Genomic DNA, 115343 nt, shown 5'->3' with positions numbered 1-115343 from the left:
TCTAATGGACTTGGAAAACACAACTGTACTTGTAGTTTCGCATGATAGACACTTTTTAAACAAAGTTTGTACTCATATTGCTGATATTGATTACGGAAAAATTAAAATGTTTGTTGGAAACTACGATTTCTGGTATGAATCAAATCAATTAATGCAAGAATTAATCAGAAATCAGAATAAGAAAATGGAACAAAAGAAAAAGGAATTGCAAGACTTTATTGCACGTTTCTCTGCCAACGCCTCAAAATCAAAGCAGGCTACAAGCCGTAAGAAACAGCTGGAAAAATTACAATTTGAAGATATGCAGGTTTCTAACAGAAAATATCCATACATTGAGTTCAAGCCTGAAAGAGAAGCTGGAAACAATATGTTAAAAGTTGAAAACTTAACCAAAACTGTTGATGGCGAAAAAGTTCTTAACAACATTTCCTTTACGATAAATACTGGGGACAAAGTTGTTATTTTATCAAAAAATGACATTGCAAAGACTACTCTTTTCCAAATTCTAGCTGGAGAATTAGAACCAGATTCAGGAACTGTTGAGTGGGGAGTTACAACTTCACAAAGCTATTTCCCAAAAGACAACTCAGCATATTTTGAAAATGTAGATTTATCGCTAATTGACTGGTTAAGACAGTTTTCGACTGATCAGCACGAAGAATATGTACGCGGATTCTTAGGAAGAATGCTATTCTCAGGAGAAGAGGCAAGAAAAAAAGCCAAAGTTCTTTCTGGAGGGGAAAAAGTTCGTTGTATGCTTTCAAAAATGATGCTATCCAACGCAAATGTCCTATTATTAGACAACCCAACAGATCACTTGGATCTTGAAGCAATTACATCGCTTAATAAATCACTAGAAAGATTTGATGGAACAATTTTATTTACAACGCACGACCACGAATTTATTCAGACAATTGCAAATAAAATCATTGAAATCACTCCAAAAGGAATTTTAGAAAAAGAAATGGAATATGATGATTATCTAAATGACGAAACTGTTGAAGCAAGACTAAATGAAATGTATAGTTAAGTTATTGTGTAACTTTATTTTTCAAATATACTCGAATCTATTTAAAATGAAACTATTAAAAATTATATAAATTTAGGATTTAAGTAAAATAGTTATAGCTTTTGAGTTTGGTTTTAAAGCAGTTTTACTATAAATTATTTGATATAAAAATAGCAGGATTATATTTGTTAATATTTCCTGCCATTTTTTATTTAGTTGTTTAAAAATCTATTTTTTAGCTACCTGGTTACTGTAAATATACCCATATTGATTTCCGTTGTATCTAATATAATACCAGTCATCATCTGTTTTGCTTATCGCGTAAACTGTCTGTCCAGTTTTTAGTTTAGTTTTAATTGTAGACTTTGTTGTTGGTTTTTCTCTTATATTACTGTATCCTTCGCTTGAAGTTATAGTAAGCTTTCCTACAATTTCTTTTAATTGACTATTGTGAATGTAACCAGTAAAAGATTTTTTAATTTCATCGTTATAATACGTTACTTTATGCCATTCACCAGATTTTTCATTGCTTTCTAGTATGTGTCCATTTGTAATAGTTTCAACAACTTTAGAATCTGTAGTTGCAGATTGTCTTATGTTAATTGCATTATCTTTTGACGAAGTCACAAATGCAGCTCCCATTGAGATAGCACTAAAACCCATAGATAAAATTGAAACTAGAAACATTTTTTTTAGTATAAACTTTTTCATAAAAAATCACTCCTTAATAATTTTATATAACACACGTTATTTCCAATTATATTATAACCTATTTTTTTAAGTTTGCAAGTAAAAACTAATAAAAAATGTAATATTTTTAAAATAAATTTCAAAAAATAATATAATGAAGATTTATAAAAATAGGTATTTTTACCTTCTCCTCTCATAATAATTATACCTTATTTTAAGAAAATTTCAATATTATTCTTCAAAATAATTCAATAAAAATTTTGTTTGTTATTTAACTTTTACAAATCTTCTGGTCCAAACGAATATGGCAACAATTCATCTAACGAAGTAATTCTATATTTTCTATTTTTATTTGTCAAAATAATAACTGTGTCTTTATCTGAAAATTCTTTTATTACCTGTCTACATGCTCCACACGGACTAATTGGCTCAGGTGTATTTCCTGTTATAACAAGTAACTTTATTTTTTTCATGTTCCCAGTAATTGCTGTTGTTATTGCATTACGTTCAGCACAAAGAGTAAGTCCAAAAGAAGCATTTTCAACATTAACTCCTTTATGCTTGTTTCCATTATCATCAATTAATAACGCAGCAACAGGAAATTTAGAATACGGCACGTATGCTTTTTCCATCAAAAGATTTACTTCATCAATATAACTTAATATTTCTTTTTCACTTAAAATCATTTGTTCCACTTCCCATCTTAAATAATTTTATTATTAAAATATATTAATAATTTATTTTAAATCGTCAAACGACAACTGAACTACATTGCTTTTCAAAATCGAGCTTAACTGTATTCCAATAAGCCGTACTTCATTCTTTTTTTCAAAAAATTCCAGATTTTCAAGAGCTGCCTTATATATTCCGTTTACATCGTTCGTTGCACTTTTCAACGTTTTTGAGCGAGTGTGTGTTGCAAAATTGGAATATCGGATTTTTATTGTAACTGTTTTGGCAAATTCATTGTTTTCAATAAGTTTGCTGCTCAATCTTTCAGACTGTTTTTTTAATTCAGCATGCAATGCCAAAATATCATTTTCATTCTGATGAAAAGTTACTTCGTGTCCATAAGACTGTCTTTTTCTGTCTGTATTTATCTCAGAAGAATGTAAGCCACGAACAGAATTATACAGATACTCCCCTTTGCTTTCCCCAAATCTTCTGATTAATTCATTTTTCTCAATTTCATAAAGCTGAAAGACATTTGTTATATTAAATAATTTTAATACTTCCCTTGTCTTTCTTCCAATTCCTGGAATTATTCCAAGCTCTTTATTATAAATATAATCTAAAAAATGTTCACAGTTCCTAAATATAAAATAACCATTTGGCTTATTAATATCACTTGCGATTTTAGCACTTATCTTGCTAAAACCTATCCCAACTGAGCAAGTAAGTCTTGAATTATCATAAATATACTTTTTAAATTTTTTTATAAATCTTTCAATTTTTAAAATTTCATCTCTTTTATCAAGTCTTGTATTTTTATTCCAAATAAACTCTGTAATATCAATATAACCTTCATCAACAGAAGTAAATTCGCATTTTTTCAAGACTTTTTTTATTAATCCCTGTATTCTTCTGCCTTCTTCAAAATAAACACCTTTTCTAAGGCTTACAACAATAAGATTTGGACATAGCCGTTTAGCCTGAACTGTTGGCATCGCAGATTTTACTCCATATTTTCTGGCTTCATAGCTTGCCGTTGTCACAACTCCATGTCCTATTGCGATAGGTTTTCCCCTAAGTTCCCTATTATCCCTTTGCTCAATTGCCGCAAAGAAAGCATCCATATCGTAATGCAGATAAATTTTTTCTTTTTTCATTAGTAAATTTTCCTAAAATTGTATTGTTGGTAAAATCATATTAAATTCGCCATTTTCAATTTTATATTTGTAAGAAGCCAGATTTGCTAGTTCCAAACTGTGAGTAACTATTATTATAGACTGGTTTCTTTCTTGATTTATTTTCATAAATAGTTCATTTATCATATTACTTGTTTCTGTATCCAGATTTCCTGTTGGCTCATCAGCCAGTATTATATCAGGATCGTTAATCATAGCTCTTGCTATCGCTACACGCTGTTTTTCACCACCTGAAAGCTCCATAGGTTTATGTTTTAAACGTTTTGCAAGACCAACAAGTGCAAGTAGTTCCTTGGCTTTCTTTTGTGCTTCATTCCTGCTCATATTTTTATTAACAAGTGCAGGCATCATAACATTTTCAAGTGCTGTAAACTCATTTAAAAGATAATGAAATTGGAATACAAAACCTATTTTTTGATTTCTTATTGCAGTTTTGGCTTTTTCATTCTTATAATGGATTTTCTCTCCTCCAATATAGATTTCTCCATCAGTTGGTTCATCCAAAAGTCCCAGTATATTCAGAAGTGTTGTTTTTCCATTTCCTGATTTGCCTTGAATCGAAATAAAATCCCCTTTGTTAAAGGCTAAATTTATATTTTTTAATATATGAATGTTTTCAACTTTTGTCTTATAAATTTTATTAACATTTTTCAATTCTATTATTTTATTCATATTTTAACGCCTCCACAGGTTTTAATCTGGCTGCTCTGGCTGCCGGAAAAATTGTTGATAGAAATACAACTACAAATGTTACTCCATAAATAATTAAAAGTTCCTTTTGAGAAATATACAATGGCAATTCTTCTAAGTAATAGGTTCCACCTTTCATATATTCCTTAAATAAAATTTTTAGTCCTATCAATACAAGTGGCGATAATCCGCTTGCCATAATCATTCCAAAAACTCCGATTATTAGCCCTTCTATTGTAAAAATTCTACGAATATTTTTATTTGTATATCCAATTGATTTTAAAATACCTATATCTTTTATTTTTTCTCGGACAATCATATTTAAAATTACCGATACAGCAAAACTTGCTATAACAAGAAGTAGACTTAAAATCGCAATTAATACAAATTTTTCAAACTGTACTGCCTTCAAAAGATTCTGATTAATTGTTTTCCAACTTATTGTACTGTATTCTTCCTGATTAACTATATTTCTCACTTGGTTTAATATTGTTTCCACTTTTTGTGGACTTTCAACTTTAATTCCTATTTCCGTTGCAGCTTTATCTTGTTCTGCTAAAATTTGCATAGTTTCCAATGGAACAACAATAAGATTTGAATCATAATCTAAAAAACCAGTTTTAAAAATTCCCCTTACAATTAATTTTATTTCTTTATTTTCAGCAGACACAAGACTTATTTCCTGTCCAACTTTTAATCTCATTTCATATGCTAACTGTTCTCCAATCAGAACTGAATTAAGCTCTGCAATATTATCATTTCCTTCAACTATTTTCAAATTTAGTCCATGTTTTACATTTTCAGGACTAATTCCATCAGCAAGAACTCCTTTTGCAAAGCCTTCAAATTTTATTATCGATTGACTATTAATTTGTGGAATAACAGCTTTTACACCTTGTATTTTTTTTATATTATCTACAATTTGATTATAATCTTGAAAAAAAGTTTTTTTCTTATTTTTTATCAAAATATGGGGACTCATTGTAAGCAATGAATTAATCATATTTTTTTCAAGTCCGTTTGAAACAGTAAGTGAAACAATAAATACTGTTACAGCAATAGCAACTCCAAGCACAGAAAATATACTTTGAAATTTCCTTTCAACAACATGCCTAAATGCAATAAAAAATTCAACCATATTTTATTTTTTCTCCTTTCATATGAATAAATATTTTTTTATTTTATATCACTTGACATTTCACGTGAAATATTATAATTTTCCATCAATTCTGATTTCTGAGCATTAACTTTTGCTACATCCAGTACTATTTCATTACTATCCTCATCTTCAAAAACAATAAATTCACTATTTGTACTTTTAACTTTTTGTACAAAATCATCAAAATCCTTATATTTTTTTCCATTAACTTTCGTAATTATTTTATTTTCCAAATCAGAATATCCAAGGTTCACATCAAATGGCAAAACTCTCACTAATATTACCAATCCGTTATAATCCTTAAACAATTCTTCTCTATCATAAATTGCAGCAAGTGTGTTTGTCGGACGAGATTGGGAAAGTGCTGTAATATAGTTTGTTGTAAGTGGTTCAAATATTAACCCTCCGTAGACATAATACGATGGTGCATCCTGCAATTTTATACTTTTTACGACACTATATTTTATATCTGTTTTCTTTAATGTAACTTGCCCTTTTTGAACCTTTTTATCCCTTATAATTTCATAACTCAAACTTTGTCCATATTTTTTTTCCTGATTTATAAAATTAAAGTCTGTTTTTTCATTTCTACGGAACTCAATTGTTCCATCTGATTCAATATCTTGCCCATCTAATTTTAATAATACATCATTTCGTTGTAAAATTCCATAAAATGGTGAATTTGTAAACACTTTTTTTATAATGATACCCTTTGAATCATTTTTTAATCCTAACATCTGACGTTGCGACGTACTTTCTAGTTTTCCCCATTGTACTCCTAGTTTTGGTGGTCCATCATAATTTCCATCTCTTACATCATCAAGAAAGTTTTCAAGTATATTAACAGGAATAAAATACCCAATATTATCAGCTTGTGTAAGTCCAGCAAAAGCAACACCTACAACTCTGTTATTACTCAAAACTGGTCCACCACTGTTTCCACTGTTAATAGCTGCATCAGTCTGTCCAATCAAAAATTTCTGATTTGTTAATGTATACGTATTATGCTCCATTCTTGAAACTATTCCTCTAGTTGTACTAAGCTTGTCACCTCCAAGCGGGTATCCGTAAACTGTTAAATTTTCCTGAATTTGTGGTAATTTACCTAATTTTAACGAGGTTGTTCCATTAAAAAATGATTTATCCTCCACATCAATCATCGCCAAATCATATTCTTCTGATACAAATTTTACACTTGCTTTATATTTTCGTGAATCACCTTCTTTTCTAACTTGTAAAAATTTTTCATTTAGTACAGCATGAGCATTTGTAATAATTCTATTTCCATCAATTATAAAACCTGTTGCTGTTGAATTGTAATCTTGCCCATTTTGCCAAGGTGAGGCATAATTATACATCTGATGAGCTGCATAAACTTTTACAAGTGCTTTTTTTAATGAACTATCATCTGCAAAAATAAAACTGCACAAAAATATATTAATTATTAAAATTATTTTTTTCATTTTAATCATTCCTTTCTAAAATTTCAAATTATACTTATAACTTCTTAAAATTAAACATACTTATAATTTAATTAACATTATTCTAATTTATAAATTATATTTAAATATCCAGTTTCTCTCCAATTTGATTTTGTAATAATTTAAAAAATAATAATTCATTACTTATATTTAATCTAATTTGTATTCTCTTTTTATCTTTTGTTATTATTTCCAAAAATTTATCGACTTTGCTTGCACTGACTTTAATAATTTTGACAGTTGCACTTTCAATATCTTCCATTTTAATTTGCATATTTTTTAAAACTATTTCATTGTTTTCAATTGTAATTTTAAATTTAAACAAAAGAAAAGAAGCGATAAGAACATACCCAAATAAAATTACTATAAAAGCTATTTTTAATGGCGTAAGTTTTTCTATACCTGTAATTCCTTTATATAATGAATATCCTGCAATAAATGCAATTATTATAAAAAAAATAGATGATGAAAGCACATATTTTAAGTTTGCCCTAAAAATATATTTATTTCTGTCATCTTCTATTTTACATTTTTCTAATTTCTCTTTTAATTGTTTGGTATTATTAAAATTGTTCATTGTTCTATAGACTTATAAAATTAACTATTTAGAATCTTAGTCAACAATTTTATAAGTTTCTTCTCCTTTTTTCTTTAAATTCAAATTATTTCTTGCAAATTTATCGGTATTGTCATCATCATTAGAATTTTTTGCTTGTTCCAATAATTTATTTTTCTTATCAGTAAGCTCTTTTATTTCATTATTTGCTGTTTCCAACTTTTTTTGCATGCCAGGCTTTCCTAAAAATACTTTTACACTTTGACCAATGAAATATACAACTAAACATATAAATATAATATTTCCAACAACAATAAGTTTTTTCATGCCTTCTCCTTTTCAAAATTTTTAATTTATTTTTTTTTGTTCTTTCTTATTTTTTCAATTTCTTTTACAAAACTATCTAAACTATCAAATTTTTTATAAACAGACGCAAATCTAACATAGGCAATTTCATCCAAATCAATTAAATATGAAAGTATTTTGTCACCCAGCTCACTAGATTTTATTTCACCAGAATAATCTGTTAAAATTTCACGTTCAATTTTATCCAATGTTTCTTCAATTTTTTCATTCTCAATATCTCTTTTTTTAAATGCTCTAATAATTCCATTATAAACTTTTTCACGTGAATATGCCTGTTTTTCTCCATTTTTCTTTATTACAAAAAGTGATAATTCAACCACTTTTTCATGAGTTGTAAATCTTTTTCCACATTTTTCACACTCACGTCGTCGTTTTATTGAATTTCCTTCAAAATAAACACGACTATCGACAACTTTTGTATTTTCATAACCACAAAATGGACATCTCATAAATTCCCCCTATCTTTTCTAAATATTAAAATATTTTTAGAATATCTATCAAGCTCTAAAAAACAACATTTAGAAATTTAAAGTTTAATTCTTTCATTTAGTCTAAAGAAATTTTACTGTTTACTAAAAAATGAAGCTGGAATTTACTTACTTGTTTTAGTTTAATTAACTGCTAATTTCTTCTTTTATGATAAGTTCCAGAATCTCTTGATTAGAAGTTGCTTTCAACAAATCATTAACAAATTTTTCTTCTCTTATTAATCTAGAAATTCTTGCCAAAACTTTTAAATATTCTCGTGTTTTATTTTCTGGACATAAAAACATAAAAAATATATTTACATTCTCATCATCTACTGAATTATATGAAATTCCATTTCTTGAAATTCCAAATGTTATCATTAACTCATCCACAGCTTTTGTCTTTGCATGCGGTAAAGCTATTCTTTTACCAATTCCAGTTGATCCCATGTCTTCTCTTTTAAAAATATCATTCAGTCCTTGTTCTTCATCTTTTATCAAATTTGTTTGTTTTAAATTGTTGTACAACTCTCTAATTACTGCATTTTTATTTTTTGATTCTAAATTCAAATTTATTGTTTCAACCTTAATATAATCAGCAATATTTTTATCTTCCATAAAATTCCTCCATAATAAATTTCCTTATTTTTATTTCAACTTGTAAATTTTTATTTATAAAATTTTCAAAAATAATAACCATTCTTCTCAAAAAATCAGCATAATCTTCTAATTTCTGTTGAGTATCAAGAATATCTGAACTATTTCTTACAATTTTCAAAATTTCTTTATATTTTTGTAAATTTTCTTTTTTTTCCTTCTCCATTATTAAGCTAATCTCTTCAATATCATAAATACCCTGTTCTATCATTATTCTTCGTAAAAATGATAACACAACATAATATTTATATCCTCTTTTCATATATGGAAGAATATCAATAAAGCTCAATATTTCTAGTAACTTATCAAAAAAATCCCCATTTTCATCTGTAATATAATAAATTTTATCTATACTATCAAGTACATACAATGAAATTTCCAACTTTTCAATGTTCTTTAGAATATTTTTAAAGTTTTTTAAAATTTCTACATCTTGTACCACATAAAAATTATTTTTTTGTGAAAGCGTTATCTCAACTTCATTTAGCGGATTTAAAGAAACAACATTTCTTTTTCTTGATTTACGAATTCCATAGGCTGTTGCCATTATTTTACCGTATTCTTTGCTAAAAAGTGTTACTAATAAATCCGCTTCTTTCATTTCCTTTTTTTTTAAAACAATACAATTTGTCTTTATTATTTTCATACTCTACTTCACATTTTTATTTCAAAATTCAATTTTTTAAATTATTTGAAATTTGATAATCTATAAATTATTTGAGAACTTCCGTCTGAGACAGAAATTTTTGTTGGATAGCTATATCCATTTGAAGTTTTATAATCACTAAAGTTCACTGTAGTTCCACTACTTTTTATAGATGTCAACCAATTGCTTGAAAATGTGAAAGTGTTTCCATTTTTAGTTTGTGTTTTTTTAGACGTTATACCACGTAGCTTATTAAATACTCCCAGTATATTTGCTTCACTTTTTTCAACTTTTTGTGTTACAGTCTGTTTTAATTTTGGATAGTAAATTGTTTTTTTACTTCCACTAAAAGTGTAAACTTCTCCTTTATTCATGCTTGGTGCTGTGATTGTAAGCTTCATTGTTCCTGAATTATATGCCATCACATAGCTTTTGCTTCTTCTTGTTCCATTAATATTAGCATCTTCAGTAACATTTACCGTAAAACTGCTCTTTTCCCAAAAATCCTTAGAAAAAGAAAAAACTGATACCAATAAAAATAATAATATAACTTTTTTTGTCAATGTTAATTGTTTTAACATAACTAAACTCACCTCTTTTTGATTTTTTATAGCTCCTTTTTATATTGCTATTTTTTATATATTAATACAAATTTCTTTAATTTGATTGTGAATTTTCTTTATTTTCTTGTTCTGCTTCTGCTTTTACCTTATTTTGTATTTGTGTATTAATAGCATCGTTTACGCTCCATTTGTAAACTAACACACTTTGAATATCAAATATATTAAAGCTAGGTTTAAATCTAATTTCTTTCATTTTATTAAAAGCATTTATCTCTGTCACTTTAAATGTACCAATTCTTATTCCTTTTGGTAATACATCACTCACACCAGAAGTTTCTATATTAAAAATTGTATCTTTAGTTACACTTCCTTCATTAAAGTTTTGTACTGAAAAAGTTCCATTTCCATTTCCACGCAAAATTTGCTGAGTATTACCATTTAATACTACACTTAATTTTGAAGATTTACTTGTCAACAAAGTAACTTCTGAGTATTCTTCACTGACTTTTGAAATTTTACCAATAAGATAACCATCATACATTACTGGCAAATTGACTTTTATGCCTTGTGAAGTACCTTTATTTATATACATTTTTTCTGATGAATTTCCATTTTCTACAAGTGCCACATCTGCAGCTATAAATTCAGCAGGATTTTTTTGTCTCATTTCCAGCATTTGACGTAATTTTTCATTTTCTTGTTTTAGATATGCAAGTTCCATATTCTGAACCTTATTTTTTTGCAATTCAAAATCCCTAGTTTTATTATTTTCAACATAATCTTCAATATAACTGATGTCATTAACTCTGGACTTCAATTTCAAAACTTGAGTATAAAGCATACTTTTTACTTTTACTAGCCTAAAATTAACTGCCTGTGTTATTCCATCAAGAAATGTAAACGAACTTGTAATTCTATTTTTAAAGGCAAATAAGACTATTATTATAATTACTATTATTAAAAGCGTTCTACCTGTACTTTTTTTCTCAGAAAAATTATCCAAACTCATTATTATATAATCCTCTCGTTTATTATTTTAAAAATTATACTTAAAAACCCCAGAAAAAATGAATTAAACAAAACTGACATGTATCTAGTTTATTTAAAGTAGTTATAACTTTTAACTTTGGCTTTAAAGTAGCATTATTATAATAGCACATAACCTATATTATATCAAGTTTTTTTATAATTAATTTTTTTATACAATTATAAAATTTTAACCTACAAAACTTCTTTTAATATTAAATTTCTAAAAGCAAAAGTAAAAAAAGAAGAAAAAAAGACACTTTCTAATTTGTGTCTTTCTTTAATTTAATTAGTCTTTACCAATAACCGCTTTATAACGTCTTTGAAGTTTTGCATTTTTTTCTGGATTATTTCTTAAATAAAAGTTTACTTTTTCAATTACATCTTCAGTAGTATGTGTTCTACCATCATCAACATCTTCTACAACTTCCTCTACTACTACTTCTTCTGTAACTTCATCAACTGGTTGAAAAGTAATTTTTTTGTTAGATTTTTTTTCAGGTTTTACTTCTTTCGCTTGTTTTTCAACTTTTGATTGCTCCATAAGAGCTTCCTTTCTGTATTGCTCAAGAATCTTTTTTGTATTATCAGCAAATGATACTACTGAAATAGCTGTTAATGCAATTAAAATAATTTTTTTCATGCTTATCACCCTTTCTATAATTATACATATTAACTTTAAATTGTTAAATAATTTCAACTTATTATACCAATAACTGTAAAAAACTGCAAGAAAAAAATAAATATTTCAATTTATAATTATATTTTTGTTAAAAAGATTTTTAAAAAATAAGTGTATAATTATTTGATATTTAAAATTTTTTATAGTACAATATGTATGATTAAAGAAAATTTAATACAACAAAAATAACATTTTTAAAGATTCTTTCAAAAAATAATTAATTAGAAAGGCGAAATTTGTATGAAAATAAAAGAAAAAATAAAAATTGGAATAGATAAAATTGGTTTTGCAATGCCAAAATACTTTTTAGATATACGAGATCTAGCACTTGGAAGAAATGAGAATGAAAATAAGTTTGTTAAAGGTCTTATGCAAAGCGAGATGAGCATTGCACCTGTAACGGATGATATTGTGTCGCTTGGGGCAAGTGCTGCTGAACAGATTTTAGACGAAGAAGATAAAAAAAATATTGAAATGGTTATTGTCGGAACAGAATCTGGAATTGATCAAAGCAAGGCTTCTGCTGTTTTTATCCATCATCTGCTGGACATTCAGCCATTTGCACGATGTATCGAGATTAAGGAAGCCTGCTATGGGGCAACCGCCGCATTGACCTTTGCAAAAAATTATATTGAAAAAAATGAAAATGCCTCTGTTTTAGTAATTGCTTCAGATATTGCAAAATACGGAATTGACACTCCTGGAGAATCTACACAGGGGGCAGGAAGTATCGCAATGATAATAAAAAAAGACCCTAAAATTGCTGTCATAAATGATGAAAATGTATGCCAAACCCGTGATATTATGGATTTCTGGCGTCCCAACTATTCAGATTTCCCAATAGTAGACGGACATTTTTCGACAAAGCAGTATCTTGACTGCCTTGCAACGACATTTGATGAATACAAAAAAAGATATAATCAAGATTTATCCGATTTTGATACTTTCTGTTTTCATTTACCATTTCCAAAACTTGGATTAAAAGCGATTAATTCACTTTTAGAGAAAAATATTGAAAAAGAAGTAAAAAATAAATTTTTGGAAAAATTTCATACTTCAATAATTTATGGAAAACGAGTCGGAAATATCTACACAGGCTCTCTTTATCTAAGTTTGCTTTCATTACTGGAAAACTGTGATAACTTGAAAGCTGGCGACAAGATTGGAATGTATAGTTATGGAAGCGGTGCTGTTTGTGAATTTTTTAATCTAACCCTTGCAGAAGACTTTAAAAATTATCTAAGGCATGATAGGTTAAACGATTTTGACAATAGAAAACAATTATCAATAAATGAATATGAAAATTTATTTTTTGAAAAAATAATTTTAGATAATGAAGGAAATTGCGATTTTTCAAATAGAAAACTTATTCAGGAAAGTGATAATGCGTTTGTATTGGAAAAAGTGGAAAATCATAAAAGGATTTACAAAAAAATAAAATAAATTTCTGAAAGGAGCTAATTAATATGAATTTAGAAGAACAGCGGCAGTTTATTTTATCAGGAAAAGTTTACAATGATTTAACTCCAGAGCTTGTAAAGGCTAGAGAAAATACTGTTTTTTTAACAAATAAATATAATGAAAGTTTTGGAAAACCGACATCAGAAAGAGAAGCTATCCTAAAAAATCTTTTAAAATCAATTGGTAAAAACGTACACTTTGAGCCGACATTCCGATGTGAATTTGGATTTAATATTTCAATAGGAAATAACTTTTATGCAAATTTTGACTGTGTAATGCTTGATGGTGGCGGAATTGAAATTGGAAATAATGTTCTTTTTGGTCCAAGAGTAGGAATTTATACTTCCAATCACAGCATTGATGCAGAAGAAAGAATAAACGGAGGATGTTATGCCAAGCCTGTAAAAATTGGGAATAATGTCTGGATTGGTGCGGGAGTCCACATTAATCAAGGAGTTACAATTGGAAACAACACTATTATTGGCTCTGGAAGCGTAGTTACAAAAGATATTCCAGATAATGTAATTGCCGCAGGAGTGCCTTGCAAAGCTATCAGAAAAATAACAGAAAAAGATAAAACTGGCTATAAACCTTAAAATTTAAACTATATTTTCACTCAAGCATTAGAATTTGACAATTTTTTAATTGCTTGAGTTTTATTATAAACTCAAAACGGAAGGAACTGATTTTAAATATGAAAAAGGAAAATCAAAAAAAATTAAACTGGCTTGGATTTCAAAAAAAAGAACGTACTGAAAGAATACAGATGTTAAAAGATAATGGCTTTTTAACTGAAGAATTTGAACAACTTCTGAAAAAAAACGAGAACTTGCCACTAGAAACTGCAAATCAAATGGCTGAAAATGGAATCGGAACATTTGCCTTGCCATTCAGCGTTGCTCCAAACTTTGTTATTGATGAAAAGGATTATGCTGTGCCAATGGTTATAGAAGAACCATCTGTTGTAGCAGGGTGCAGTTACGCAGCTAAAATTATTGCAAAATCTGGCGGTTTTACGACAAAAATTTTAGACAGAAAAATGATTGGGCAAGTTGCATTGTATAATATTTTGGACTTTGATAATGCTATTTCAATAATTTTGGAAAATAAAAATGAAATTTTAAAAATTGCAAATGATGCTCATCCTTCGATTGTAGCCCGTGGTGGTGGTGCGATTAATATTGAAGTGAAGAATATTGATGAATTTCTGATTGTTTATCTGATTGCCGATGTGAAGGAGGCTATGGGAGCAAATATTTTGAATACAATGCTTGAGGCAATAAAAATGCCGCTTGAAAATATTACAAACGGAAAAAGCCTAATGGCAATTTTATCAAATTATGCAACCGAATCTCTTGTAAAAGCCGAATGTGAAGTAAATGTAAAACTTCTTAGCAGCTCAATGGAAACGTCTATTGAAACTGCAAAAAAAATAGAACTTGCGAGTAAATTTGCAAAACTTGATATTTATCGTGCAGCAACTCATAATAAAGGAATTTTCAACGGAATTGACGCTGTAGTAATCGCTACTGGAAACGACTGGCGTGCAATTGAAGCTGGGGGGAATACCTTTGCTGTGAAAAATGGCAAATACGAAGGGCTTACAACTTGGACTTTTGATGAAAGCACAAATAAATTAAAAGGGGAACTTACCCTTCCAATGCCAATTGCAAGTGTAGGCGGCTCAATAGGACTAAACCCAAGCGTAAAAGCCGCATTTAATATTTTAGGAAATCCTGACGCAAGGACACTGGCAAGCATTATCACATCAGTAGGACTCGCTCAAAACTTTGCCGCAGTAAAAGCACTTGTTACAACTGGAATACAGCACGGACACATGAAGCTACAGGCTCGTTCGTTAGCACTTTTTGCTGGTGCAAAAGGCATGGAAATTGATATTGCCGTAGAAAAACTTTTGGAAAGTGGAAAAAGTGTTAATTTGGAAAATGTGAAGGCAATTTTGGAAGAAATAAAAATCAAAAAATAATATAGCAGAAAAAAAGAGGTAGTTTATAATGACTACCCCTTATTTTATTACATTTTATTAGATTACATCATTCCTGGCATTCCCATTCCGCCTGGCATTCCGCCTGCTGGTGATTGTTCCTTTTCATTTCCAACAGCAACTTCAGTTGTTAATAATACTGATGATACTGATACTGCATTTTGGATTGCAGAACGAGTTACTTTGGCAGGATCTATGATTCCAGCTTTTACCATATCTACATATTCTTCTTTTGCAGCGTCAAATCCTGTTCCATTTTCAGAATTTTTTACTTTTTCAATTACGACACCTGCATCAATTCCAGCATTGATAACAATTTGTCTAAGTGGTGCAGATAATGCTTTTTTCACAATTTCCACTCCAAGCCCTTCTTCGCCTTCCAATTTAAAGTCTTCAATTGCTTTTGCAATTTGGATTAAGATTGTTCCTCCTCCTGGAACTATTCCTTCTTCCACAGCGGCTTTTGTTGCATTTAAAGCATCTTCAATTCTCAATTTTCTTTCTTTCATTTCAGTTTCAGTTGCAGCCCCAACTTTTATTACAGCTACTCCCCCAGCTAATTTTGCAAGTCTTTCCTGTAATTTTTCCCTGTCATAATCAGAAGTTGTTTCAGCAATAGAATTTTTTATTTGCCCAATTCTTGCTTGAATTGCATCTTTTTCTCCAAGCCCATCTACGATAACTGTGTTATCTTTAGTAATTCTAACTTTTTTAGCTTGTCCCAAGAAATTCAAGTCAGCAGTTTCAAGTTTAATTCCTTTTTCTTCAGAAATAACTTCTCCACCTGTTAAAATTGCAATATCCTGTAACATAGCCTTTCTTCTATCCCCAAATGCAGGAGCTTTTACAGCGGCAATATTTAATGTTCCACGAAGTTTATTTACAACAAGAGTTGCAAGCGCTTCTCCTTCCACATCTTCAGCGATTATAAGCATTGGTCGTCCTAATTCTACTGTTTTTTCCAAGATTGGCAATAACTCTTTCATGTTTGCAATTTTTTTATCTGTGATTAAAACAAATGGATTATCCATTTCCACAACCATTCTTTCAGAATCTGAAACCATATAAGGTGACAAATATCCGTTGTCAAACTGCATTCCTTCTACAACTTCCAGAGTTGTATCTAAAGAACGTGCTTCCTCAACTGTAATAACTCCAGATTCTCCAACTTTTTCCATAGCTTGAGCAATTAATTGTCCTATTTCCACATCTCCTGCTGAAATTGCCCCAACTTGTGCTATTTCTTCATTTGATTCCACCTTTTTAGCTCTTTTTGTAAGTTCTTCAATAACTTTTTTAGAAGCAAGCTCCATTCCACGTCTTATAAATACAGGATTTGCTCCAGAAGCTACCATTTTTAGTCCTTCTTTGATTAAAGCCTGTGCCAGTACAGTTGCAGTAGTTGTACCGTCTCCAGCCACATCATTTGACTTTGTAGCCACTTCTTTTACAATTTGTGCTCCAAGATTTTCGATTGGATCCTTAAGTTCGATTTCTTTTGCTATTGTAACACCATCATTTGTAATCATTGGTGCTCCAAATCCTCTATCTAATACTACATTTCTTCCTTTTGGTCCAAGTGTAATTTTTACAGCGTCAGCCAATGTATCTACTCCCACTTCAAGCGCTTTTCTTGCATCTTCATTAAATTTTATTATTTTTCCCATTTTAATTATCTCCTCCTAAAGTTTGTAAATTTTTTATTGCAAAATTCCTTCGTAATTTAATAATATAATTTTTTTATTTTGACAAGGAATAAAAATCACTTGTTTTACAATGTCTGTCTTATTTTTTAATACATTTAATTTTTATACAAATTTATTTTTTAAAATTTTTATTATTCAACAATTGCCAAAACATTGTCTTTTTCTAAAATTAAGTAGCTTTCTTCCCCATCCTTAACTTCAGTTCCAGAATATTTTTCAAAAATTACTTTATCTCCAGCTTTAACTTCCTCAACCTTTGAACCAACTGCTAAAACTTCTCCAATTATCGGTTTTTCCTTTGAAGCTGTCCCTGGCAATACAATCCCGCTTTTTGTAACTTCTTCCTGTTCTGTCTGTTTTATTAAAACTCTTTCTCCCAATGGTTTAATTATCATTTTTCCCTCCTAATTTACATTTTTAATTTAATTTTTTAGCACTCTATATGTTCAAGTGCTAACAACATAATAATACATTTTTAAAAATTTTGCAAGTCTTTTTCAGAAAAATTTTTCAATTTTTTTGTCAAATATCATTATTTCTTTGCTTTTTCGTTTTACTTCTAAGGTATATGAAATATCAAATTCCTTTTGATTGTATTCATTAAAAATTTCTTTTATTTCTTCACAATTATCATAAGTAACTATCCACCTTTGATTTATTTTTTTTATGTAATCAGCTAAACGTTTATGATCTTCGTGTTTGTAAAAATTAGTGTATAATTCAGAACCTTTATTATAATAAGGTGGATCTAAAAATACAAAAGAATCTATACTTTCAAATTTTAAATAATTGTCTATAAATTCAATAACATCGTAGTTATAAAATTCTATTTTATCTTTTAATTTTTCTATCTTTTTAATTTTTAAAATTAATGATTTTTTATTAAATCTACAATCCATTTTATAATTTCCAGTTTGATTTTTTCCTCCTATTACTCCTGCTTTTAAAATTCCTGAACGATTTACTCTATTCAAGTAAAATGTAGCCAACCCCAATTCTAAAATATTTTTTTTTTGAGAAATATCAATATTATCCTTATTTTTATATATTCTGATTTTTTTATCTCTTTCTTTAATTGAAATACTAGATTTTTCAATCATCTCACAAAAATCTTTATTATATTTTAAAACTGATTGCCAAAAACAATATACTCCTTTGTCAATATCATTTAAAATTAATTTATTCACAATATTATTTTCTAATAATAACAAAGCAAGTCCACATCCACCTGCAAAGGGTTCTATATAAGTAGCACCATTAAAACTATTTTCTTTTAGCAATTTAACAACTAAATCATAAACTTTTGCTTTACCTCCTGGATATCTTAATGGAGAAATACTTCTTTTCATTTTTATATCTCCTATTCTTTTTCTTTCCATAATTTTGAATCAATTTTCTGATATGGAGCAACTCTATAAAATGAAATTTTTAATTTTTTATAAAATTCTTCTACTTCAATAGTATTATTTTGAATCCAAAATTTAATTACAAATCTAAAAAATTCAATAAACTCATTAAACAATTCTTTATTTTGTACTCTTCTTTTACCTTTTGTTGATTTTTCATTTTTTTTTAATTTTTCAATCTTTTTCTCATTTTCTTCTATTTTATTTTTTATATGTTCTCTAAAATATTCATCATTATATCCTAAATCTTTTAATTCTTCATTATTCCAAAATTTTTTATTTTTATTATCATATAACTCTAATGAATAATCAAAAATTAATTTTTCTGGAGATTTATTTGAAGGTAAATATATAATGTTATTTAAAATATCTATATCTTTTTGGTTTTTCTGCTTTTGATTTACATTTTGATCTCCATCAAGTATACAAATTGAACTTGTACTTATTGAAGAAATATTATTTTTAAGTATTTTATCATAGCCAAATATTTGTTTTAATGCTTCAGAAGAAATTTTAATATCAACTAAATGAAAATATTTTAATACTTCTGAAACTCCTTCTTTTTTTTCAAAATATTCAAACAAATATTTTAAAAATTCTCTAGCTTCTTCATCTTCCGTATAGACTGGTATTTTTTTATTAACATAAATATCTGATTTTAATTGATTTTTTAACCACATTTCTATTTTTCCCATTGTTATATCTTCTATTAGCTGTACTTCATCAAAATTTTTCAATAAATAAAAAACACTTTTATCTTTTTTATCTAAAGCATACTCTATCAAACTCAAACTATGACTTGTAAAAAATGTTTGTATATTGTATTTTTTAGAGTATTCTCTAATTAATTCATATAATTTTATCTGATATGCTGGATGTAAAGTAGCATCAAATTCATCAATTAATAAAATACTTCCTTTTTTCTCTATTTCGTAATAATATTTTAAAGATGTTATAGCCATTAGAATAATATAGAGATTATCTTCTCCAGCAGAAATAGTATTTGAATCAATACCTTCTGTACCAGTCAAAAAAATTCCTCTATTTTTTATATTTCCCATATTAATATTTTTATTATTTTCTTCAATTGATATTTCCATATTTGTAAAATTTTTATAAATCTCTGATAGTTCATTCAAATACTTTTCTGGCAATTTATTTCGTATTTCTTTTACATCATTATCATTTTTAAACTCTCCATAAGGATGTAATCTAAAAAGTCCAAGATATATTATTGGTGCTGCTGGCAATTTTTCATTACTTCCTTTTGAATATCTGGGCTTTAGTGAAAATCTATTTTTTCCACTATTATGCCTTCTAAAGCTTAATTCTGAATCATCAGAGTATTTACATTTATACAATATACCCATTAAATTAGGAGCAGGATTATTGTATTTTTCGTCACCTCGTGTTAAACTTTCAATTTTAGGATTCATTAATTTATTAATTGTATAAATTATTGAAATGCAATTTTCTCTTTCTTTATTTTCAATTTTTTTTAACTCATTTTTATTTATTTTTGTATTCTTCTTTGTTACTTTTTGAAAAGAATTGCTTATAATATATAATAATGAACTTTTACAAGTTCCATTAGTTCCTGATATAATATTTACTTCTTCATTAAAATTTATAGTTAAATCTTTTAATTTTCTATACTGAATAATTTCTATTGATTTTAGCATTTTATTCCTCCAGATATTTTATATTCTATTTCTTAAAATATATTATACAATACTTTATAGTTTATTAAAAGATATATTTATTATTAAAATTTAAATATTTATATAAAAATGACTCATTTCTGAGCCATTCTTTTTATCTTTTACCTTTATCCTTGTAATAACTTTCACGTATTTCTTTTAAGATTTTTTGTGCTTTATCATTTTGCTCTTTTGTGTGCCTTACTGCTTCAACATTTCCTTTACTATCAGATTTTATTATTATTTTATCTGTACTTTTCGGCGTTTTTGCAGGTTTGGCTGTTTTGTTTCCACTAAAATAACTTGCTCTTGCTGCTTTTAGTGCTTTTTTAGCTCGTTTGATTTCTTCTGGTGTCAATTCACGTTTTACAGTTGGAGCTGGAACTGGTTCATATGTTGAAGAAGCATCTGTTATTCTAACTTTTTCCTTTTTATCCTTTACTTTTGGTGTTTTTCTTTCAACAACTTGCTGTTTTTTTTCTTCTTTTTCTTCAACTGATTGTTTTTCCCTTTCAGCTTTTTCTTGCTGGAGCAATCTTTCACGTTCAGCCTTTTCTTCGGCTTGCTTTCTAGCTTTTTCTTCCCTTTCTCTAGCTTTTTCCGCTTCTATTTGCTCTCTTTGATTTTTGTAGTAATCATCCCTTACTTTTCTTAAAATTGTTTGTGTACCAATAGCTAGTAATGGGATTCCTACTGCCAAAATTGAAGTTATAATTATTAATTTCTTTTTATTCTTCATGAATATTCCTCCTAATTTTACTTTAAAAATAAAGTAAATAAAATATATCTGAAGTTATTTTAAGATATTATATTTTATACAATTATCAAAAAAAATTCATCCATATCTTACCTACTAATGATACCACATTTATTTTATTTTTTCAATTTATTTTTACTTATAGTATTTTTAATAAATTCCTAAATATTTTAAACAAATTTTTAAAAACCTTTGGCATGATAATAAATATATGAAATTACCTTGCTTTTTTATTTATAATATGTTATTCTTTGCTTGTGAAAATATTGAGAAATATATTTAAATAAAATAGGAGGTAAAATGGCTTTAATTATACAAAAATATGGTGGAACTTCCGTAGCCGATGCCAAACGTGTAAAAGAAGTTGCAAAAAGGGTTGTAAAGTATAAAAAGGCTGGACATGATGTAATTGTTGTTGTTTCTGCACCAGCTGGGAGAACTGACGAGCTAATAAAACGAGCTTATGAATTGTCAGATTCTCCAAATAAACGTGAATTTGACATGCTTTTGACATCAGGAGAGCAAATTTCTATTGCATCTCTTGCCATTGCTGTTGCTGATTTGGGAGAAAAGGCAGTTTCATTAAATGCGTTTCAAGTCAATTTTAAAACAACATCTGTGCATACAAAAGCTAAAATCATTGACATTGATACCCAAATCATACAAGAAAAACTAGACGAAGGAAATGTAGTTGTGTTTGCTGGATTTCAAGGAATCACTGAAAATAATGAAATTACTACGCTTGGGCGTGGTGGTTCTGATACAACTGCTGTCGCGCTGGGAGCTGCCCTTAATGCTGATGAAGTGGAAATTTATACCGATGTTGATGGAGTTTACACAGCTGATCCTAGAATTGTAAAAAACGCTAAAAAGCTGCAAACTATCTCATATCAGGAAATGCTGGAATTGGCGGCTTCGGGAGCAAAAGTGTTGCATCCAAGATCAGTTGAAATTGCTGCAAAGTATGGTATAAAAATACATTTACGTTCATCATTTGACGATTCTACTGGAACTATTGTCCAATATAATGAAAATGCTGGCGGAATAGAAAGCGAAAATATTAATATAAAAGGAGAAACTATGGAAAAAGTAAAAATTTCAGGTATCACATCTTCTAAAAATGAAGGAAAAATTACACTTTTTGGAGTACCTGACAAACCAGGAATTGCTGCAAAAGTATTTTCCAGACTTGCAAAGGAAAAAATTAATACTGACATAATTTTACAAAGTTCGAGCAGAAATAAAGAATTGAATAACATTTCATTTACTGTTAAAAGTGATGATTTAAAGGAAGCTGTTGCTATTTCAGAACAAATAAAGGAACAAATTGGAGCAGAAGGTGTTTCATTTGAAGAAAAAATTGCAAAAGTATCTGTTGTTGGAATTGGTCTAAAAAGCCATTATGAAACAACATCTGAAATTTTTGACACACTTGCAGAAAACAATATAAACATTGATATGATTTCTTGCTCTGAAATTAATGTTTCATGCATTATCCATGAAGACGATGTAGATAAAGCTGTTACTGCACTTCATAAAAGATTTATTGAAATTGATAATTAAAAAACAAAAATAAACAACTTAAAGGGAGGTCTTTTAAAAATATGAAAATAGGAATTGTTGGACTTGGAACTGTCGGAGAAGGAGTTCTTAAAGTATTAACTAACGAAAAAGAAAGCATTTTTGAAAAATCAAGAGCTGACATTGAAGTGAAATATGCTTGTGATTTAAACATTAACCGTGATTTTTCTTTTGATTTTGATAAATCAATACTTACAAATGATTACAAAAAAATATTAAATGATCCTGAAATTAAGATCGTTGTAGAACTAATTGGTGGAGAAACTGTAGCAAAACAAATAATTATTGAAGCATTTGAAGCTAAAAAAAGTGTTGTTACAGCAAACAAGGCTCTAATTGCAAAATACGGAGTGGAACTATTCCAGCGCGCAAAACAAAATGGAGTATCATTTCTATTTGAAGCCGCTGTTGGTGGAGGAATCCCTATTGTAACACCTTTAATGGAAAGTTTAGTTGCAAATACAGTTACTGAAATTCGTGGAATTATGAATGGAACTTCAAACTATATTTTGACAAAAATGAAAGAAGACAGCTTATCGTTTAACGAAGCGTTAAAACTTGCCTCTGAAAAAGGATATGCAGAAGCTGATCCTACTTATGATGTAGATGGAATTGATGCAGGACACAAGATTAATATTCTTGCCTCACTTGCCTACGGAGGTTCAATCAAATTTAAAGATATGCAATTATCAGGAATAAGAGAAATCAGCACTGTTGACATTTTCTCAGCAAATCAGCTAAACTCAACTATAAAATTAATTGCAAGCTCAAAACTATTGTCTGATACATCAGCACAAATTTCTGTAGAACCAACATTAATTCCAAATAGCGAAATTTTAGCAAAAGTTGATGATGTTTACAATGCAATTGAAACAACTGGTTCTTACACAGACAAAACTTTATTTTATGGAAAAGGTGCTGGAATGGATCCTACTGCGTCAGCTGTGGTGGCAGATATAGTAAAAATTGTAACAAGAAATCACATTGAATCAGATTATTTCTTTAATTCTACAAAAGTATTTGAGATTGTTGATTCTAATACAGTAAAAGATTCTTACTATATAAGAGTTTCAGATGATTTTGATATAGAAAATTCGCCTTTTGAACTAATAAATCAAATTGAAAATTACTATATCATCTTGGCAAATAATATTTCAAAAAATGAGATTAATGAGATTTTGAAAGATGCGAAAGAAAAACTTGTATTAAGAGTCATGAAATAAAAAAGTTTTTAAGGATATTTTTTTACTAGTACTGTACCCTGTTTAAACAGCGAAAATTATATTTAATTCTTTGGGAATATAAAGTTTGAATTCCCCTTATTAAAAAAGTTCTTAACAAATTCGCTATTTAAATGGGGTTTTTTTAGTATAAATAATAAGTACTTTTTTAAAATTCTACTTACATTGTTTATGTTTATTAAATAGTAATATAAAAAGAAAGAACTTTCTTAAGTTCTCTATAACTTTTGAAAATTCTTTCTTAATTTTTATGTTTTATTTAATTAAGTTTTCAATTCTTTCTCTTACTTGCGGTACTGTTAGACCGATAATTACTTGAATTGCTTTACCTTTTCTAACTACTCCATGTGCTCCACCAGCTTTAAATGCAGCGTCTTTTGCTAATTTTGATTCATCTTTTACACTAACTCTTAATCTTGTTGCACAGTTATTCAATTCTTCAATATTATCTTTTCCACCTAATGCTTCAAGAATGATTATTGCTTGATCCATATACTGATCATCTGAAGAACCTGAAGTTGCTGCACCTTCACCATGTTTAGCTTTATAGTCAGCTTTTGTATAAAGTTTCATTTCTTCATCTTCATCTTCTCTACCTGGTGTTTTTAAATTCATTTTTTGAATTAAGAATTTAAATACGAAGAAGTATATTACTGTAAATATTAATCCTATTACTATTTGAATAATTACTGTTCCAGAGTGATTTTTAAACATTGGTATCCAGTTTAAGAAAAGGAAGTCAAGAAGTCCTCCACCCATATTTCCAACTACTCCAAAAGCATACATTGTTGCTGCCATTGTTGCTGCTAAGAAAGCGTGAACTGCAAACAATACTGGAGCTATAAATAAGAATGTAAATTCTAATGGTTCAGTTATTCCTGAAACTACTGCTGTAAATACTATTGGTATTAATAATGCCGCTACCGTTTTCTTTTTCTCAGGTTTTGCAGTAGCATACATAGCAAGTGCTATTCCTGCTGCACCAAATATTTTTGAGTTTCCATGTAATGCAAATCCTCCACCTGGGAATAAAGTTTTTAATGCTTCTGTACTTTGAGCAAATTCTTTTATGTGTTCAACCCAGAAAACTTGAATTCCGTTAGGAACTACTGCCGGACCAAATACAAATGGTGTATAAACAAAGTGGTGTAATCCTGTAGGTATTAATATTCTTTCTAAGAATGTATAAACCCATACTCCCAATACTCCTGAAGCTTTCATAAATCCTTGCATTGCACCAATTCCCATTTGAACTTTAGGCCAGATTAATACTGTTAAGAATGCACAAGGAATCATAACTACAAACCCTACTATGTATACAAATACTGAACCTTGGAATACTCCTAAGAAATCAGGTAACTTTTTATCAAAGTATTTATTATGTAAATATACTACTAGTGCTGCGATTAGAATACCACCGAATAAACTTGTATCTATTGTTGGAACCCCAGCTATTGCAGAATAACCTGTTACACCGTCTGCTATTTGTTTAGCTGCATCTATTCCGTAGAATACTTTTAATATCGCTGATACAAAATAGTTAAATGTCATATATAATGCAAATGTTTCTAAACATGCTCTTGCATTTGTCTTTGTTGCCAAACTTATTGGTAATCCTATTGCAAATAATAATGGCATTTGTCTAAATACTGTCCAACCACCTTCTGCAACTACATACCAGAAATTATACCACATTGACCCTTCTTCAGCAATTTTCCCTACAACTTGCGTATTAGTGAATACTGATGCTAGTCCTACTACTATCCCCGTAAATGCAAATAATAGAACTGGTGCCATCATTGCTCCACCAAAACGTTGGATTTTTTTCATCATTTTTAATACCTCCTAAAAATTTTTATATATTTGATTTATTTTTTCCTTATATTAAATATACCACACTTTTTTAAAATGTCAATACATTTACGTATATCTTTTTTCTATCAATTTTTTTTAAAATTCGTTATGTTATTAAAAACCTCCGATTATTAATAGGTTTTTTGTTAGTTTAACATTATGATTTCATTTTAAAATTATCATTTATTAATCAAAATTTAAATTTCTAATTCCAATTCTATTCCAAAATGATCTGATATTATTCCTTTATTTTCATTATTAAAAATAACTTTACTTTCTTTTACTTCTATTTCCTTATTACTAAATATATAGTCTATTCTCTTTTGAGATTTATCATGATCCCATCCATGAATTCCTTTATCAACAGTTACCCCATGGTCTTTTTTTTCAGCTAAAACATATGTATCATATAATCCTTGGTTTAAAATATTTTGATAATCTTCAGGATTTCCATTGGCATCTGTATTAAAGTCTCCCATTAATATTTTTAAATTATCTGTTTTAGATCTTTTCAAAATATTTCTCAAATTTTCTCCCATATCTTCAGTTTCACAATTTGGTAAATTCATATGACAACTGTAAAATTCAATATCCTGTCCTTTATAATCAATAGTGATACTAACAATTCTTCTTGCAGATATTGTTCTTACTGATTGAGCAAAAGTACAGTAAAACTCATCTTCAGCCTTTATTTTATGTCTTGTTATTATTGCCACACCTTCATTATACTTACTAAATCCAATATGTGAGTTACTCCAATGATAATAATAATCTGTGTCTGTATATTCCTGTAATTTTTCCAAAAGTACCCATCCATAGTTTTCCTGTCTTATATCATCAAAAATTATAGGATTGTTCATAAGTTGATTTACTTCCTGCATCGCTATCACATCATACTGCTTTTCTGCAATATCTCGTGCTAAAATATCAATTTTTTCCATTTGATTTTCTTCCAGCCATGCATGAACATTAATTGTTAATAATTTCATTCTTGTACTCCTTATACGTTTTTTTTATTTATAAAATTTATTTTTCTTCCAAATATTTTTTTATAAGATTGTCACAATTTTCTCTATTTTGAATCATTAAGTTAAATATGTTATCTTTTTCGGCTTTTAATTCATCCAAATCAACATATTCTTTTGTTTTAAAGACATAACCTAATATATCTAAATTACAGCCTTTTTTTAATACTGCTTCATTTGAAATTAGTCTAGAAATACCATTTATTTCTTTTTTACTTCTAAAAACTTCTACTAATTCCTTGTAATTTTCAGGTTTTATTTTGTCACTGCCTTTTTCAAAGAAATTTTGTGCCTGAATAAATAATATATTATTTCTATTAGTTTTATCATCGTTAAAAATTATTACTTGATTTTTCAATATATTATTAAAAGGCATTGAAACAACACATTTTATTTTATCCATTTTTATAATTTCTTCTATTTTGTTACTATCCATTAGATAAAAAGCGTCTTTTTCAATCATTCCTTTTTTATTTTTTATAAAAAAATCATATATTGTTTTTTCATTATTTTCTTTTTTTGTCAAAATTTTTACTGTGTTTTCTGAATTTTCGAGATTTGCCATAGCATTTAAAATCTCAATGATTGTATTTTTATCATTTTTATTTATTTTCTCTCCGTAAAAATTGTTATTTTCAAAAAAATCATTATTATATAAAATTTCATTCTTTTGAATATTTAAAAACTCTGCAGATAACTCATTAATACTTTTATCATGCATAATAGACATATTAATTACACCATCTGCATAATTTTTGACTATTTTTGCATATCTACCTCTTAAAATATCTAATTTTAAATCCATTTCTGATTGTTTTAAGCTTTCGATAAATTCGGCTGTATCAGGATAATTAATTACAAAATCATATGTTTCTGCAAACATATCTATCTTATTTGATAGTTTTTCTATATTTTCCAAATAACTACTTTGAAAATTATATTCAAATCCAAGATTGTTTAAATATTCTAAAAATAAATAATTATCATCTCGTAAATTTTCTAGTTCTTCCCCCACAACTTTACTCACAGAAGCAATATATAAGAGAAGCGACATTTTAAGGATTGATGATTTTTGATAATTTTTATTATTTTCCAATTCTTCCATTATAAGTTCAAAAAATTTATTCTTCATTTATTATCACCTTATTTTCCGCCAGAATTTTTTCTTCTATATACTTTTTCTTAAGCTGTAAATATTCCATTGTGCTTTCTTCTTCTGTTTCAAAATTATTTATTATTTCTACCATTCTATCTTGTACTTCTCTTTCAGGCAAGTCTATATCAAGCTCTACAATATCAGTTTTGTTTACTGCCCTTACAGCACTCATTGTCTTGTATTTTTTTTCAAAATAAAGCAATAATAACTCTGTTTTCAAAAGCCATTGCAGGTATTTAGGATTTACCTTTTCATTTGCTCTCAAAATAAAATAAAGTGTAGCTGGTAATACATTTTCATAATCTTTATCCACATATACAACTTCTATTTTACTTCCCTTAGCTTGAAATAGTACATCATTTTTTCTTACAAAATATTTTTCATTTATTTTATTTTTTCCATCTCTATATCTTTCTGGAACTTCTGCATTTTCAAAACTTTCTATCTTTCCATTATTTACAAGGGTTGGATTTAATAAAAGATAGCCAGTCTTTGAATCGGCTGTTTTTACATTTAATGGTGCTATTATATCTACATTATCCCCTAATTTCATTTTTTCACTTCCTTTTCCATTTCCTGCTTCTGTAAATATTATACCATAAAAAAATATGGAATACTATAAGATAACATGTTTTGATTTGTATATATTAAAAAAAACTTTTATTTTAATTATTCTCTTTGACTTTTATAAAATCAGTAAAACATCCTTTGTTTTCTTTAATGTGTGCATTTTCTTCCGCAATGTTTTTATTTTTAAAGCTTACAACATCTTCAGCATTCTCAACAAATAATGTTGTTCCTTTAGCTTTTAACTTTACTCCACATTTAAATTTAAACACTCTGTTTTTTACTCCATTTTCGAGCAACATATCGTATCTGTTTTTAGAAAATTTTTCTATAACTAATGAAGTATAGTTTCCTATGTTACTATTTCCTACCATTGCTGTTTGTTCTAAATATGTATCTGTTTTTCCACTGTAATAAAGATTATTTGTTGTAACAGAAAAAATAGCATTTGGCTCTAAAGGTATTATTTTTTGTTCTCCCACAGTTGAAATTATATTTTCATTGTCTAATTCTGTATCCTCTTGATTTCCTTGTATTTCAGAAGATCCCAATGATGTTGTTATCCAATAAATTGTTAAACAAAATACTATTAATATTATTGAAAAAATAATATTTATACCATTTTTATTATTATTACGTGTATATGTTTTAACCTCTTTTTTATGACTAATTCTGATACTTTTATTTATTTGATTTACAGTATTACTACTTTTATTCGCTTGTAGTTTTTCTCGTTTAACTTCATCTAATTTTTCTTGCAATACAGTGATTGATGAATTTTCAGCCCAGTATAATTTCGCATCATTCAAATATTTTTGTGCTTCTGCAAACTTAGATTTTTTTATAGCTCTTAGAGCTTCAATACACAAATTTTCTGATTTTTCGGCATATCTGCTTTGTCTTATTTCTCGTTTAGATTTATTACTTTCAATATTTTCATTTGTTTTATTTGAAATATTTGAAGTTATATATGGTATTTTATTTTCTTTACAAAATCCAATTACAATGTTTTGTGCTTCATTCTTATTTTTTAATATTTTATCAATTTTATGAATACATTCGTTAGCAGGAATTTTATTTTTTGTTAAATTATGAACCTGCTCTATTTTCTCTAATTCCTTGTACACTTTCAAATACTTTAAATGCTGCAAATAATCATCATATTTTTTTATTTTATTTTTATCATTTAACATTAATTCACAAGCACTATATAGCTTTTTTTTGGCAGAAGTTTCATTGTCAAACTTAATCAATTTTTTTCGATTGTCATCAATTTGCTGTTGTATTAAATTTTTTATATTCAGTCCTTCTGAAACCAAAAAATCATATAAATTATCCTTGCTTAATATTTCTAGATACTTCTCAAATGCTGAAAATTCATAAAACTCATCAAATTTTATATGAACATATTTCAAAAATTTTTGGTATACTTTCACATCGTATTCTTTTTGTTCTATTTTTAATCCGCTTTTTTCTATCCGTTCTCGTACAAGATTTTCCTTCCTTCGAGTTTTATTAGCAATCTCTGTTACTATTTTTTCAGTAACTGTAACTCCACCAAGATATTTTAAAAAGTCGTCTATTGGTTCAAATAGCTTTTGTTGTGCGTCTTCGATAAGTTCTTTTCTTTTAGTTTCATCTAGCATTTCTTTCTGTATAATGCCACTTTTGGCCAAATTATTATATTTTTTATATTTTTTTCCATCAAATGGATCGCTTTCTTTTGCCAACCAATGCCGCTTTTTCTCTTCAATTCTAGCTTCTATCTTTTTTTCATTTTCTTCAGGAACTGGATAATATTCTAATTCAAGTATTTCATACCAATTATTGCGTATTTTGGCTATTTTTTTGTTCTCTTCTGCCATTTTTTAAACTTCTTCCTCCTTCCATAGAAAATTATTTTGAATTTGCAATTATAAAACTATAATTTTGTTATTTCATACTACTAAATTATTTAGTATTTATCAGTTCAATTTTAAACTCAAATATGTTAATCATTATTAAGAATTTACTATAATACGGCTATTCCCTGTGATTTTTGTGTCAATCTTTCTAACTCTTCCTTTGTCATTACACCTTTTGTTTCAAATTTTACATTAACTTGCTTATTTCCAGTTTTATCTAATCCTTTTACTTCTAAAATCCCTTCTTTATTTAATTTAAGAGTAATTTCAACTGGCGAGCCAGCAGGTGTATTTTTAGGTAATTCTAACACTGCATCTCCTATTTTCAAATCCTCATCCACTTCAAAATATTTATCCATGTAATCATTTTCATATATTTCAATGTCAACTGTAGCTTGATTATCATAAAGTGTACTAAAATTACCTGATACTTCCAAAAATCCACTAGGCATTGCTTCGTTTTTTATTATCATATTAAAACAACTTTTAATTCCTTCTTTATTTTCTACTTTTACAGCAAAACTTTTTGTTGTTGCTATAACAATTTCTCTCGTATTTCCACCAATACTCATCATTTCAGGAGAAAATGTTAAATTTTCCTTATAATCTTGTGCTTTCAGCTCTTTTTCATCGCCATTAACTGTAACTTTCACTTCTTCATTTGATTCAAAGTCCTTCGCTGTAAGACTTTTTTGATTGTTTACATAAACATTTACAGCATGAATTGCTGCCCCTTTTGCTACAGCTTCATCTGGTTCAAGAATTTTAATTTCAATTTCACTGAAATTTTTGGCAAGTGCTTTCTTAACTTGCGGCATTCTCGTAGAACCACCAACCAACAGAATCTCATCAATTACATCATATCCTTTATTTTTTGCAACTTCAATAGCTTCTTTAGTTTTCTTCAATGTTTCATTTAATAGAGTAGATGTTATTTCATCAAATTCATCTCTAGTTATTGTCACTTTTTCTCTATTTCCCATAACTTCCAACATATCTCCAGCTTGACTTCTCGAAGTTAATTGTTTTTTTATTTTTTCTGCCTTCAATCGTAAATCTTGTTTTGCATATTCGTCAAATTCAATATCATAACCTATTTTTTCGACAAACTGATTAGCTAAATATCCAATTAATACCTCATCCCAGTTTTTCCCACCTAAATCATGGTCTCCATCTGAACAAATAACTTCAATTTTATCAGCACTTATTCTCATAATGGTTACATCAAATGTTCCACCGCCAAGATCATAGATTAAAATTGTTTTTTCATCCTGTTCCTTTGCACATCCATAATATAGTGCTGCTGCTGTTGGCTCACTTATGATTTCCAACACATTTAGCCCTGCAATTTTACCCGCATTTTTTGTGGCTGTACGTTCTGCTGTACCAAAATAAGCTGGACAAGTTATTACAACATCTTTAACTTCCACTCCTAGCTGTTCTGACGCATCTTGTGTTAATTTTCTCAAGATAAATGCTGAAATTTCCTCAGGCGTCTTATCTTCCCCATTATAGTTAATTGCAAAATCAGTTTTTCCCATCAACGTTTTTACGAGCATAACTGTTGTTTCGGGATTTAATACTGCTTCAGCTTTTGCATCAGCTCCAACAATAACATTATCTCCTTCAAACGCAACCACAGAAGGTGTTATATTGTCTCCATCATTATTTTTTATCACTTCCGCTCTTGCCGTATCATCTACCCGTGCTATACATGAATACGTTGTTCCCAAATCAATTCCAAACACATATTTTGACATTTTTATTCTCCCTTCATTTTATCATTTTCTTCGTCTTTTTGATGAATATAAACTTCTACTTTTTCAGGAAAAATTACTTTTCCTTTGTACATATAACCACTACTCAAAATATTATAAATTTTACCATGTAGTTGTTTATCTGAAGTGTCGATTTTTTTTATTATTTTTTGCTTTTTCCCATCAAAATCTAAATTTTCCTCATTATTTGTATCATAAATTTCTATATCATTGTTATCAAGAATCATTTCGATTTCTTCAATATAACTTTGAAGTAATTTTAACTTTTCCTCATCCGTTTTTTCCTTAAAATTTCCCAAACCTCTTTTCATACTTTCCTTCATGTTTATCAAATCAAATATAAGAGGCTTTATAAGCTGAAAATGTAAATCATTCCTATATTCTTGAATTTCTTTGTGAAGTTTATCCGCAATTTCTTTTTCAAAACTCGTACTCTGAATTTTTTTCAAAAATAATTCATTCATTCCATCTAGCTTAGTATTAATATTTTCAATATTTTCTAATATTTCATCAATTCTATTATTATCACTGTGTTCAACTTTCCAATTAATATTTCCCTTTTCTTCCATCTCCTCTTTTTTCATAATTTTCATCCCTTCTCCTAAATTTAGATATTATCTTTATTTCATTCTTAATTTTGATATAAAAAATTAGCAATAATTAAAAATTGTAACTATTCTATCTAAACTTTAATATTTTTCTGAGTAAAAAAATTAAACTTCTCCCTTTTTTATTCATTTTTCATTATTTTTAAAATAACATTTCTCTTAAAACTCTTAATTTTTATTTAAAAATCAAGTATCTATAAAATTAATTGTTTTAATTATACCATATTCATTATTAAATTTCATTAATTTTTTTTGTAGAGACCAAAAAATGCCATTTGAATTCTTTGTTATTCATATTTCAAAACAATATAGAGCTTTAAAAGTATTACCATATAAATAGTTTAAAATTCATTAAAACTTTTCAATTCTCAATATCTTAAAAAATCTTTTAGAAATAAATTTTAAGAAAAAAAAGACTAAGTCCTAAAAAATTAACTTTTTAGAAAAATAGTCCCTATTATTTTTGTAGACAAATCATTTATTATTTCTTATTTTTTTCAGAATTAATATTATCCTTAGTTTCAGAATCTAGTTTTTCTTTATCAGAAATTATTTTTCCTCCCAGCATTCCAGCCAATACAGATTTTAAATCAATTCCTGTTGAATCTGTAATACCATCATTAATTTGAGCAATTGATTTTGTAATATCTCCAACTAATTTAGAAGTATTTCCATCACCATACATCGTTATTTTATCAATATTATTAAGTGGAGCAGCAACATTTTTTGAAATTTCTGGCAGTGCTTTAAAGTACATTTCCATAATTGCGGCATTTCCATATTTTTTCATTGCATCAGCTTTTTTATCTATTCCTTCGGCTTCAGCAAGAGCTTTTGCTTTTATTGCTTCAGCTTCAGCAAGTCCTATTTCACGTTTACTTTGAGCTTCTGCCAATGCTTTTAATTTAATACTTTCTGCTTCTGCTTGAGCCTTTAATTTTATACTTTCAGAATCAGCTTGTGCTTTGATTTTCATAGCTTCTCCCTCCTGTTGTGCCATTATTTTCAAGGCTTCAGCTTCTTTCGTCTTTTGGTAAAGGATTGCTTCGGCTTCTCTTTGTTCTTCAATCAGTTTACTTTCAGCCTGTTTCGTCTTTCTATAAAGTTCTGCATCCGATTTTATTTGATTATCTACTTTGATTTCAGCTTCTAATTTTGCCTGATTTGTTTTTATTGCCTGTGTTTCACGAGTAAAGTTACTTTCCCCCTGAACTTCTTCCAGTTCTTTTCTTTTTCTTTCAGTTTCTAGTTGATAAGTCATATCTGCAGAGGCTTTTTTCGTATCTGACTCAATTTTTAAATCTGCTTTTTTTATTTCTAGTTTATTTGTTTTTTCAGCAATTTCTTCTGCTACTTTTAATTCAATGTCCTTTGCTTCTTTATCTGCATTAGCTTTTGCAATAGCAATTTCCTTTTCAGCCTGTGCTTTGGCGATACTTGCGTCTTTTGAAATTTTTGAAATATTTTCAATTCCTAAATTATCAATTACCCCTTTTTCATCCATAAACGACTGTACAGCAAATGAAACTACGACAAGACCCATTTCCCGTAAGTCTGGGGATACATTTTCTTGAACTTTCACATTAAATTCTTTTCTATTTTGAACCATATCCTTCAAGTTCATTTGTCCTATAATTTCACGTAAATTTCCTTCCAGCACTTCCTTTACAGATTCACCAATATATTCACTTTTTTTATTTAAAAAGTTTTTAGAAGCAATATTCAAAATTTCTGGCTCTTGTGAAATTTGTAGTTTTACAATTGCATCAGCTTTTATATTGATAAAATCATTTGTTGGAACAAAAACCGAAGTGTTAACATCTACAGAAAATAACGATAGATCTAGATAATCCACTCTTTCAAAATATCTCAAATAAAAAGCCAATTTCCCAGTCACAACTCTTCTTTTAAATCCACTTATAAATGCTGCCCTATCCATCGGAACACGAATAAATCCAACAAGCGAAAGTACAAAAATAATTAGCAAAACACTCGATATCGGAATAAAATTTCCTAATAAAAATGCCATATTTACCAACTCCTTATTTTTTATTTACAACTATAAATTAATAAACTTATTAAAAAACGAAAGAAAGGGCATGAAATATCATACCCTTATAAAATAAATTAATCTAAGAAAAACAATTTTTACCAAAACTTATAAAAATATGAATATTTTTTATTTAAAATTAGTAAGTCTTTTAATTTTTCAAAATTATACATTTCTTCTTTCACGTTCCCTTCTTTCTCTTCTTGAAAGGGGACGGTGTGATTCATTTGGTGTTCTATCTGAAATATCATCACCTATCATCTCATTTTCTTCATGCTCGTATCTTACATTTGAAACTTCTTCGTGAGTCAAGTTGTTTGTATCTTCTTCACTACGAACTCTTAATTTTAAGATAAACGAGCTTGTTTCACGTTTTATAGCGTCAATCATTTCATTATAAATCTCATAAGCCACAATTTTATAATCATGAATAGGATTTCTTTGTCCATAAGAACGTAGTCTTATTCCTTCACGCAGTTCTGTTAAATCTTTCAAATGTTGTCGCCATTTAGAATCTAGTACTTCCAGCATAATGTATCTTTCAATTCTTCTAAAAATTTCTTCTCCAATTGCTTCTTCTTTTTCATCATAAATTCTTACCAAATCATTGTAAACACTACTTGAAATCTCATCTGCACTTGCATTTGCTAAATCTGCTGAAACTTCATATTCAAATATTTCGTGAAGTTTATCTGATAATAAATTGAAGTCTTTCTCCCCATTATCTTCACCAACATAGGCAGAATGCACAATATCATCTACAGTATCTGAAATCATATTTGTAATTAACTCTTTCAAGTTTTCATTTTTCAAGATAGCATCCCTTTGCTCATAAACAACTTCCCTTTGAGTATTATTTACATCATCATATTCGATAAGGCTCTTTCTAGATGAGAAGTTTCGGCTTTCAATACGTTTTTGAGCATTTTCAACAGATTTACTTATTTGTTTGTGACGAATTTCTTCATCTTCGTCAATTTTTAACATTTTCATCATGCTTTTTAATCTATCTCCACCAAATAATCTCATCAAATCATCATCAAGCGACAAATAAAACTCTGATGTTCCAGGATCTCCTTGACGCCCTGCCCGTCCTCTTAACTGATTATCAATACGTCTACTTTCATGTCTTTCTGTTCCTAAAATAAATAATCCACCAGCTTCAAGCACTTTTTTCTTGTCTTCTTCACATTCTTTTACATATGCTCTGTAAACATCTTCATACTCAGGTGTGCCTTTTACAGCAACTTTTGTAGCAAACGATTCTGCATCTCCTCCAAGTTTAATATCAGTTCCACGTCCTGCCATATTTGTTGCAATTGTTACTGTTTTGAAACGCCCTGCTTGTGCTATAATTTCTGCTTCTCTTTCATGGTGTTTCGCATTCAATATTTCATGTGGTATTTTAGCTTTTTTCAATAATGCAGATACTTCTTCTGAATGTTGAATTGAAGCTGTACCAACAAGAACTGGCTGTCCTTTCTGGTAAAGTTCTTCTATTTTTCTTGCAATTGCTTTATATTTTGCATTCTTATTCATATAAATAACATCGGCTAAATCTACTCTAGCAACAGGTTTATTTGTAGGCACTACAATAACTTTTAAGCTGTAAATTTGTTTAAATTCATCTTCTTCTGTTTTTGCAGTCCCTGTCATTCCTGATAATTTTTCATACATTCTGAAATAGTTTTGTAATGTAATTGTCGCAAGAGTTTGGTTTTCTCCAGCAACTTCCAATTTTTCCTTTGCTTCGATCGCTTGATGTAGTCCATCTGAATAACGTCTTCCTTCCATCAAACGTCCAGTGAACTCATCTACTATAATAACTTCATTGTCATCATTTATAATGTAATCTCTGTCTAGTTTAAACAATTCTTTTGCTTTCAATGCTTGTGTTAAAAAGTGAGTAAGTTCTACATATTCTGGCGAATATAAATTATCGATTTTTAACATTTTTTCAACATTTTTAATTCCTTTATCAGTAATTGTAACTGTGTGTGATTTTTCATCAACTTCATAATCTTCCCAATCTTCGTCAGGAATTACAGTATTTTTCTTATCTTTAATTTCCTCAGTTTTGTAACTTCTTTTTAATTTTTTGGCAACTTCTGAAAAAGTGTTGTACCATTCTGTAGTTTCTTCTGCTGCTCCCGAAATAATAAGTGGCGTTCTTGCCTCATCAATTAGGATTGAATCTACCTCATCGACAATAACGTAGTTATGTCCACGTTGTACTTTCTCATCAAGCTCTCCAACCATATTATCTCTCAAATAATCAAATCCAAATTCATTATTTGTTCCATAAGTAATATCACAATTATAAGCAGCTTTTCTTTGTTCTGGTGTAATGTTTCCAACAACAACTCCAGAAGTCAATCCCAAAAACTCAAAAAGTCCTGCCATAATATCTCTATCCCGTTTTGCAAGATAATCATTAACCGTTACAACGTGTACTCCTTTACCTGGCAATGCGTTCAAATAAATTGGCAGTGTTGCCATCAGAGTTTTTCCTTCCCCCGTCTTCATTTCTGCGATGCAACCTTTATGAAGTATCATTCCACCAATGAGCTGAACATCATAGTGACGCATACCCATAAGTCTTTTAGAAGCTTCCCTAACTGTTGCAAATGCCTCCACTAATATATCGTCAAGTGTTTCTTTTTCTAATCTTTCTTTAAATTCAACTGTTTTATGGCTTAATTGCTCATCTGTCAGTTTTTCAAAAAGTGGTTCAATCTCGTTAATTTTGTCTACCAATTTTTGCATTTTTTTGATTTCTCTCTCATCTGATGTACCAAATATTTTTTCTCCTATTTTTTTTAACATTTTTTCTAATTTTCCTTTCGTATATTAAATTTTTAAAATTACAGGCTTTAAAATATTTGATTTTTATTCTCGTGTTCGCAAATTATTTTCATCTTTTTTCATTAAAAAAGCACTAATATTTCCAATACTTTTAGGAATTTTATCATAAGTTTTATAAAAAACGATATTTTGATTTTTTTCAAATGACAAAAAAAGGCTATCTTTATGTTTTTCCTTTTCTTTTTCCTTACGTTTTCCAATTTTCTTCAATTCCTTTGTCAATCGTCTATTGTTTACAGTTTCAATTTGATTAATTTTCACAATCAAATCTCGAATATCCTCATGGGTCAAATCATTCTCATCTACAAAAACACTTAATTTATGACTAAAACTAGGTGTTCCTAAAAGACTCGAATAAGTCATCATAAAAAGAATACAAGTCATAACAAGCATTACTCTTTTTCTTTTATCTATAACTATTTTTATCACTCCTAAAATTTCAATGTTTTAGTTTATTAAAAACTTATTTATTATATCATATTATTGTGCTTTTTGTCTATTATAAAAAAAATGCCTTTGACAGAATAAAAAATTAAAAATTTAATCCTAAAAATTCCATCAAATGCATTTATAAAACTTTAAAATTATTCTATTATTTCTAAAATTGCCTTTGGTTCTTCAACTTTTTCTGATGTTATTACATATGCATCCAAAATCATATTTTTAGAATCTTGCACATTTTTGTCATCATTGTAATATATTTCAGCGATTTTTTCATTTTTTGATACTTTTTCTCCAACTTTTCTAAAAATATTAATTCCCACTGCATGATCAACTTCATCTTCTTTTTTCGCACGTCCAGCACCTATAATCATTGCAGCTTTCCCAATTTCTTCTGTCTTTATTTTTTTTACATATCCTTCATTTTCAGAAAAAATTTCCATTACAGAGTTAGCTTTCGGAAGTAAGTTATAGTCATTTATAAGCTCTTTATTTCCACCGCTTTCTCCAATAAATTCTGCTAATATTTGCAACGCACTTCCATTTTTTATTACTTCGTCAATTTTTTCTTTTGCTTCACTAAGCTCTATTAATTCACCCTTTTCTTTCAAGGCAAGTCCTGCGATAGTGTAAACAACTTCTTTTACGTCAGCTGCACAATTTCCTTTTAGAAACTCAATAGCCTCAATAATTTCATTTGCATTCCCAACTGCGTGTCCAAGCGGTTCATCCATATTACTAAGCACAACTTTAACTTTTCTTCCAGCACCTTTTCCAATTTCAATCATTCTTTGAGCCAATTTTTTAGCTTGTTCCAAATCTTTCATAAAAGCTCCATCCCCAACTTTTACATCAAGAATTATAACATCTGAATAAATTGCTAATTTTTTACTCATAATACTACTTGCAATTAATGGAATACTTGGTACAGTTGCAGTTACATCACGCAAAGAATATAATTTTTTATCAAGAGGAACAATTTTGTCACTATATCCCATCAGCCCAACTCCCGTTTTATTGGCAATTTTTACAAGCTCTTCTTTTGTTGCTGAAAACTTAAATCCTTGAATTGATTCAAACTTGTCAATTGTTCCTCCAGTATGTCCAAGTCCTTTTCCAGATAGTTTCACATTTCCCATTCCAAGTGCTGATAAAATAGGAGAAAGTATTACTGTAACTTTATCTCCCACACCTCCTGTACTATGCTTGTCTACAAGAAATTTATCTATTTCATCAAATTTTATAACATCTCCAGAATCTCTCATTACCATTGTAAATTTTAACAGCTCTTCCTGTGTCATATCATTAAAGTAAACTCCCATAAGAAATGCTGACATTTGATAATCAGGTACATTTCCAGCCAAATATTCATTTAATAAAAATTCTATCTCTATATCAGATAATTTAAGATTATCACGCTTTTTTTCAATTATATCAACTGCTCTCATAAAATCATCTCCTAAATATTTTGATATTATTAAATTCCATTTTAAAAATTAAAATCTTTTTATTCCAATTTCAGATTAATAGTTTAATAAAAATTTTAAGGTAAAGAATAAAGAAAAGATAAAAAGGTTGCAAAAGAATGGCAATCAATCAATTTCCACTCTCAAACAACCATTTATTATTGTACTGAGTATTCAAATAACTTATTTTAGTAAATTTTTACACTTTAATTTTTATGTTTTATTTTTTGAAAAATAATTATAATGCAGGTTTTACTTGAATTTTACCATCTTTAATGTCTTGTTTAATTTGTTCAAGACGTTTGATGTTTTCTTCTCCAATTTTATCTTTTGTAAATTCAAAGTTAGTTGTTCCTACTCCATTTTCCTTAACTCCAAAAGTTTGAACTTTTGCTTCAAATTTTCCATCCATAGTAGCTTTTATAATATCAAATACTGTATTATCAACATATTTCATCATAGATGTCAAAATTATTCCTGGATATAAGTTATCTTGGTTAGAATCCACTCCAATTCCATAAACATTTTTTTCTTTAACTGCTTGGAAAACTCCTAATCCACTTGCTCCAGCAGCATGATAAATAACATCTGCACCTTGTTGAATTAAAGTTTCAGTTTTAGCTTTAGCTGATGCTTGATCATTAAATGAGTTATTTCCTCCAATATAAACAGGTAAAACTTTAATGTCAGGTTTTATATATTGTGCACCTTGTGCATATCCTGCATAGAATCTCTTGATTAGATCACTTTCATTTGCACCAACAAATCCAACACTTCCTGTTTTATCCATCATTGCAGCTAATGCACCTACTAAGAATGATCCTTCATGTTCTTTATACAAAATAGAAGCAACATTTGGTAAACCTTCTACAGTTTCATCAATTATTGCAAATTTTTGATCTGGGAAAGTTTGAGCTACTGCAACTAACGAATCTTTCATACTATATCCAACTGCAATAATCAAGTCAAATTCTCCAGATTCAGCAAATTGAGTCAAAGCATTTTTTGCTTCTGTTGAAGGATCTTTTGGTTCATACTCTTTAAAAGTTATTCCTAATTCCTTCTGAGCTTTTTCTAATCCTCTGAAAGTTGCATCATTAAATGATTTATCTCCTTTACCACCTGTAGAATACACTACTGCAACAGCTTTTTTAGAATTTGCTGCATCTGCAGATGTTTTACCATCTTTCACTTGATCTCCAGTAGCTGGTTTATTTCCACAAGCTACAACTAACATTAGTGCAAAAATCACACTAAAAATCGTTACAATCTTTTTCATTTTCTCCTCCTAAAAATTTTATATTTAATTTCATACTTAATTATACCCCATTTTTTTCAATTTTAAAATAGTATATTCATAATTTTTTTAAATTTTTTTATAAAAAATCAAACTATCAAAAAATATGAGTTCTTATATCTTTCAATAGTTTGATTTAAAAAAATATTTTACTGCGAATATATTTTTTATTAGTCAACTAACGTTGGATTAAAATCTTCAACCCAAGGCAATCCAAACTTGTTTAACGCATCCATAAATGGATCTGGATTCATTTCTTCTACATTGAATACTCCTGGTTTTTTCCATTCTCCAGTAAGAACCATTGCAGCTCCAATCATCGCAGGCACTCCTGTCGTGTAAGAAATCGCTTGTGAGCTAACTTCTTTGTAACATTCCTGGTGATCACATACATTGTATACATAATAAGTTTTTTCTACACCGTCTTTTTTACCTCTGAAAATATTTCCAATGTTTGTCTTACCTTTTGTTCTAGGTCCAAGTGAAGCTGGATCAGGCAATACCGCTGTCAAAAATTGTAACGGAACAATTTGCTTTCCTTCAAATTCTATTGGCTCAATTGAAGTCATCCCAACATTTTCAAGCACTTTTAGATGAGTCAAGTAACTTTGCCCAAAAGTCATAAAGAATCTAATTCTTTTAATTCCTTTAATATTTACTGCAAGCGATTCTAATTCTTCGTGGTGTAATAAGTACATATCTTTTTCACCAATTTGCGGGAAATTATACACTCTTTTAATTTCCATTGGCTCTGTTTCTACCCATTTCCCATCTTCCCAGTAACTTCCATTAGCTGTAACTTCTCTAATATTAATTTCTGGATTAAAGTTTGTTGCAAATGGATAACCATGATCTCCAGCATTTGCATCAAGAATATCAATGTAATTTATTTCATCAAAATAATGCTTTTGTGCATACGCTGAAAACACTCCAGTAACTCCTGGATCAAATCCACTTCCTAAAATAGCAGTAATCCCAGCCTTTTCAAATTTTTCCTTATAAGCCCATTGCCATTTGTACTCAAACTTGGCTGTGTCCAAAGGCTCGTAATTTGCTGTATCCAAATAATCAGTCTTAGTTTCAAGACAGGCATCCATAATTGTCAAATCTTGATACGGTAAAGCCACATTTATTATAATATCAGGCTTATACTCATTAATCAATGCCACTAATTCAGGCACATTATTTGCATCTACCTTTGCAGTTTGAATTTCAATTCTTCCAGCATATTTACTTTTTTCAATTCTTTCCTTGATTTCATCACATTTTGCCTTTGTACGGCTGGCTATCATGATTGAACTAAATACTTCTGAATTTTGTGCACATTTGTGGCACACTACATTTGATACGCCTCCAGCTCCGATTACTAATGCTTTTTTTCCCATTAATTTTCCTCCTCAATATAAATTTATTCTTATAAAATATTATTTCCAAATCTTTTTGATCATTTATCTTTAATAATATTTTTCTGTCTTTCTTTGTCCATATTATACTGTAAAATTTTTATTCTGTAAATTACTTTTTTACTATTTTATAAATATTTCAACTTTTTAAGTTGAAACACAAAAATTATTGTATCTCTATATTTATTTGAACAAATTAAACATAAATAAAAAATACTCAGACAACAAATAACATAGCTGTTTGAGTATTTTTTCTAAATTTATTTTATATTATTTCTTCACAATAAAAAGTTTATCATCATTACTGTATTCCACCAGGAAAATATCATTAATATCTAAAACATTGTACTTTGCTAGTTCTTCCTTAAGCCATTCATCATTTTTTCCAATATGCACTAAGTTATCTTCCATTATTTTACCTTCGGAAACTAATAAATTTGAATAATTTTCATCGTTTTTCTGTATAACAATTAATTGTCCATTTGATTCCATAAATGCATCTTCAATCTCTGATACTTTGAAAATACCTTTTGTTCTTAATTTTGTATAGAAATCAGGAATGGAAAGAGTTGCCTGAGCAAAATTTTCTGTTAGCATTTTTCCACCTTTTATTAAGTATACAATTTGTCCATCTATCATTTTTTTTACATTTTTGTTTGAATTTTTTAGAAAATCTATTGTTGTCATTAACAGTCCCCATATTAACAGTACTATTAAAAACTGAACTATTGTTATGCTCGGATTGTAAATTACACCACCAATAATTCCCCCAAGAACATAGTTACCTATCTGATCTTCTGTTGAAGTTGGTGCCAGCTGGCTTCGTCCGTTTAAATTCATAAATACTACTAAAGCAATAAATCCGATTGTAAGTTTTATCGCCACAGGAATTATAAAATCCAAATTACATCATCTCACTTTCTTTATTATCTTTCCTTTTAAAAATAAGAAATTTCACTATTCTTTAAAATGTTTTAATTTCATCTACATAAGGAACTGTCATTTGTTCAACCAGAATATTATTGTCTACCCAATGAATCTGATAAAACTTATCCCTTATTTTATAAACTGTATGTTCTGTTATTTCGGGGGTATTTATAAAAATCTCATCTTCTCTAACTTTAAATTTTTCAGCTAATTTTTTAATAACACTTGCCGAATTTTTATAAACTTTTTCCTGATTATTTCTAGCCCTATAATTTTCAAAATGATATAAGCCAAACAGAAAAATAAACATTAATCCAAGCATGCTAAGCTGCTTATCTCTTAAAGAAATGCTTCCCTTAAACCATTTCCAAAATGCAAATAATACAAATGCAATTACTAAAATAATCATAATAAGAAAAAATTTATCAGTTATAATTTTTTTGTTCTCCAAATAAATAAAATTATAAAATTCCATATTTTGGTATTTTCTCCTTCCTTTTTATAGTTTAGTTGCTTTAATAATATCATTTTTTTATCCTAAAATAAAGAGTTTTATAAAAAAAATAATTTGAATTTCTAAATATGTTTCTAAATTTTATTCTTAAAATTTTCAAATTAGTGATTTTTATTGAAAGTTTATCAAGAAATGAGTATTAATAAATATTTTTTGTAATTTTCAAGTTTATTAAAAAATAAATTGGAAAAAAATACCAAATTTGCTATAATATATAAGATAAAACTTTTAGAAAAAATGGAGAGAAAATTAAATTGGAACAAGAAATGAATTTTGATAAAAAAGGAAAAATGAATATTTTGGCACCAGCTGGAAATTATGAAAAACTAGTTGCCGCTGTGAAAGCTGGAGCTAATGAAGTATTTTTTGGTCTGAAAGGATTTGGAGCGAGAAGAAATAATGAAAATCTGGCAATGCAGGAAGTATTCGACGGAATTGACTATGCTCATTCATGTGGCGTTAAGACACTTATGACTTTAAATACGATTTTGAAAGATAGTGAGATTAACAGCATGTACAACAACATTAAGAGAGTTTATGAACATGGGATTGATGCTGTTATTGTACAGGATTTAGGATTTGTGAAGTTTCTGAAGGAAAATTTCCCAGATTTAAAGATTCATGGAAGTACCCAGATGACTGTGGCAAATCATGTAGAAGCCAATAAATTAAAAGAATTAGGACTTACTCGTGTCTGCCTTGCAAGAGAACTTTCCTTTGAAGAAATAAAAAGCATTCGTGAAAAAACTGATATTGAGCTGGAAATCTTTGTATCAGGTTCACTTTGTATTTCTTATTCCGGAAATTGCTACATAAGCAGCTTTATTGGTGGAAGAAGCGGAAACCGTGGACTTTGTGCCTATTCCTGCCGTAAAAAGTTTACCGATGAAAATGGAGAAAGTGCTTATTTTTTAAGCCCTAATGACCAGTTATTGCAGGAAAAAGAAATCAATATGTTAAAAAATATTGGAATTGATGCGATAAAAGTTGAAGGACGAAAAAAATCAAGCGAGTACGTTTTCGAGACTGTAAGCTACTATGACAATATTTTAAAAGGCACTCCACGTCCGACGGAAAGTTATAAGCTGTTTAACCGTGGATATTCAAAAGGGTATTTTTATTTGGATAACAAACTTATGAACTTTAAATATTCTTCAAATTTTGGATATTTTCTTGGAGCAAGAATTGGAGAATCAAATAACTTTAAAATTGATGATGAATTAATTTTAGGAGATGGTGTTCAATTTGTAGATGAGAATTTTGAGCAGATTGGCGGAGAATATGTAAATAAAATTCGGATTATTGAAGCTGAAAAAAGTGAAAATTCTGAAAAGAAAAATAAAAAGCAAAATAGTCACAATGAAAGAGAAAAAGTCCAAAAAGCCAATAGATTTGATATTGTTTCAATCGGAAAATTACCAAAAGGAACAAAATATATTTACAAAAATTATTCTAAAGAAATTAACGACAGAATTATCCATAATATAAAAGTTTCCAAAAGATATGCCGCTGTTAATGCGACATTATTTGCAAAAAAAGGGCAGGAAATCGAACTTACGCTGGAAATTGAAAATTTGAAAAACGAGATAATTTCTGTGACAAAGAAAGGAAATCTTATTGAACAAGATGCCAAAAAATTGATTACAAAAGAGCAAATCGCAGAGAAAATTGGCGAACTTGGAGATACGACTTTTGAACTTGGTAAAATTCAGATTAATTATGATGGAACTTCGTTCATTCCTTTTAGTGAACTAAAAAATCTCAAAAGAGAATGTGTTTCAGAACTTTTGGAAAAATTGCTTGACTCTTACAAAAGAACTGCTATTGAGCGAAAAAAATATAATTTTGAAACAATTAATCTGGAAAATAAAAAATCTAAAGATAGTAAAAAACCTGTTATTTCAGCACTTGTTACAAATGATGAGCAGGAAAACGCCTGCCGTGAAATGGGAATAACAAAAATTTACCGAAAACAGTTTGATGTTGCAAAGGAAAAGAATTTGTCAAAAACAGATAAGATAAAAACAGGTACAAACCTAGTTTCCAATCTTTATCAGGCAATTATGGGAGAAAAAACTGGAACAAAAGGACAAACGCTGGACTGGAACTTAAATGTTTTCAATAATCATACAATTGATATGTTTTCTACTTTCAATAATCTTGAAACAGTATTTTTATCGCCAGAATTAAGTTATCGGCAATTAAAAAACATAAAATCTGACAAACTGAAAAAAGGGCTTGTGATTTACGGTTACCTAAAAGGAATGTATATCGAACATAAAATTTTTGATAAGGAATACAAGGAACTGGAAGGAGAATTTTATGACAAGTACAAAATTGTAAAAAATGAACTCGATAATATTGAGCTCTATCTAGATAAGCCAATGAATCTGATACCAAGGCTGGATGATATTTATGAACTGAATTTAGATGAATTGAGGCTAGATTTCACATTTGAAACAGCAACGGAAGTGAAAAAAATTATTAAAAGCATTGATACAAAAAGTGGAAAATATACTCCTTATGCCTTTGAGCAGGGAGTATTATAAAAAAATTTAAAATTTAGTTTTACTATGTTATTATAACTATAAGGAGGAAACTTGGATACAAAAAATCAGAAGTATCTAGAAAAATTGTATTTACTTTTAGGTGCTTCAATTTTTATACATTATGCTTTAGTTATCCTATTTAGCATTCTAATATTAATAAATATATTTATAACTGGAGAATATAAAAAAATATTTAAGGACAAGTCGCTCATTACAGTAGGAATTGTTTTGGGATTTTCACTTATAACTTCCGCATTTTATAAAAATATTTTAGGTTTAATGGCAATTCCCATATTTTTATGTATTATAGTTGGGCGTTATTATACGTTAATTGTTGATGTAGAATTCAAAAAAAATAATTTGGAATGGATGGCAAAATTTTCGGGAATTTCGCTTTTAGTTGGGTTAGGAGAATTTTTATTCACACATAACAGAATCGGATACTTTGCGTACTTTAATCCAAATTATTTAGGAAGCATTATGATGATGTCAGCAATCATAAATTTATATTTTACTTTTGAAAAAAAATCAAAAATTAATTTTGCTGTATTTTTAATGAATATTCTGACAATACTGCTTACTGGTTCAAGATCTTCGTTAATTGCAGTTGTTTTAGGAATATTCGCATTATTTTTCTACTTTTTACGAAGAAGATATTTTGCTGGATGTATTTTAATTCTTTTATCATATATTTTGGGAGTAGTTTCAGGCGTTTTCCCATTCTTGCGTGAAAGTACGTTAATAGAATATTTCTGGCTAAGAGTCGAAATTATTGATATGGCGTTTAGAATTTTTAAAAAAACCAATATCCTGTATGGACACGGAAACTTTTTTTACTACAAATTTACCAATTATGTGTATCCACATTCACATAATGCACTTGTAGAACTGCTTTTAAGTTACGGACTAATTGGAACAATAGCATTATTTGCTGTGTTTTTACGCTACTTGTATGATATTTTGAAAAATGACAGAAATAATGTATTAAAAATTGCTCTAATTGCTGGAATTGTAGTACACAATTTTACCGATTTTGCAATTTTTTGGGTACAAACTGTACTGCTATTTATTATGGCTTTAGCTTATAAGGAGCAAAATGAACAGATACGTGGCTACAGGCAGAGACGAAATAAATAAAAAACTGAAAGGAATATCAAAATGAGAGATAACATATATGTGGGGCTTGTCCACTACCCTGTTTACAACAGAAATAACGATGTTGTGGCAACTTCTGTCACAAACTTTGATATACACGATATTTCTAGGACTTGCAGAACTTACGATATAAAAAAATATTTCATTATAACTCCAGTTGATGCCCAGAAAGAGCTGACTGGCAGAATTATCGGATACTGGACTGAAGGAAATGGGATAGAATTTAACAAAAATAGAAACGAAGCCTTTGAAAATACAGAACTTGAAGATTCTGTCCAAAGTGCTATAAAAACAATTGAAAAAATTGAAGGAAAAAAACCAAAAATTATTACAACTTCAGCAAAAATTTTCCCAAATACTGTTGGATATGCTGATTTAGGCAAAGAAATCATCGAAGACGATACTCCGTATTTAATTTTATTTGGAACAGGATGGGGCCTTACAAATGAAATTATGGATTTATCCTATAAAATTCTGGAGCCTATCCGTGGGAATACCAGATATAATCATTTGTGTGTCAGAAGTGCTGTTTCAATAATTTTAGACAGATTACTGGGAGAAAACTAAAAATATAACCATAATATGAAAGGACATAAATAAAAAATGAAAGAAAATAATCATAACTTAGTAGGAATCGTGGTAGTTAGCCACAGTAACACGCTTGCACAGGAAATTATTAATTTTGTAAAAGTATTTAAGCAGGAAGACTTTGCATTGGAAAATGGTGGAAATGCAAGCAGGGAAGTTTACGGAACAAATGTCGAAAATGTCAAGGAAGCAATAATCCGTGCTGATAGCGGTGCTGGAGTACTTGTTTTCGTAGATATGGGAAGTTCTGTATTTAATGCAGCTAAGGCAATAAAAGAGCTGGAAGGACAAGTTGAAGCAAAAATTGCAGATGCTCCATTAGTGGAAGGAGTAATTTCAGCAGTTGCAGCCAACTTCGATGAAATAGATCTGGATGAATTAAAAATGATTGCAGAAGACAGTAGAAAGTTTACAAAATTGAAAAAAATTTAAGAAAGCGAGAAATTTAATTAAAAAATGGAAAATTTAATAAATATAGGAACAATTGTCGGAACACACCATTTACGTGGAAGTGTTAAAATCAATTCAATTTTTGAAAACATTGAACTTATTGAAAATGAACGTGTTCTTCTTGAAAAAGATGACAAAAAAAAATTATTTGTTGTAAAAAATGTGAAAAGGCTAAATGATAAAAAAGCAATTTTGGACTTTGAAGGGATTGACAATATTGATGCCGCAAAGGAACTAAATGGCTATAAAGTTAAAATCCGTCGTGACTTACTGCCTGAAAGAAATGAAGAGGAGTTTTATGTAAAAGACTTGTTTGGAATAGAAGTATTTTCTGAAAATGAAAAAATTGGAGAAGTTGTGGATGTAATGGAAACTGCTGCACATAATATTTTAATTATTGAGGATATTGTAACAAAAAAAGAAATAATGATTCCATTAATTGATGAATTTGTAACAAAAATCGATTTTCCAAGTAACAGAATCGAAGTAACTCTAATTGATGGAATGAGAGAATAAATAGAATTTGAAACTAAACGCAAGAGGTAAAATCAATGAAATTTAACGTACTTACACTATTTCCAGAATTATTTGAACAATATTTATCCCAAACTATACTAAAAAGAGCAACCGAAAGAGATATTATCGACTTTAACATCGTAAACATAAGGGATTATGCTAGAAATAAACACAGCCAGATGGACGACATCCCTTTTGGTGGCGGTGCTGGAATGGTTTTAAAGCCAGAAGCCTACTGGAACTTCTTTTATGAAAACTACGAGTTTTATAACAACGAAAATAATGAAAATTCAAAAAAACCTTATGTAATCTTTTTATCTCCACAAGGAAAACAGCTGACTCATAAAAAAGTTACTGAACTTTCAGAAAAAGATGAAATTGTACTTATTTCAGGGCGTTACGAAGGACTAGATCAAAGAGTAATTGATAAATTTGTGGATGAAGAAATTTCCATTGGAGATTATGTCCTAAGCAGCGGCGATTTGCCTTCACTTGTAATTATGGACTCTGTTATTCGTATAAAGGAAGGTGTAATAAAAAAAGAATCCTTTGAAACCGACTCTTTCTATAACGGACTTTTAGGCTTTCCGCAATACACAAGGCCCGTAGAAATTGACGGATACACTGTTCCAGAAGTCCTACGAAGCGGCAATCACGCTAAAATAGATGAATACCGGCAATTTCATTCGATTGAGAAAACTATAAATAATAGGATGGATTTGTTTGAGAAAAAGTTGGAAAATATTGATGAGGATTTGGAATTTAAGAAGATTTATAAAAAATATTTAAAAAATAAATAGAATATTTGAAAAAATCGGAAGACTATATGAAAATATTATCCTCCGATTTTATAATAAAACTACTTTAAAATAGAACTCAAAAATTATAACTATTTTACTCAAACTCTAAATTTGTATAATTTTTAATAGTTTAATTTTAAATAGGTTTGAATATATTTTAGAAATTTTAGTAAATTGCTCTAAATCCAATTCCACTTCTTACATTTTTACCTTTAGTGTCATATCCAGCAGTTATAGTAACTCCAAATCTTGTATTGTCAAATCCAATATTCAAGTCAAACTTACCGTTTCCACGTCTATCTTCTTTTTCTTTCTCTAAGTTATACCATCCAGCTGTTGTATATCCTACTCTTGCCTGATTTTCACTTTGAAGTTTTCCAAGTTCATTTTCGTATGCTGCTATTAATCCTAATGATAGATTAGTTTTTATTGCTAGTGGCTGAATATATTTAAATTCCATCCCAACTTCAGGTTTTACTGAAATGTAATCATTTCCTTTAACTTCCAATCTTATCTGCCCATTTCTTTCTTTTATATCATTAAATTTACCATATTCTATTTTTACTGCTCCGTAGGGACGTAAGTAGGTTTTTTCATTTATTCTTATATCATAGCCCACCTTATTTTTAAGAGCCGCACCATAAGAATAATAAGTGGATTTTGCTTCAAAAATATCATCTACTACCAAAAATCTACGTTTCATACTATTTACCCCAGCAAATATATCTCCTGAAACTGTCCATTGTAATGCACCGTTATAGTCTTTTTTTGGCGATACTGTCTTGAATACACCAACTTTAAACATAGTTTGAGCTTCTTTTGATTTTCCAATATCTTTAAACTTAAATCTATTTGTTACAGCTCCAGCATACCATCCACTTGAATTACCCAACCTAATTTTTTCATTTTCGTGGACATAAGCTACACCATAGGCATTGTTTCTGTAATTAATAATTCCTGCAGTATCAGTATTGTACTCATCTTTTGTTCCAAATGTTTTTATTTTATTAGACTTCTTAGTTGCTGTATTCCAATCCTTAAACAAATTAGAAATCTCTTTATCAATTAACTTTCCTGTTCCGTGTGTTCTTTGCTGAATATTTGCATATTGGTGTCCTATCATTTCGTCAAATGCCTGTGTTAGTAATAAGCTCTCATTTTTTCCAATGTTATTTAATTTATCAAATAACACCTTTTCCTTTGAACTAAGAGTATTCATACTATATCTTTGTTCTAAACCATCTGAGAAATTATACACATTTCTGTCTTTAGCAAAAGAAGTATAAGGTACTTTTACTAAATAAACGGATTTTAATTGTTCTCCATCTAAATCAGTTTGAATCGTCCCCATCCACGTTAATGAGCTTGAGTAAACATGCCATTTTTTTATTTGAGTATTTGACAAAATTGCATAATTATATGGCTCTAATATATTCTCTTTGATTTTTATAGCTCTAGAATTTGTATATTTTGTAGCTTCTGTTCCGATTATTAAGTCAACCTCCACTTCATCAGAAAGATTATTCAAGCCTTGAATCGGATTTGTATATCTTATACCAGAAGTGTCTATATACATCCCAATTTTACTAATACTTGCATTCGAACTTTGGTTTTTATTTTCTGTGTCTGTAACTGTTGTAACCGAATTTCCGTCTTTAATTATTTTTGTATCAGATGATTTAATATCCACATCAATTTCAACTGGATTTATAACTTTTCCATTAATTTTTATTTCTGGTATGCTATCTCCAGATAAAGATACGATTTCAACACTTCCATCCGCCAATTCCTTTCCTGTTTTTGGCAAATGTGATGTTTGGATTCTAGTTTCAGCCGTAATCCTTGAACTTCCTTCCTGTTCAACTGTTTCCAAAGGTGAAGAATATTCTTCTAACACTCCGTCTTTCTTTAATAATACTCCAACTCCTGATTTTGGAAGAATAGTAATTGTTCCATAATTTTTAAAGATTGCTCTATTTGTTGCAACTGCTCCAATAGCTCCTACTGCATCCGCTGTTGCTGTAATTATTCCATTGTTAATTCCAATTGCTTCCTGATCTAGGAACATACCTATAGAATTTTTTCCTGATAAGTTAATTTCTCCGTTGTTAATTGCAACTGAACCTCTCCCAACAGCATACATTCCAATCCCATTTTTTCCTGTAACTTCAATTTTTCCTGTATTTGTATTTTCAATTTTTCCTGTGTAAATAGAAACATTATTATCTCTCTCATAATATCCCGCAGCCATTCCAATTGAATAAAGTTTTTCTTGACTTTTTGATTCTCCAACTTTTATGGTTGAAAAATTGTTTACACTCTGATGCCCTATGCTATAAACTCCAACATTTCCTACTCCTTGTGTTAAATCTATTTCAGCTTTATTTGAAGCAGTTCCTGCTGTATAAATTCCATAATTTTGATTTCCTATTGTTTTTATTTTTGTATTATTTATAATATTTCCTGTTGCTTTTTCAGAATATAAAAATATATTGCGATTTCTTAAAGAAACATTTTGAGTATTAGAAATTATTTGGTTATTATTTCCTGTATCGATAAATCCAAAAGAATTATCCTCAAGATTAAGTATAGATAAATTATTATTCACACTTTGATTATCACCTTTTATAAGCACACCTTTTGCTTCATCTGTTCCAACTGATAATTTTCCTTGCAAATTCAAGCTGCCATTAAGAGAATAAATTCCTGTTCCAGATTTTCCAACTGAAATATCAGAAGTATTAGAAGTATTCACAGAAGAACCATAAATTCCTAATGATTTATCTCCAGCAGTTATAATTCCCTCATTTTCTATCGTGCTATTTTTATTGTTTGTATAAATCGCTATTATAGGATTATTTGTAAAAACAGAAGAACCTGCTGATATTTTTCCACGATTTTTAATATTGTAATTTCCATTACCAGAAGCATACATTCCAACTGAATGTTCTCCTGTTAATTCAATTACTCCTGTTGTCTCATTTATGATTTCCTTAGAGCCGTGTGGACTTTCAAAATTCATTCCAATTGTATTTTTAGAATTCGAGAGTATTTTACTATTATTGTATATTCCACCTGTTAAAGCTGTATTTGCTCCCGTTGTATCTGCTCTATAGAACATTCCACTTGAACTTTCTCCTAAAGTTATCAATCCATTGTTATAAGCTTTTCCAGCAGTTGTTCCCCTATTGTCTTCCGCTAAATAAACTGCTACTGAATTTTTTCCAACCGAAATATCTCCATTATTTGTTATTTCACTTCTTTTTCCATAAATTCCTACAGATTCTTCCCCTGTCAATCTGACTTTATTATTATTTATTAATGTAACTTTAGATGCTGGATTACTACCGTTGTTTTCTTGAGCTATACCCAATTGTCTAATTTTACTTCCTATAATATTTTTGGAATTTGTAATAGAGGAACTAAGAATTTCTAGAGTGTTATAAGAATCAGAAGGATCGTCAAGATTAATATCCTGATCCAATTCTAAAAAACTGTTTACCATTGCCGCAGAAATATAATCACTTCCTGTAATTTCAATTGGTCCCGATGCTGTTAAGTTTGTTGGAACACTTGATAATGTTAAATTACCATTTGCAAGAAACATTACCCGTCCTCCAGTTTCCATATTCAATTTTAATTTGCTATTATTATTATGAGTAAAATTATTAGCATACCAAGAAGCAAAATTAAAAGTTCCAATAGGAGCATTCGCTAAATCATAATAAAATGCTGTTCCTCCCTTTTTTATATTTGCTGTTACATCTCTATCGAAGATAATTTCTCCTCCAGGCGTAGAAGGCGTATACGCAGTATAAAACGTAAGAGAATCTTTCCCTGTATTTAATACAACATCATTTTTTAACCTTACTTCCCCCCCTTTATTAGCAAATATATTAAAGGCACCATCAGTCGCTGTAATTTCAGCCTTAGATATTTCTATTTTTGAAGTGTTTAAATAGTTGGCATTATCTCCTCTATTTTCAGCAAACAGTCCTACTGACTTAGGCTTTGAAACTTTAATTTTTGTAGTTTCCTCAGATTCAATTACACCACCCTGATTTGCATACATTCCAGCAGAACCTTTATTGCTTTCTGTTGTACTTCCATCAAATGTAATTTGTGCATGATTTTCAATTTTTCCATCTTTTGTGGCAACCAATGCCCTTACTCTATCTCCAGAAATAGTAACTTTCCCTTTATTTTCAACTTCACTTCCAGCAGAACTTACAATTCCAGTGGCATTTTTACTCTCTCCATTTGCACTTTCCTTAATTGTGATTACACCTTCATTAACCATTCCAGTGCTTGCCTGAATATTAAGTCCAACATTTCCATCTCCACCCTCTATTGTTAATTCTTCGTTATCACCATCTTTTGAAAATTTAATACCATTTTGTTTATTAATTCTTAAAAGTGTATTATTTGTACCGTCAATAGATTTCAATTTAAAATTTTTAAATACCATTAATCCACTTTGAGCAGTAGTTCCATTTCCAATTTGTATACCAGTATTAGATTGTCCATATAATTCAACATTAAAGAAAGATTTTTCTAAATTTCCATCAACAGTTGCCTCAAATAAACTTCCTCTTGACAATCTGCTAAATTGAAATCCGCTAGATCTTTTACCTTGTACAACAATAGGATTATTTAACTTAAATATAGAAATTGGATGCTGACTATTTGAAATTGCAGATGAAATTCTTACACCAGCATTACCTATTCCGCTTAATGTTATATTTTTATTATTTTCAAATATGTAATGACTTAAAGTATTCGTAAAACTATTAATTACATTGGAATTAGTACCGTCAACCAATATATCTCCATTATTTATAAAACGAGAAACAGCGGTATTGTTTTGAAAATTAAAAAAGCTTGCTATGGAACCATTTAATTTAGTAGATTTTATAAGTCCTTCATTTGTAAATTTTATGGCTTTATTACTAGCCCCTAAATTTTGAAAAGAAACAGCAGTAGTATTTATAGAATCTGAAACAATTGTCGACCCTTCTTTTAAAGTTGCAGTAGTAATTCCATTTGGGCTTCCATTCAATGCAATAATGCTAAATGTATTTCTATATTTTCTGCTTGCATTGAGAGGATCTGTAAGTTCACCTTGAATAGTTCCTGAAGAAATAATATCCATATTTTCTATTTTAAAGTCATGACCTCCTCCTAGTCGTACTCCCATAGGTCCATAATCTTCAAGATATTTAAATTTTTTGTTAAAATTATTACTATAATTAAAAATTTCAGTATGGCCAGCCCCCTCTATTCCAGTAAAAGTTGTATTATCTGATTTTATAGTAAATTCATTAGTATTATTATGCAACATTTCTATTTTCCCATTTCCACTTGTTCCTGTAATATGAGTTTGAGAAATAGGACCTGTAGTATCTAAAGCATTTATTCCTGCAATCAAATTTGGACTTTGTCCTCGCTCATTTCTAATAGCGGCGTAGTCAAAATAACTAACATTATAATAAAGTCTTATAGTCCAAGTATTTGTATCGGGAATTACTGGAGGTGGAACTACTTCCACATCGCCATCTGGCACTTCAAATGCGGATAGTTCAGGATTTTGAAAATCGATTCCAGGTTTTGAGGCAAGAACTAATGGCTCAATTCTTGCAATTTTTCTTGGATTTACATTTGCTGATACTTCCCATTCAAGAGAAGGTTCTTGTATTTCTTTTATTTCAGTAGTTCCATATAAAGTTCCTCTTAAATTTGAAGTAATTAAATTATATTTGCTACTTAAAGGGGAAGAATTTCTGTTAAAAATATCTTTATCTCTTGTAAAAATTCTATCGTACCTTTCTGATTTATTACCTTTCCCTTTGTAAGTTCCTCTCCAATCATTATATTGATAACCGCCTCCAAATTGCCAGGAACTCCAATTAGACTTTATAATATGATCTCCTTGTTCCATCAATTGAATGAGTTCAAGATTTGATTGTTTTATTAATTTTATATTTTCATTTTTTGCTGTTGTAAATTGTTTTTTAAAATTTATAACCGATGTGTTGATGTGCTTTATTTGATTTTGTATTGCTGTATCACTCGTTTGTGCAGAAAGTAAATTGTTTTTCATTTCTACTGCACCTGTTAATAAAAATGTTACTAAAACTCTATCTGTATATTTAAAATCCTTTACTCGTTTTGCAAAAGATTTTAAATCTTTTTTTAATTTATATAAATTTTTGGTCATTTTTACTCTCCCATTTTTTATTATCCTATCTTTACATATTATTACAAAAAAAACAGGAAAAGTAAAGTATTTTTTCAAAAAAATAATCATATTTTCATAAAAATCTAAATATTTAAAAATATTTTACTTCATATTAAAAGAAAAAAGGAACTCCTAAATTTAGAAATTCCTATCTTTGCTAAAATATTCTATAATTAAACGCCAAATTAGAAATTAAAATCATAAATACTAGATGAAGTATATAAATTATAAATAACATTAGAAAACTATCTTATCTTCTAAATTTGTTATTTTTTTCATTTTTTGATACCTCCATTTTTTTACTCTATAAAACTTACTTTGAAAATAAACTAAAAAATTGTAATCTGTTCAAACTACTAAATTCTTTAATTATTATAAAATTAATATTAGACTCAAAAACTATAAATCTAAAAAAGACATTAAAAAATCTCTAGAATATCTACTCCTATTTCTCACCTTTTTCATATATTCAAAGAAAAATTTTTTATATTTTATATAATGTATCATATTTTGTTAAAAATTTTTAATAATTTTTCTTCAAAAGCCCCACTATATCTCTAACTTCATCCATCTTCTCAGTTGCAATGCTTCTAGCCTTATTTGCACCTTCTCGCAAAATTTGGTATACATAGTCCATATTATTTTCCAGTTCTTCTCTTTTTTTCTGGAATGGAGAAAAATAATCCATGAATTTATCAAACAATTCATTTTTAGCGTGTCCGTATCCAAAGTTTCCAGCCCTGAATTTTTCCTTCAGCGCTTCCACTTCCGTTTCTGTTGCAAAAAGAGCATATAATTTTGTAATGTTGTTATCAGGATCTTTTGGTTCTTCTAAAGGCGTTGAATCGGTTACAATGCTCATTATTTGTTTTTTCAAGGCTTTTTTTGAACCAAACATATTTATTACATTCCCATAGGACTTGCTCATTTTATCACCATCTGTTCCTGGCACAGTTGCTACATTTTCAACGATTTTTTCTTTTGGCAATTTAAACACTTCTTTGCCGTAAGTTTCATTAAATTTAGTTGCAATATCACGAGTCATTTCCAAATGCTGTTTCTGATCCTTTCCAACAGGCACAATATCTGGCGAATACATTAAAATATCAGCAGCCATAAGTATTGGATAAGTAAAAAGCCCCACATTTGGCTTAATTCCCTTCGCAACTTTGTCCTTATATGAATGAGCCCTTTCTAATAGCCCCATTGGAGCAATATTCGACAAAATCCAAGATAATTCGGCATGTTCAGGCACATCTGACTGCAAAAACAGCGTTGATTTATCAGGATTCAGTCCCAAAGCCAAATAATCCAAAATTACACCAATCGTATTAGCCTTCAAATCCTCTCCTTTTGGTGAAGACGTCAAAGCATGATAATTTGCCAAAAAATAAAATCCTTCATATTCATCTTGCAACTCTACAAACTGCTTAATAGCCCCAAAATAATTTCCAATATGTAAAATCCCGCTGGGTTGTATTCCCGATAAACTTCTCATAAAAACCTCCATAATTCTGTATTATTAAATTTGTCCAATAACTTAATTTTTATTCTATAATTTTTTAAAATACCACTACCTCTCCACAAGTATTCCACTTAAAAATTAGATTATTAAACAGACTCTTTTTCTTTAAAAAACATATTTACATTATATCATTAAAAAAAAATTTTGTAAATTATTGAAAAAGTTGAAGAAATAAGGTAAACTTATATTGATCTAATAATTAATTTTAAAGATGTTTTGCTATGTGTTGTGTAAATAAAATAAAATTAGACTTAGGAGGAGATATGAAATATTATGTAGGAATTGACTTGGGAGGAACTAACACAAAAATTGGACTTGTTGATGAACAAGGAAATATTATTTTTACTACTATTGTAAAAACTGATTCAATGGAAGGTTTTTCTGAAACAATTCAAAGATTATCAAAAATTTTGATTACTCAAATTGAAGGAAGTAATATTAATTTTGATGACGTTGTTTCAGTCGGTGTTGGAGTGCCAGGACCTGTGTTAAATTCTAGAGTTGTTAAGTTTTGGGCAAATTTCCCTTGGAAACACGGAGTAGATTTGGCATTGGAATTTGAAAAAAATCTTGGCAAACCAGTAAAAGCTGATAATGATGTTAATGTAATTACACTTGGAGAAATGTGGAAAGGTTCTGCACAAGGATATAAAAATGTATTAGGGCTTGCTGTAGGAACTGGAATTGGTGGCGGAATTATTGTCGATGGAAAACTTGTAAGTGGAGAACACGGAGCAGGTGGAGAAGTTGGACATATTAAAATTGAGCCAAACGGAAAATTATGTGGATGTGGGCAAAAAGGATGCTGGGAAGCCTATGCTTCTGCTACAGGAATAATTCGTGAAGCAAAAAGCCGTCTTGCAGTAAATAGACAAAACTTGCTTTATGAAATGACAAAAGGTAGAGATTTGGAAGCAAAGGATGTATTTGATGCTGCTAAAAAAGGAGACGCATTTTCAATTGACATTGTAGACTATGAGGCAGAAAAATTAGCATTGGGAATCGGAAATTTACTTAGCATATTAGATCCTGAAATCGTAGTAGTTGGTGGGGGAGTTGCACTTGCTGGAGATTTTCTGTTTGATCGTGTAAAAGAAAAATTAAAAGACGTGGCGTTCCCATCAATTTTGGAAAATTTAAAAATTGTTGCAGCAACTCTTGGTAATGATGCAGGAATTTTAGGTGCTGCTTATCTTGGAATGATGTAATTTACAAACAAATAATACCGGTGCTAAGACTATTTTAAAAAACAAAACTTATATTTTATTTATTTTCTGATAACAAGAACTGTTTTTTTTAAGATCTTATACTAAATTTGTTATTTTATTTAACAATAGTATAGAATTTAAACATATTAAAAAGACTATATAGATTATTATTAATTTTCCATATAGTCTTTCTTTTTATTTATCTTTTTTCAAATTTTATAATTGAACCGCTGCTAGCATCAATATCAAATTCGTATCTTAGCTTATTTGCAATAAATTCTATTACATAAACAGCTTTTCCACTTTTATTATCTAGCTTTATCTGTTTAAAATTGGCAGCCGATTCTGAAACACCAGCATGTGCCAATGCAATTTCTTTTGCTCTATTTGGTGTTATTTGTGCATCAGAAGTTTTTATGCTTACCATTGGTACTAATTTTATATCATTTTTAGCCATACCACTAATTTCTTTCGCCATCAAATTGACGGAAAGAAGAAATATTATTAAAGTAATTCTATTATTAAATACTCTTTTTTTAATTTTATTTATCATCTTTTTTTCTCCATAACTCTTTTTTAAATTCTTATTTTTTTTCTTCACTCCAATTAATTATTTTCCCATTATAAACATCAATTTCAAAGTTATAAGCAACACCTCTATAAATAATTTGTCCTTTATAGAAATTATTATTTTCTGAATTAAATTCAAGAACATTTGCAAATGTTGCTCCAGGGACTTTAGCTAAGGCTATTTGCTTGGCTTTAATTGCAGTTATTTTTTTCCTTTCTTTATTCGCAGCTACCACTAACGAACAGATGATTAACATTCCGAATAATGTAATCTTTAAAAAATTTCTCTTCATAGCTTATCATCCCTTTCCTTGTAATTATGTCTATTATTTATTATCTATAACCTAACTTTTTTCTTCAATAATTTTAATAATATACAATTACTTAATAAATTTCTCCTTTCTTCTAAATCTAATTTTTTCATTTTTCACATATGCATTTTTATAAAATGCTATTTTTTACTCGAGTAATAGTTTGGTATTAATGTTGAGCTAATGTACCATCCTTTCTGACAATTTAATAATACCATACAAACATTAAAGAAAAATGAGAACTTTTAAATTTTTTTCATTTTTTGAAATTTTTTTAGTTTTTGTATATTATTTTGTGTTAAAAGTCCAGTTATAGAGTGCTTTTTTAATTAATCAGAATGTTGTTTTTGTTTTTTATCTTACAATTAAATTTTTTCTAAAATTATTGTAAAAGTCGTCCCTTTTCCAATTTTACTTTCTACAAAAATTTCTCCATTATGCAGTTCTATAATTTTTTTTACCATTGAAAGCCCTAGTCCTGAATTATCACCGCTTTTGGAAGAATCCACCTGATAAAAACGTAACCATATTTTATCTAGCTTATCTTTTTCAATTCCTATTCCATCATCAGAAATTTTACTGATAATTTTATCATTTTCAGAAAAAAGCTCTATTGTTATTGTTCCATCTCGCTTTCCATAACAAATTGCATTTGAAATTAAATTTGTAAAAACACGAATTATCATCATTTCATCAATATTTGCATAAATTGCAGGAGCGATTTTTGTAATAAATTTTATATTTTTAGTATTTGCACTTGAAATCTGTGTTTCTATTGTCATTTCAATTAATTCACTTAAATCAATATGTTCCAACTTTAACTTTTGCTTTCCACGTTCCATTCTTGCTAAAGTTAGTAGCTGGGATACCAATTTTGACATTTTTTGCCCTTCCTTTTCGATAATTCCAAAGGACTTTTTAGCTTCTTCAATTGAATTTATATATCCTTTTCCATATTCAGCTTGTGTCAAAATTACTGTAATTGGAGTTCTAAGCTCATGTGAAACATCTGAAGTAAATTGTACTTCATTTTCAAAGGATGTCTGAAGTCTGTCAAACATGACATCAAAGGTATTTGCAAGTATATGAAGTTCGTCATCACCTTTTTTCAAATTAATTCGTTGAGATAAATCGTTACCTTCATTAATTTTTTCTGCAATTCTTCTAATTTGTTCAATCGGCCTAAACGCATTTCGTGTAATAACATAACCACCAATTGCTGAAAGTATAAGGAAAAATGGTAAAATTATAATAGAAATCTGGATAACTGTTTCAATCGCACTTGATTGGCCAATATTAGGCATTACACCTCTAATCCAGACTTTTCCATAGTTATCCAGCTTGATTGTTTTGTTATAAACATACCATTTCTGATTGTTACTCCTAATTATCATAATTTTATCGTCTTTAGATTTACTATTATCCATCTCAAAGCCATTTGGCGAATTTCCGTAAAGAAATTTAAAATCCTTATCATAAATAGCAATTTCCACATTTTGAATCATTGTATCAAAATTGCTGTTGATGATAATTTCTCCATTTTTTATAGTTAAATAGTCAAGTCTATGTTTGACTACATCTTTCAAATAAGTACGGACACTTGAATGAATAATATTTTCACTTATATAAAAAACTATAGCCAGCGATGAAAATACAAGCAAAATCATAATTCCCATGTACCATAAGCCAATTTTTAACTTTATTGAACTGTTATTAAAAAATCTTTTCATTGTTTATTTTTATTCCTTTTTATTTAAGATTTAAAACCTATTCAACCTTTAATACATATCCAACTCCACGAATTGTATGAATCAATTTAGGTTCAAAATCCTTATCAATTTTTCGTCTTAAATACCTTATATAAACATCAATCACATTTGTGCCACCTTCATAATCATAATTCCAAATATGCTGCTCAATTTGTTCCCTAGACAAGACACGCTCTTTATTCCTAATCATATATTCCAAAATCGTAAATTCCCTTGTTGACAATTTTATAGAAATTTTATCTCGAAAAACATCATGAGATTTACAATTAACAGTTAAATTTGCAATTGAAAAAACATTACTTGCATTAGAATTATTAGTTATCGGATTTCTACGTAAAAGTACTCTTATCCTAGCCATAAGCTCGTCAAAAGCAAATGGTTTCACAAGATAGTCATCAGCTCCATAGTCAAGCCCTTTTACCCTATCTTCTATACCATCCTTTGCAGTGAGAAGTAAAACTGGAGTTTTTATCCCTTTCTCCCTTATTCTTTTTAAAATTTCGAATCCATCTATTCCTGGAAGCATAATATCAGAAACAATAACATCGTATTCAGCTGAAAAAATGTAATCAAGTGCATCTTTTCCATTAAGACAGCTATCTACACAATATTTTTCTAATACCAGCTTTTTTACAATTATATCATTCAAATTTTTTTCATCTTCAATTACTAAAATTCTCATTATTCAAAAAACCTCCTTACAATTTTTTCTAACAGTATTATCTTTTGGCTACTGTTGAAAATGCAAATTTATCAGGTCTATAAGAATTTATACCATATTGAAATAAAGTTCCATTAGATAAGTATGTATGGCTTTCTATAACAACAACTGAATCAAAATTTTTTAAATCCATATATTTTTTTTCTTCTTCAGTTGCATATCTAAATTTTATTTCCCTTCGTGAATGTGATATTTTTAAATGTAATTTTTTTTCAAGATAATCATAAATTGAACTTTCAACAATTTTTTTATCCAAGAAAGGTACAACTCTTTTATCCAAATATGTAATTTCATACTCAAGTGCTTCCCCATCCAGTACACGAGTACGTGAAATCTTGTAAAATGAAACATCATCAGACACTTCAAAAACATCCATAATTTCCTTAATTCGACTAACAACTTCCATTTCAATTAAGTTAGTATGAATATCAATATTTTCAATTTTATTAAGTTCTTTTGAAGTTCTCAAGTTTGATAAACTATTTTTAAAACGTCCATTTTCTAAAACCATGGAATTTTTACCTTTTATTTTTTGAATATATCCATCTAATTCAAGCATGGAAAGTGCTTTTCTTATAGTATCTTTAGAATACGAATATTTATGTGCCAAATCTGATTCACTTTTTAAAAATTCTCTAGCCTTGAATGTCCCATTTGTTATTTTTTCTTTTATGTCATTATAAACTTCTTTATACTTGCTCACAGGCATATCTCCTTTCAAGAAATGTCAATTTTATTATAGCTCATAAATTGCAAAATGACAATGGCAAAAAACATATAAAAACAAGGAGAATAAAATTTTCTCCCTGTCTTAAAAAAAATAATTATAAAAATATATTTCCATCTTCATCAATTGCCTTATATGCTGGACGGATTAATTTTTTATCCACTAGAATCTGCTCCATCCTATGTGCATTCCAACTGGCTATTCTCGACAATGCAAATAATGGTGTAAATATGTTTTGTGGAATATCCAGAAGTTTATATACAAATCCTGAATACAAGTCAACATTTGCACAAATTTCAAAATCCTTGCCTTTTAATTCTTTTCCAATTTCTTTCGTAAATTTTTCAACATTTGAAAAAAGCTCAAATTCTTCAAGTGAATTTTTTTCCTTTGCCAGTTCATAAGCCTTTTTTTTCAAAATTTCAGCACGTGGGTCTGAAACTGTATAAACTGCATGCCCCATTCCATAAATTCGTCCTGTCTTGTCAAATGATTTTTTCTCAAATATTTGTTTTAAATATTCTTTTAATTTTATTTCATCATAAGGATTTGTATTTTTTTTAATATCTTCTATCATTTTTGTAACCATCGAATTTGCTCCACCATGCATAGGCCCTTTTAATGAACCAATTGAAGCAGAAATTGAAGAATAGGTATCTGTTTTTGTGGAAGAAATTACGTGCGAAGTGAATGTTGAATTATTTCCACCACCGTGTTCTGCGTGTATAACTAAAATTAAGTCCAGTATTTCAGATTCCAGTTTTGTAAATTTGCTGTCGCTTCTAAGCATATGAAGAATATTTTCAGCAATGCTATATTCCTCCATTGGATTATGAATTATCAAACTCTTTTTAAAATGCTTGTAATTGCATGCCTGATAACAGTATACTAATAAACTTGGAAATTTTGCAATTAAATTCAAAGACTGGTCTATCAAATTTGATAAACTCACGTCATCCGGATTTTCATCCAACGTGTACAGGCATAAAACAGCTCTTTGAAGATGATTCATTATATCTGTGCTAGGCTTTCGCAAGATAAAATCCTCTATAAATTCATCTGGCAAGTGCCTGTACTCTTTCAAGGTGCTTACAAACATCTTTAATTCAAAATTAGAAGGAACTTTTCCAAAAAGCAGCAAAAACATCGTTTTTTCAAAGCAAAATGTCTTCTCCTCCTCAAACTGTTCAACAAGTTTGTCAATCGAAATTCCCCTATAATAAAGTTTTCCTTTTTCTGGAATCTTTTTCCCTTTTTTGTTTACCGAATACCCTAAAACTGACCCAATTTTAGTTAATCCAACCAGAACCCCTGTCCCATTTTTATTCCTAAGCCCTCTTTTCACATCAAGCTTATTATAAATATCGTCTGAAATCGAATTATTCTGATTAAATAACGTGCCTAGCTCATTTATAAAATCACTTTTCATAATGCCCTCCTATCCTAAATTTTCAATAATTTTTTTTGTAAATTCAGTCGTTGTAGCATTTCCACCCAAATCTTTCGTTTTACACCCTTCTTTCAATGTCTTTAAAATAGCATTTTCTATATTTTCTGCAAAATCATTCAGCTTTAAATATTTTAGCATTTCTAATGAAGATAGCAGCAATGCCAAAGGATTTGCCTTATTTTTCCCCGCAATATCCGGTGCAGAGCCATGTACAGCTTCAAAAATAGCTATATCATCTCCTATATTTGCACCAGGGGCAACTCCTAGCCCTCCTACAAGCCCAGCCACCAAGTCCGATAAAATATCTCCGTATAAATTCATTGTAACAATTACTCTAAATTTTTCTGGATTTGTAACAAGCTGCATGCACATATTATCAACAATAAGTTCTTCCAACTCAATTCCTTCATAGTTTTTTGAAACTTCCCTTGCAATTTCCAGAAACATTCCATCTGTAAATTTCAGTATATTTGCCTTGTGTACAGCCGTAACTTTAGAAAGTCCGTTATTTTTTGCATATTCAAATGCACTTCTTATAATGCGTTCGCTTCCTTTTCTTGTAATTCGTTTTATGGCAATCGCGCTTGTCTTTTCATCATTTTCGTACTTTTCTTCACCAATATAAATCCCTTCGGTATTTTCCCTAAAAATTGCCAAATCAATATTTTCATACCGAGTTTTAATTCCCGGCAAATTTCTTGATGGTCTAAAATTCGTATATAAATCGTATTTTTTTCTAAGATACACATTTATACTTCTAAATCCTTTTCCAATTGGTGTTGTAATCGGTCCTTTTATAGCAATTTTATTTTTTTCAACACTTTTATAAAGGCTGTCTGGTATTAATTCTCCTGTTTTCTCATAAACATCTGCTCCTGCATTTTCAGTTTCAAATTCAACTGGAACTTTAACAGCCTTAAAAATTTCTACTAAGCTTTCAGATATTTCATATCCAATCCCATCCCCAGGTATTAATGTAACTTTCTTCATAATAAACCACTCTTTCTATTTTATTTTTCTATACGATTAAAACTTCAAAATTCAAAAATTAAAATTAACTTTCACAATTTCTATGTTTTTACCAACTTGATTTTGAGCAATAAAGCTAAAGTAAATATCTTAGCTTAAAAACTCATCACTTGTCGCAAATTTCAAGTAGCCACCAAATTTTAAGATTTTAAGTTCTCTCGCTGAACCATTGAATTTGGCAGGAAATTCAGTATTTTTAGTAATATTTTTTATTATAAATCTTCCATTTATCAATGAATTTAGAATGTCTGACAGCTGTAATTCATCATATTCATCAATTTTATCGTAATCTTCCGCGTTCTCAAATTCTAATGGTATAATTCCGCTGTTTATCAGGTTTGCCTTATGTATTCTTGCAAAGGATTTTGCAATAACTGCCTTTATACCAAGATAAAGCGGCAATAATGCGGCATGCTCACGGCTTGAACCTTGCCCATAATTTTCTCCACCGACAACTATTCCGCCATTATTTTTTTCAGCTCTTTCTTTAAAATCTGGAATTATTGTTTCAAAGCAATGTTCCGATAATTTTGGAATATTTGAACGGAATGGCAGTAATGCGGCATTTGATGGGCAAATATCATCTGTTGTAATGTTATCTCCTGTCTTTAAGATAACTTTACGTGCAATACTGTCCTGTAGCTCTTTCCCAATCGGAAATGGCTTAATGTTAGGTCCCATTACAATTTTTACTGCTTCTCTTTCCTTTTTTGCTTCCTCTTCATTTGGATTTGGGAAAATAAAATAGTTATCTGATATTTCAAATTTTTCAGGCTCTTCTACAATGATTTCTGCCCCCAATTCCCTAGGATCTGTCAAATATCCTGTAATTGCTGACGCAGCCGCTGTTTCTGTACTTACCAGATATACTCCGGCGCTCATTGTTCCACATCTTCCCTTAAAGTTTCTGTTAAATGTTCTAAGTGAAATTCCATCCGTCTTTGGCGCCTGCCCCATTCCAATGCAGGGTCCACAAGCGGCTTCCAACAATCTTGCTCCAGCCGCTATAAATTTTGCCAATGCACCATTTTCTGAAATCATTTTCATAATATTGCTTGAACCTGGCGATAATACAAGGCTCACATCTGGATGAACTTTTTTTCCGTCTAAAATTGCTGCAAGCTTCATAAAATCTGAATACGATGAATTTGTACATGAACCAATTGCAATCTGATCAACTTTTAATTTTCTGTCCTTTGGAATTTCATGCACATTGTCAGGACTATGAGGAAAAGCCGCAAGTGGTACAAGCTCATCCAGATTGACAACTAATTTATCATCATAAAACGCATTTTCATCAGGCAATAATTCTGCAAAATCTTCTCCTCGTGACTGTTTTTCCAAAAAAATCCTTGTTTTTTCATCGCTTGGGAAAATTGATGTTGTCGCCCCTAATTCAGCTCCCATATTTGTAATTGTCGCCCTGTCCTCAACTGATAGTGATTTAATACCTTCTCCAGTATATTCCATTACGTATCCTACTCCACCTTTTACTGTAAGCTGTTTCAAGACGTACAAAATAACATCTTTAGCTGATACCCAAGGCTGCAATTTCCCTATTAGCTCAATATTATAAACTTTTGGGACTTTCAAATAATATAGCCCCCGTGCCATCCCAATCGCAACATCAAGTCCTCCCGCTCCAATTGCAAGCATTCCAAGTCCTCCTCCAGTTGGAGTGTGGCTATCCGATCCAATCAGTATTTTCCCAGGCTTTCCAAATCTTTCCAAATGTAATCTGTGACAAATTCCGTTTCCAGGTTTTGAAAAAACTATATTGTGCTTTTCAGCTGATGTTTTAATAAACTCATGGTCGTCTGCATTTTCAAAACTAGACTGCAGCATGTTATGATCAACATAAGCCACAGAAATTTCAGTTGCAACTTTATCAACATCCATAGCATTTAACTGCAGATAAGCCATAGTTCCTGTGGAATCTTGTGTAAGTGTCTGATGAACTCTAACAGCAATTTCGTTTCCAGCCTTTAATTCACCTTTCAAAAGATTTTTAGCTAAAATCTTATACGTTAAACTCATATTATTAAAGTTCGAATTTTTACTCATAGACATAATATTGCCCTCCTTACATAACTTTTCAATCATAGTTCCATTATATTACTAATTATTAACTGTGTCAACGATATATATCATATATTTTTTATATAATTACATATATATTATAAATCTTTTATTCGAAGTCAATAAATTCAGTTTTTTTGTATATTCAAACTTTATTTTTTTATCAAACTTTTTATTATTTGAATATCAAATAAATTGTTTTGAAAAATATTATAAAAAATAACTAATATAATTTATATAAAAAAAGACTATCTTTAATAAATAGCCTTTTTCTATAAATTTCAATTAATTATTTTTCTTTGCTAAATTTTTGATTAATTGACTACTCTCAGTTTTCCTCTCTTTCGTTTACTTTTGCCTGTTTTTATAACTTTTTTATCATAAATAGGATCTTTTGCGTAACGTATTCCGTGAATTCTACTGTACACAAATTTTGCAATAAAATAAGAAATAATAATACTTGCAATAACATCAGTAGTCCAATGATATACCAAAGAAATTCGACTAACTCCTACTAAGAATCCTAAAATAAATAGTAACATTTTGAGAACTCTGTTTTTTATGAAAAAACTTAAAATCCAAATTGTTCCCCAAACAGTAATTGTATGTCCCGAAGGAAAGGAGGCATAGTCGCCTTCAAAAAGAAACTTATTTTTTATTAAACTTAAAACTCCATAAAATTTCTCTGGATTTGCAGTTATTGAAGGTCTCGCTCTTCCAAACAAAAGTTTAAATAAATTCACAGTAATTTGTGTAGAGAGTAAAGTAAAAAAGATACCTGCAATATATTTTTTAAAAATATGAGATTTCTTTTTGTTTAAAAAAATAAATAAAAATAATATAAGAACTAATGATAATTCAAAATATCCTTCTCCAAATTTAGTAATTGTACGAAAAAATTTTTCAATATTTTCAGAATTATAAAAAACACTAGACTTTGAAAAAAATGATAAATGTTTAAAAAAGAATCTGTCAATAAAAAAAATATGATTAGTTAGTTGCAATGGCATCACCTTCTCCTCTTTTATTTTAAATTAAATAAATTATTTTAAGATTATATCTTTTTATTTTCTTAAAATTAAGATATAATATCTTTGGTAAGGTAATAATACCACAAAAAATAAATTTAAAAATGAATTTAGTCTGAATAAATTTTAGAAAGGGAAAAAATGGGAAAAATACTGATTGTTGAAGATGATAAAAAAATTTCACGTATTTTGAAATTACAGCTAGAAAGAAAAAATCATGAAATAACAATAATTGAAAATGGAATTGATGCATTAAATGAAATTGACAGAAAAAGAGACTTTTATGACTTGATTCTTTTAGATTTGGGACTTCCTTCCATGGAAGGAAATGAAGTTTGCAAAAATGTACGAAAAATATCAAAAGTTCCCATAATTGTTGTATCTGCCAAAAACAATATAGAAGAAAAAGTTGATTTGTTAAAATCTGGAGCAAGTGATTATGTTACAAAACCTTTTGATTTTTTAGAATTAGAAGCAAGGATTAATATAAATATTAGAAAAGAGAAAATTTCTGAAATTATCTATAAGACTTTAAAATTAAATATGGAAAATTATTCTGCATACCTGGAAAATAATCTTATTTTATTAACAAAAACAGAATTTGAACTAGTAAAACTACTAATTGAAAATAAAGAAGAAATTGTTTTAAGGGATAAAATTGTTGAAAAAATATGGGGTTGGGAAGCAAGTGACAATCTTCTTGACAGCACAATAAAAAAAATAAGGCAAAAACTAGGAAAGGAAAAAATTAAAACAGTGAGAGGAATTGGCTACATTTTAAAAATATGAAAAAAATAAAAGACAAAATAATTATTGCAAATACAGTAAGCCTTGTTTTTATTTCCTTTATTATTATTTTATCAATGACAATTTTTTTGATTCATACAGCAGTTGAAGCTGAAACTAAAGAAATGGATAAATTACTTCCAACTGTTATTAAAAGATTGGATGAAGTTCCTGACTATAAGTTAAAAGAAACTTATAGAAATTATGATTATGCTGATAAAGAATATATTTCGCTTGCAGTCGAGAAAAACGGGAAATTCATTTATTTATCAGATGATAAAGATAGTTTTAAGTTAAAAAAATTTGAGTCAAATAAGCTTAAAATAAAATGGGACAGATTTATCTACAAAAAAATCTATGCTGGACACAATACAAAATATTATGCCATAAGAAATTTTGAATTTATGGAAGCACATGAACTTCTGTATGTTATGATTGCAATGTTTATTTTAATAACAATCTCAATTATTATAATTTCCAAAATCGTAGCAGAACATGTCCTGACTCCACTTTCAAATATAATTTCTCAAAGTAATGAAATGAGTAAACATAACATTGATTTACAGTTAACAAAGACACGAGATGATGAAATCGGAGAATTAATTGATGTTTTAAATGAAACTTTTAATAAAAAAAAAGAAATTATAAAAAGTCAAAAAGCATTTACTTCTAATGTATCACATGAATTAAAAACACCTCTTGCTATAATGAAAGGTTATTTAGATATACTAAAATGGGGAAAAGATGATAAAGATTTATTGAATGAAGCAATCGAAAATCTAAATCTTGAAGTAAAAAATATTGAAAGAATAATTAATACACTGTTTTTAAATTCAAATCTTGAAAAAATAACTGTGAAAAAAGAAATTACCGATGTAAAACAGCTTTTTAAGAAAATAAAAAAAGATTATGAACTTCTAAATATTAAAAATGAAATGATAATAAACGTAAATAATGAGGTAAATATTTTTGTTGATAAAAATCTAATTTCAGAAGCTTTGCGTGGATTAATTGACAACTGTATTAAATACTCCATAGGAAATATTGAATTAATTGCAAGAGAAGATGAAGTAGTCGAAATTATTGTAAGAAACTATGGAGAAAGGATCCCTGAAGAAGAAAAGAAAAATTTGTTTAATCGAAATTTTCAAGGTAAAAATGCTAAAAAAGGCTCGGGACTTGGACTTCCAATCATAAAAGATATAATTTTACTAAATGATGGAAAAATTGATTTAGAAAATAGAAAAGATGGAGTTGATGTAAAAATTCAGTTTAAAAAAATTAATTACGAAAATGAATAAATAGTAAAATAAAAAACAGGCTATCTCAATATTTGGGAAAAGCCTATTTTTTCTAATTTTTAATTGATAATCATCTTCTTTGTTGAGATCTTTGCTGTTGTTGATAGCTAAATGCTTCTAATTTCATAGAAATATTTTTTTCAGTTCCATTTGATGCTATTTTTAAATTAACTGTTTCACCAATTTTTTTAGCTGCAAGCTCTCCAATAAATGATCCTGCCGATGTTACACGTTTTCCATTGATTTCAAAAATTAAATCATTAACTTTTAATCCATATTTTGCTGCTGGTGAATTTGGATAAATTTGTTGAACTAAAATACCTGTTGAATATGAAATTCTTCTTTCTTTTCTTAATTCAGGTGTCAAATCTAATACAGAAATTCCTATGTATGGACGTTCATATTTTCCTGTTCTTATAATTGAATCTCTAACATTTTCAGCCAAGTTTGATGGAATTGCAAAACTTAATCCAACACTTCCACCATTTGGAGAATAAATAGCAGTATTTACACCAATAACATCTCCATTAATGTTAAGAAGCGGTCCACCACTGTTTCCTTGATTAATAGAGGCATCTGTCTGTATAAAGTTTTCAACTTGTTCAATTCCCAATGAACTTCTTCCAGAAGCTCCAACTACCCCAACTGTCATCGAACTATTCAATCCTAATGGATTTCCAAATGCAATTGCCCAGTGCCCAATTTTTATATTATCTGAATCAGCAAATTTTAATGGTTTAAATGTTCTATTTGCATTTACTTTTAAAATTGCAATATCTACTTCAGGTGAAGTTCCAACTAATTTTGCCAAATACTCATGTCCATCAGATAATTTCACATAAATTTCATCCGCTCCATCGATAACGTGATTATTTGTCATCATATATCCATCGCTTGAGATTACGAATCCTGAACCCAAACTTCCAGATTCACGTCTTTGTTGTCTTACCCCAGATGTTCCAAATAAAAATGCTTCAAGTGGATTATACGTTTGTACTACAATTGTTTTTTTCGTTCTTATATTTACAACTGAATCTTTTGCCTTTTCATAAACTGCTGAAAATGCATTTTGAGCACTATACATATCTCCTGTAACATTTGTATTTTGAACAATTTGCTTATTTTGTAAAATATTTGTATCATTTGAAACTGCTGCAGTTGCTGTAAGAGCAGTCGCTATAAATGATGTAGTTAAAAGCTTTTTTAATTTCATAATTTAAAATCTCCTATTTCATAAAAATTTCTATTTCTTAAATTTAAGTAATTTAATGTTAGTTATTGTACTCCTCTTTTCTTAGAAAAGTTAATATTCTTATTGTTTTTAATCTTAGTTCCTTTAATTTTTTGCTATTTCAAAATAAAATAACAAACTATAATTTAATTTTTCTATTCTGATTTTAAGATTTTTAAATTCCTCCAATAAAAACAACTCTCACAAATATTTCTCTTATTACCTTTAGTATCATTAAACCTAAAATTCCAGAAATATCTAAATTCATATTTCCAATCGGAATTATTATTTTGAACATTTTCAAATAAGGATCTGTAAATTTTCTAATCCATTGAAAAATCGATATTTGATTGTAGGGATCAATCCAACTTCCTAAAATATTTAGCAAAATAAGAATTGTGTATAAATCAAATATTTTTAGTATCATATCTACAATAATATACAAAATAGTACCTCCAAAAATTTAACCTTGAAAAAAATTTAAAGGTTTTCTTTTATTATTTATTTAAAACATTTTTACATTTTAAAACATATTCAACTCCTGAAACTATAGTCAATATTAACGGAATTAATAATAATATGTTGTTTATTGTAAAATTAAAAGGTATTAAAATTATTAGTGTAAGTGCTACCATTTGAGTAGCAGTCTTCCATTTTCCAAGATTCTCTGCCGCAATAACAACCCCTTCAGCCGCCACAATTGAACGAAGTCCAGTTATAAGCAATTCTCTAAAAATTATTATTATTACAAACCATAGACTTATTTGATTAAATTTTGCAAGCGTTACTAATGCCGAAATAACAAGTATTTTATCAGCTAATGGATCCAGTAATTTCCCTAAATTTGTAATTAAATTATATTTTCTTGCAATTTTTCCATCATAATAATCTGTAATAGATGCCCCTACAAAGATAATTGCTGCAAATATTCTCATCGTCACAGAAACTGCTGCATTATCTGGGACTTTCAGAGCTAAACTTAGAAAAATCACAAATGGTATAACCAAAATAATTCTTAATGTTGCTAATTTATTAGGTAAATTCATTTTCATTTTTTCCACACTCCCTAAATCATAGTAATATTCTAAATTAATTCAATGTTTTCATACTCAAGTTAAATTTGTCTTCGCTTTCCATTGAAATTACCTTGACTCTGACATTTTGGCCTTCTTTTAGTACATCTTCTGTCTTTTCAACTCTCTTATTACTAATTTCAGAAATATGTAAAAGCCCTTCTTTTCCTGGCAACACTTCCACAAATGCACCAAATTTCATCAGTTTTGTAACTTTTCCTTCATAAATTTCATTTAACTCAACTGACTGAGTTTGTCTTTTGACAAGTTCCAGCGCTTTTTTCATATTTTCAGATTCTTTTCCAAAAATTGCAACAGTTCCGTCATCTTCAATATCTATTGAAACTCCAGTTTCATCAATAATTGCTCTAATAACTTTCCCTCCTGGGCCGATAAGTCCAGCAATTTTATCAGGATTAATTTTAACAATCTCAATTTTTGGTGCATTTTCAGCGACTTGTGCTCTTGGCTCACTAATTACTGCTTCCATTTTATCAATGATGAACAATCTTCCTTCTAATGCCTGTCTTAAAGCAATTTCCATTATTTCCCTTGTGATTCCTTCAATTTTTATATCCATTTGAATCGCAGTAATTCCATCTTTTGTACCTGCAACTTTAAAGTCCATATCTCCAAGATGGTCTTCAAGTCCTTGAATATCAGTAAGTACTGTGAATGTTTCACCTTCTTTTATAAGTCCCATAGCAATTCCGGCAACTGTAGATTTTATCGGAACTCCAGCAGCCATTAATGCAAGCGATCCTCCACAAATTGAAGCCTGTGACGAAGAACCATTTGATTCTGTAATTTCAGAAACAAGCCTTACTGTGTATGGGAATTTGTCTGTATCTGGCATAACATATTTTAAGGCTCTTTCTGCCAAGTTTCCATGTCCTAGTTCACGTCTTCCAGGAGCTCTCATAAATCCAGCTTCTCCAACTGAATATGGCGGAAAATTATAATGCAGGAAGAATTTTTTACGTGTTTCATCTTCCATTCCATCAATAATTTGCTCGTCTTCCTTACTTCCAAGCGTTGCAACAACTAATGCCTGAGTTTCTCCACGTGTGAACAATGCAGAACCATGCGGTACTGGAAGTGTATCTATTTCTACATCAATTGGACGGATTTCAGTAGTTTGACGACCGTCAGCACGATATTGCTTATATAAAATAGCATCTCTGACAAGTCTTTTTTCAACATCTCTATAATATTTCTTAAATTCTTTTTCAAGATTTTCGTCAATTTCTTTATCTTCATTTTCAAGTTTTTCAACATATTTTTCAAAAAGTTCTATTTCTAAATTATCAATTGCCTCGTATTTTTCCAGTTTACCTGGTGTCATTATAGCCTTTTCAACTTCATTTTCAAAACTGTCAATAAATTCCTTGATTTCAGAATCTACTTCCTTTTTCTCAAATTCATATTTTTGTACATCAAACTGTTCTAAAAATTTGTCTTGCTCTGCACAAATTTCCTTAATTTTTTCATGCCCAAACATAATCGCTTCCAGCATAACTTCCTCAGAAACTTCCTTAGCTCCAGCCTCTACCATTGTTACAGCATCTTTTGTCCCTGCAACTGATAATTGAATTTCGCTTTCCAGCAACTGCTCTCCTGTCGGATTCAAGATGTATTCTCCATTAATGTACCCAACTGTAACTCCAGCCACAGTTCCTACAAATGGAATATCTGATAATCCTAAAGCGGCAGAAACTCCAATCGTAGCAAGATTTTCTGGATAATTTACTTCATCATAAGAAAGCACCGTAACTACAATATGTACTGCATTCAAAAATCCTTCCGGAAATAAAGGTCTGATTGGTCTGTCAATCAATCTTGAAATCAAGACTTCATCAGTTCCTGGCTTAGTTTCCCTTTTTATAAATCCACCTGGAAATTTCCCTGATGCATAAAATTTTTCAATATAGTCAACTGTTAAAGGAAAAAAATCCTGTCCTTCTCTGACATCCTTGCTCCTAGTCGCAGTAACTAAAAGCATTGTCCCTCCACATTGAACAACAACTGAACCTCCAGCTTGACGTGCGATTTTCCCTGTACTTATTTTAATTTTCTGGTTTCCTAAATTAAAACCATAAATTTTCTCTTCAAACATTTTTCCTCCTAAAATTTATTTATTTTTTAAGAAGGGAGCAAATAATAGTAAAATCTTTCATCAAATTTTTAATAAAAAACTTTACAATTACTTACTCAAAATACCTTCTTAAAATTTTTATAATTATACCATTTTTTCGTAATTTTTACAAATTTAAAAATTAAAGAAAATTAAAAACACAAAAACTTATTTACCTATTTGCTTATCATTTGATTAATAATAATTTTTTCTTATTTTTTTATATTTAAATTTGCATTTTGCTAAAATTCAGGTATAATGTATTAGAATACTTTGATTCTCAAAATATTTTTCAGGAGGAATAAACTATGAAAATAAATTTAAACAACATTTCTGAAACTATGCTTATTACTTTGTATATGAGAGCTACTGATGCTAAAAGCCTAAAACCAATTTTGAATGATAAAAAGTCTTTAGAAATACTTTCACAGATAGATTATGATTTCTCAAAATTTAAAAATGCTTGGACATCGTATTATGGTGTACTCTCACGTGCAAAAGTAATGGATAATGAAGTAAGAAAGTTTATAGAAAAATATCCAGATTGTGTGATTGTATCTATTGGATGTGGATTAGATACAAGATTTTTACGAATTGATAATGGAAAAATAAGATGGTATAATCTTGATTTACCTGAAGTTATTGAAAAACGAAAATTATTTTTTGAACCTAATGAACGTGTTACAAATATTCCAAAATCAGCTTTTGACTCAGCTTGGACAAATGAAATTAAATTGAATGGAAAAAAATTACTTATTATTTCAGAAGGCGTATTAATGTACTTTGAAGAACAAAAAATTAAACAGTTTTTGGAGATACTAACTAATAATTTTAATTCTTTTGAAGCTCATTTTGATCTTATTTATAAAGGAACCGTTAAGTTAAATGACAAGCATGACGCTTTAAAAAATATGAAAGCAAAATTTATTTGGGGTGTAAAAGATGGAAGCGAAATTATAAAATTGAATCCAAAATTAAAACAAATTGGACTTATCAACTTTACTGATGAAATGAAACATCATCTTCCTGGTTGGAAAAAATTATTTATTCCATTGCTTTATATTGTAAATAATCGACTTGGAATTTATACTTACGAAAAAAATAACTATTAAATTTTAATAAAAAAATATACCCAACCTTAAATTTTTCTACTTTTAAGTTTTGAGTATATTTTTATTTGTCGTTAATCCTCTAACAACGGATCTTTTTTTGTAACTTCAACCACCAATTTATGCAAACAAATCAATGCTATCAAATTTGGAATTACCATAAGACCGTTAAACATATCCGCAAGTTCCCACACTAAATCAACTTTTTGAAGTGAACCGGCAATTATGCAAATCATTACTAAAATTCTATAAATATTAAGTGCTTTTTTACCAAACAGATATTTCACATTAGCTTCCCCAAAGAAATACCATCCAATTATAGTAGAAAATGCAAAAAAGAATAATGCAACTGCAACAAAAATCACTCCAAAATGCCCCAATACTGCGTGAAATGCCTGTTGTGTCAATGAAATCCCAGTTCCATCCGCTTTTCCGTCTGCAATCAAAATTACTAATGCTGATAATGTCAAAATTACAAAAGTATCAATAAAAACTGTGACAATTGCAACATGCCCTTGATCTTCAGGATTTTTAACCTTTGCAATTGCGTGAGCATGCGGAGTTGAACCCATTCCAGCCTCATTTGAGAATAATCCTCTTGCCACTCCAAATCTTATCGCTTTTTTTATTCCCATTCCTAAAAATCCACCTAAAACTGCCTTTGTCGAAAAAGCATTCACAAAAATCGCTTTAAATGCCAAACCTGCATTTCCAATATTTAACACAATGATGAACAGACATATTACAACATAAAGAACTGCCATAATAGGAACTATTTTTTCAGTAACTGAAGCAATTCTTTTTACTCCTCCAAAAAATATAAATCCAGATAAAATTGCCAAAAATATACCTGTTATAACTGTCGGAACATGAAAAGCATTATGAAAAGCATCTCCTACTGAATTTGCCTGAACCGCATTTCCCATAAATCCTAAAGACAGTACGCATGAAACCGCAAAGAATCCTGCCAGAAATTTGGCCGCTTTTCCTCCTTTAAATAATGTTTCAATGTAGTATGCTGGGCCTCCCGTCATTTCTCCATCTTTTTTCTGTTTAAAAATCTGACTTAATACAGCTTCTGAATAGATAGTTGCCATTCCAAAAAATGCACTTACCCACATCCAGAATATTGCCCCTGGACCTCCTGATACAATCGCTGTTGCCGCTCCTGCGAGATTTCCTGTTCCAACTTGTGCTGCAATAGCCGTTGCTAAAGCCTGAAACGACGACATCCCATTATTATCCGCCTTTTCTCCGCTCAAGTCAAACCCGCTTGTCAACTGTTTCAAACCGCTCTTAAACTCCCTAACTTGAATAAATTTCAGTCGAAATGTATAAAATACTCCTGTTCCAACTAACAAAACAATTAAAATAACTCCCCAAAAAAATTCATTAAAATTTTTAATAATTTCTAACATCTAAATCCTTCTCCTTCGTTTTTTATTTCTGAATTTTAGAATGGATAGAAAAGCTTAAAGCGTTTTAATACAAATTTTATTATAAATCAAAGAAAAAGGCTGTCTTTTACTTAAATAAAGTCAAGACAACCTCTTAAAATTTCTTTTATATAAAAAAAGAAATATAAAATCCATAATTTTATATGTATTATTCTCTGTTCTTTTACCTGAGAGTTTAGGGAATAAAAATTCCTTTGCTCCTTCGGTGCCGTCATTTAAGACAGTCTCTCCAGAGGCTCGTCCACTATGAGTCCTTTTACCTGAAAGAGTCACTTCTTCGGTGTTTTATTCTACATTTACAAAATTTATAAATGAGACAAAATCTCTCCTCATACCTTCATCCAAATTATTCACTTTTCTATATGTTAGCATATTTTTTTCTGTGTGTCAAAAAATATTCTTTATTATTTTTCTTTCAAAAAAGCTTTTAATAGATTATTTTTCATTTACATTTCCTTTTTCCAAAATATTTTATTTACTTTTTAGCACAGCCCTAACTGCATAATGTAAAAAATAATAAACTGACTTCAAAAACGGTAATTTCTCAACTTTTCGATAAATTTCCCAACGAACTTTTGCCGTTTTAACCTTATTGCTCGAACGGGAATTATCCAGTACTCGATAATAAGCCAAATTTTCCTTGAGTCCAAAAATCGTTTTCACATCCTTCACAATCTCCAGCCAAAGTACATAATCCTCATTTTTCTCCAGTTCCTTAAAATACCGCTTCCCAACTTTTTCCACATCATACATAACTGTAAGACAGCCTAGATAGTTATTTTTTAGCATATCAGTATAGGAGATTTCCGATTTAATTACAACTTCATTGATTTTTTCGCCATTTTCCTTAACTCTCGTGTACTCTGTACAGCTAATTCCTGCATTTTTTTCCTTCATAAATTGTATCTGCTTTTCCAATTTTTGACTGTGCCAGTAGTCATCAGCATCCAAAAATGCAATATATTTCCCATTTGCCAAATCAATCAAATGATTCCTCCCTTTTACAACACCCATATTTTTTTCAGTATTTACAACCATTATTCTATCATCTTTTTTTGCATATTCATTTACAACTGCAAGACTGTTATCCGTTGAAACATCATTCATAATAAGCATTTCCCAATTTTTATAAGTCTGTGAAAGCACTGATTCTATTGTTTTCCCAATAAATTTTTCTGCATTATACATTGGCACAATTATTGAAACTTTTTCTTTTTCCATTTTCCCTCCTTATTTTACAATTTTCTAATCCTGCGGAAACCTAATCCCCGCTCCAAGTCTAGCTTTTGTCTGCACTTCGCTTACCAGAAGGCTTTTTTCCAGCTGTTTATAGCAAAATTCCAAGTCATTTTCATTTACTGCACTAATGAATGTTTTAAATTCAGGCACAACTCTATCTTTTGAAAATCCATCATCAAAGCTTTCTGTTGTTCCATCATACATTTTTAATGTAACTTTTCCGACAAGTCCCGGAGCCTCTTCACTTACTATTTTTCCTTTACTTCCTTGAATTACTCCTATTCTTTCTCCTTCGCTATCTTTTGCACATACACACATAGCATTGAAATTTTTGTATTCTACCATAAGAACTCCGCTTGTGTCAATATTTCGCTCGGTGTTTGCATAGTATTTCACATTTTCAGGCTTTCCAAAAAGTCCTAAAACATAATGTAAATTATACAGCCCCAAGTCCATCAATGCTCCTCCAGCTTTTTCGGGATCAAATACAGGTAAAATTTCTCCTCTCTTAAAAGCGTCATATCTGCTGGAATACTGACTATACTGGCTCTGAACAAGTTTCACATCTCCGATTTTCCCAATCCAATCTTTTATTTTTTTATAGTTTTCAAAATAAAGTGTCGTTATCCCTTCAAATAAAAATAGTTTTTTTTCCTTTACTAAATCTGACAATTCTTTAGCTTGTCTATAATTAGTTGTCATCGGCTTTTCAACAATAACATTCAGACCTTTTTCCAATGCTTTTTTACAATATTCAAAATGTAAAAAATTCGGAACAGCAATATAAACAGTGTCAATCCCAAATTCACAAAGTTTATTAAAATCATCAGTAAATTTCGAAATACCATATTTTACACAAATTTCCTCAACTTTTCCAATACTCTTTTTTGTCCCTTGTATCCCCACGATTTCCAGCCCTTCCAACCGAACAAGACTAGGCAAAAATTCCTGAACAATCATCCCTGAACCAACAATTCCCAATTTCATAAAAAATCCCTTCTTTCATCTTTCTGTTTTTTATATTAATAAAATGGTTTGATAATTTATTTTAAAATTCCAAATATTTCACTTCAATATCATCAGTCAACCAAACGCCATTTTTTGAAATAAAAAATTTTTTCCCATCTTCATACATTTTTTCCGCCAAAACCTTTATTATAAATGGTTTTCCGTGGCGTTGACCAACAGAATATGCCGTTTCTTCTGTCTCTGACAAATGTACAAATTGCCTGCTTTTCTTTTTTAACCCCTCTTTTTTTATCTGCTCCAAAAATCTATCCGCTGTCCCATGATACAAAATTTTAGGAGGCTTAACAGCTTTCAATTCTAAGTCAACATCTATGCTATGCCCTTGACAAGCCCTAATTTTTGTAAAATCCTCATTAAATTCGTATCTCTTTTTACTGTTATTCCTTACAATCTCCTCCAAAATTTCAAAATTTATCCGTTCCTCTTTTCCATTTTCAACATCTCCAGAGCGACTTATTCCATTAATAAGCTCATCTACATTAGCCCATCCATTCCTATCCAGTTCAATTCCAATCATCTCAGGCTTATGCCTTAAAATCAAACTTATAAATTTTCCTAATCTTGTTAATTTCTTTTTCACGGTTCTCCTTTTTTTCTATATAATTTGTTAAGTAAATTAAATTTTTATTTATTTAATTTTTTTGGAAATAAAATCGGCAATATTAAAGCAATAAATAGTTAATTCATCAAATTATTATAATCATTTATCAGTTTATTATACTTCTTAATTACATCATTCGGAGTCCCAGTCATATCCTCCGTATAAACTTTCTTCTCAATCTCGCTCTTGCTCATCGACTTGCTTTTCTCAATTTCCTTAATAAATATTGTAACTGATTTTTCAAATTCTGCAAGCTGTTTGTTAAATATTTCCAATTTTTCTTTTGTGTAATTCTCTTTTTTTAGCTGTTTCTCGTTTGCAATTGCTTTCTGGAAGTTAGCTGAAGCCACTAAAATATTTTGCTGCGCTTTTTTTAATTTTCCTAAATCACCTTTTATAAAGGTTGTCATACTAATTTTCTGATTATCCATTTTATCAACAAAATCTTCACAGCTGTTTATCAAAATTGTCAAATTGTATTTTATTAGGCTGCCTTCATTTTTATATGTTTCCAGTATTTTCTGCATTCTTTCCTTTGATTTATTTGCCACTTCAGTTTTGAAAGCATCTGAACTTTCTTTATATCTTTTGTAAATTTTTAAAAAATTTGTATGTAATTGCCGCCCTTTTGCAAAGCCATCTGCCAAATGTTCTTTTTTTCCATAGTAATTTGTCATGGAATCCGTTACTGTTTTTAATTCTTTTAAAATTGGCAATAATTTTTTGGAAGAGTTATCCAGCTTTTCCATCTTAAATTTTGAATTTATATTTTTTTCAAGTTTCTGGATAACAGCATTGTCGATTTTAATAACAGGAACGCTTTCCAGAGTCCCCATTTCCTGTACATTTATTTCCTTGCCTTCTCCAGCCACATCAATATATTTTGAAATTTCATTCTCAATATTTGTCAAATTATTATGAATTTCAATATAACCGTTGTACTTCTCCATCTCTTCATTTTTCACTTTTTTTATACTAAATTTTCTTCCAATTTCCTTAAATGTATCATCACAGGAAAATAAAAAAATCGAAAGAAATCCTATTAATATTATTTTTTTATAATTCATTTTTACTCCAGTATTTTTTATTTATTCAATTCGCTTAAAAATTTTACCAATTCCGCGAATCCTATTCCTCAAAATAAAACTAACGAAATTGGTAATTTTTAAAATTTATTTTCTATTTTATTTAATAAAATCAATAATTAATTATATCGAACTTACATTAAATGAAATGGATTCCAGAACTTTCAGTAAAGCGTCCGTTGTATCAAGTGAAGTCAGACAGGCTATTTCCTGCTCGCTTGCGGCACGTCTGATTTTAAATCCATCGTTTCTTGCAGTCTTTTTCTTACCAGCTGTATTTATTACCATATCAACAAGTCCTTTATAAATCAGCCCTAGCACATCGTGTTCATATTTCCCTTCTTCTTCAATTTTTCCAACAGTTTCAACACGAAGCCCTTTTTCCTCAAAATATCTGGCTGTACCTTTCGTAGCCATTATATGATAACCTAACCGAGAAAATCTCTTAGCCAGTCCATAAGCTTCCTCTTTTGCCGTTCCACTAATTGTAAACAGTACACTTCCTTGATCCTTGACTTTAATTCCAGACGAAATTAGCCCTTTGTAAAGTGATTTTTCAAGGTTTTCATCACTTCCCATAACTTCTCCTGTAGACTTCATTTCAGGCCCTAGCGTTGTGTCCACATCTTTTAATTTCTGGAAACTGAATACAGGAACTTTTGTATACACATGTTTACTTTCTTCAATTAATCCAGTTTCGTATCCTTTACTTTTCAATGTTTCTCCAAGAATTCCCTTCATAGCAAGATTTGCCATAGGAACACCTGTAATCTTGCTTAAAAACGGAACTGTCCTTGAACTTCTAGGATTTACTTCCAGCACATAAACTTCTCCATCGCTAATTACATACTGAATATTCAAAAGTCCTATAATATTTAATCCTTTTGCAAGCCTTGTTGTATAGTCAATTAATGTACGTTTTTGTGAATCTGTAATGCTTTGCGGAGGATAAACCGCAATAGAATCTCCAGAATGGACTCCCGCTCTTTCGATATGCTCCATAATTCCAGGAATCACAACCGTTTCCCCATCGCAAATTGCATCCACTTCGATTTCCTTTCCAACTAAATATCTGTCAGTAAGCACAGGATGATCAGGCGACACTTTTACAGCATTTTCCATATATTGACGCAATTCCTCTTCACGATATACGATTTCCATTGCTCTTCCACCTAATACGTAAGATGGACGCACTAGAACAGGATACCCGATTTCAGCCGCATTTTTTACAGCAGTTTCCGTATCAAATGCAGTTTTTCCAAGAGGCTGAGGAATATTCAATTTATGCAACAATGCCTCGAATTTATCACGATTTTCCGCATTATCAATTTCTTCAAGTGCTGTTCCCAATATTTTAACACCATGTCTTGCCAATTTTTCAGCCAAGTTAATTGCCGTCTGCCCACCAAACTGAACAACAACGCCTTCTGGCTGTTCAAGTTCAATTATTGCCATAACATCTTCTTCCGTAAGCGGCTCAAAATAAAGCTTATCCGAAATTGAAAAGTCCGTTGAAACAGTTTCTGGGTTGTTATTTACAATAATCGCCTCATAGCCAGACTCTTTTATCGCCTTCACAGCGTGAACTGTCGCATAGTCAAATTCAACACCTTGCCCAATTCTAATAGGTCCTGAGCCAAGTACAATAATTTTTTTCTTATTTCCTACAACACTTTCATTTTCCTGCTCATAAGTCGAGTAAAAATAAGGTGTTTCTGACTTAAATTCAGCCGCACAGGTATCAACCATCTTAAACACAGGCTTAATATTGCATTTTTCACGAAGTTTGTAAACTTCATCTTCTGTCGTATTCCAACGGTGTGCAATAACTTTATCTGAAAATCCATATCTTTTGGCAAACAGCAGTGCATCTGGATTATTTACATTTGCCTTCAATTCCACTTCAATATCAATAATATTTTTCATTTTATCAAGGAAAAACATGTCAATTTTTGTCATATCATGTATTTCCTGCGGAGTAACTCCTCGTCTTAACGCTTCCCCAATGAAAAACAATCTTTCATCTCCAGCTTTCTGGATTCTTCTCAAAATGTATTCCAAGCTAAATTCATCCCCATTTGGAAGCCCCAAGTGATGTACTCCGTACTCAAGTGAACGAATAGCTTTTAACAAACTTTCCTCATAAGTTCTTCCAATTGCCATTACTTCCCCTGTTGCCTTCATTTGTGTACCTAAATGCCTATCTGCCTTTTCAAACTTATCAAACGGAAATCTCGGTATTTTACTTACAACATAGTCAAGTGACGGCTCGAAGCACGCATACGAATTTTTAGTAACAGGATTTATAATTTCATCAAGTGTCAATCCAACTGCAATTTTTGCAGCGATTTTCGCAATTGGATAACCTGTCGCTTTTGAAGCGAGTGCCGATGAACGTGATACTCTCGGATTTACCTCAATAATATAGTAATTAAACGAATACGGATCTAATGCCAGCTGAACGTTACATCCACCTTCTATTTTCAATGCTCTTATTATTTTCAGTGAAACATCTCTCAACATGTGGTATTCCCTGTCTGTCAACGTTTGCGACGGTGCAACTACAATCGAATCTCCCGTGTGAATCCCAACTGGATCAATATTTTCCATATTGCAGACAACAATCGCTGTGTCATTGCTGTCACGCATTACTTCATACTCAATTTCCTTGTATCCTGAAATTGATTTTTCCAATAAACATTGAGTTACTGGCGAATATCTAAGTCCATTTGTAACAATATCTTCCAGTTCTTCATCATTGTGGCAGATTCCTCCACCAGTTCCTCCCATTGTAAAGGCAGGACGCACAATCACAGGATAACCAATTTTTTCGACAAATCTACGTGCCTCTTCCAAATTATGAATAATATCCGATTCAGGCACAGGCTCTCCCAGTTCATTCATCAAATTTCTGAACAGTTCCCTGTCTTCCGCTTGCTTAATGGAGTCAAGCTTAGTTCCTAGCAACTCTACTCCACATTCTTCCAGTACTCCTGCTTTGTGCAGTTCCACAGCCAGATTTAGCCCAACCTGTCCTCCAAGAGTAGGAAGCAAGGCATCAGGACGCTCTTTTCTTATAATTTTTGACACAAATTCAACAGTCAATGGCTCAATATATACTTTATCCGCAATTTCCTTATCTGTCATAATAGTTGCAGGATTGGAATTTACAAGGATAACCTTGTATCCTTCTTCACGCAATGATAAACACGCCTGTGTCCCCGCATAATCAAATTCAGCAGCCTGTCCAATAATAATCGGTCCAGATCCAATCACTAAAATTGTTTCTATATCTTTTCGTTTAGGCATTTCCCTACATCTCCTTGCTATTAATTTTTTTGCCAACATTTTTATTTCAATATTTTATAATTTAAGTTTTATATACTTCTTATTCGACGTATTCAAAATTCCGATTCTTTTTCATATTTTCAATAAATATATCAAATAAATAATTCGGGTCATGTGGTCCTGGAGAAGCCTCTGGATGATACTGTACCGAAAATACTGGATATTTTTTATGTCTTACACCTTCGCAGGTTCTGTCATTTACTGCAATATGTGTTAATTCCAGCTCTGTATCCTTCAAAGAATCAATATCTACAGCATATCCATGATTTTGTGCTGTAATATCAACTTTTCCAGTTTGTAGGTTTAATACTGGCTGATTTGCCCCACGATGTCCGAATAGCAATTTATATGTCTTTGCTCCACAGGCAAGTGAAATTAGCTGATGTCCCATGCAAATTCCAAAAATTGGCACTTTATCTATTAATTCCCTAATTGTAGCAATTGTTTCTGGAACATCTGTCGGATCTCCCGGCCCATTGCTTAACATTATTCCATCTGGTTTTTGTCTTAAAATTTCTTTAGAAGTTGCATTATGTGGCATTACGACAATATCACAGTCCCTTGAGTTAAGTTCCCTCATAATTCCTGATTTCATACCTAAATCAAGCAGAACAACTCTCATCCCTCTTCCAGATGAAAGAAATGCCTTTTTTGTCGATACCTGTTCGATTTGATTGGTTGGCAACGAATTGATTTTTAAATTTTCTGCAATTTCTTGCGGATCTTTGTCTGCACTAACGATAATTCCCTTAATCGTTCCATGCTCTCTTATCTTCTTTGTCAGACTACGTGTATCAATTCCAGAAATTCCTGGAATATTCAAATCCTTCAAAACTTCATCCAATGTAAATTCATTTCTAAAATTAGAAGGTTTTCTACATATTTCACGAGTTATGATTCCCTTAATACTTGGATTAATAGTTTCATAATCATCCCTATTTATCCCATAATTTCCAATTAACGGATAAGTAAATGTAATAATCTGCCCATTATACGATGGATCTGAAATAGTTTCCTGATACCCAGTCATCGCAGTATTAAAAACAACTTCCCCAGCCATTTCCACATCTGCTCCAAATCCATACCCCTTATACACACTACCATCTTCCAAAACAAGCTGTTTATCCAATGCGTACATAAATACTACCTCCCTAAATTTTAAATGATACTATTTGTTTTAAAATTTGTTCAATTGTCATTAACGTGTCTGATTTGCGATAATAGTAAACTATTTTAATTCAAATCCTAGATATGTATTTATTAATAAAAGTCTGAATGTATTTACTAACATCTCTAATCTCATAATTATACTATATTTTCAAAGTTTTATCAATAATGGCAAATCATTATTTTTTTAATTTTTACAAAAATAATTAATTTTAATATTTAAAAGATAAAATTAAAAATTCTCATTTTTCTTTAATGTTTATATGATATGATTAACTTGAAAAGAAAGATAAGGCATAATAAAAAATTATATTTAAAACAATAAATTGTTTACATTATAATAATTATATTTTAGGAGTGATTTATTATGAAAAAGATTTTAATTTCTATGTTTTTATTATTTAGTGCTTTAAGTTTTTCAAGATTTATCGAACAATGTGAAATTACTTCCAAAGGAACTTATAGAAATGGAGTAGGATATGTAAACTGTGTAAGTTTAGAATCTGGAAGACACTTTAATTTTACAAGAGTAAACTATAGAACTAGAAGCAATTTGGATCTAGGAGAAGTTTACAAGCTTTATTTCAATGGACAAGGATACAAAAATTTATATTTAACATCATACGAATATCTATATTAATAAAAATGAAAGTATAAAAAATTATGCTGTCGACAAATCAATACTTTAAATTTATAAAGAGCAGGTGATTAAATTACCTGCTTTTCCAAAACATATTTCTTTTCCTTAAATTTCTCGTATAAATAATATAAAAATATCATATCTTAAAAATTAAAAATTTTCAATTATTATTTTTTAAAAATTATTTTTTTAAATAAGGAAAAATCTAGACTTCTATAAAATATAAGGTATAATTTATAATAAAGATTAAGTTAAATTAAAAGTTGAAAATTTGTAGAAATAAATGAAGAAAGGAGGTAGTTCAATATGAAAAAAGTGTTATTATTTGTAATTGTGATTTTATTAGTAGGAGTGCAGTTATTCGCTGATTATTCAATAAAAAATAATAAAGTTTACTTTAAAGAAAAAATAATCAAAGGAGCAGATGCTAAGACTTTTAAAGAGATTAACTATGAATATTCTAAAGATAAAAGCAATGTTTATTATTATGGGGAAAAAATTGACGATGCTAATCCTGAAACTTTTAAGGAAATTAATGATGCAGGCCTTTTTTACATTGACAAAAGAAATGTATTCTTTAAAGGACAGAAAATAAAAGGGGCTGATGTCAAAACTTTTAAACTGTTAAATAATGGTCCTTATTCCAAAGATAAAAATTATATTTTCTTCAAAGAAGCACTAATTGATGATGCTGATTATGAGTCTTTTGAAGCAACTGACTCCATCTGTGCCAGAGATAAAAATGGCGTTTTCTATAAAGGGGCAAGAATGGAAAAAGACGATACTTTAAATTCTTGTGTTAAATACTATCAAAACAAATAAGATTATCTATCAATTTCTAAATTTATTGATTTACAATTCTATTACAAAATTTACAAACTCTCATTTTTCTTTAATATCTACATGCTAATATACAATTGAAAAAGAAAAATACAAAAAACATATTATACTTATTCACAATTACAATATTTGAAAACAAACTCAAAACTATTCACAATAACCTAATAAAATTTAAATTCTTTAAATTTGAACAATAGAATTGATTAATGTTACTTGAAATAACAAATGAAATTAAAACATATTAACATTATTTACGTTACTCTATCAGAAAAGCGGGGACTCAAAACCTGCTTTTTACTTAAAAAAGCTATTAACATTATTATTAAGAAACACAAATAAAGAGGTACTTGTATGAAAAAAATAACAAAAATTATTTTTATAATAACAATTTTAATTTTTTCTATAATTATAAATGGTTCTACTATAAAAAATTATGATGTCGTAATGAACATAAATAAAGAATCATCATTGACAATTACAGAAAAAATAGAATATGAGTTCGCCGATTTAAATCATAGGGGCATTTTTAGAGATATTCTTTTAAGAAAAAAAGATAAAGAAAACTTAAAAAAAAAGCCTTATTAAAATAAATTCTGTAACAATGAATGGGCAAAAAGTAAAACATACGTATGAAGAGTTTGATGAAGGACTTCGAATAAAAATCGGTTCAAAAGACAAAAAAATAACACAGCTTAAAAATATATATGAAATAACTTATACTATGTATACTGATATTTTTAAACATGAAGATATTCAACAAATATATTTCAATATAATACCACAATTCTGGAAAGTTCCAATAGAAAAAGCTAATGTTACAATAAAATTTTCTGATGGTCAACCAATAACAAATGAAGAAATTAAAAAATTTGAGATTTATACAGGCAAAGCAGGAATAAACGAAAAAAATTATAAAATTTTACAGGAAAATGGAGAAATAAAATTTACAAACCAAAAACCATTAGCACCTCAAGAAGGAATTACATTTCTTTTAAATTTAAAAACAGATAAAATATCTCCAAGTTTTTCGGATAAATTAAAACTATTTTTTACAACCTCAAAAAATCTAACCTTCAGTTTAATACTTTCCTTTGTATCGTTAATTCTTATGTTAATTACAAAACTCACAGTTTTAAAACAGCCTTCCAAAAAAACAATTATACCCGAATTTGAAATTCCAGATGATATGTCTGCAATGTTTGTTTCCTATTTCGTAAATCAGGATGATGAGAAAAAAATAATTAGTACAGGAATTTTTTCGCTTTTGTGCAAAGATATTAAAATACAAAATTCTCAAAAAAAACAACATTTTGAGAAAAAAGAAGAAAATTTAAAAGATAAAGAACAAGCCTTAAAAAAATTAAAGAAAAAGAAAGAAAAAATGGGAGAAAAATTTACTATATCAGACAAACCTAATGATGATACCATTCAAAATTTTTCTAATGGTGAACTTTACGAGGAAGAAAAAAAACTTTTTAAAGCTTTAGAAAAAAAAGAAAATAAATTTGTAATATCAGATCAACCTAAAAATAATATTATTAACATTTTTTTTAAAAGATATAATAAACTTTGTGAAAATAAAGATTTTTATTATTTAATCCCTTTATCTGCTATTATTATTGGCTATCTTGTAATTACATATAATGGAAACGTGGTAAACATTTCATCTATTATAGTAAATATATTAACTGCAATAATATTTGGTACTATTATTATAGCTTTAGTTTATTTTTATCGTATAATGTCAGGAAATAAAAAATTTTTGCAAAAAAATTTATTAGGAAAAATATTAACTATTCTGAAATGGATAATGATTTTTAGCATAATAAACGAAATGTATTCAGATAAAAATTTTTTAATTGCAGCAGTATTTATTTTGTTATTAGTTGCCAATGCACTTTATTCACGTAATTTTCAAATATATTCTGAAGAAGGTTTACGAAAAAAAGAATATATCGAAGGTTTAAAAATGTATATAAAAACCGCTGAAGAAAATCAGATAAAAAAATTTGACAGTACTGAGGAGCTAGTAAAATATTTTAAAGGAATTTTACCCTACGCAGTAGCTTTGAATGTACAAAATCAAGCTATAAAACTGATGGAAAAGACAATCGAAATTAATTCAAGTCTAACAAGAAATGACGAAATGCTAAAAGAACTTAATAGTTTGTATGCATATTCGAGAAAAGAAGAAATGAAAGTAAAAATTAGGGAATCATATTCTTCTTCGTATAAAGATTCAAGAAGTTCAGCCTCTTCTTCATTCAGTGGTTCAGGAAGCGGCTATAGCAGTGGTGGCAGCGGTTACTCCAAGGGCAACGGCTACAGTGGCGGAGGTTCTGGCGGTGGAGGTGGTGGAGAATTGTAATTTCCCATCATTTTCTAAAAAAATAATTTAAAGTCTAATTTTAAATTTTGTAATTATAAACTTTTACTAAAACATAAAAGGAGGTAATTTAGATGAAAATTTCAAAAAATAAATTTTTAGGAATGTTAGTATTTTTATTGATTTCCAGCATTAGTATTTCAGGTCAGTATAAAGATGCATTAATAAGCCGTATGAGTAATTTCCGTAACAGTGTATTTGCAAATGCAGATGAAGGCAATGATTTTCAACAGAAGGAAGCTTTAAGAAAAACCGAAGAAGAATGGGACAAGGAACTGAACATTGTATATCAGAAAATAATGAAAGTCGCTGATCCTGTAACTAAGAACAAGCTCAGGAATGCACAACGTGCATGGATTAAATTTAGGGATTCTGAAGTAGAAAAAAGCTATTATACAAACAATCCTAACGGTGGAAGCATGGGAATTCTATTTTCACTTAATACTGCCGCAAAACTTACTGAAGAAAGAGCTGTTCAGCTGGCAGAAATGTATGATGCTTTAGACAAATAATTAAAATCACAATAACTTTAAGAAGGAGTTGAAAAGTATGTACAAGAAAAATATATCTATAAAATTTTTTATGCTTATATTATCAATATTAATGTTCATATCATGCTACGGAAAAACAAAGGTACTTACTATCTATACAAATCCATTAACAAAAAGCTATACTTCATTAGGAAAAGGGAAATTGTTGCTAGCAAGGAGAAATGATTTTGATAGGGAAATAAAATTTGTTGCGAAAGTTGATGGAGTTACTGTAGAACATAATTATGTTGAATGGAATGATTCATATTTTTACCCTATTGAAACAGGATTTATAATTAAGCTTAAAAAAAATGTAGTTTATAGCTTTATGGGAATCGTTCCTGAAGGAATTCCAGAAGCGAGATTAATAATTAGTTATAAGGGAGAACAGAAAGTGGTAATGATAGACTGGGGACTGCAAACAGGAGAAAATGGTGAAAATTTAGACTATTATGATGTATATTTTTAAAAGTTATTTTATAATTGATACTAAATTTTAAAATTAATTAGTTTTATTACTACAGTTTTAAAGAAAAGGGAGATAAACTATGAAAAAAAATATTTTTTCTATTCTTACTTTAGTCATTTTATTTACAGTCTCTTTCGTTTCCAGTGCCGCTTCCAGTGTAAAACTAATTTCAAGTGGAGATGAAAATAATGTTTTTGAAACAGAAGGTACACTTCGTTTTGAATGGACTGATGAAGATGACTGTGATGCAATTGATGGTAACTCAGTAAAACTGTTTTTTATACCGAATAATCCCGAGGATTTTGGTAGAAAAATAGTTTATGTATGGCCAAATGATTTGTCAGATGAAGGGTATGCTAAAGCTCTTGCCAGTAATCCTTCACTTCAATACAGAAATCACGAAGAAGATACATTGAAGATGGTTCAAAAAATATTTAAGAACACCAAAATAAAGAAAAATAAGGCAGGACATAGGGAAATGACTGTGAAAATAAGACTGAAATCTCTAAAACCTAAATTAGGATGTAATGCAACCTTATTGTACAGTGAGTTGGTAAATGTTAAAGAAATAAAAGCACCAAAAATAAAATTATCTGATGAAAAATTTGATGAAAAAGTATACGGAAACTTTACTGTTGAATATGCTGTAAAGTCATCAGAAAAGTCTGTAAATATTATGGAAAAACCTAGTGAAAAATCTAGAATTGTAAAAAAAATCGGGAAAAATGATATTGTAGGAGAAATACAGGATTTTGGAGAATGGGTTTTTGTATATTACCGTAATACATATCCTGATTTCACGTATGGATATGTACGTAAAAGTAAACTGAAGAAAAATATAAGACATCCTTTTGAAAATATTGATTTATTTAATTAGAATGCTATACAAATAAAGAGGTGATTTAATATGAAAAAAATATTGTTTATAATAATGCTTATAATTACATGTATTTCATTTGGAAAAAATAGTAATGGAGGTAATATTACTACGGAAGCTAAAGGAATGCTGCGTTTTGTATGGAGCAGAAATGGAAAATATAATAAAGATACTGTTCTTCCTATAACAGGAGAAGATGGAACAGGAGGTTTTGCAATATATTTGGAATTTACTCCTGAAGATAAAGAAAAATTTATGAATAATGTCCTGATTGTATGGCCTGGAAATACAGACGGAAGAATCGGTGGAAAAAAAATGTATAACAGAATACTCAATATAGGTAAGGAAATATCTCCGGATATTGAAAGCAAAATGAAAAAAAATGAATGGGGATATGTTACTCAGCCTGTAAAACTAACTTTAAAACCTGTTAAGATATATGCTGGCTGTTGTGCAGTAGATTATTTTTACGCAGAAATAGTAAAACATGAAAAAATTTCATCGACAACAGTCAAAATACCAAAAAATATGGATTTTGGAGAAAGTTTAAACAGAGTAATAGGTTCAGAAGATAATAAAGCATATACTATATATTCAAAAGAAGGTTATACGAATATAAGAAAAGGGCCTTCTAAACAATATGATATAATAAAAAAAATTCCAAATGATTATTATGCAGCAATAACACAGGATTTTGGAGAATGGAAATATATCATGTATTTTGAAGGAGGATCAGATAAAGTTGGATACGGTTTCGTGCATGAAAGTCAACTGAAATTATCACGATAGTTTGTTAAAATAAAAATAATAGAAAAAAACTCAAACTCCTTTAATATTAAACTATTAGATCAAATATTAATGGGGTTTGAGCGAACTTTAATATTATCTTTATTTTTTCAACAATTTATTTTCCAAAAATTTCAATGCCTTATCGACATCTGCCTCTTTTCCTTCCTCAGACACGTATTCAATGTATTTCACATTATTATTTTCATCCACTATCATCAATGCTCTTGTTAAAAGCCCTTTTTCCTTTATGAAAAATCCATTTTGGATACCAAATTGATGATATTTAAAGTCAGAAACCGCTTTTAATCCATTAATTTCATTGGCTGTACAGAATCTTTCCTGAGCAAATGGAGTGTCAACTGTCACAGAGTAAAATTTCACGTTTGTGTGAGTTTTGGCAGCTTCATTTAACTGTTTTGTCTGCAGTGAACAAACTTTTGTATCAAGTGACGGAGCTGTATAAATTACTTTTATATTTTTATCTTCAAAAATATTTTTTTCTTCTAATTTCGTATTTACAACTAAAGGCACTTCCCTTATTTTATCTCCAACTTTTAATTCTTTTCCAACAATTGTTACAGGAACTTTTCCCATTGTGATTTTTAAATTATTATCAGCTTTCAAAGTGTCTAAATATTGTGCATATTCGGCATTTTGTCCTGCATGTCCTGTTTCATTTTGTGTTTTTGGCTTATTTCCACAGGCAGCCAGAACTACTGCAGCTACTCCTAATAATAATATTTTTTTCATTTGTTTCCTTCTTTCGTAATTTTATTTGTCGCTTCTAAAAATTTAAATTGTATAATTTTTACAGCTTTAATTTAAACTATTTTTATCTAATTTTATCATTTCTATTTTGATACTTCTCTAATTAAACTCGGATTATACAATAAACTTTCATTTTTTCTTACTTCTTCAAAAGTATATGTTTTTAAAATTTTTCCATTTTCAAAAACACATTCCATTACGGAATCTTCATGATATTGATTTTCAGGTAAGTCTGAAATATTTACTGTTTCAAATTCTCCATTTTTATTTTTTATCAAGTCAAGCCGTCCTTTTTTACTGACTTTTCCTTTATCTGTAACAGGATTTTTGTAAACATCTCTAACTTCATTTCCAATTTTTATACAGCTGCATTTCATGGCAAATTTATGAGTATCCCTGTTAATGCCAGATTTTTCATTTCCTTGCAAAAGAGATCCTCCGCAGCCCAAAGTAACATTCTCAGCAGAATATTTGTTATCCTTTAAAGATTTATAAATATCCCAGATTGTATCTTCATTAATTCCATCACCTTGTAAAATACGGACTTTGTTAATCACTTTATATCCTTTGGAGTTTATAGTATAGCCAAAATTCTTTTCCAGACTTTCAAGCGCAAATAGAATATTTGTAATTGCGTCTCCACTATCTGGACGTATTGTAACCATTCCATCTCTTGCCAATATTTTTTCACGTAAATCTTTTCCAATAATATTTTCTACCGCATTAAAAAAATTATAGCTGTCAAGAACGATTGAAACAATTCCTTTTGGAAATTTATCAAGCATATTTTCGTATGCTTCTTTTTCATATTTTTGAGTCCAGGAAGTCATTGTGCTATGTTCAGAAGCAGGCACGCTGTAAGCGGCTATTTTTTCATCATAATATTTACGGGCAAAGACAAGTGCATTTAAGGTATCTGTACCATAAAAATTTGTAAGATGAGCCATTCCACCAATTCCGGCACTTTCCTCGCTGGAAACACCACGATAACCAAAATCATGCAATTTAAACTTCAATTCTGACTCCACATTATCACTTGTTTCCTCTAAAAAGTATTTTATAATCTGTTTTGCCTTGTATGAAAATGTTGCAACTGTAATTGGATACCATACTTTTAACAGCAATGTTTCCACCCAGCCCACAATCCAAGGCACATTTTTGTCAGTTGATTCAACTGTAACCAGCACATTATGATTTTTTACAACGCTGCCTTCTGGCACAGTTCTAATTCTAAGTGGCAATTTTCCATCCAGTTTTTCTACAATATACCTCCATCCCTCTTCAAAAAATGGCAATCCATGCAATTCGCAAATTTCCTTAGCTTCATCTATCATTTCATTTGTAATTTTTTTTGTTAAATATTCCATTAAATAATATTGAAGTCCAAAAAATTTTACATATCCGTATAAGCCACCACGACTTTCGATATAATCGTGCATATAAGTCATATTTTCTGGATATTGAAATGGATGAGTAATTTTATAAGAATCTGTCGATAGTATTAAATTTTTCATTTTTATTTTGTATGATAATTGCAAGTTACGTAAAAATCATACTCTCCTTCCCTACACTTTTTTTATTTGTATATTCAATTATAACTCTTTTTCCTTTGAAAATATGCAAAAAATACAGTAAAACCTCTTTGAATCAAACAAAAAGATTTTTACTGTAATAAGTTTTTTTATTTTTTTAAAATTTTATCTGCCAACACCAACGCTATTTTCTTTTCTCCAACCATAAATTCGACAACCATGCTTTTTGTATCCACTTTTTTTATTTTTCCACGTCCAAATTTCTTGTGATTAACCACATCCCCAACTTTATATTTAGAATTTACATTTGAAGTTGTTTGAGAGCCTGATTTTTTACCAAATGTTCCTAGTTTGTCCTTAGAAAATGGATTAAAGTTTTCTATTTTCGGTGTAAAACTTCTTGGAGCTGAAGATTGCCCTTTTAAACTTCCGTATTTTCCACCCACATACTCTAGGTTATCTTGCTTCATTTCGTAGATAAATCTTGATGGACGACGCAAATTATCATCTTTTCCCCAAATTTTTCTTGATGAAGAATAGGAAATAAACAGTTCCTTTTTAGCACGGGTTATTGCCACATAGCAAAGTCTACGCTCTTCTTCCAGCTCTTCTTCAGGAGCGTCAAAAGAAATTGATGGAAACAGCCCGTCTTCCATTCCCGCAAGAAATACATAATCAAATTCCAGTCCTTTCGAGCTGTGAATTGTCATAAGTTTTACATAATTTTCATCATCTTCCATTTCATCAGTCGCTGAACTTAACGAAATCATATCAAGATATTCATTCAAGGACATGCTTGGATTTTGCTTTTCAATTTCAGTAATACTGTTTAACAATTCCTCAATATTTCTAACCCTGTCTTCCTTATTGTCTTCAATTGAGTCAATATAACGTGTTCTTATAAGAATTTCATCAAATATTTCCTTAATTGACATTTCTTCAAGGCTTGAGTAAATGCCTTGCATTAAATTGTAAAATTCCTTTAATGCCAGTTTTGTAGCTGCTCTTACAGGAATTTCATCAATGTAGTGAAGCGTTTCAAGCATCGAAATATTTTTTTCATTTGCAACTTCCTGTATTTTTTCGAGAGTCTTTTCGCCCACCGAACGTTTGGGAACATTAATTATACGATAAAAATTATGATTATCATTTTTATTATTTAAAAGACTCAAATATGCTAAAATATCCTTTATTTCCTTACGTTGAAAGAACTGCATTCCGCCATAAATTTTATATGGAATATTTGCAGACAGCAGTTTTTCCTCCAGAACTCTTGACTGTGCATTTGTCCTGTACAGAATCGTCATATCCTTGTAATCAGCACCATCTCTTTTCTTTTTCTTCATCTCTGTCACAATAAAATCGGCTTCATCATAAACAGTCATTGCATTATAAATCTTGATTTTTTCTCCATCAGAACCATCTGTCCAAAGTGTTTTCCCTTTTGAACTTTTATTATTTTTAATAAGCTCATTGGCTGTATCCAGTATTTTCTTTGTAGAACGGTAATTTCTTTCCAGTTTTACTGTAAAAGCTTCCTTATAATCTCTCTCAAAATTCAAGATATTATTAATATTTGCCCCACGAAACGCATAAATACTTTGATCCTCATCCCCTACAACACAGATGTTTCGATACTTTGCTGCAATCAGATTAATCATTTCATACTGAATATCGTTAGTATCCTGATACTCATCCACCACAATATACTGATACCTTTCCTGAATTCTTTCGAGAACAAAAGCATCATCCAGCAATTTTCTTGCATTCAAAAGCAAATCCGAAAAATCCATCGCATTATTTGCCTTCAAAACTTCATTATACTTCTGATAAATCTCGCCAAAAAGCCTGTTCGCAGGAATCCTCATATCAATTTCCCGTTCAAGCTCCTTAATTCCTATCCTCTGTTCCTTCAATTTACTAATTCTATTTGCAAGTTTTCCTGGCTGAACATTATCATTATCTTTAATTCCCATATCTTTTTTTATCTTTGTAATAATCGATTTCTGATCATCCACATCATAAATATTAAAATTCCGTCCATATCCAATTCTTTCAGAATAAGTTTTAAGCAGTCTTACCGAAAACGAGTGAAATGTAGAAACTACAAGATTATTCGCCTCATGTCCAATAAGTGCCGTAGCCCTTTCCTTCATCTCTCTTGCCGCCTTATTCGTAAAAGTAAGTGCCAGAATATTAAGCGGCGAAATCCCTATTTCTTTTACCATGTGTGCGATTCTATAAGTAACTGTCCGTGTTTTACCACTTCCCGCTCCAGCCAGTATCAATACAGGCCCTTCTATCTTTTCCGCAGCTTTTCTCTGCTCTTCATTTAATTCATCTAAAATACTGCTCATATTTCTCCTTTTTTCTCATTATTTTTATATCTAATTTTTTATCTTGTTTTTTATTTTATATAATATCTATTTTTTGTATAAACAACTTAGAATATTCATTATTAAACAAGTTAATTTAAATCTTACAACTCTCGATACTTTACTTCCGTTATTTTCGATATTTTCTCAATAACACCATTTTCTTCCTTTTCTTCCCCAGCGTGACTACTCCCATTTTTATAGACAATTTCCTTCAAGTTCAAGTCCGATTTTTTTAGTAAATCTACTGTTAATAAAATCTGATTAAGTACACCTTTTTTATTTTTTGAAACAATGATAACTTCTGAATTTTTTCTAAATTCACACATAAAGTCGAGAATACTGTAACTTCCTTCCAATTTTAATAAAAGCCCTCCAGTAATTCTGACAAAGATATAGTCGTTTTCAGTTAATGCCGAATTTATTTTTTCACGCAAATTTATTAAATCACTTTTTTCATTTTCCTCCATTTGCCCTTTTATAACTATTGTTGTTACTTTTTTATTTTCAAATAGCTGCTCTTCATACATTTTTTCAACAAATTTCTTGCCAACGTTAATTTCCGTTCCGACTATAAAATATATTTTTCCTTTTTTATCAGTTCTATGCCTCACAATGTGATGTCTTCGGCATCTTGCCTCATAATTTTCATTTGCACCAACCATAACCAGCGGATCGTCATAATAAGCAGGCTCTCCATTTATAAGACGTTGGCTCGCATAAGCAGGCTTTCCGCAAACCATGCAAATTGCGTGAAGCTTATCCACCTGATCAGCAATGCTCATAAGTTCTGGCACCGGCTCGTAAGGCTCCGCCCTAAAGCTCATATCAAGCCCTGCGACGATCACTCTTTTTCCATATTCCACATATTTTTTGCAAAACTCAACGACTTTTTCCCCAAAAAACTGAACTTCATCAATACCAATTACTTCCGCATCAACATTTTTTTCCATAATTTCTTCCATTTGAGAAACATCACTCACGGGATAAGCTCTAAAACTGTCATTCCCATGCGAAAATACCCCTTCTTCTCCATATCTATTATCAATTGAATGCTTAAATGCCACAATTTTCTGCTTTGCATACTCTGCACGCCTAAGCCTTCTTATAAGTTCCTCACTTTTTCCTGAAAACATGCTTCCAGTAACAACTTCTAATTTACCTATGTTATTATTTAAATGAAATCCCATTTTTACTCCTATAATTTTCAATTATATTATAATATTTTTGCTTCAATACATAATTATTATTTTGTTTATTAATTGCGTTCTTTGAAATTGAAAAAAGTTTATTATATTTATATTATTTTAACTCTATTAATTTATCATCTGATAATTTTTTTAAATATAAATCTTTTCCATTTTCAGATACATATTTATAATATTCAACTGCTTTTTCAATATTATTATTTTTTTCATTATACTCTGCTAACCAAAATTTACAATGCATTTCGAGTCTTTTACTAATTTTTTGTGATAATAAGGTTTGAACACATTTAAAAATTTGATGATCTTTTTCATATAAATTAGCCTCTAATAATTCTAACATTTCCTTTGATACATTTTTTAATTTCAAATTATTTTTATTCAATTTTTGATTATACATATCTTTCGCTTCTTCTTTTTTATTTGACTTAAGTAAAACGTTAATATAATTGTAATAATATAAAACTGGATCTTTTCTATAATATCCCTTTTTACTTTTTGTATTTATTAGATTTAAGTAAAAAATAGCTTTTTCAAATTCATTTATCTCAAAATAAGCTACTGATAAATTATTAGCATAAAAATCCTTATACAAAGCCTTTTTAGATACTGTATATTCCTGACTTACTTTATCAATATATGTATAAACTTCTAATTTTTCATCTAACAAACACAAAAGATTTTTGTAAATTTTTCTACGTAAATTAACATCTATTACATAATCTATTAAAACAATTACCATTATCACTATAATTCTATGTAAAAAAGATTCATAAAGCCAGAAACAATACATTAGGTTAATTTTAGGTAATAAAATGTAAAATATAACTGTCAAAAATATAAATAATAAAAGCATCCCTATTTCCAACTTCATATTTAGTGATATTTTTTTACTCACTATTTCTCCTTTCACTACTTTTACTCAAAAAAACTTGGGGAACAAAGTCCCCATATCTCATTTATTAGAAGTTACTGAAAGTGTTTCAGATTATTTATTAATCTTTATTTTGTCTAAACGAATCAAACATGTTTTTTGCATTACTGTATAAAACCTTAACTTCATAAGGTTTTACATTAATTTGAATTTTCTTATCAGAAATCGCATAATTTTCTTTTAAATTCAGCTGATTTCGATAAAATCCAAATAATTTTGGTACCTGCAATGATAATGGATATTCGTCTGCTCCGTTATTTACTACAATTATCATTGATTCATTTCCAGCTGAAATTTCGTAGGAAATAAAGTCTGTATTTGGTCTTGCTGGTGTAAAATCACGACCTTGGTATAATTTTGCCCGTCTGTTCTGATCAGCTAAATAAGCAGATATTTCTGAATCAATACGACCTTGTGTTTTTGGATCGCTGTAAACTTCAAGGATTCTTAATTTCCCGTTTTTAAACAGATTTTTATGTTCCTTTCTGACTTTTAGCAATGCTTTATAATGGTTTTCTATATCTGCATTGCTGTTTACAGGATATAAAATCCATTTTTGCACTTCGTTTACTTCCACAACACTAGGAAAACTTCTAAGTCTGTCTTTATATTTGCTTATGTTATCTGTTTCAGGGTCGTATGGTGCGTAATCTTCCCACAGCATAGGCTTTCTATTTCGTGGCGAATCTGCTCCCCACATTCCCTTTTCATCACCGTAGTAGATAACTGGTGTAGCAGGCAGCATCATTTGCATTGCAACGACTCTTTTCAGCTTACTTACAGCTGTTCCGTCATACAAATCAGGACGAATATTCAAGTATCCTTGATCCGACTGATTATTTCTATCATAAACTCTATTCGGATTTATCATTCCACTAAAGATTCTATCTGTATCAAGCGACCCAATAAAAACTTGTGTCATATTAAAACGATTGCTTGAATATCTGTTGTAAATTTCATTTAATTTTGTTGCAAATTCTACGCCGTTGATTCGGTAATTTGGATTAGTATTCACAGTGTATTTTATAATGTTATTGACAATATTATAATCTGCCCCACTGTCATAAATCCCATCTTCAACATCTTTTGTAATACTGTTTGAAACCTCTCCTGTAATTAACAAGTCAGGTTTATATTTTTTCAAATTTTCTGTAATTTGTGCAAGATATTCTTTATTCTCGTTGTCGTAATAAACATATCTTATTCCGTCAATTCCGTCATCATATACATCTTTTTTAAAAGTCTCATCAGGCCCTAAAATCCATTTTTTCATTGCATTTTCAATATAATTTCTAACTTGCGGATTTTTTAAGTCAAGTACAGTATCCTTTAAATACCAGTTAGAAAATTCTTTATTATTTCTAGCAAAAAATCTGCTTGACGTTATATCAGGAGCCACTTCCAAAACTACTTTCAGCCCTTTTTGATGAGCTTGTTTCACAAGGCTTGCCAACTGCAAATCAGAATCTGTCCAAATCCAGCTTTTTACATTAAGTAAATCCTCGTCAAGTAAATTTTTATCCGTTTCGGGATTGAAAATAAGCAAGTTCAATTCCTTATCCCCATTGTTATTATGGACTTTTGCCTTTATATCAAGCCCTTTTGATGTTCCAGTCTGTTCAATGTAGCCAAAATACGGATCCACGTGATTAAAGTAAATCGTATCATATTTATGGTTTGAAAGAGAATAAAACGGCGATGATAAAATTATGTATTCTACACCAAGATTTTTAATATAATCCAATTTATCAATTATTCCCTGTAAATCTCCACCATAGTAACGTGTATAGTTCTGTACATCATTTAACGTATTTTCTTCCCATTCGTTTTTTTCCTCATAGTTACTGTTCCATTCATTCAATGAAAACTGCGGTTTTTCATTTCCACCCCAATATGCCAGCACTAAGTCTTTTTTTGAAGTTCCTGAACGAATTTCTCCAGTAGGCTCTGAAAAGTCATCTGTCCCAAATTCGTTAAAAATCGCATCATTATCCACATCGCCATTTCTAAACGAATCAATATAAATCTGATATCCAACAGAACCTCTAGCCCATTCTGGAATTGTCGTAAGTTTTGTAGAACGCGAATACTCAAATTTTTCTATATCCTTTAGGTTTTTTGAAATATTTCTTCCCATATAATATTTAGTCTTGTCATCAGTCAATACAAAATAATAGCTTGACACATTGCTTGGAATTTCAGCCATAAAAATCTCATTACCACCATAATTTCCAATTCCACGCATCATTTTTTTCCCACCACTGTAGACAACTTCGGCAGAATAAACATCGTTATTTTTCGTTCGTAGCATAATTTTTACATTAGTTCCATTAAGCACACGAAACTCTGAATCTTCATTATGAACTAAAGAATTTAAATCAATCACTCCGTCATTTCTTTGGCTATATTTTAATAATTCTGTTGTATTTTCTTCTGTTTCATTATTCCCATCATTTTCACTGCTTTCCTGTCTACTCTTATTTTTTTTCTTTACTGCACTGATTAAATAATTTTCATGATTAATCACATCATTATTTTTAATATCCGCTTGCAAATTTTCATTTTGTGCTGAAAACGAAACAACCGAGCTTACCAAAAACAATAAAACTTTCATTTTTAATTTAAAACTCATATTTCTCCTCTATTTACCTTAATCTCCCTAGCCGCAGCCAGACAAAAAACAGTAATTTTTATATTATTTCCATTTTTTTTATCTTTATTATCAAATTGCCTTAAAATACTATTTTTTATTTCCCTAAGCGTAGCTCCTGTAGTTACAATATCATCAAGTATCAAAATTTTTTTATTGCTCAAATCAATATTCTGAGAAATTCTAAAAGCTCCCTCAATATTCCTGTTTCTTTCTTCTTCGTCCAAAATTTCAGCCATCTTTTTTGTATTTTTTATTCTCTCAATCCGAACATAATTCACTTTCAGACAGTTCAAAATCTCATCAACCTGATTATATCCTCTTTCATTCTTTCTTTTTCTGCTGACAGGCACACTCACGACAATATCTATCTTTTCACGTTTCAAGACATAATAAAATTCTTCCTTTATCAATTCAGCAATCAACTTTGCCATGATTTTTCTATGATTATATTTATAAGAATAAATTAACCTCTTAAACTCCTTATTGTAATCCCACACATAATAAATATTATTTAATTTCCGCAATTTTTTCAGACTTTTCAGAATATTTTTCGTATCCTTCGATACAATACCGTACTCAACTAATTCCACCCCTGAAATTATATCCCGATTTCTAAATAAAATTCCTTTAAAATTAAATATTATTTCCTTAAAAAATTTAATATCCCTCAACTGGATCCTCAACCTTTTGAACTATTTTAGTTGAGTACATCTCTGTATATCCACAATTTTTACATATTTTCAAATAAAATATGTCAATGGCAATCTGCGTTCCAGCAACTTTTTTTGTAGGAATTGCCACCTTTTTCATTTCAAATATTTCTTCTCCACACTTGCAACATTTCTCATCATTTCTCATACAATCACCTCAAAACGCATTTTTTAACCACTCAATACTGTTAGAGCCTCTACTTACTCCGACAATATCATACCTTACATTTTTATCCCATTCCTTTTTTAAAAGATAAATTTGTGAACTTGCAAGAATCTTATTCTGCTTATCCTCCGTCACCATCTCAATCGCTGATCCAAAAAAATCATTCTTCCGATATTTAACCTCTACAAACACCAATGTCTTACTCTTCTTTTCCAAAAAAATTAAATCAATCTCCCCAAACCTGGTATAAAAATTACTCTCAACAAACGTAAGCCCTTGCAAAATCAAATATTCCTTCGCCACATTTTCATACTTAAACCCAATTTCCCTTTTATTCATCATATTTCTCGTCCCATCCCCTTTTTTAATATTGTATCATAAATATCTATATTTATTCTTTTAATTTTATATTATATGATACCAATTTTTCACTTATTTTTCAAGACTGGAAAATTTCTCTTCTTTTTTCCGTTTCATTTTTTTCTAAAAATTTTTCCTTATCTTTCCATTCTACGCCATTTTCTTCAAATATTTTTTCAATTTCGTTTATAAATTCTTCATTAATTTCAAAATTTTCTATTTCTCTATCAATTTTATTTGGATCAACATACCAGGTAGAAATATAGTCCATATCATTCTCATACTTTGTTATAAGTTCCCTGTATCTTTCTTTTGGATAAATATAGGGCTCGTGAGCATAATCACTTTTTCTATATTCAAATCTACTAGCTAACAAGCAACAGAACTCTTCTATTGAATTAGAATAAAATTCTTCTAAATTTTTAGTCCCCACCAACATCCTTATTGGAAATTCATCATCTGGAAATTCAATCATATCACACTTATAAAGTTTGTAAATCATTTCTACAAAAAATATCCAATATTCCTTTGTATCTTTAAGCGGTTGCATAAATGTACCTAATGTCATATCTGTAAATATCCATTCTCTATCATCGTCTACATCCATAATAAACCATTGTGAAAATTCTTGAAATGCTATTGCTTCCCATTTTTTCATACCTAAATTCCTTTTTAATTCTCATTCAAAATATTTTCTTATAAAAATTCAAACGAAAGTTCACCTTCAAAAAAAATAACATCATCTTTTTTATAAGTCACATCATTTTCAAATTCAACTAAAATTTCTGAATCTGAAATAGCTGATTCTACCAGTAAAGAATCTGAATTTACATGTTTTACCACTCTTACTACAGCTTCTATATGTGGCGATTTTGGAAAAGGCTGTACAGCTCTCAATTCACTATCCACTTTCAAACTTTTGCATACATATTGCATAAATAATTTCCCTTTGACAATATCTCCTTTTTTAATAAAATTTTTTACATCAAATTCTACAAATGAAACATTCCATTTTTTGTCATTATTTTTTAGTTCTTTTACTACTGCCATATCATAGTCATATTCAAATGTCCATAACTTCTCTATTAAATATTTTTTCATATGAAACTCTCCACCTTTTTATTTATACTAAATCAAAACTTTGCTAAGGACAAGAAATTTTAATTCCTTACTAAATTTATAGTATATAATTCAAAATTTTCTGGATTTTTCCATAGAATTTCATCATCTAAATTTCTTATTTCATCGGGATAAGTGAATATTGAAATATGTTTAAAATTTCTATATTTATTTTGGGATAAAAACTTTTCTGTCAGCCATTCTTTTTTTGTTTCACTTATAACTTCATAAATAATTTCATCAAAATCAACATCTTCTATATTTTCAAAAAAACTTTCAGCAAATTCATCAAGATAATTTGACTGATTTTCATCAAAGTATTTCTCCAATATTTCAATATCTTTTTCTTTCCAAACAAATTTCAAAACATCATTACTAATATTATATAGAAAACCTAATAATTTATCATCTACTATCTCAATCCATCTTTCTCCTTCATCTTCCATAATTTCCAACATTTTAATCCCCTTCATTCTACTAAATAAATAAAAATCTATTTTTTCTTCCCACTTCCACCCAATATCTTCTTCAAAAACGTCTTCCTATGATACCTACAAGCCCCTTTTTCAAGCAAAATTTCCCTATGTTTCTTAGTTCCGTATCCTTTATGCTTCTCAAATTCATACTCAGGAAATTCCTTTGCAATCTCACAAAGCATTCTATCCCTTGTAACCTTTGCCACAATCGAAGCTGTTGCAATAGATAATGATTTGTTATCTCCCTTTACAATGCATTCCTGCTCTCCTTCATACTCATGAATCAAATGATTACCATCAACTAGAACTATATCAAATGCTGATTTTTCAGCCACTTGATTAATCGCTCGACGCATTGCAAGAAATGTTGCATTCAGAATATTCATCTCATCAATTTCTTTTTCTGAAGCAATTCCGATTCCCACGATACAATTCTTTTCTATCGCTTCAAATAATCTTTCCCTTTTTTTCTCAGTCAACTTTTTTGAGTCATTAATCTCCTGCAATTCTGGGAAATCCTGAATCACAATTACAGCTCCAGCCACAACTGGCCCTGCTAAAGGCCCTCTCCCAGCTTCATCAACCCCAACAACAATCTTATTATATTTTTCATCAAATTCCATTAATTCATTTTTTTGGTTTTCAAATTTGTCTTTACACATAAATTTTTCCTCTTTTTTATTATTTTATAAAGTTTCAAATTCCAGCCCGCATTTTTTCAATGCTTTTTTAAAATCTTCTGGCAATTTTGCAATAAATTCTATATTTTCTTCTGTAATCGGATGTTGAAATTCAAGCTTATAGGCGTGAAGCATTTGGCGTTTTTCGGTATCTGTTCTGCCGTAGACACTGTCACCTAGAATTGGATAACCTAAATGTTTCATGTGAACTCTTATTTGATGAGTTCTTCCAGTTTCAATATGAACTTTAACAAGTGTAAATTTTTCCGTCTGTGAAATTACTTCGTAATTGGTAATCGCAGTTTTTCCTGAATTTAAATCATTTATTACAGTCATTTTCTTCCTGTCGTTTTTATCACGCCCGATTTGTGTTACAATTCTTCCGCTTTTCTGGTTTAGTTTTCCTTTTAAAATTGCAAGATAAATTTTTTTTACAGTTTTATCGTGAAACATTTGTGACAATTTTAGATGTGCCTTGTCATTTTTGGCGATTATTAAAAGTCCGCTTGTGTCCTTGTCTAGCCTATGCACAATGCCAGGACGGATTTCCCCATTTATTCCTGACAAATCTTTGATATGATACAAAATTGCATTTACAAGCGTTCCCGAATAATGTCTGTTTGCAGGATGTACGACAATTCCAGCTTTTTTATTGATAACTGCCAAATCATTATCTTCATAAATTATTTCAATATCAATGTTTTCAGGTTTAATTTCAACAGTTTCCAGTTCTGGAATTACAACTTTTATTGTATCATTTTCTTCAATTTTATAAGCAGGCTTTGTCTTTTTTTCATTTACTAAAATATTTTCATCTTTTATAAGCTGTTGAATACGTGTTCGTGTCAACTCGAGCCTTTCTGACAAAAATTTATCAATCCTGCTCCCTGCCTCTTCCTTCAAAATAACAATATTTTCCTCATTTTCACTATTTTCAACATCTATTTCATCTTCAAATTCATTTTCAACTTCATATTTTTCATTCATAATTATCTATTTTTCTTTCTTTTATAATTTTTTATTTCCCAAAATTCTACTCTCTTTTAAAATTTATCCCATCAACACAATGATTATAAATTAATTCCTTAATTTCACTCATATCATTAGTTTCATAAAATTTTACAAGCAGTTCCAAAAATTTCTCTTGCTGTTTTATTGGTACAGAAATAATTCCAGCACCATTTTGAATCATCACGTGATTTGCTGTCATCATGCTTGTCCTTTTATTTCCATCATAAAAAAGCTGACTTCCCATTAAATATAACATTAAATTTATTGCTTTTTCCGTTGCAGAGTTTTCACATTTCAAAATTTTATTCAAATTACCATTCACTTTTTCTTTATCTGGAATTTTAGGCTTCCAATCTGTTCCACCCATACTTACATCAGAAAATCTCAATTGTCCAGGAAAAGGATTTACATTTGCCTCCCCAATTAGTTGATTAATTTTGCAAATATAGTTTAAATCAAGAGGATATTCAATATTTTCCAAAATAAATTCCCACGAATGTTTTAAATTAACAATGGCATTTATATCCTTAACTTTCATATTCTGAACTCCCAGCCCTTGAAAAATCGTTTCTGTCTGAGGATAAGTCACAGCTATTCCTTCCAGATTTGCCGATTTCCAAATTGAATCCACTATATTTCTTTTCGCAACAAAAATATTCTCCTCCAATGTCATTTTATACTTGTCTTTCATAAAATCACTCTTTTCTAAAAATTTTTCATCAATTTCTTAACTCTCATCATCACATTTCTGAAAAATATCCATCTCCTGCGAATAACCTCTATTATGATGATTTTTCGCCAAAACCGCTACTTCCTCATCTACTTTTTCCAGCTTTTCAAAACTTCTTTGTGGGTGATTTTGCAACTGTGTTTTAAATCCTAATTTATGCAAAACTCTCGTTACAATCGACACATTTTCTTTCCCACAGTCGTGCAGAAGTGCCAATTTTAAATATTTCTCATTATTTTTTAGTTCCATTTTTTTTATTTTTTTATAAACTTCAAGCGAATGAAACTTGTCGTAATCAGACATTTCCAAAAATATTTTCTTTTCTTTTTCTGTCAATTTTTTCAAAGCCTCATTCATATAAGCCCTGTTAATTTTCGGTTTAAAATATTCCATTGCTTTTCTAATTATATACATTTTTCCACTCTTTTCCTAATCTTGATTTTTCTTATTTTTCTACATTTTCTTACAAAATATACTAATATCCTGTTCTCAAATCTCATCATTCAATTTTTTTATAAACAGTATCTAATACTATTCCCCCTTTAAAAATGGGAATAAATTTTTAGAATAAGGTTGTTCAATAAACAATTCATAATCATTTGATTTTTTTCTTTTTTATTTTCGTAGGATTGCTCATTGCCTCAAATCCTTCTCTTACAATAAATGTTTATCTTGATAATTAAAGATTGCTACTCAATACCTATGGCTAGACTACGATTTTTATCCTTTGTTAGAAAAGTTTGTAACAAATCCGTTATTTAAATGGGGTTTATAAAAAGAATAAATTTCTACATAATCTATAAAGTGTTTTCAATTTTTTCAAATCTCTTTCACAACTATATCCCCAAAAATCCTCTTTAACTTTCTAATATTCTTCCCTCTTTTCCCAATAAATTCTCCTTTATCTTTCTTTTCAACGAAAAATACCGTAAAATAGCTATTTTTTTGAATTTTTCTAATTTTAGTAATTTCGTCAATATTTTTTACTTTTTCATTCAAATTATCTATTTTACTTTCAGAAGTTTTTATTTCCAAACTTATACTATTTTCATTTTTCAAATTTATCAATTCTTCAATATTTTTCACGTCAAAAAAACTGATTTTCTCTAATTCCTCTGAAAAGTCAACTTTCATAAGTGTCAAATATTTCCCATCAAGCGGTTTATCTTTTATCTTTAATTTCCTGTTTCCAAAATTCTCATCATTTAACTTTTCAATATCAAACTTTGTATTATTTAAAATAAAATTACTCATAATCCGCACCTGCTGTGGCAAAAATCCATCTCCCACAAAATACAGCTTATCATTTTCATATTTCACAAAAATTTCTCTTGTGTGATTTTTTAATTTTTTCCCTTTTTCTGAAGTAAATTCGTAAAAATCCTTTTTCCCAGATACTTTATTGCAAATCTGATTTATTTTCTCTTCATCGTTTTTCCTAAGTTTTTTTGGATATTCATAAATATAATATCTTTTTTCAATCATTTGTGGAAATTCAAGAAACGGCAACGTTCTTACTATTTTTTTGATTTTCAGCCCTTCTATTTCCAAAAATTTTAATTTTGAAAAATCAATTATCTCTTTGGAATTTATATAAAGAATATTTTCTTTTGCACTCACATTTGCATCAGTTCTTCCAGCCTGCTGGATACCTTTAAAAATATTTATTTTATTCTTTTCCAAAATTTTCCTAAATTCTGATTTAACACTCTTTTTATTAGGATTTTCATCAAAAGATTCAAACTTTTGACCATCGTATTCTACAAAAAACATATATCCAAAATATTTTGTATTCTCAAAATCTCTTATTAATTTATCTAGCTTTATTTTTTCTGTATTAATATTTTCCATTTTATATCCTTTATCAATTTATTAAATTGTCTGATCTTCATTTATTACAATAATTCTTAATTTCTTGCTAAATTTATTTTATACTAAACACCATTTAAATAACGAATTTGTTATAGATTTTTCTAATAAAGGATATAAATCTAATATTTTCAAATAATTTAAAATATAATTTTCGTTTTTTAAACAGAATCCGGCATGAACTAATCCGTCGGAGCATTTTTCTGTGATGGCAAAACTGTCTGAGCATAGCGAGTTTTTTGTCAGTGCAGAAAAATGTCGTAGACTAGCCATAGGTTATTGCGTAGCAATCTTGCCACAATTTTAATTATCAGGATAAACCTTTACTGCAAGATAAGGTTTTGCGGCAATGAGCAATCCTACAGAAATAAAAATGAAAAAGTTGAATGATTATAAATTAGCTATTGAACAACCCTATTATAAAAATTTATTCTCATTTTTAAACGGGGTTTAGTATTAACATAAATTTAAATCTGCATAATTAAAAGATGAACCTATTTTGTAAGTTCTCCTACCACATTTTCAACCAATCTTTCCTTCACTTTTTCAACATCATATTTCCCTAAAAGGCACATAAATTTTGTAATTGCAGCTTCTGGTGTCATATCGTATCCATTTACAACACCTAGTTCCGTAAGTATGGCATTTGACTCATAAAGTCCCATTTCTACGCTTCCAACTGTGCATTGAGTTACATTCAGAATTATAACTCCCATATCAATTATATATTTTATTGTTTCTAAAAATTCCTTATTTTGTGGAGTGTTTCCACTTCCGTAAGTTCGTAATACAAGTCCTTTTATACTATCATCATCTTGGAATATACGTTTTAAAATTTTAGGATTAAATCCAGGAAATACATCCATCATCAGTACATTTGGATTAATTTTGTAATCTACATAAAATTTTCCCTCCGGCTTTGATAATAGCCTGTTTTCGTATATTTTTATTTTTGAGCCTGCCTGCCCTAATGGAAGATAATTTGGGGAAGAAAATCCAAAATAATTTGTAGAATCCAGCTTTCTTGAACGATTTCCCCTAAAAAGATGATCCCTGAAAAATACGCACACTTCTGGAATTATTGGCAATCTTTCATCTTCTGAATTACAAATTTCGCTATTTCTCTGTGTCTGTTTTTCAATTATTTCAATAGAAGTTAGCAAGTTTTGCAGTCCATCACTTCTAATTTCCTGAATCGGACGCTGTGCTCCTGTCAAAATTACCGTTTTCCCAAGATTTTTTAACATAAAAGAAAGAACACTTGCAGTATAGGACATCGTATCCGTTCCATGCAATATTACAAAACCTTTGTATTTATCGTAATTTTCTTCAATTATGTTACCAATTTCCAGCCAAATTTCATAATTCATATCAGAGGAATCAATAATTTTCTTCGTTTTCACATAATCTACATTCATTTCCTTTAAAAATTCATAATTATGAATAACTTCACTCCAAGATGTAGACGGCTTTAATGCACTTTTATTGTCCTTTTTATCGGAATGAACCATACTTATAGTTCCCCCAGTATTTATTATCAAAACTTTATGAGCATTTTGTTTATCCATATATTACACTGTCCCCTTTGCTACTATTTATTTTCTATTCAAAATTTATTTCATGTTTTTCATTTTCATTTCATACTTACTACATTATTTTAAAATATTGTAATTAAATTTTTTAAAAATAAACTTGAAAATTATAATTATTCCTCCAAAAATCGTTGTTTTATTTAACTTTTATTATCTTATGTTTATAAAATAAGTATATCAAATTTCTTTTATAAATACAATTTGGATTTTTAAGAAAAAGAATAAAATATAAAAAATCAGAAAATCCCTTATTTACTAAGTTCGTTCCTGATTTTATTTAATATAAATTCTAAACTAATTATTTGTAATGTATAAAGAATGAAAAATAAAAACGTCCTCTTGTATCTTGTGGATAAAATTTTAAATGTATAGTAAAACTTCTTTAAAACCAAACTCAAAAATTATGACTATTTTACTCAAACCCTAAATTTATATAATTTTTAGTAGTTCAATTTTAAATAGGTTTGAGTATAGCTCAAATTTACAATATAGTTGTCTTTATAATAATTCTATACCCATTTTTTTAGTTAATGATTTAATATTTTAAATACTCTTTCTATTTTTTAATCTTCTACTATAATTCCACCAAAACGAACCATATAAAATCTTGGATCATGAAAATTAATTTTTTTCTTAAATTTTCTATTCAATTCTTCTTTTGTTGTTCCTAAAATTTCTATTTCATTTTTTTGATTTATAATAAAATAAATTTTATTATTATTACCAATTTTTCCGTAACAAACCCAATAATTTCTTATTTTTTTTAATTCTAAAATTTCGCCATAGTAAGTCAATTTTCTATTTTTTTCTTTTATATATAATTTATTACGATTTTCATTCAATATATACTCTGAAGTAGTTATTGTTTCCAAAGAACTGATTAACTTATATTTCGAAGTTAAATCTAAATAAAATTTAGGGAAAGGATTATCATAAGTTATAATTGACAAAAAAACAGGTTTAATTATATGATAATATGTATTTCTTATTATAAGAACTCCTAAAAATGTCAAAAAACAAAATAATATTCTTTTTTTCATAACATTACCTCTTTTTAGAATTTTTTTCTATTTGATTGTCCAAAGTTTTGGGTACACTCTAATAGCAATAGCTAAATCTAAATTATTAAATTTTGATATTTTTTGAAAATTAAAAAGACAGTACTTTTTAATAATAGATCAACTAATAATCAGTTAATATTAAAAAGCCTGTGCTTATATTTATTTTTTATTTATCTTATCTGTTTCTACCTGAACCGCTTCCACTATCTGCAGATTTTCCTGAAATTCCTTTACAGTAACTTCCCTTCTGTACTTTTATGTTTTGCGAAAAACTTAACAGTCCAAATGATAATAATGCTGTTAAAACTAATTTTTTCATCGTAAATCATTCCTTTCTAAATATTTATACTTTAATTCTTTCTACTATATTACTTAATTACAGGGTTTTTCAAAAATTCTCTCAAAGCTTTTGGATCTTTATTATAATCTTTCACAAAACTTAATGAACTTTCCGAAGGAACTTTACAATAACTCTTGAAATATTTTGTAATAAAATCTTTGTCGTTAAGTTCAGTATATTTTTTTGATACTTTTTTAATATCTTTAGACATCTTTAACAAATATGATTCTATAAGTGCTTGAACAGGCTCTCCTTCAAATATATAATACTGAGGAATAACCATTCCCAACGAAGAACAAAAAGATTTGTTTCCAAAAAGTTTTACTTGTTCCTTATAGTGTTCTTCTGTCAATCCCTTTAAATTCAATTCCTTCAATGTCTTGAAAAAGTAGTCCCTATCCTCAACATTTACCTTATAAGTGCTATCTTGTGCAATAAATCCTAAAAACTTATCAATTTTTGTTGAACTTACAACTTCATCATCTTTATAGGTTCCTTCTTCTAAAAGTCGTCCTTTATTATCAAAAACTTCAAATTTACCATCTCTAATAAATGTATAATAGGAATAGACAATTCTATTTATTTCTTTGTATATTACTTCAACTTTCATTGTAGTTTCTTTATTTCCTTCTTTTGTGTGAATTTCCATTATACCTCTATTTCCTGAAGTTTGATTATATGTGGATTTAATACTTCCATCTTGATTATATACTTTAGCAAAAGTCAAAACATCATTTTTAAATATTTGTATATTCATTAGTTGTCCATCTTCATAATAATTTTTGGATTCACCATCTTTTATCCCATTTTTCCATTCACCAACATCAATTAATTGTCCATTATCTGTATAAGCATAAAGTTTTCCATGATTTTTACCATTTTTTATAGTGGATAATCCAATAATTTTCCCATCTAAATAGAGAACTGCCACTCCACTAAATCCTTTTCCTGGTTGTCGCGGAATTCCATTTATTATTTTAAGCGTGGTTATATCACTCACATCAACATCTTTAAGCTCATTATAATTACTCAACTTTGAAAGCCCTTTTATTGTTCCTAATTTTACTCCAAATGAAATTGTACTTACTAGCATAACTAGTATAAACATTACTAATTTTCCTAGATAACTTTGTTTTTTCGAATTTCTTTCACAAAAATAGTATTTCATTTTAATCTCTCCTATCTTCATTTAAATATTTTACAATAGCACATTATTTCATGAATTACATCATAATATAATCTTATTAATGAAATTCAATAAATTATATCACACATATCTGATATTATTCTTTTTTTCTAATGTTAATATTGATGTTTTATTAAAAAATATTAAATTATAATAGATTTAGTAAAAAAATAACTATTAATTTACGAAAAAATATGTTGACAATAAATATTAAATATAGTAAACTATATATGAATAGATGTTCATATATTAAAATGATATAAAATTGATAAATAAAAAACTTTTGGAGGTTAGGCTCATGAAAACTAATGAATGCACGCTATTTATTGAAGGGGTAGATTGCCCTAACTGTGCGGCTAAGATTGAACGAAAACTAAATACACTTAATAGAATTAAGGAAGCTACTGTTGATTTCCTTGGAAAAAGGGTTATTGTGGAGTCTGAGAATTTTTCACAGGATGAACTGGCTGAATTTATTCAAGCCGAAGTGAATAAAATTGAGGATGGAGTAAAGATTTCTACCAAAAAGTTTCATGCCCACAGCCATAGTCACTCACATTCTCATGCACACGCTCACTCCCATGATCATAGTCACGCTCATGGAGGAGAGGATACTGATAAAATCAAGAAAAAATTATTGATTGGCGGAATTTTATTTGTACTAGGAATTTTTATTCCAAAAACTTTATTTATTCCTAAATTAGCTTTATTTTTAGTAAGCTATTTCATAATCGGTGGCGATGTGCTGCTGTCTGCTGTAAAAAATATTTTGAAGGGTCAAGTCTTTGACGAAAACTTTTTGATGGCTATTGCTACAGTTGGTGCATTTGCTATTGGAGAATATCCTGAAGGTGTGGCTGTTATGCTATTCTATCAACTTGGAGAACTGTTTCAAGGCATTGCAGTTAATAATTCAAGAAAATCTATTATAGCGTTAATGGACATTCGTCCTGATTATGCAAATCTTAAAACTGATAATGGAATAAAAAAAGTAAATCCTGAAGAAATAAAAGTCGCTGACATTATTGTAGTAAAACCAGGAGAAAAAGTACCTTTGGATGGAAAAATTATAAATGGAAATTCAGCTTTTGACACTTCTGCACTAACAGGAGAATCATTTCCTCGTGAAGCAAAAACAGGAGACAACGTCCTAAGTGGATTCATAAATAAAACAGGGCTTGTGGAAATTGAAGTTGCAAAAGTATTTTCAGAATCAACTGTTTCCAAAATACTTAACTTAGTAGAAAATGCCAGCAGTAAAAAATCAAAGACAGAAAACTTTATTACAAAATTTGCAAAATATTATACTCCAGCAGTTGTAATAACAGCTTTAATTATGGCAATTTTCCCTCCATTGTTAATTTCAGGCGCAACATTTACAGATTGGATTTATCGTGCTTTAATTTTCCTTGTTGTATCTTGTCCATGTGCTTTGATTATCTCTATTCCATTAGGGTTTTTTGGTGGAATTGGCGGTGCTTCAAAACACGGGATTCTGGTAAAAGGTGCAAATTATCTGGAAGCATTGAATGATGTGGAAAGTGTCGTTATGGACAAAACTGGAACTTTGACAAAAGGTGTTTTCAAAGTTACTGAAATAAACGTTGAAAATAATGTAAAAATAAATGATTTTGAAAATAATAAAACTGATTTGACACAATCTTTACTATTAAAATACGCCGCACACATTGAAAAATTTTCAAATCATCCTATTGCTCAGTCAATAGTTTCTGAATATGAAAATACTGCTACAAAAATTGATGAAAGCGTTATAAAAGATTTTGAAGAAATTTCAGGATTTGGAATAAAAGCTAACATAAATAACCATCAGATTTTAGCTGGAAATTCTAAATTGATGAACTTGGAAAATATTAAATTTACTGAAAAAGAGAATTTAGGAACTGTAATTTACATTGCATTTGATGGACAATATATCGGAAATATCCTAATTTCTGATGAAATAAAAGCAGATTCTCCAAAAGCAATCAAGGGAATGAAAGCAAACGGAATCAAGGAAATTGTAATGCTTACTGGCGATAACAATGCAATTGGTAAAAATATTGCTCAAAAGCTTGGGATTGATAAAGTTTTTGCTGAGCTGCTTCCAAATGAGAAAGTTGAAAAATTGGAAGAAATTTACAAGACTAAAAGTGAAAAAGGGAAAGTTGTATTTGTAGGAGATGGAATAAACGACGCACCT

General features: G+C 29.3%; 102 protein-coding genes, 1 pseudogene and 2 riboswitches (2 of these 105 cut by a window edge). Of the genes and pseudogenes, 26 read left to right on the top strand and 77 right to left on the bottom strand.

Annotation, left to right across the window (positions count from 1 at the left end):
- A protein-coding gene (locus tag BQ5344_RS06570; RefSeq protein ID WP_071124652.1) for an ABC-F family ATP-binding cassette domain-containing protein crosses the window boundary here: on the top strand, positions 1 to 1030 show its 3' portion. It extends 590 nt beyond the left edge of the window; 1030 of the gene's 1620 nt are visible here — the last part of the coding sequence; its start codon lies off the left edge, out of view; it ends in the stop codon at positions 1028 to 1030.
- A gap of 207 nt (positions 1031 to 1237) precedes the next feature.
- Here the strand turns inward: BQ5344_RS06570 and BQ5344_RS06565 are convergent, their stop codons facing one another.
- From BQ5344_RS06565 to BQ5344_RS06500, 14 genes are all read right to left on the bottom strand, one after another.
- Positions 1238 to 1720: an SH3 domain-containing protein gene (locus BQ5344_RS06565; protein WP_021769324.1), complete on the bottom strand. Its 483-nt coding sequence runs from the start codon at positions 1718 to 1720 to the stop codon at positions 1238 to 1240.
- Positions 1721 to 1977: 257 nt separating this feature from the next.
- Positions 1978 to 2385 carry a cytidine deaminase gene (gene cdd / locus BQ5344_RS06560; protein WP_071124651.1) on the bottom strand — a complete coding sequence of 136 codons (408 nt, stop codon included), beginning with the start codon at positions 2383 to 2385 and terminating at the stop codon, positions 1978 to 1980.
- A gap of 51 nt (positions 2386 to 2436) precedes the next feature.
- On the bottom strand, positions 2437 to 3528 hold the full coding sequence (gene dinB / locus BQ5344_RS06555) for a DNA polymerase IV (RefSeq protein WP_071124650.1): 1092 nt from the start codon (positions 3526 to 3528) through the stop codon (positions 2437 to 2439).
- A gap of 12 nt (positions 3529 to 3540) precedes the next feature.
- Positions 3541 to 4239 carry an ABC transporter ATP-binding protein gene (locus BQ5344_RS06550; RefSeq protein WP_021769321.1) on the bottom strand — a complete coding sequence of 233 codons (699 nt, stop codon included), beginning with the start codon at positions 4237 to 4239 and terminating at the stop codon, positions 3541 to 3543.
- Positions 4232 to 5395: an ABC transporter permease gene (locus tag BQ5344_RS06545; protein ID WP_071124649.1), complete on the bottom strand. Its 1164-nt coding sequence runs from the start codon at positions 5393 to 5395 to the stop codon at positions 4232 to 4234. The genes BQ5344_RS06550 and BQ5344_RS06545 overlap by 8 nt, the downstream gene beginning before the upstream one ends.
- A gap of 38 nt (positions 5396 to 5433) precedes the next feature.
- Positions 5434 to 6879 carry a S1C family serine protease gene (locus BQ5344_RS06540; RefSeq protein WP_071124648.1) on the bottom strand — a complete coding sequence of 482 codons (1446 nt, stop codon included), beginning with the start codon at positions 6877 to 6879 and terminating at the stop codon, positions 5434 to 5436.
- A 100-nt stretch (positions 6880 to 6979) separates the two neighbouring features.
- Positions 6980 to 7474, bottom strand: a complete 495-nt coding sequence (locus BQ5344_RS06535) for a hypothetical protein (RefSeq protein ID WP_071124647.1) — start codon at positions 7472 to 7474, stop codon at positions 6980 to 6982.
- A 36-nt stretch (positions 7475 to 7510) separates the two neighbouring features.
- Positions 7511 to 7780, bottom strand: coding sequence for an FtsB family cell division protein (locus BQ5344_RS06530; protein ID WP_021769317.1), 270 nt, complete (start codon positions 7778 to 7780; stop codon positions 7511 to 7513).
- Between the two features lie 26 nt (positions 7781 to 7806).
- Positions 7807 to 8268, bottom strand: a complete 462-nt coding sequence (gene nrdR / locus BQ5344_RS06525) for a transcriptional regulator NrdR (protein ID WP_071124646.1) — start codon at positions 8266 to 8268, stop codon at positions 7807 to 7809.
- Positions 8269 to 8433: 165 nt separating this feature from the next.
- Positions 8434 to 8904, bottom strand: coding sequence for a PTS sugar transporter subunit IIA (locus BQ5344_RS06520; RefSeq protein ID WP_071124645.1), 471 nt, complete (start codon positions 8902 to 8904; stop codon positions 8434 to 8436).
- Positions 8894 to 9589, bottom strand: a complete 696-nt coding sequence (gene recO, locus BQ5344_RS06515; RefSeq protein ID WP_021769314.1) for a DNA repair protein RecO — start codon at positions 9587 to 9589, stop codon at positions 8894 to 8896. The genes BQ5344_RS06520 and recO overlap by 11 nt, the downstream gene beginning before the upstream one ends.
- 41 nt (positions 9590 to 9630) lie before the next feature.
- Positions 9631 to 10170 carry a hypothetical protein gene (locus BQ5344_RS06510; RefSeq protein ID WP_071124644.1) on the bottom strand — a complete coding sequence of 180 codons (540 nt, stop codon included), beginning with the start codon at positions 10168 to 10170 and terminating at the stop codon, positions 9631 to 9633.
- A gap of 76 nt (positions 10171 to 10246) precedes the next feature.
- Positions 10247 to 11161 carry a rod shape-determining protein MreC gene (gene mreC / locus BQ5344_RS06505; RefSeq protein ID WP_071124643.1) on the bottom strand — a complete coding sequence of 305 codons (915 nt, stop codon included), beginning with the start codon at positions 11159 to 11161 and terminating at the stop codon, positions 10247 to 10249.
- Between the two features lie 306 nt (positions 11162 to 11467).
- Entirely contained in the window at positions 11468 to 11821 is a 354-nt protein-coding gene (locus tag BQ5344_RS06500; RefSeq protein ID WP_071124642.1) for a hypothetical protein, read from the bottom strand.
- 279 nt (positions 11822 to 12100) lie between these two features.
- On the opposite strand from BQ5344_RS06500, the gene BQ5344_RS06495 reads away from it, so the two are divergent.
- From BQ5344_RS06495 to BQ5344_RS06485, 3 genes are all read left to right on the top strand, one after another.
- The gene (locus BQ5344_RS06495) at positions 12101 to 13303 is read left to right on the top strand and encodes a hydroxymethylglutaryl-CoA synthase (RefSeq protein ID WP_235846127.1); all 1203 of its coding nucleotides are present in this window, start codon (positions 12101 to 12103) and stop codon (positions 13301 to 13303) included.
- Positions 13304 to 13326: 23 nt separating this feature from the next.
- Positions 13327 to 13917 (top strand): sugar O-acetyltransferase, encoded by a 591-nt coding sequence (locus tag BQ5344_RS06490; RefSeq protein WP_071124641.1) that lies wholly within the window; start codon positions 13327 to 13329, stop codon positions 13915 to 13917.
- A gap of 98 nt (positions 13918 to 14015) precedes the next feature.
- A complete protein-coding gene (locus BQ5344_RS06485) occupies positions 14016 to 15308 on the top strand; it encodes a hydroxymethylglutaryl-CoA reductase, degradative (protein WP_071124640.1) in 1293 nt (430 codons plus the stop codon).
- A 62-nt stretch (positions 15309 to 15370) separates the two neighbouring features.
- Here the strand turns inward: BQ5344_RS06485 and groL are convergent, their stop codons facing one another.
- The 5 genes from groL to BQ5344_RS06460 all read right to left on the bottom strand — a co-directional run bounded on the left by groL (position 15371) and on the right by BQ5344_RS06460 (position 20877).
- Positions 15371 to 16993, bottom strand: coding sequence for a chaperonin GroEL (gene groL, locus BQ5344_RS06480; protein ID WP_071124639.1), 1623 nt, complete (start codon positions 16991 to 16993; stop codon positions 15371 to 15373).
- 170 nt (positions 16994 to 17163) lie between these two features.
- Entirely contained in the window at positions 17164 to 17427 is a 264-nt protein-coding gene (locus BQ5344_RS06475) for a co-chaperone GroES (RefSeq protein ID WP_071124638.1), read from the bottom strand.
- A 102-nt stretch (positions 17428 to 17529) separates the two neighbouring features.
- The gene (locus BQ5344_RS06470; RefSeq protein WP_071124637.1) at positions 17530 to 18381 is read right to left on the bottom strand and encodes a DNA adenine methylase; all 852 of its coding nucleotides are present in this window, start codon (positions 18379 to 18381) and stop codon (positions 17530 to 17532) included.
- 11 nt (positions 18382 to 18392) lie between these two features.
- Positions 18393 to 20120 carry an ATP-dependent nuclease gene (locus BQ5344_RS06465; RefSeq protein WP_071124636.1) on the bottom strand — a complete coding sequence of 576 codons (1728 nt, stop codon included), beginning with the start codon at positions 20118 to 20120 and terminating at the stop codon, positions 18393 to 18395.
- Between the two features lie 133 nt (positions 20121 to 20253).
- A complete protein-coding gene (locus BQ5344_RS06460; protein WP_071124635.1) occupies positions 20254 to 20877 on the bottom strand; it encodes a hypothetical protein in 624 nt (207 codons plus the stop codon).
- A gap of 318 nt (positions 20878 to 21195) precedes the next feature.
- Between BQ5344_RS06460 and BQ5344_RS06455 the strand changes: the two genes are divergently transcribed.
- A complete protein-coding gene (locus BQ5344_RS06455; RefSeq protein WP_071124634.1) occupies positions 21196 to 22458 on the top strand; it encodes an aspartate kinase in 1263 nt (420 codons plus the stop codon).
- 41 nt (positions 22459 to 22499) lie between these two features.
- A complete protein-coding gene (locus BQ5344_RS06450) occupies positions 22500 to 23699 on the top strand; it encodes a homoserine dehydrogenase (RefSeq protein WP_021769303.1) in 1200 nt (399 codons plus the stop codon).
- 273 nt (positions 23700 to 23972) lie between these two features.
- Here BQ5344_RS06450 and BQ5344_RS06445 read toward each other — a convergent pair whose 3' ends face one another.
- The 15 genes from BQ5344_RS06445 to BQ5344_RS06375 form a co-directional block, all read right to left on the bottom strand.
- Complete coding sequence (locus BQ5344_RS06445) at positions 23973 to 25550, bottom strand: alpha-glucoside-specific PTS transporter subunit IIBC (RefSeq protein WP_021769302.1); 1578 nt, start codon at positions 25548 to 25550, stop codon at positions 23973 to 23975.
- 218 nt (positions 25551 to 25768) lie between these two features.
- Positions 25769 to 26560: an endonuclease/exonuclease/phosphatase family protein gene (locus BQ5344_RS06440; RefSeq protein WP_071124633.1), complete on the bottom strand. Its 792-nt coding sequence runs from the start codon at positions 26558 to 26560 to the stop codon at positions 25769 to 25771.
- 37 nt (positions 26561 to 26597) lie between these two features.
- Positions 26598 to 27728 (bottom strand): N-6 DNA methylase family protein, encoded by a 1131-nt coding sequence (locus tag BQ5344_RS06435; protein ID WP_071124632.1) that lies wholly within the window; start codon positions 27726 to 27728, stop codon positions 26598 to 26600.
- A complete protein-coding gene (locus BQ5344_RS06430) occupies positions 27718 to 28305 on the bottom strand; it encodes a restriction endonuclease subunit S (protein WP_021769299.1) in 588 nt (195 codons plus the stop codon). Before BQ5344_RS06430 ends, BQ5344_RS06435 begins: the two co-directional genes overlap by 11 nt.
- 112 nt (positions 28306 to 28417) lie before the next feature.
- The gene (locus tag BQ5344_RS06425; RefSeq protein WP_071124631.1) at positions 28418 to 30184 is read right to left on the bottom strand and encodes a hypothetical protein; all 1767 of its coding nucleotides are present in this window, start codon (positions 30182 to 30184) and stop codon (positions 28418 to 28420) included.
- 146 nt (positions 30185 to 30330) lie between these two features.
- Positions 30331 to 31983, bottom strand: coding sequence for an Hsp70 family protein (locus BQ5344_RS06420; RefSeq protein WP_021769297.1), 1653 nt, complete (start codon positions 31981 to 31983; stop codon positions 30331 to 30333).
- Positions 31984 to 31985: 2 nt separating this feature from the next.
- Entirely contained in the window at positions 31986 to 32594 is a 609-nt protein-coding gene (grpE, locus tag BQ5344_RS06415) for a nucleotide exchange factor GrpE (protein ID WP_235846126.1), read from the bottom strand.
- A gap of 496 nt (positions 32595 to 33090) precedes the next feature.
- Positions 33091 to 34638, bottom strand: a complete 1548-nt coding sequence (locus BQ5344_RS06410) for a flotillin family protein (RefSeq protein WP_071124630.1) — start codon at positions 34636 to 34638, stop codon at positions 33091 to 33093.
- 186 nt (positions 34639 to 34824) lie between these two features.
- A complete protein-coding gene (secA, locus tag BQ5344_RS06405; protein WP_071124629.1) occupies positions 34825 to 37485 on the bottom strand; it encodes a preprotein translocase subunit SecA in 2661 nt (886 codons plus the stop codon).
- A 63-nt stretch (positions 37486 to 37548) separates the two neighbouring features.
- Entirely contained in the window at positions 37549 to 37953 is a 405-nt protein-coding gene (locus BQ5344_RS06400; RefSeq protein ID WP_021769225.1) for a hypothetical protein, read from the bottom strand.
- Positions 37954 to 38108: 155 nt separating this feature from the next.
- Positions 38109 to 39413 (bottom strand): thymidine phosphorylase, encoded by a 1305-nt coding sequence (locus BQ5344_RS06395; protein WP_071124628.1) that lies wholly within the window; start codon positions 39411 to 39413, stop codon positions 38109 to 38111.
- Between the two features lie 256 nt (positions 39414 to 39669).
- Positions 39670 to 40710: a BMP family lipoprotein gene (locus BQ5344_RS06390; protein ID WP_021769223.1), complete on the bottom strand. Its 1041-nt coding sequence runs from the start codon at positions 40708 to 40710 to the stop codon at positions 39670 to 39672.
- A gap of 188 nt (positions 40711 to 40898) precedes the next feature.
- Positions 40899 to 42113 carry a saccharopine dehydrogenase family protein gene (locus BQ5344_RS06385; protein WP_071124627.1) on the bottom strand — a complete coding sequence of 405 codons (1215 nt, stop codon included), beginning with the start codon at positions 42111 to 42113 and terminating at the stop codon, positions 40899 to 40901.
- A 288-nt stretch (positions 42114 to 42401) separates the two neighbouring features.
- Positions 42402 to 43034 carry a DUF421 domain-containing protein gene (locus tag BQ5344_RS06380; protein WP_071124626.1) on the bottom strand — a complete coding sequence of 211 codons (633 nt, stop codon included), beginning with the start codon at positions 43032 to 43034 and terminating at the stop codon, positions 42402 to 42404.
- 61 nt (positions 43035 to 43095) lie between these two features.
- Positions 43096 to 43533, bottom strand: a complete 438-nt coding sequence (locus BQ5344_RS06375; RefSeq protein ID WP_071124625.1) for a DUF3290 family protein — start codon at positions 43531 to 43533, stop codon at positions 43096 to 43098.
- 305 nt (positions 43534 to 43838) lie between these two features.
- Between BQ5344_RS06375 and BQ5344_RS06370 the strand changes: the two genes are divergently transcribed.
- From BQ5344_RS06370 to trmD, 6 genes are read left to right on the top strand one after another with little or no spacing between them, the layout of a single operon-like run.
- Positions 43839 to 46121: a peptidase U32 family protein gene (locus BQ5344_RS06370; protein WP_407936216.1), complete on the top strand. Its 2283-nt coding sequence runs from the start codon at positions 43839 to 43841 to the stop codon at positions 46119 to 46121.
- Positions 46122 to 46172: 51 nt separating this feature from the next.
- Positions 46173 to 47258 carry an O-antigen ligase family protein gene (locus tag BQ5344_RS06365; RefSeq protein WP_071124624.1) on the top strand — a complete coding sequence of 362 codons (1086 nt, stop codon included), beginning with the start codon at positions 46173 to 46175 and terminating at the stop codon, positions 47256 to 47258.
- 21 nt (positions 47259 to 47279) lie between these two features.
- Complete coding sequence (locus tag BQ5344_RS06360) at positions 47280 to 47843, top strand: RNA methyltransferase (RefSeq protein WP_071124623.1); 564 nt, start codon at positions 47280 to 47282, stop codon at positions 47841 to 47843.
- Positions 47844 to 47879: 36 nt separating this feature from the next.
- On the top strand, positions 47880 to 48296 hold the full coding sequence (locus BQ5344_RS06355) for a PTS-dependent dihydroxyacetone kinase phosphotransferase subunit DhaM (protein WP_071124622.1): 417 nt from the start codon (positions 47880 to 47882) through the stop codon (positions 48294 to 48296).
- A 24-nt stretch (positions 48297 to 48320) separates the two neighbouring features.
- Entirely contained in the window at positions 48321 to 48830 is a 510-nt protein-coding gene (gene rimM, locus BQ5344_RS06350; RefSeq protein WP_071124621.1) for a ribosome maturation factor RimM, read from the top strand.
- A gap of 35 nt (positions 48831 to 48865) precedes the next feature.
- Positions 48866 to 49630 carry a tRNA (guanosine(37)-N1)-methyltransferase TrmD gene (trmD, locus tag BQ5344_RS06345; protein WP_071124620.1) on the top strand — a complete coding sequence of 255 codons (765 nt, stop codon included), beginning with the start codon at positions 48866 to 48868 and terminating at the stop codon, positions 49628 to 49630.
- A gap of 166 nt (positions 49631 to 49796) precedes the next feature.
- On the opposite strand, the gene BQ5344_RS06340 is transcribed toward trmD, so the two are convergent.
- Entirely contained in the window at positions 49797 to 55847 is a 6051-nt protein-coding gene (locus tag BQ5344_RS06340; protein WP_071124619.1) for an autotransporter-associated N-terminal domain-containing protein, read from the bottom strand.
- Positions 55848 to 56391: 544 nt separating this feature from the next.
- A complete protein-coding gene (gene trpS, locus BQ5344_RS06335) occupies positions 56392 to 57366 on the bottom strand; it encodes a tryptophan--tRNA ligase (protein WP_071124618.1) in 975 nt (324 codons plus the stop codon).
- Between the two features lie 290 nt (positions 57367 to 57656).
- Between trpS and BQ5344_RS06330 the strand changes: the two genes are divergently transcribed.
- The gene (locus BQ5344_RS06330) at positions 57657 to 58601 is read left to right on the top strand and encodes an ROK family protein (protein WP_036070866.1); all 945 of its coding nucleotides are present in this window, start codon (positions 57657 to 57659) and stop codon (positions 58599 to 58601) included.
- A 199-nt stretch (positions 58602 to 58800) separates the two neighbouring features.
- Here the strand turns inward: BQ5344_RS06330 and BQ5344_RS06325 are convergent, their stop codons facing one another.
- The 9 genes from BQ5344_RS06325 to BQ5344_RS06285 form a co-directional block, all read right to left on the bottom strand.
- Complete coding sequence (locus BQ5344_RS06325; RefSeq protein WP_071125498.1) at positions 58801 to 59154, bottom strand: PepSY domain-containing protein; 354 nt, start codon at positions 59152 to 59154, stop codon at positions 58801 to 58803.
- A 31-nt stretch (positions 59155 to 59185) separates the two neighbouring features.
- Positions 59186 to 59464 (bottom strand): PepSY domain-containing protein, encoded by a 279-nt coding sequence (locus BQ5344_RS06320; RefSeq protein ID WP_036070863.1) that lies wholly within the window; start codon positions 59462 to 59464, stop codon positions 59186 to 59188.
- A gap of 383 nt (positions 59465 to 59847) precedes the next feature.
- Positions 59848 to 61212: a sensor histidine kinase gene (locus BQ5344_RS06315; protein ID WP_021769204.1), complete on the bottom strand. Its 1365-nt coding sequence runs from the start codon at positions 61210 to 61212 to the stop codon at positions 59848 to 59850.
- Between the two features lie 37 nt (positions 61213 to 61249).
- On the bottom strand, positions 61250 to 61933 hold the full coding sequence (locus BQ5344_RS06310) for a response regulator (RefSeq protein WP_071124617.1): 684 nt from the start codon (positions 61931 to 61933) through the stop codon (positions 61250 to 61252).
- A 37-nt stretch (positions 61934 to 61970) separates the two neighbouring features.
- Positions 61971 to 62675: a UTRA domain-containing protein gene (locus BQ5344_RS06305; protein ID WP_071124616.1), complete on the bottom strand. Its 705-nt coding sequence runs from the start codon at positions 62673 to 62675 to the stop codon at positions 61971 to 61973.
- Positions 62676 to 62796: 121 nt separating this feature from the next.
- Positions 62797 to 64128 carry a citrate/2-methylcitrate synthase gene (locus tag BQ5344_RS06300; RefSeq protein WP_071124615.1) on the bottom strand — a complete coding sequence of 444 codons (1332 nt, stop codon included), beginning with the start codon at positions 64126 to 64128 and terminating at the stop codon, positions 62797 to 62799.
- Positions 64129 to 64137: 9 nt separating this feature from the next.
- Positions 64138 to 65139: an isocitrate/isopropylmalate dehydrogenase family protein gene (locus BQ5344_RS06295; RefSeq protein WP_071124614.1), complete on the bottom strand. Its 1002-nt coding sequence runs from the start codon at positions 65137 to 65139 to the stop codon at positions 64138 to 64140.
- 129 nt (positions 65140 to 65268) lie between these two features.
- Positions 65269 to 67248: an aconitate hydratase gene (locus BQ5344_RS06290; RefSeq protein WP_205407996.1), complete on the bottom strand. Its 1980-nt coding sequence runs from the start codon at positions 67246 to 67248 to the stop codon at positions 65269 to 65271.
- Between the two features lie 323 nt (positions 67249 to 67571).
- Entirely contained in the window at positions 67572 to 68267 is a 696-nt protein-coding gene (locus tag BQ5344_RS06285; RefSeq protein ID WP_071124613.1) for a phosphatase PAP2 family protein, read from the bottom strand.
- Positions 68268 to 68426: 159 nt separating this feature from the next.
- Here BQ5344_RS06285 and BQ5344_RS06280 point away from each other — a divergent pair, with 159 nt between their 5' ends.
- Together BQ5344_RS06280 and BQ5344_RS06275 are read left to right on the top strand one after the other, a co-directional pair.
- On the top strand, positions 68427 to 69074 hold the full coding sequence (locus BQ5344_RS06280; protein ID WP_021768721.1) for a response regulator transcription factor: 648 nt from the start codon (positions 68427 to 68429) through the stop codon (positions 69072 to 69074).
- Positions 69071 to 70372 carry a HAMP domain-containing sensor histidine kinase gene (locus BQ5344_RS06275; RefSeq protein ID WP_071124612.1) on the top strand — a complete coding sequence of 434 codons (1302 nt, stop codon included), beginning with the start codon at positions 69071 to 69073 and terminating at the stop codon, positions 70370 to 70372. Before BQ5344_RS06280 ends, BQ5344_RS06275 begins: the two co-directional genes overlap by 4 nt.
- A gap of 70 nt (positions 70373 to 70442) precedes the next feature.
- Here the strand turns inward: BQ5344_RS06275 and BQ5344_RS06270 are convergent, their stop codons facing one another.
- The 4 genes from BQ5344_RS06270 to pnp all read right to left on the bottom strand — a co-directional run bounded on the left by BQ5344_RS06270 (position 70443) and on the right by pnp (position 74792).
- Complete coding sequence (locus BQ5344_RS06270; RefSeq protein WP_071124611.1) at positions 70443 to 71585, bottom strand: S1C family serine protease; 1143 nt, start codon at positions 71583 to 71585, stop codon at positions 70443 to 70445.
- A 193-nt stretch (positions 71586 to 71778) separates the two neighbouring features.
- Entirely contained in the window at positions 71779 to 72048 is a 270-nt protein-coding gene (locus BQ5344_RS06265; RefSeq protein ID WP_071124610.1) for a YggT family protein, read from the bottom strand.
- A 52-nt stretch (positions 72049 to 72100) separates the two neighbouring features.
- Positions 72101 to 72649 (bottom strand): CDP-diacylglycerol--glycerol-3-phosphate 3-phosphatidyltransferase, encoded by a 549-nt coding sequence (pgsA, locus tag BQ5344_RS06260; RefSeq protein ID WP_071125496.1) that lies wholly within the window; start codon positions 72647 to 72649, stop codon positions 72101 to 72103.
- Positions 72650 to 72692: 43 nt separating this feature from the next.
- On the bottom strand, positions 72693 to 74792 hold the full coding sequence (pnp, locus tag BQ5344_RS06255; RefSeq protein WP_071124609.1) for a polyribonucleotide nucleotidyltransferase: 2100 nt from the start codon (positions 74790 to 74792) through the stop codon (positions 72693 to 72695).
- A gap of 326 nt (positions 74793 to 75118) precedes the next feature.
- Here pnp and BQ5344_RS06250 point away from each other — a divergent pair, with 326 nt between their 5' ends.
- Positions 75119 to 75922 carry a class I SAM-dependent methyltransferase gene (locus tag BQ5344_RS06250; RefSeq protein WP_071124608.1) on the top strand — a complete coding sequence of 268 codons (804 nt, stop codon included), beginning with the start codon at positions 75119 to 75121 and terminating at the stop codon, positions 75920 to 75922.
- A gap of 71 nt (positions 75923 to 75993) precedes the next feature.
- Here BQ5344_RS06250 and BQ5344_RS06245 read toward each other — a convergent pair whose 3' ends face one another.
- The 7 genes from BQ5344_RS06245 to carA all read right to left on the bottom strand — a co-directional run bounded on the left by BQ5344_RS06245 (position 75994) and on the right by carA (position 85816).
- Positions 75994 to 77337, bottom strand: a complete 1344-nt coding sequence (locus tag BQ5344_RS06245) for an alanine/glycine:cation symporter family protein (RefSeq protein WP_071124607.1) — start codon at positions 77335 to 77337, stop codon at positions 75994 to 75996.
- Between the two features lie 192 nt (positions 77338 to 77529).
- A riboswitch (glycine riboswitch) is annotated at positions 77530 to 77611 on the bottom strand.
- Positions 77612 to 77614: 3 nt separating this feature from the next.
- A riboswitch (glycine riboswitch) is annotated at positions 77615 to 77717 on the bottom strand.
- A 130-nt stretch (positions 77718 to 77847) separates the two neighbouring features.
- Positions 77848 to 78597: a glycosyltransferase family 2 protein gene (locus BQ5344_RS06240; RefSeq protein WP_071124606.1), complete on the bottom strand. Its 750-nt coding sequence runs from the start codon at positions 78595 to 78597 to the stop codon at positions 77848 to 77850.
- 24 nt (positions 78598 to 78621) lie between these two features.
- Positions 78622 to 79602: a Gfo/Idh/MocA family protein gene (locus tag BQ5344_RS06235; protein ID WP_071124605.1), complete on the bottom strand. Its 981-nt coding sequence runs from the start codon at positions 79600 to 79602 to the stop codon at positions 78622 to 78624.
- A gap of 61 nt (positions 79603 to 79663) precedes the next feature.
- The gene (locus tag BQ5344_RS06230; RefSeq protein WP_071124604.1) at positions 79664 to 80224 is read right to left on the bottom strand and encodes an RNA 2'-phosphotransferase; all 561 of its coding nucleotides are present in this window, start codon (positions 80222 to 80224) and stop codon (positions 79664 to 79666) included.
- Positions 80225 to 80322: 98 nt separating this feature from the next.
- A complete protein-coding gene (locus BQ5344_RS06225) occupies positions 80323 to 81312 on the bottom strand; it encodes a YiiG family protein (protein ID WP_071124603.1) in 990 nt (329 codons plus the stop codon).
- Positions 81313 to 81453: 141 nt separating this feature from the next.
- Complete coding sequence (gene carB, locus BQ5344_RS06220) at positions 81454 to 84639, bottom strand: carbamoyl-phosphate synthase large subunit (protein ID WP_071124602.1); 3186 nt, start codon at positions 84637 to 84639, stop codon at positions 81454 to 81456.
- A 79-nt stretch (positions 84640 to 84718) separates the two neighbouring features.
- Positions 84719 to 85816 (bottom strand): glutamine-hydrolyzing carbamoyl-phosphate synthase small subunit, encoded by a 1098-nt coding sequence (carA, locus tag BQ5344_RS06215; RefSeq protein WP_071124601.1) that lies wholly within the window; start codon positions 85814 to 85816, stop codon positions 84719 to 84721.
- Positions 85817 to 86212: 396 nt separating this feature from the next.
- On the opposite strand from carA, the gene BQ5344_RS06210 reads away from it, so the two are divergent.
- The 8 genes from BQ5344_RS06210 (at position 86213) to BQ5344_RS06175 (ending at position 92376) form a co-directional block, all read left to right on the top strand.
- A complete protein-coding gene (locus tag BQ5344_RS06210; RefSeq protein ID WP_071124600.1) occupies positions 86213 to 86485 on the top strand; it encodes a hypothetical protein in 273 nt (90 codons plus the stop codon).
- 306 nt (positions 86486 to 86791) lie between these two features.
- Positions 86792 to 87307: a DKNYY domain-containing protein gene (locus tag BQ5344_RS06205; RefSeq protein ID WP_071124599.1), complete on the top strand. Its 516-nt coding sequence runs from the start codon at positions 86792 to 86794 to the stop codon at positions 87305 to 87307.
- Positions 87308 to 87676: 369 nt separating this feature from the next.
- A complete protein-coding gene (locus BQ5344_RS06200; RefSeq protein ID WP_071124598.1) occupies positions 87677 to 87910 on the top strand; it encodes a DUF2207 domain-containing protein in 234 nt (77 codons plus the stop codon).
- A gap of 16 nt (positions 87911 to 87926) precedes the next feature.
- Positions 87927 to 89693 (top strand): DUF2207 family protein, encoded by a 1767-nt coding sequence (locus BQ5344_RS06195; protein ID WP_071124597.1) that lies wholly within the window; start codon positions 87927 to 87929, stop codon positions 89691 to 89693.
- Positions 89694 to 89785: 92 nt separating this feature from the next.
- Positions 89786 to 90223 (top strand): lysozyme inhibitor LprI family protein, encoded by a 438-nt coding sequence (locus BQ5344_RS06190; RefSeq protein ID WP_071124596.1) that lies wholly within the window; start codon positions 89786 to 89788, stop codon positions 90221 to 90223.
- A 37-nt stretch (positions 90224 to 90260) separates the two neighbouring features.
- Positions 90261 to 90710 carry a hypothetical protein gene (locus BQ5344_RS06185; protein ID WP_071124595.1) on the top strand — a complete coding sequence of 150 codons (450 nt, stop codon included), beginning with the start codon at positions 90261 to 90263 and terminating at the stop codon, positions 90708 to 90710.
- Positions 90711 to 90789: 79 nt separating this feature from the next.
- Positions 90790 to 91587, top strand: coding sequence for an SH3 domain-containing protein (locus BQ5344_RS06180; protein WP_071124594.1), 798 nt, complete (start codon positions 90790 to 90792; stop codon positions 91585 to 91587).
- Positions 91588 to 91617: 30 nt separating this feature from the next.
- Positions 91618 to 92376 carry an SH3 domain-containing protein gene (locus BQ5344_RS06175; RefSeq protein WP_071124593.1) on the top strand — a complete coding sequence of 253 codons (759 nt, stop codon included), beginning with the start codon at positions 91618 to 91620 and terminating at the stop codon, positions 92374 to 92376.
- Positions 92377 to 92475: 99 nt separating this feature from the next.
- On the opposite strand, the gene tpx is transcribed toward BQ5344_RS06175, so the two are convergent.
- From tpx to BQ5344_RS06090, 17 genes are all read right to left on the bottom strand, one after another.
- Complete coding sequence (gene tpx / locus BQ5344_RS06170; RefSeq protein ID WP_071124592.1) at positions 92476 to 93126, bottom strand: thiol peroxidase; 651 nt, start codon at positions 93124 to 93126, stop codon at positions 92476 to 92478.
- Positions 93127 to 93227: 101 nt separating this feature from the next.
- Positions 93228 to 94658, bottom strand: coding sequence for a nicotinate phosphoribosyltransferase (locus tag BQ5344_RS06165; RefSeq protein WP_071125495.1), 1431 nt, complete (start codon positions 94656 to 94658; stop codon positions 93228 to 93230).
- A 167-nt stretch (positions 94659 to 94825) separates the two neighbouring features.
- Positions 94826 to 97033: an ATP-dependent helicase gene (locus tag BQ5344_RS06160; protein WP_071124591.1), complete on the bottom strand. Its 2208-nt coding sequence runs from the start codon at positions 97031 to 97033 to the stop codon at positions 94826 to 94828.
- A 122-nt stretch (positions 97034 to 97155) separates the two neighbouring features.
- Positions 97156 to 98241, bottom strand: a complete 1086-nt coding sequence (locus BQ5344_RS12515; protein ID WP_071124590.1) for a thymidine kinase — start codon at positions 98239 to 98241, stop codon at positions 97156 to 97158.
- Between the two features lie 112 nt (positions 98242 to 98353).
- On the bottom strand, positions 98354 to 99154 hold the full coding sequence (locus BQ5344_RS06150; RefSeq protein ID WP_071124589.1) for a hypothetical protein: 801 nt from the start codon (positions 99152 to 99154) through the stop codon (positions 98354 to 98356).
- 97 nt (positions 99155 to 99251) lie between these two features.
- Positions 99252 to 101822 carry an alpha-amylase family glycosyl hydrolase gene (locus BQ5344_RS06145; RefSeq protein WP_071124588.1) on the bottom strand — a complete coding sequence of 857 codons (2571 nt, stop codon included), beginning with the start codon at positions 101820 to 101822 and terminating at the stop codon, positions 99252 to 99254.
- Positions 101819 to 102433, bottom strand: a complete 615-nt coding sequence (locus BQ5344_RS06140) for a ComF family protein (RefSeq protein WP_235846124.1) — start codon at positions 102431 to 102433, stop codon at positions 101819 to 101821. The genes BQ5344_RS06145 and BQ5344_RS06140 overlap by 4 nt, the downstream gene beginning before the upstream one ends.
- A gap of 67 nt (positions 102434 to 102500) precedes the next feature.
- Positions 102501 to 102701 carry a zinc ribbon domain-containing protein gene (locus BQ5344_RS06135; protein ID WP_071124586.1) on the bottom strand — a complete coding sequence of 67 codons (201 nt, stop codon included), beginning with the start codon at positions 102699 to 102701 and terminating at the stop codon, positions 102501 to 102503.
- A 9-nt stretch (positions 102702 to 102710) separates the two neighbouring features.
- The gene (locus tag BQ5344_RS06130) at positions 102711 to 103061 is read right to left on the bottom strand and encodes a YraN family protein (RefSeq protein ID WP_235846123.1); all 351 of its coding nucleotides are present in this window, start codon (positions 103059 to 103061) and stop codon (positions 102711 to 102713) included.
- Between the two features lie 97 nt (positions 103062 to 103158).
- A complete protein-coding gene (locus tag BQ5344_RS06125; RefSeq protein ID WP_071124585.1) occupies positions 103159 to 103737 on the bottom strand; it encodes a hypothetical protein in 579 nt (192 codons plus the stop codon).
- A gap of 38 nt (positions 103738 to 103775) precedes the next feature.
- Entirely contained in the window at positions 103776 to 104180 is a 405-nt protein-coding gene (locus BQ5344_RS06120; protein ID WP_021769134.1) for a hypothetical protein, read from the bottom strand.
- A gap of 59 nt (positions 104181 to 104239) precedes the next feature.
- The gene (locus tag BQ5344_RS06115) at positions 104240 to 104656 is read right to left on the bottom strand and encodes a hypothetical protein (RefSeq protein ID WP_071124584.1); all 417 of its coding nucleotides are present in this window, start codon (positions 104654 to 104656) and stop codon (positions 104240 to 104242) included.
- 35 nt (positions 104657 to 104691) lie between these two features.
- On the bottom strand, positions 104692 to 105336 hold the full coding sequence (locus BQ5344_RS06110; RefSeq protein WP_071124583.1) for a ribonuclease HII: 645 nt from the start codon (positions 105334 to 105336) through the stop codon (positions 104692 to 104694).
- A 24-nt stretch (positions 105337 to 105360) separates the two neighbouring features.
- Positions 105361 to 106341 carry an RluA family pseudouridine synthase gene (locus tag BQ5344_RS06105; RefSeq protein WP_083378213.1) on the bottom strand — a complete coding sequence of 327 codons (981 nt, stop codon included), beginning with the start codon at positions 106339 to 106341 and terminating at the stop codon, positions 105361 to 105363.
- A gap of 46 nt (positions 106342 to 106387) precedes the next feature.
- Positions 106388 to 107056 (bottom strand): Fic family protein, encoded by a 669-nt coding sequence (locus tag BQ5344_RS06100; RefSeq protein ID WP_071124582.1) that lies wholly within the window; start codon positions 107054 to 107056, stop codon positions 106388 to 106390.
- A gap of 36 nt (positions 107057 to 107092) precedes the next feature.
- Positions 107093 to 107509 (bottom strand): HD domain-containing protein, encoded by a 417-nt coding sequence (locus BQ5344_RS06095; RefSeq protein WP_071124581.1) that lies wholly within the window; start codon positions 107507 to 107509, stop codon positions 107093 to 107095.
- Positions 107510 to 107914: 405 nt separating this feature from the next.
- On the bottom strand, positions 107915 to 108946 hold the full coding sequence (locus BQ5344_RS06090; protein ID WP_071124580.1) for a pseudouridylate synthase: 1032 nt from the start codon (positions 108944 to 108946) through the stop codon (positions 107915 to 107917).
- Between the two features lie 223 nt (positions 108947 to 109169).
- Between BQ5344_RS06090 and BQ5344_RS12620 the strand changes: the two are divergent.
- A pseudogene (locus BQ5344_RS12620) lies at positions 109170 to 109354 on the top strand (hypothetical protein).
- A gap of 104 nt (positions 109355 to 109458) precedes the next feature.
- Here BQ5344_RS12620 and BQ5344_RS06085 read toward each other — a convergent pair.
- The 4 genes from BQ5344_RS06085 to BQ5344_RS06075 all read right to left on the bottom strand — a co-directional run bounded on the left by BQ5344_RS06085 (position 109459) and on the right by BQ5344_RS06075 (position 113125).
- The gene (locus BQ5344_RS06085) at positions 109459 to 110532 is read right to left on the bottom strand and encodes an asparaginase (RefSeq protein WP_071124579.1); all 1074 of its coding nucleotides are present in this window, start codon (positions 110530 to 110532) and stop codon (positions 109459 to 109461) included.
- Between the two features lie 587 nt (positions 110533 to 111119).
- On the bottom strand, positions 111120 to 111596 hold the full coding sequence (locus BQ5344_RS06080; protein ID WP_071124578.1) for a hypothetical protein: 477 nt from the start codon (positions 111594 to 111596) through the stop codon (positions 111120 to 111122).
- A gap of 196 nt (positions 111597 to 111792) precedes the next feature.
- A complete protein-coding gene (locus tag BQ5344_RS12165; RefSeq protein ID WP_158663005.1) occupies positions 111793 to 111936 on the bottom strand; it encodes a hypothetical protein in 144 nt (47 codons plus the stop codon).
- Positions 111937 to 111985: 49 nt separating this feature from the next.
- Positions 111986 to 113125, bottom strand: coding sequence for a toxin-antitoxin system YwqK family antitoxin (locus BQ5344_RS06075; RefSeq protein ID WP_071124577.1), 1140 nt, complete (start codon positions 113123 to 113125; stop codon positions 111986 to 111988).
- Positions 113126 to 113441: 316 nt separating this feature from the next.
- On the opposite strand from BQ5344_RS06075, the gene BQ5344_RS06070 reads away from it, so the two are divergent.
- Positions 113442 to 115343, top strand: partial view of a heavy metal translocating P-type ATPase gene (locus tag BQ5344_RS06070; protein WP_071124576.1) — the 5' portion only. Its footprint extends 315 nt past the window's final position; 1902 of the gene's 2217 nt are visible here — the first part of the coding sequence; it begins with the start codon at positions 113442 to 113444; its stop codon lies off the right edge, out of view.

Source organism: Leptotrichia massiliensis, assembly GCF_900104625.1.
GTDB classification, from domain to species: domain Bacteria; phylum Fusobacteriota; class Fusobacteriia; order Fusobacteriales; family Leptotrichiaceae; genus Leptotrichia; species Leptotrichia massiliensis.
The sequence above is the reverse complement of the archived record's forward strand: the minus strand, read 5'-3'. Positions and strand labels throughout refer to the sequence as shown.

Excerpts from the sequence above, each read along its gene's own strand:
- BQ5344_RS06095 (WP_071124581.1), bottom strand. The coding sequence starts at position 107,509 with ATGTATATAATTAGAAAAGCAATGGAATATTTTAAACCGAAAATTAAC.
- BQ5344_RS06160 (WP_071124591.1), bottom strand. The coding sequence starts at position 97,033 with ATGAGCAGTATTTTAGATGAATTAAATGAAGAGCAGAGAAAAGCTGCG.
- BQ5344_RS06530 (WP_021769317.1), bottom strand. The coding sequence starts at position 7,780 with ATGAAAAAACTTATTGTTGTTGGAAATATTATATTTATATGTTTAGTT.
- recO (WP_021769314.1), bottom strand. The coding sequence starts at position 9,589 with ATGAAAATAATAAAGACAAATTGTATTGTTTTAAAAAAAAAGGAAATG.
- BQ5344_RS06430 (WP_021769299.1), bottom strand. The coding sequence starts at position 28,305 with ATGAAATTAGGGGATAATGTAGATATAATAGCACCATTAAATGTAAAA.
- BQ5344_RS06425 (WP_071124631.1), bottom strand. The coding sequence starts at position 30,184 with ATGGCAGAAGAGAACAAAAAAATAGCCAAAATACGCAATAATTGGTAT.
- BQ5344_RS06180 (WP_071124594.1), top strand. The coding sequence starts at position 90,790 with ATGAAAAAAAATATTTTTTCTATTCTTACTTTAGTCATTTTATTTACA.
- BQ5344_RS06245 (WP_071124607.1), bottom strand. The coding sequence starts at position 77,337 with ATGTTAGAAATTATTAAAAATTTTAATGAATTTTTTTGGGGAGTTATT.
- BQ5344_RS06115 (WP_071124584.1), bottom strand. The coding sequence starts at position 104,656 with ATGTTGGAAATTATGGAAGATGAAGGAGAAAGATGGATTGAGATAGTA.
- BQ5344_RS06210 (WP_071124600.1), top strand. The coding sequence starts at position 86,213 with ATGAAAAAGATTTTAATTTCTATGTTTTTATTATTTAGTGCTTTAAGT.
- BQ5344_RS06270 (WP_071124611.1), bottom strand. The coding sequence starts at position 71,585 with ATGAAATTAAAAAAGCTTTTAACTACATCATTTATAGCGACTGCTCTT.
- BQ5344_RS06490 (WP_071124641.1), top strand. The coding sequence starts at position 13,327 with ATGAATTTAGAAGAACAGCGGCAGTTTATTTTATCAGGAAAAGTTTAC.
- BQ5344_RS06320 (WP_036070863.1), bottom strand. The coding sequence starts at position 59,464 with ATGAAGAGAAATTTTTTAAAGATTACATTATTCGGAATGTTAATCATC.
- BQ5344_RS06435 (WP_071124632.1), bottom strand. The coding sequence starts at position 27,728 with ATGAAGAATAAATTTTTTGAACTTATAATGGAAGAATTGGAAAATAAT.
- BQ5344_RS06075 (WP_071124577.1), bottom strand. The coding sequence starts at position 113,125 with ATGAAATACTATTTTTGTGAAAGAAATTCGAAAAAACAAAGTTATCTA.
- nrdR (WP_071124646.1), bottom strand. The coding sequence starts at position 8,268 with ATGAGATGTCCATTTTGTGGTTATGAAAATACAAAAGTTGTCGATAGT.
- BQ5344_RS06465 (WP_071124636.1), bottom strand. The coding sequence starts at position 20,120 with ATGCTAAAATCAATAGAAATTATTCAGTATAGAAAATTAAAAGATTTA.
- secA (WP_071124629.1), bottom strand. The coding sequence starts at position 37,485 with ATGTTAAAAAAAATAGGAGAAAAAATATTTGGTACATCAGATGAGAGA.
- BQ5344_RS06145 (WP_071124588.1), bottom strand. The coding sequence starts at position 101,822 with ATGAGTTTTAAATTAAAAATGAAAGTTTTATTGTTTTTGGTAAGCTCG.
- BQ5344_RS06550 (WP_021769321.1), bottom strand. The coding sequence starts at position 4,239 with ATGAATAAAATAATAGAATTGAAAAATGTTAATAAAATTTATAAGACA.
- BQ5344_RS06110 (WP_071124583.1), bottom strand. The coding sequence starts at position 105,336 with ATGTGTAAAGACAAATTTGAAAACCAAAAAAATGAATTAATGGAATTT.
- BQ5344_RS06370 (WP_407936216.1), top strand. The coding sequence starts at position 43,839 with ATGAATTTTGATAAAAAAGGAAAAATGAATATTTTGGCACCAGCTGGA.
- BQ5344_RS06450 (WP_021769303.1), top strand. The coding sequence starts at position 22,500 with ATGAAAATAGGAATTGTTGGACTTGGAACTGTCGGAGAAGGAGTTCTT.
- BQ5344_RS06295 (WP_071124614.1), bottom strand. The coding sequence starts at position 65,139 with ATGAAGAAAGTTACATTAATACCTGGGGATGGGATTGGATATGAAATA.
- BQ5344_RS06090 (WP_071124580.1), bottom strand. The coding sequence starts at position 108,946 with ATGGAAAATATTAATACAGAAAAAATAAAGCTAGATAAATTAATAAGA.
- grpE (WP_235846126.1), bottom strand. The coding sequence starts at position 32,594 with ATGAAAATTATGAAAAAAGAGGAGATGGAAGAAAAGGGAAATATTAAT.
- rimM (WP_071124621.1), top strand. The coding sequence starts at position 48,321 with ATGGAAAATTTAATAAATATAGGAACAATTGTCGGAACACACCATTTA.
- BQ5344_RS06300 (WP_071124615.1), bottom strand. The coding sequence starts at position 64,128 with ATGAAAAGTGATTTTATAAATGAGCTAGGCACGTTATTTAATCAGAAT.
- BQ5344_RS06285 (WP_071124613.1), bottom strand. The coding sequence starts at position 68,267 with ATGCCATTGCAACTAACTAATCATATTTTTTTTATTGACAGATTCTTT.
- BQ5344_RS06510 (WP_071124644.1), bottom strand. The coding sequence starts at position 10,170 with ATGTTAAAACAATTAACATTGACAAAAAAAGTTATATTATTATTTTTA.
- BQ5344_RS06190 (WP_071124596.1), top strand. The coding sequence starts at position 89,786 with ATGAAAATTTCAAAAAATAAATTTTTAGGAATGTTAGTATTTTTATTG.
- BQ5344_RS06315 (WP_021769204.1), bottom strand. The coding sequence starts at position 61,212 with ATGAAAAGATTTTTTAATAACAGTTCAATAAAGTTAAAAATTGGCTTA.
- BQ5344_RS06200 (WP_071124598.1), top strand. The coding sequence starts at position 87,677 with ATGAAAAAAATAACAAAAATTATTTTTATAATAACAATTTTAATTTTT.
- BQ5344_RS06290 (WP_205407996.1), bottom strand. The coding sequence starts at position 67,248 with ATGTCTATGAGTAAAAATTCGAACTTTAATAATATGAGTTTAACGTAT.
- BQ5344_RS06135 (WP_071124586.1), bottom strand. The coding sequence starts at position 102,701 with ATGAGAAATGATGAGAAATGTTGCAAGTGTGGAGAAGAAATATTTGAA.
- BQ5344_RS06500 (WP_071124642.1), bottom strand. The coding sequence starts at position 11,821 with ATGAAAAAAATTATTTTAATTGCATTAACAGCTATTTCAGTAGTATCA.
- tpx (WP_071124592.1), bottom strand. The coding sequence starts at position 93,126 with ATGAAAAAAATATTATTATTAGGAGTAGCTGCAGTAGTTCTGGCTGCC.
- BQ5344_RS06250 (WP_071124608.1), top strand. The coding sequence starts at position 75,119 with ATGAAAATAAATTTAAACAACATTTCTGAAACTATGCTTATTACTTTG.
- BQ5344_RS06330 (WP_036070866.1), top strand. The coding sequence starts at position 57,657 with ATGAAATATTATGTAGGAATTGACTTGGGAGGAACTAACACAAAAATT.
- carA (WP_071124601.1), bottom strand. The coding sequence starts at position 85,816 with ATGTACGCATTGGATAAACAGCTTGTTTTGGAAGATGGTAGTGTGTAT.
- BQ5344_RS06420 (WP_021769297.1), bottom strand. The coding sequence starts at position 31,983 with ATGTCAAAATATGTGTTTGGAATTGATTTGGGAACAACGTATTCATGT.
- BQ5344_RS06460 (WP_071124635.1), bottom strand. The coding sequence starts at position 20,877 with ATGAAGAATAAAAAGAAATTAATAATTATAACTTCAATTTTGGCAGTA.
- BQ5344_RS06130 (WP_235846123.1), bottom strand. The coding sequence starts at position 103,061 with ATGATGAATAAAAGGGAAATTGGGTTTAAGTATGAAAATGTGGCGAAG.
- BQ5344_RS06360 (WP_071124623.1), top strand. The coding sequence starts at position 47,280 with ATGAGAGATAACATATATGTGGGGCTTGTCCACTACCCTGTTTACAAC.
- BQ5344_RS06475 (WP_071124638.1), bottom strand. The coding sequence starts at position 17,427 with ATGATAATTAAACCATTGGGAGAAAGAGTTTTAATAAAACAGACAGAA.
- BQ5344_RS06185 (WP_071124595.1), top strand. The coding sequence starts at position 90,261 with ATGTACAAGAAAAATATATCTATAAAATTTTTTATGCTTATATTATCA.
- BQ5344_RS06325 (WP_071125498.1), bottom strand. The coding sequence starts at position 59,154 with ATGATAAATAAAATTAAAAAAAGAGTATTTAATAATAGAATTACTTTA.
- BQ5344_RS06535 (WP_071124647.1), bottom strand. The coding sequence starts at position 7,474 with ATGAACAATTTTAATAATACCAAACAATTAAAAGAGAAATTAGAAAAA.
- BQ5344_RS06395 (WP_071124628.1), bottom strand. The coding sequence starts at position 39,413 with ATGAGAGCAGTTGATATAATTGAAAAAAAGCGTGATAATCTTAAATTA.
- trpS (WP_071124618.1), bottom strand. The coding sequence starts at position 57,366 with ATGAGAAGTTTATCGGGAATACAACCCAGCGGGATTTTACATATTGGA.
- BQ5344_RS06165 (WP_071125495.1), bottom strand. The coding sequence starts at position 94,658 with ATGAAAAATTTAATACTATCGACAGATTCTTATAAAATTACTCATCCA.
- BQ5344_RS06205 (WP_071124599.1), top strand. The coding sequence starts at position 86,792 with ATGAAAAAAGTGTTATTATTTGTAATTGTGATTTTATTAGTAGGAGTG.
- BQ5344_RS06235 (WP_071124605.1), bottom strand. The coding sequence starts at position 79,602 with ATGAAATTGGGAATTGTTGGTTCAGGGATGATTGTTCAGGAATTTTTG.
- BQ5344_RS06440 (WP_071124633.1), bottom strand. The coding sequence starts at position 26,560 with ATGAAATTATTAACAATTAATGTTCATGCATGGCTGGAAGAAAATCAA.
- BQ5344_RS06105 (WP_083378213.1), bottom strand. The coding sequence starts at position 106,341 with ATGAATGAAAAATATGAAGTTGAAAATGAATTTGAAGATGAAATAGAT.
- BQ5344_RS12165 (WP_158663005.1), bottom strand. The coding sequence starts at position 111,936 with ATGAAAAAATTAGTTTTAACAGCATTATTATCATTTGGACTGTTAAGT.
- dinB (WP_071124650.1), bottom strand. The coding sequence starts at position 3,528 with ATGAAAAAAGAAAAAATTTATCTGCATTACGATATGGATGCTTTCTTT.
- BQ5344_RS06470 (WP_071124637.1), bottom strand. The coding sequence starts at position 18,381 with ATGAAAAGAAGTATTTCTCCATTAAGATATCCAGGAGGTAAAGCAAAA.
- BQ5344_RS06280 (WP_021768721.1), top strand. The coding sequence starts at position 68,427 with ATGGGAAAAATACTGATTGTTGAAGATGATAAAAAAATTTCACGTATT.
- cdd (WP_071124651.1), bottom strand. The coding sequence starts at position 2,385 with ATGATTTTAAGTGAAAAAGAAATATTAAGTTATATTGATGAAGTAAAT.
- pnp (WP_071124609.1), bottom strand. The coding sequence starts at position 74,792 with ATGTTTGAAGAGAAAATTTATGGTTTTAATTTAGGAAACCAGAAAATT.
- BQ5344_RS06445 (WP_021769302.1), bottom strand. The coding sequence starts at position 25,550 with ATGATGAAAAAAATCCAACGTTTTGGTGGAGCAATGATGGCACCAGTT.
- BQ5344_RS06080 (WP_071124578.1), bottom strand. The coding sequence starts at position 111,596 with ATGAAAAAAAGAATATTATTTTGTTTTTTGACATTTTTAGGAGTTCTT.
- groL (WP_071124639.1), bottom strand. The coding sequence starts at position 16,993 with ATGGGAAAAATAATAAAATTTAATGAAGATGCAAGAAAAGCGCTTGAA.
- BQ5344_RS06340 (WP_071124619.1), bottom strand. The coding sequence starts at position 55,847 with ATGACCAAAAATTTATATAAATTAAAAAAAGATTTAAAATCTTTTGCA.
- BQ5344_RS06355 (WP_071124622.1), top strand. The coding sequence starts at position 47,880 with ATGAAAGAAAATAATCATAACTTAGTAGGAATCGTGGTAGTTAGCCAC.
- trmD (WP_071124620.1), top strand. The coding sequence starts at position 48,866 with ATGAAATTTAACGTACTTACACTATTTCCAGAATTATTTGAACAATAT.
- BQ5344_RS06125 (WP_071124585.1), bottom strand. The coding sequence starts at position 103,737 with ATGAAAAAATGGGAAGCAATAGCATTTCAAGAATTTTCACAATGGTTT.
- BQ5344_RS06455 (WP_071124634.1), top strand. The coding sequence starts at position 21,196 with ATGGCTTTAATTATACAAAAATATGGTGGAACTTCCGTAGCCGATGCC.
- BQ5344_RS06375 (WP_071124625.1), bottom strand. The coding sequence starts at position 43,533 with ATGGAATTTTATAATTTTATTTATTTGGAGAACAAAAAAATTATAACT.
- BQ5344_RS06485 (WP_071124640.1), top strand. The coding sequence starts at position 14,016 with ATGAAAAAGGAAAATCAAAAAAAATTAAACTGGCTTGGATTTCAAAAA.
- carB (WP_071124602.1), bottom strand. The coding sequence starts at position 84,639 with ATGCCTAAACGAAAAGATATAGAAACAATTTTAGTGATTGGATCTGGA.
- BQ5344_RS06275 (WP_071124612.1), top strand. The coding sequence starts at position 69,071 with ATGAAAAAAATAAAAGACAAAATAATTATTGCAAATACAGTAAGCCTT.
- BQ5344_RS06410 (WP_071124630.1), bottom strand. The coding sequence starts at position 34,638 with ATGGCATTTTTATTAGGAAATTTTATTCCGATATCGAGTGTTTTGCTA.
- BQ5344_RS06565 (WP_021769324.1), bottom strand. The coding sequence starts at position 1,720 with ATGAAAAAGTTTATACTAAAAAAAATGTTTCTAGTTTCAATTTTATCT.
- BQ5344_RS06175 (WP_071124593.1), top strand. The coding sequence starts at position 91,618 with ATGAAAAAAATATTGTTTATAATAATGCTTATAATTACATGTATTTCA.
- pgsA (WP_071125496.1), bottom strand. The coding sequence starts at position 72,649 with ATGAATTTACCTAATAAATTAGCAACATTAAGAATTATTTTGGTTATA.
- BQ5344_RS06390 (WP_021769223.1), bottom strand. The coding sequence starts at position 40,710 with ATGAAAAAGATTGTAACGATTTTTAGTGTGATTTTTGCACTAATGTTA.
- BQ5344_RS06120 (WP_021769134.1), bottom strand. The coding sequence starts at position 104,180 with ATGAAAAAATATTTAATAGAGAAGTTATGGACATTTGAATATGACTAT.
- BQ5344_RS06495 (WP_235846127.1), top strand. The coding sequence starts at position 12,101 with ATGAAAATAAAAGAAAAAATAAAAATTGGAATAGATAAAATTGGTTTT.
- BQ5344_RS06385 (WP_071124627.1), bottom strand. The coding sequence starts at position 42,113 with ATGGGAAAAAAAGCATTAGTAATCGGAGCTGGAGGCGTATCAAATGTA.
- BQ5344_RS12515 (WP_071124590.1), bottom strand. The coding sequence starts at position 98,241 with ATGGGATTTCATTTAAATAATAACATAGGTAAATTAGAAGTTGTTACT.
- BQ5344_RS06225 (WP_071124603.1), bottom strand. The coding sequence starts at position 81,312 with ATGAATTATAAAAAAATAATATTAATAGGATTTCTTTCGATTTTTTTA.
- mreC (WP_071124643.1), bottom strand. The coding sequence starts at position 11,161 with ATGAGTTTGGATAATTTTTCTGAGAAAAAAAGTACAGGTAGAACGCTT.
- BQ5344_RS06240 (WP_071124606.1), bottom strand. The coding sequence starts at position 78,597 with ATGGAAAAAGAAAAAGTTTCAATAATTGTGCCAATGTATAATGCAGAA.
- BQ5344_RS06100 (WP_071124582.1), bottom strand. The coding sequence starts at position 107,056 with ATGAAAGACAAGTATAAAATGACATTGGAGGAGAATATTTTTGTTGCG.
- BQ5344_RS06540 (WP_071124648.1), bottom strand. The coding sequence starts at position 6,879 with ATGAAAAAAATAATTTTAATAATTAATATATTTTTGTGCAGTTTTATT.
- BQ5344_RS06545 (WP_071124649.1), bottom strand. The coding sequence starts at position 5,395 with ATGGTTGAATTTTTTATTGCATTTAGGCATGTTGTTGAAAGGAAATTT.
- BQ5344_RS06085 (WP_071124579.1), bottom strand. The coding sequence starts at position 110,532 with ATGGATAAACAAAATGCTCATAAAGTTTTGATAATAAATACTGGGGGA.
- BQ5344_RS06520 (WP_071124645.1), bottom strand. The coding sequence starts at position 8,904 with ATGGAAGATAAAAATATTGCTGATTATATTAAGGTTGAAACAATAAAT.
- BQ5344_RS06195 (WP_071124597.1), top strand. The coding sequence starts at position 87,927 with ATGAATGGGCAAAAAGTAAAACATACGTATGAAGAGTTTGATGAAGGA.
- BQ5344_RS06310 (WP_071124617.1), bottom strand. The coding sequence starts at position 61,933 with ATGAGAATTTTAGTAATTGAAGATGAAAAAAATTTGAATGATATAATT.